At 47.7% G+C, this 115,343-nt stretch carries 90 protein-coding genes, 1 other RNA gene and 1 riboswitch (1 of these 92 running past the window's edge); of the genes, 43 read left to right on the top strand and 48 right to left on the bottom strand.

All coding sequences use genetic code 11. The features are described from left to right. Positions 1–670 carry the 3' portion of a serine O-acetyltransferase gene (locus PV783_RS10420; protein WP_079468803.1) on the top strand. Its footprint begins 143 nt before the window's first position, so the window shows 670 of its 813 coding nt (coding positions 144–813); its start codon lies off the left edge, out of view; it ends in the stop codon at positions 668–670. A gap of 4 nt (positions 671–674) precedes the next feature. After that, positions 675–1,556, top strand: a complete 882-nt coding sequence (gene cysM, locus PV783_RS10415) for a cysteine synthase CysM (RefSeq protein ID WP_079468804.1) — start codon at positions 675–677, stop codon at positions 1,554–1,556. Between the two features lie 77 nt (positions 1,557–1,633). On the opposite strand, the gene PV783_RS10410 is transcribed toward cysM, so the two are convergent. Then, complete coding sequence (locus PV783_RS10410) at positions 1,634–2,659, bottom strand: pyruvate dehydrogenase complex E1 component subunit beta (protein ID WP_262488110.1); 1,026 nt, start codon at positions 2,657–2,659, stop codon at positions 1,634–1,636. A 156-nt stretch (positions 2,660–2,815) separates the two neighbouring features. On the opposite strand from PV783_RS10410, the gene PV783_RS10405 reads away from it, so the two are divergent. Next, positions 2,816–3,424, top strand: a complete 609-nt coding sequence (locus tag PV783_RS10405) for a hypothetical protein (RefSeq protein WP_079468806.1) — start codon at positions 2,816–2,818, stop codon at positions 3,422–3,424. Between the two features lie 256 nt (positions 3,425–3,680). On the opposite strand, the gene PV783_RS10400 is transcribed toward PV783_RS10405, so the two are convergent. Then, the gene (locus PV783_RS10400) at positions 3,681–4,853 is read right to left on the bottom strand and encodes an acetyl-CoA C-acyltransferase (protein ID WP_111579564.1); all 1,173 of its coding nucleotides are present in this window, start codon (positions 4,851–4,853) and stop codon (positions 3,681–3,683) included. 144 nt (positions 4,854–4,997) lie between these two features. Between PV783_RS10400 and dnaG the strand changes: the two genes are divergently transcribed. After that, a complete protein-coding gene (gene dnaG / locus PV783_RS10395; protein WP_079468808.1) occupies positions 4,998–6,974 on the top strand; it encodes a DNA primase in 1,977 nt (658 codons plus the stop codon). 17 nt (positions 6,975–6,991) lie between these two features. Here dnaG and PV783_RS10390 read toward each other — a convergent pair whose 3' ends face one another. Both PV783_RS10390 and PV783_RS10385 read right to left on the bottom strand, forming a co-directional pair. Next, on the bottom strand, positions 6,992–7,483 hold the full coding sequence (locus PV783_RS10390; RefSeq protein ID WP_079468809.1) for a dihydrofolate reductase: 492 nt from the start codon (positions 7,481–7,483) through the stop codon (positions 6,992–6,994). Positions 7,484–7,491: 8 nt separating this feature from the next. After that, positions 7,492–8,313, bottom strand: a complete 822-nt coding sequence (locus PV783_RS10385; protein ID WP_420987925.1) for a thymidylate synthase — start codon at positions 8,311–8,313, stop codon at positions 7,492–7,494. A 326-nt stretch (positions 8,314–8,639) separates the two neighbouring features. On the opposite strand from PV783_RS10385, the gene PV783_RS10380 reads away from it, so the two are divergent. Together PV783_RS10380 and PV783_RS10375 are read left to right on the top strand one after the other, a co-directional pair. Next, positions 8,640–11,636: a SusC/RagA family TonB-linked outer membrane protein gene (locus PV783_RS10380; protein ID WP_420987924.1), complete on the top strand. Its 2,997-nt coding sequence runs from the start codon at positions 8,640–8,642 to the stop codon at positions 11,634–11,636. A 30-nt stretch (positions 11,637–11,666) separates the two neighbouring features. After that, the gene (locus PV783_RS10375; protein ID WP_420987923.1) at positions 11,667–12,983 is read left to right on the top strand and encodes a RagB/SusD family nutrient uptake outer membrane protein; all 1,317 of its coding nucleotides are present in this window, start codon (positions 11,667–11,669) and stop codon (positions 12,981–12,983) included. Between the two features lie 63 nt (positions 12,984–13,046). Here PV783_RS10375 and PV783_RS10370 read toward each other — a convergent pair whose 3' ends face one another. Beyond that, positions 13,047–14,228 (bottom strand): proline dehydrogenase family protein, encoded by a 1,182-nt coding sequence (locus tag PV783_RS10370; RefSeq protein WP_079468813.1) that lies wholly within the window; start codon positions 14,226–14,228, stop codon positions 13,047–13,049. A gap of 182 nt (positions 14,229–14,410) precedes the next feature. Here PV783_RS10370 and PV783_RS10365 point away from each other — a divergent pair, with 182 nt between their 5' ends. Then, positions 14,411–15,208 carry a FecR family protein gene (locus tag PV783_RS10365; protein ID WP_420987922.1) on the top strand — a complete coding sequence of 266 codons (798 nt, stop codon included), beginning with the start codon at positions 14,411–14,413 and terminating at the stop codon, positions 15,206–15,208. Positions 15,209–15,222: 14 nt separating this feature from the next. Here PV783_RS10365 and PV783_RS10360 read toward each other — a convergent pair whose 3' ends face one another. Further along, positions 15,223–16,434 carry an NAD(P)/FAD-dependent oxidoreductase gene (locus tag PV783_RS10360; protein ID WP_420987921.1) on the bottom strand — a complete coding sequence of 404 codons (1,212 nt, stop codon included), beginning with the start codon at positions 16,432–16,434 and terminating at the stop codon, positions 15,223–15,225. 66 nt (positions 16,435–16,500) lie between these two features. Between PV783_RS10360 and PV783_RS10355 the strand changes: the two genes are divergently transcribed. Further along, on the top strand, positions 16,501–17,346 hold the full coding sequence (locus PV783_RS10355; RefSeq protein ID WP_420987920.1) for a dienelactone hydrolase family protein: 846 nt from the start codon (positions 16,501–16,503) through the stop codon (positions 17,344–17,346). A gap of 40 nt (positions 17,347–17,386) precedes the next feature. On the opposite strand, the gene PV783_RS10350 is transcribed toward PV783_RS10355, so the two are convergent. The 7 genes from PV783_RS10350 to PV783_RS10320 form a co-directional block, all read right to left on the bottom strand. Next, positions 17,387–18,409 carry a sugar phosphate isomerase/epimerase family protein gene (locus PV783_RS10350; protein WP_420987919.1) on the bottom strand — a complete coding sequence of 341 codons (1,023 nt, stop codon included), beginning with the start codon at positions 18,407–18,409 and terminating at the stop codon, positions 17,387–17,389. A 96-nt stretch (positions 18,410–18,505) separates the two neighbouring features. Beyond that, entirely contained in the window at positions 18,506–19,396 is an 891-nt protein-coding gene (locus tag PV783_RS10345; RefSeq protein WP_420987918.1) for a radical SAM protein, read from the bottom strand. A 56-nt stretch (positions 19,397–19,452) separates the two neighbouring features. Beyond that, complete coding sequence (locus PV783_RS10340; RefSeq protein ID WP_420987917.1) at positions 19,453–20,331, bottom strand: alpha/beta hydrolase; 879 nt, start codon at positions 20,329–20,331, stop codon at positions 19,453–19,455. A gap of 38 nt (positions 20,332–20,369) precedes the next feature. Continuing rightward, positions 20,370–20,960: a TetR/AcrR family transcriptional regulator gene (locus PV783_RS10335; protein ID WP_079468820.1), complete on the bottom strand. Its 591-nt coding sequence runs from the start codon at positions 20,958–20,960 to the stop codon at positions 20,370–20,372. 324 nt (positions 20,961–21,284) lie between these two features. Further along, the gene (locus PV783_RS10330; RefSeq protein ID WP_079468821.1) at positions 21,285–21,983 is read right to left on the bottom strand and encodes a LytR/AlgR family response regulator transcription factor; all 699 of its coding nucleotides are present in this window, start codon (positions 21,981–21,983) and stop codon (positions 21,285–21,287) included. Between the two features lie 35 nt (positions 21,984–22,018). Continuing rightward, positions 22,019–23,203, bottom strand: coding sequence for a DUF4407 domain-containing protein (locus PV783_RS10325; protein ID WP_079468822.1), 1,185 nt, complete (start codon positions 23,201–23,203; stop codon positions 22,019–22,021). 4 nt (positions 23,204–23,207) lie between these two features. Next, positions 23,208–24,719, bottom strand: coding sequence for a sensor histidine kinase (locus tag PV783_RS10320; protein WP_420987916.1), 1,512 nt, complete (start codon positions 24,717–24,719; stop codon positions 23,208–23,210). 208 nt (positions 24,720–24,927) lie between these two features. On the opposite strand from PV783_RS10320, the gene PV783_RS10315 reads away from it, so the two are divergent. The 3 genes from PV783_RS10315 to PV783_RS10305 all read left to right on the top strand — a co-directional run bounded on the left by PV783_RS10315 (position 24,928) and on the right by PV783_RS10305 (position 27,873). Beyond that, positions 24,928–25,338: a Dabb family protein gene (locus tag PV783_RS10315; protein ID WP_079468824.1), complete on the top strand. Its 411-nt coding sequence runs from the start codon at positions 24,928–24,930 to the stop codon at positions 25,336–25,338. A gap of 9 nt (positions 25,339–25,347) precedes the next feature. After that, the gene (locus PV783_RS10310; protein WP_420987915.1) at positions 25,348–25,851 is read left to right on the top strand and encodes a DinB family protein; all 504 of its coding nucleotides are present in this window, start codon (positions 25,348–25,350) and stop codon (positions 25,849–25,851) included. Between the two features lie 69 nt (positions 25,852–25,920). After that, complete coding sequence (locus tag PV783_RS10305) at positions 25,921–27,873, top strand: gamma-glutamyltransferase family protein (RefSeq protein ID WP_420987914.1); 1,953 nt, start codon at positions 25,921–25,923, stop codon at positions 27,871–27,873. Positions 27,874–27,878: 5 nt separating this feature from the next. On the opposite strand, the gene PV783_RS10300 is transcribed toward PV783_RS10305, so the two are convergent. Together PV783_RS10300 and PV783_RS10295 are read right to left on the bottom strand one after the other, a co-directional pair. Then, positions 27,879–28,577 carry a hypothetical protein gene (locus PV783_RS10300; RefSeq protein ID WP_420987913.1) on the bottom strand — a complete coding sequence of 233 codons (699 nt, stop codon included), beginning with the start codon at positions 28,575–28,577 and terminating at the stop codon, positions 27,879–27,881. 78 nt (positions 28,578–28,655) lie between these two features. Beyond that, the gene (locus tag PV783_RS10295) at positions 28,656–29,021 is read right to left on the bottom strand and encodes a winged helix-turn-helix transcriptional regulator (protein ID WP_420987912.1); all 366 of its coding nucleotides are present in this window, start codon (positions 29,019–29,021) and stop codon (positions 28,656–28,658) included. Positions 29,022–29,058: 37 nt separating this feature from the next. Here PV783_RS10295 and PV783_RS10290 point away from each other — a divergent pair, with 37 nt between their 5' ends. Continuing rightward, positions 29,059–29,193 carry a hypothetical protein gene (locus tag PV783_RS10290; protein WP_420987911.1) on the top strand — a complete coding sequence of 45 codons (135 nt, stop codon included), beginning with the start codon at positions 29,059–29,061 and terminating at the stop codon, positions 29,191–29,193. A gap of 50 nt (positions 29,194–29,243) precedes the next feature. On the opposite strand, the gene PV783_RS10285 is transcribed toward PV783_RS10290, so the two are convergent. Continuing rightward, positions 29,244–29,756, bottom strand: a complete 513-nt coding sequence (locus tag PV783_RS10285) for a hypothetical protein (protein WP_079468829.1) — start codon at positions 29,754–29,756, stop codon at positions 29,244–29,246. An 18-nt stretch (positions 29,757–29,774) separates the two neighbouring features. After that, a complete protein-coding gene (locus PV783_RS10280; protein WP_079468830.1) occupies positions 29,775–30,266 on the bottom strand; it encodes a DUF4240 domain-containing protein in 492 nt (163 codons plus the stop codon). Positions 30,267–30,505: 239 nt separating this feature from the next. Between PV783_RS10280 and PV783_RS10275 the strand changes: the two genes are divergently transcribed. From PV783_RS10275 to PV783_RS10255, 5 genes are all read left to right on the top strand, one after another. Continuing rightward, entirely contained in the window at positions 30,506–31,105 is a 600-nt protein-coding gene (locus PV783_RS10275) for an RNA polymerase sigma factor (RefSeq protein ID WP_159454231.1), read from the top strand. A gap of 93 nt (positions 31,106–31,198) precedes the next feature. Then, the gene (locus PV783_RS10270; RefSeq protein ID WP_420987910.1) at positions 31,199–32,383 is read left to right on the top strand and encodes a FecR family protein; all 1,185 of its coding nucleotides are present in this window, start codon (positions 31,199–31,201) and stop codon (positions 32,381–32,383) included. 249 nt (positions 32,384–32,632) lie between these two features. Beyond that, on the top strand, positions 32,633–35,920 hold the full coding sequence (locus PV783_RS10265) for a SusC/RagA family TonB-linked outer membrane protein (protein ID WP_336386606.1): 3,288 nt from the start codon (positions 32,633–32,635) through the stop codon (positions 35,918–35,920). 24 nt (positions 35,921–35,944) lie between these two features. Then, entirely contained in the window at positions 35,945–37,582 is a 1,638-nt protein-coding gene (locus PV783_RS10260) for a RagB/SusD family nutrient uptake outer membrane protein (protein ID WP_079468834.1), read from the top strand. A 163-nt stretch (positions 37,583–37,745) separates the two neighbouring features. Next, complete coding sequence (locus tag PV783_RS10255; protein ID WP_420987909.1) at positions 37,746–38,699, top strand: endo-beta-N-acetylglucosaminidase H; 954 nt, start codon at positions 37,746–37,748, stop codon at positions 38,697–38,699. 54 nt (positions 38,700–38,753) lie between these two features. Here PV783_RS10255 and zwf read toward each other — a convergent pair whose 3' ends face one another. Both zwf and PV783_RS10245 read right to left on the bottom strand, forming a co-directional pair. Further along, complete coding sequence (gene zwf, locus PV783_RS10250; RefSeq protein WP_420987908.1) at positions 38,754–40,259, bottom strand: glucose-6-phosphate dehydrogenase; 1,506 nt, start codon at positions 40,257–40,259, stop codon at positions 38,754–38,756. Positions 40,260–40,337: 78 nt separating this feature from the next. Beyond that, entirely contained in the window at positions 40,338–40,694 is a 357-nt protein-coding gene (locus PV783_RS10245) for a hypothetical protein (protein WP_420987907.1), read from the bottom strand. 371 nt (positions 40,695–41,065) lie between these two features. Here PV783_RS10245 and PV783_RS10240 point away from each other — a divergent pair, with 371 nt between their 5' ends. Next, positions 41,066–41,551 carry a molybdopterin-dependent oxidoreductase gene (locus PV783_RS10240; RefSeq protein ID WP_420987906.1) on the top strand — a complete coding sequence of 162 codons (486 nt, stop codon included), beginning with the start codon at positions 41,066–41,068 and terminating at the stop codon, positions 41,549–41,551. A 5-nt stretch (positions 41,552–41,556) separates the two neighbouring features. Here the strand turns inward: PV783_RS10240 and PV783_RS10235 are convergent, their stop codons facing one another. Then, a complete protein-coding gene (locus PV783_RS10235; protein ID WP_079468841.1) occupies positions 41,557–41,898 on the bottom strand; it encodes a winged helix-turn-helix domain-containing protein in 342 nt (113 codons plus the stop codon). A 105-nt stretch (positions 41,899–42,003) separates the two neighbouring features. Between PV783_RS10235 and eat the strand changes: the two genes are divergently transcribed. From eat to PV783_RS10205, 6 genes are all read left to right on the top strand, one after another. Continuing rightward, positions 42,004–43,320: an ethanolamine permease gene (eat, locus tag PV783_RS10230; protein WP_363433605.1), complete on the top strand. Its 1,317-nt coding sequence runs from the start codon at positions 42,004–42,006 to the stop codon at positions 43,318–43,320. Beyond that, the gene (locus PV783_RS10225) at positions 43,317–44,675 is read left to right on the top strand and encodes a glutamine synthetase family protein (RefSeq protein ID WP_420987905.1); all 1,359 of its coding nucleotides are present in this window, start codon (positions 43,317–43,319) and stop codon (positions 44,673–44,675) included. Before eat ends, PV783_RS10225 begins: the two co-directional genes overlap by 4 nt. 10 nt (positions 44,676–44,685) lie before the next feature. Further along, on the top strand, positions 44,686–45,822 hold the full coding sequence (locus tag PV783_RS10220) for an iron-containing alcohol dehydrogenase (RefSeq protein ID WP_420987904.1): 1,137 nt from the start codon (positions 44,686–44,688) through the stop codon (positions 45,820–45,822). Positions 45,823–45,825: 3 nt separating this feature from the next. After that, positions 45,826–46,542 (top strand): gamma-glutamyl-gamma-aminobutyrate hydrolase family protein, encoded by a 717-nt coding sequence (locus tag PV783_RS10215; RefSeq protein ID WP_420987903.1) that lies wholly within the window; start codon positions 45,826–45,828, stop codon positions 46,540–46,542. Continuing rightward, a complete protein-coding gene (locus PV783_RS10210; protein ID WP_420987902.1) occupies positions 46,539–47,903 on the top strand; it encodes an aldehyde dehydrogenase family protein in 1,365 nt (454 codons plus the stop codon). Before PV783_RS10215 ends, PV783_RS10210 begins: the two co-directional genes overlap by 4 nt. A 164-nt stretch (positions 47,904–48,067) precedes the next feature. Continuing rightward, positions 48,068–48,280: riboswitch (cobalamin riboswitch) on the top strand. A 172-nt stretch (positions 48,281–48,452) separates the two neighbouring features. Beyond that, positions 48,453–49,583 (top strand): DUF5074 domain-containing protein, encoded by a 1,131-nt coding sequence (locus PV783_RS10205; protein ID WP_420987901.1) that lies wholly within the window; start codon positions 48,453–48,455, stop codon positions 49,581–49,583. A gap of 241 nt (positions 49,584–49,824) precedes the next feature. Here the strand turns inward: PV783_RS10205 and PV783_RS10200 are convergent, their stop codons facing one another. The 8 genes from PV783_RS10200 to PV783_RS10165 form a co-directional block, all read right to left on the bottom strand. Then, positions 49,825–50,907 carry a DUF2652 domain-containing protein gene (locus PV783_RS10200; protein WP_420987900.1) on the bottom strand — a complete coding sequence of 361 codons (1,083 nt, stop codon included), beginning with the start codon at positions 50,905–50,907 and terminating at the stop codon, positions 49,825–49,827. A 48-nt stretch (positions 50,908–50,955) separates the two neighbouring features. Continuing rightward, complete coding sequence (locus tag PV783_RS10195; protein WP_420987899.1) at positions 50,956–52,965, bottom strand: hypothetical protein; 2,010 nt, start codon at positions 52,963–52,965, stop codon at positions 50,956–50,958. Then, on the bottom strand, positions 52,962–54,560 hold the full coding sequence (locus PV783_RS10190) for a solute:sodium symporter family transporter (protein WP_079468855.1): 1,599 nt from the start codon (positions 54,558–54,560) through the stop codon (positions 52,962–52,964). The genes PV783_RS10195 and PV783_RS10190 overlap by 4 nt, the downstream gene beginning before the upstream one ends. Before the next feature lie 12 nt (positions 54,561–54,572). Further along, positions 54,573–55,589, bottom strand: coding sequence for a GntR family transcriptional regulator (locus PV783_RS10185; RefSeq protein ID WP_420987898.1), 1,017 nt, complete (start codon positions 55,587–55,589; stop codon positions 54,573–54,575). A gap of 49 nt (positions 55,590–55,638) precedes the next feature. Continuing rightward, complete coding sequence (locus tag PV783_RS10180) at positions 55,639–56,712, bottom strand: UDP-glucose--hexose-1-phosphate uridylyltransferase (RefSeq protein ID WP_363433589.1); 1,074 nt, start codon at positions 56,710–56,712, stop codon at positions 55,639–55,641. Between the two features lie 6 nt (positions 56,713–56,718). Beyond that, positions 56,719–58,926, bottom strand: coding sequence for an alpha-galactosidase (locus PV783_RS10175; protein WP_420987897.1), 2,208 nt, complete (start codon positions 58,924–58,926; stop codon positions 56,719–56,721). Between the two features lie 91 nt (positions 58,927–59,017). Beyond that, a complete protein-coding gene (locus tag PV783_RS10170) occupies positions 59,018–60,676 on the bottom strand; it encodes a RagB/SusD family nutrient uptake outer membrane protein (protein ID WP_420987896.1) in 1,659 nt (552 codons plus the stop codon). Positions 60,677–60,715: 39 nt separating this feature from the next. Next, on the bottom strand, positions 60,716–63,805 hold the full coding sequence (locus tag PV783_RS10165; RefSeq protein WP_420987895.1) for a SusC/RagA family TonB-linked outer membrane protein: 3,090 nt from the start codon (positions 63,803–63,805) through the stop codon (positions 60,716–60,718). Between the two features lie 245 nt (positions 63,806–64,050). Here PV783_RS10165 and PV783_RS10160 point away from each other — a divergent pair, with 245 nt between their 5' ends. After that, a complete protein-coding gene (locus tag PV783_RS10160) occupies positions 64,051–65,523 on the top strand; it encodes a M28 family peptidase (protein ID WP_420987894.1) in 1,473 nt (490 codons plus the stop codon). A 36-nt stretch (positions 65,524–65,559) separates the two neighbouring features. Here PV783_RS10160 and PV783_RS10155 read toward each other — a convergent pair whose 3' ends face one another. The 3 genes from PV783_RS10155 to PV783_RS10145 form a co-directional block, all read right to left on the bottom strand. Beyond that, entirely contained in the window at positions 65,560–65,904 is a 345-nt protein-coding gene (locus tag PV783_RS10155; protein ID WP_079468860.1) for a winged helix-turn-helix transcriptional regulator, read from the bottom strand. Positions 65,905–66,136: 232 nt separating this feature from the next. After that, positions 66,137–66,763 carry a DUF4142 domain-containing protein gene (locus PV783_RS10150; RefSeq protein WP_336387142.1) on the bottom strand — a complete coding sequence of 209 codons (627 nt, stop codon included), beginning with the start codon at positions 66,761–66,763 and terminating at the stop codon, positions 66,137–66,139. A 117-nt stretch (positions 66,764–66,880) separates the two neighbouring features. Continuing rightward, complete coding sequence (locus tag PV783_RS10145; RefSeq protein WP_079468862.1) at positions 66,881–67,093, bottom strand: dodecin family protein; 213 nt, start codon at positions 67,091–67,093, stop codon at positions 66,881–66,883. Positions 67,094–67,363: 270 nt separating this feature from the next. Here PV783_RS10145 and PV783_RS10140 point away from each other — a divergent pair, with 270 nt between their 5' ends. The 14 genes from PV783_RS10140 to PV783_RS10075 all read left to right on the top strand — a co-directional run bounded on the left by PV783_RS10140 (position 67,364) and on the right by PV783_RS10075 (position 87,589). Continuing rightward, positions 67,364–67,966, top strand: coding sequence for an RNA polymerase sigma factor (locus PV783_RS10140; protein ID WP_079468863.1), 603 nt, complete (start codon positions 67,364–67,366; stop codon positions 67,964–67,966). Between the two features lie 57 nt (positions 67,967–68,023). Next, positions 68,024–69,232: a FecR family protein gene (locus PV783_RS10135; protein WP_420987893.1), complete on the top strand. Its 1,209-nt coding sequence runs from the start codon at positions 68,024–68,026 to the stop codon at positions 69,230–69,232. A 259-nt stretch (positions 69,233–69,491) separates the two neighbouring features. Then, the gene (locus PV783_RS10130; protein ID WP_420987892.1) at positions 69,492–73,076 is read left to right on the top strand and encodes a SusC/RagA family TonB-linked outer membrane protein; all 3,585 of its coding nucleotides are present in this window, start codon (positions 69,492–69,494) and stop codon (positions 73,074–73,076) included. A gap of 11 nt (positions 73,077–73,087) precedes the next feature. Continuing rightward, complete coding sequence (locus tag PV783_RS10125) at positions 73,088–74,515, top strand: RagB/SusD family nutrient uptake outer membrane protein (protein WP_363433569.1); 1,428 nt, start codon at positions 73,088–73,090, stop codon at positions 74,513–74,515. Positions 74,516–74,543: 28 nt separating this feature from the next. Then, positions 74,544–75,470, top strand: a complete 927-nt coding sequence (locus tag PV783_RS10120; RefSeq protein ID WP_420987891.1) for a hypothetical protein — start codon at positions 74,544–74,546, stop codon at positions 75,468–75,470. A 146-nt stretch (positions 75,471–75,616) separates the two neighbouring features. After that, complete coding sequence (locus PV783_RS10115) at positions 75,617–76,546, top strand: ABC transporter ATP-binding protein (RefSeq protein WP_079468867.1); 930 nt, start codon at positions 75,617–75,619, stop codon at positions 76,544–76,546. Positions 76,547–76,567: 21 nt separating this feature from the next. Continuing rightward, the gene (locus PV783_RS10110; protein WP_420987890.1) at positions 76,568–78,868 is read left to right on the top strand and encodes a Gldg family protein; all 2,301 of its coding nucleotides are present in this window, start codon (positions 76,568–76,570) and stop codon (positions 78,866–78,868) included. A 14-nt stretch (positions 78,869–78,882) separates the two neighbouring features. After that, positions 78,883–80,232, top strand: coding sequence for a MutS-related protein (locus tag PV783_RS10105; RefSeq protein WP_420987889.1), 1,350 nt, complete (start codon positions 78,883–78,885; stop codon positions 80,230–80,232). Continuing rightward, on the top strand, positions 80,229–81,539 hold the full coding sequence (locus PV783_RS10100; protein WP_079468870.1) for a MutS-related protein: 1,311 nt from the start codon (positions 80,229–80,231) through the stop codon (positions 81,537–81,539). The genes PV783_RS10105 and PV783_RS10100 overlap by 4 nt, the downstream gene beginning before the upstream one ends. A 54-nt stretch (positions 81,540–81,593) precedes the next feature. Continuing rightward, entirely contained in the window at positions 81,594–84,398 is a 2,805-nt protein-coding gene (locus PV783_RS10095; RefSeq protein ID WP_420987888.1) for a M16 family metallopeptidase, read from the top strand. A gap of 243 nt (positions 84,399–84,641) precedes the next feature. Continuing rightward, entirely contained in the window at positions 84,642–85,562 is a 921-nt protein-coding gene (locus PV783_RS10090; protein WP_420987887.1) for a hypothetical protein, read from the top strand. A gap of 116 nt (positions 85,563–85,678) precedes the next feature. Then, positions 85,679–86,539: an NmrA family NAD(P)-binding protein gene (locus tag PV783_RS10085; RefSeq protein WP_420987886.1), complete on the top strand. Its 861-nt coding sequence runs from the start codon at positions 85,679–85,681 to the stop codon at positions 86,537–86,539. Positions 86,540–86,618: 79 nt separating this feature from the next. After that, positions 86,619–87,140 (top strand): hypothetical protein, encoded by a 522-nt coding sequence (locus PV783_RS10080; protein ID WP_420987885.1) that lies wholly within the window; start codon positions 86,619–86,621, stop codon positions 87,138–87,140. A 107-nt stretch (positions 87,141–87,247) separates the two neighbouring features. Beyond that, entirely contained in the window at positions 87,248–87,589 is a 342-nt protein-coding gene (locus PV783_RS10075) for a HopJ type III effector protein (RefSeq protein ID WP_111579522.1), read from the top strand. A gap of 89 nt (positions 87,590–87,678) precedes the next feature. On the opposite strand, the gene PV783_RS10070 is transcribed toward PV783_RS10075, so the two are convergent. From PV783_RS10070 to PV783_RS10010, 13 genes are all read right to left on the bottom strand, one after another. Then, a complete protein-coding gene (locus PV783_RS10070; RefSeq protein ID WP_420987884.1) occupies positions 87,679–88,458 on the bottom strand; it encodes a phytanoyl-CoA dioxygenase family protein in 780 nt (259 codons plus the stop codon). Between the two features lie 266 nt (positions 88,459–88,724). Continuing rightward, positions 88,725–89,669 carry a DUF4434 domain-containing protein gene (locus PV783_RS10065; protein WP_420987883.1) on the bottom strand — a complete coding sequence of 315 codons (945 nt, stop codon included), beginning with the start codon at positions 89,667–89,669 and terminating at the stop codon, positions 88,725–88,727. Between the two features lie 28 nt (positions 89,670–89,697). Beyond that, positions 89,698–90,567, bottom strand: a complete 870-nt coding sequence (locus PV783_RS10060; protein ID WP_420987882.1) for an alpha/beta hydrolase — start codon at positions 90,565–90,567, stop codon at positions 89,698–89,700. A gap of 17 nt (positions 90,568–90,584) precedes the next feature. Further along, positions 90,585–91,277: a GDSL-type esterase/lipase family protein gene (locus tag PV783_RS10055; protein WP_420987881.1), complete on the bottom strand. Its 693-nt coding sequence runs from the start codon at positions 91,275–91,277 to the stop codon at positions 90,585–90,587. A 1-nt stretch (position 91,278) separates the two neighbouring features. Next, a complete protein-coding gene (locus PV783_RS10050; RefSeq protein ID WP_420987880.1) occupies positions 91,279–91,956 on the bottom strand; it encodes a GDSL-type esterase/lipase family protein in 678 nt (225 codons plus the stop codon). Then, a complete protein-coding gene (locus PV783_RS10045; RefSeq protein WP_420987879.1) occupies positions 91,953–93,815 on the bottom strand; it encodes a sodium:solute symporter family protein in 1,863 nt (620 codons plus the stop codon). Before PV783_RS10045 ends, PV783_RS10050 begins: the two co-directional genes overlap by 4 nt. A 57-nt stretch (positions 93,816–93,872) precedes the next feature. Continuing rightward, the gene (locus PV783_RS10040) at positions 93,873–95,264 is read right to left on the bottom strand and encodes a DUF5009 domain-containing protein (protein WP_420987878.1); all 1,392 of its coding nucleotides are present in this window, start codon (positions 95,262–95,264) and stop codon (positions 93,873–93,875) included. Positions 95,265–95,286: 22 nt separating this feature from the next. Continuing rightward, complete coding sequence (locus PV783_RS10035; RefSeq protein WP_420987877.1) at positions 95,287–96,687, bottom strand: alpha amylase family protein; 1,401 nt, start codon at positions 96,685–96,687, stop codon at positions 95,287–95,289. 74 nt (positions 96,688–96,761) lie between these two features. Then, positions 96,762–98,429, bottom strand: coding sequence for a DUF5018 domain-containing protein (locus PV783_RS10030; protein ID WP_420987876.1), 1,668 nt, complete (start codon positions 98,427–98,429; stop codon positions 96,762–96,764). A 35-nt stretch (positions 98,430–98,464) separates the two neighbouring features. After that, positions 98,465–100,171, bottom strand: a complete 1,707-nt coding sequence (locus PV783_RS10025) for a RagB/SusD family nutrient uptake outer membrane protein (RefSeq protein WP_111579514.1) — start codon at positions 100,169–100,171, stop codon at positions 98,465–98,467. Positions 100,172–100,189: 18 nt separating this feature from the next. Next, on the bottom strand, positions 100,190–103,387 hold the full coding sequence (locus PV783_RS10020; protein WP_420987875.1) for a SusC/RagA family TonB-linked outer membrane protein: 3,198 nt from the start codon (positions 103,385–103,387) through the stop codon (positions 100,190–100,192). Positions 103,388–103,436: 49 nt separating this feature from the next. Next, positions 103,437–105,296: an FAD-dependent oxidoreductase gene (locus PV783_RS10015; RefSeq protein WP_420987874.1), complete on the bottom strand. Its 1,860-nt coding sequence runs from the start codon at positions 105,294–105,296 to the stop codon at positions 103,437–103,439. A 20-nt stretch (positions 105,297–105,316) separates the two neighbouring features. After that, entirely contained in the window at positions 105,317–106,537 is a 1,221-nt protein-coding gene (locus PV783_RS10010; RefSeq protein ID WP_420987873.1) for an AGE family epimerase/isomerase, read from the bottom strand. 166 nt (positions 106,538–106,703) lie between these two features. Here PV783_RS10010 and PV783_RS10005 point away from each other — a divergent pair, with 166 nt between their 5' ends. Both PV783_RS10005 and PV783_RS10000 read left to right on the top strand, forming a co-directional pair. Continuing rightward, positions 106,704–107,942, top strand: coding sequence for an ROK family transcriptional regulator (locus PV783_RS10005; RefSeq protein WP_079470008.1), 1,239 nt, complete (start codon positions 106,704–106,706; stop codon positions 107,940–107,942). Between the two features lie 102 nt (positions 107,943–108,044). Beyond that, entirely contained in the window at positions 108,045–109,241 is a 1,197-nt protein-coding gene (locus PV783_RS10000) for a copper amine oxidase (RefSeq protein ID WP_420987872.1), read from the top strand. Positions 109,242–109,473: 232 nt separating this feature from the next. Here the strand turns inward: PV783_RS10000 and ssrA are convergent. The 4 genes from ssrA to PV783_RS09980 form a co-directional block, all read right to left on the bottom strand. Beyond that, positions 109,474–109,847, bottom strand: a transfer-messenger RNA (tmRNA) gene (ssrA, locus tag PV783_RS09995). Between the two features lie 76 nt (positions 109,848–109,923). Further along, positions 109,924–111,258 carry an RIP metalloprotease RseP gene (rseP, locus tag PV783_RS09990; RefSeq protein WP_420987871.1) on the bottom strand — a complete coding sequence of 445 codons (1,335 nt, stop codon included), beginning with the start codon at positions 111,256–111,258 and terminating at the stop codon, positions 109,924–109,926. Between the two features lie 84 nt (positions 111,259–111,342). Continuing rightward, positions 111,343–112,509, bottom strand: a complete 1,167-nt coding sequence (locus PV783_RS09985; protein WP_079468895.1) for a 1-deoxy-D-xylulose-5-phosphate reductoisomerase — start codon at positions 112,507–112,509, stop codon at positions 111,343–111,345. Positions 112,510–112,599: 90 nt separating this feature from the next. Continuing rightward, positions 112,600–114,099 carry a GH3 auxin-responsive promoter family protein gene (locus PV783_RS09980; protein WP_079468896.1) on the bottom strand — a complete coding sequence of 500 codons (1,500 nt, stop codon included), beginning with the start codon at positions 114,097–114,099 and terminating at the stop codon, positions 112,600–112,602. 438 nt (positions 114,100–114,537) lie between these two features. On the opposite strand from PV783_RS09980, the gene rplU reads away from it, so the two are divergent. Both rplU and rpmA read left to right on the top strand, forming a co-directional pair. Further along, positions 114,538–114,840, top strand: coding sequence for a 50S ribosomal protein L21 (rplU, locus tag PV783_RS09975; protein WP_079470010.1), 303 nt, complete (start codon positions 114,538–114,540; stop codon positions 114,838–114,840). A 49-nt stretch (positions 114,841–114,889) separates the two neighbouring features. Next, positions 114,890–115,168, top strand: coding sequence for a 50S ribosomal protein L27 (gene rpmA, locus PV783_RS09970; protein ID WP_079468897.1), 279 nt, complete (start codon positions 114,890–114,892; stop codon positions 115,166–115,168). Positions 115,169–115,343 lie beyond the last annotated feature (175 nt).

Raw genomic sequence — 115,343 nt, 5'->3', positions numbered from 1 at the left:
TCCGGTGGCGCTGGAGCGTTTTGGCCATGAACTGGAAGCTCAGTTGCAGCAATTGCTGCAATCAATGGAAAATCAGCTGCCCGCAGATGCCGCGGGCCTGAGCCGCGACTTTATGAATAAAGTACCGGTGATATATGATGAACTGACAAAAGATGCCTCGGCCATTTACCAGGGCGATCCGGCGGCATCCTGTTTATACGAGGTAATCCGCGCCTATCCCGGGTTTTATGCCATTGCCTTTTACCGCATTGCGCATGCCCTGTACCAGCTGAAGATCCCGGTATTACCCCGGATGATCACAGAACTGGCGCATTCCCGCACAGGAGTGGATATTCATCCGGGCGCCGTAATTGCACCGTGGTGCTGCATAGATCATGGTACCGGCATTGTGATCGGGGAAACCACCGTGATAGGACCACATGTAAAACTGTACCAGGGCGTAACGCTGGGTGCACTGAGCATTGAGAAGAGTATGGCACGCAGCAAGCGCCATCCGACCATTGAGGAGCATGTGGTGATTTACGCCGGCGCCACCATTCTTGGCGGAGATACAGTGATAGGCCATCATAGCGTAATAGGCGGGAATGTGTGGCTGATTAAAAGTGTGGAACCTTTCTCCCGGATCTATTACAAAGCAGAACATAAATTTTCAGATACAAACCAGGACTAGTACAATGGCTTCCATCATAGATCTGATCGGCAATACGCCGATGGTAGAATTAAAGAAGATATCCGTTAACCCGGCCGTTAAAATTTTCGCCAAGCTGGAGGGAAACAATCCTGCCGGCAGCGTAAAAGACAGGGCCGCCTATGGCATGATCAAAGGCGCACTGGACAGGGGCGATATTAAACCGGGCATGAAACTGATAGAAGCTACCAGTGGTAATACCGGTATTGCGCTGGCCATGATTGCCAGTATTTTCGGGCTTGAAATAGAGCTGGTAATGCCTGCAGACGCCACCCGCGAACGGGTGCTCACTATGGAAGTATATGGCGCAAAAGTTACGCTCACGCCAAAGGAGCTGTCGATGGAAGGCTCTATTGACTACGCCAATGCCCAGATGGAGAAAGGCGGCTATTATATGCTCAACCAGTTTGCCAATCCCGATAACTACGGCATGCACTATAAAACTACCGGACCGGAAATCTGGAAAGATACCAACGGGGAAGTGACTCACTTTGTAAGCGCAATGGGCACTACCGGTACTATTATGGGAGTATCCCGCTATTTAAAAGAGCAGAACCCGGCAGTACAGATTGTGGGATGCCAGCCTACAGAAGGTTCAAAAATCCCGGGCATCCGCAAATGGCCGGAGGCTTATCTTCCCAAAATATTTGAAAAACCGAGGGTAGACCGTATTATGGATATTTCAGAAGAAGAAGCGAGGATCATGACCAAAAGACTGGCAAAAGAAGAAGCGGTATTTTGCGGTATGAGCAGCGGCGGCGCTGTGGCAGCGGCAGTGCGGGTATCGAAGGAGTTAAGTAGTGGCGTGATCGTTAGTATCATCTGTGATCGTGGCGACAGGTACCTTTCCAGCGATCTGTTTTCCTGATAAATATTTAAAGAGATAAAAAGAAACGGAGCGAAGAAAATCTTCGCTCCGTTTCTTTTTTATACTTATAGCGGTTGCTATTTCTTCATGTACATCACTTCTTTCACCAGTTTCACGGTACGTTCCACATCCGGCAGGTATTGTTTAACCAGGTTAGGCGCGTAGTGCATAGGTGCATCCTGTGCGGTGATACGGCGGATAGGCGCATCCAGGTAGTCGAAACCTTCTTTCTGGATACGGTAAGTAATTTCGGAAGAAATACTTGCGAATGGCCATTGTTCTTCCACAATTACCAGGCGGTTTGTTTTCTTCACAGATTCCAGGATGGTGAACCAGTCCAGCGGGCGGATGGTACGGAGATCGATTACTTCTGCCTCGATACCTTCTTTTGCCAACTCTTCCGCTGCACCCAACGCTACTTTCATCATTTTGTTGAAAGATACAATGGTTACATCTTTACCGGCACGTTTGATATCTGCTTTACCAATCGGGATGATATATTCTTCTTCAGGAACTTCACCCATATCGCCATACATCAGTTCACTTTCCATGAAAACAACCGGATCGTCGTCGCGGATAGCCGCTTTGAGCAAACCTTTTGCATCATATGGATTGGAAACGGAGATTACTTTCAGGCCCGGGATGTTGGCGTAGTAACTTTCGAATGCAGTAGAGTGTTGTGCACCTAATTGTCCGGCAGAACCGTTTGGTCCGCGGAAAACGATCGGGCAACCCACCTGGCCGCCACTCATTGCCAGCATTTTTGAAGCAGTATTGAGGATCTGATCCAACGCCAGTACAGCGAAGTTCCAGGTCATGAATTCAACCACCGGACGCAGGCCGTTCTGTGCAGCACCTACTCCGATAGCAGCAAATCCAAGTTCAGCAATCGGCGTGTCAATAACACGTTTTGGACCAAACTCATCCAGCATTCCCTGGCTCACTTTATAAGCACCATTGTATTCGGCTACTTCCTCCCCCATAAGGAATACCCGTTCATCACGGCGAAATTCCTCCTGCAGGGCTTCTCTTAAGGCTTGTCTGAAAGCTATCTGACGCATGCTATTCTTAATTGAAAGTTTAAATGCCTTATTGAAAGGCAGGGCAAAAATATTGTTTGTTAGCGAAAAAGCAAAGCAAACACCCGATTAATAATTATTATACCTCCGACAAGCAGTGTGTATAGTATTAATTAAAATAAATACATATATTTATATTTCAAACTTTATTAAGACCTGCCAACAACTTTACCCGCTGTCATGATTACCATCACTATCCTTACCTTATGCTTTTTAGCCGCCCTTTCCTGTAAAATTAAAAAGGCAAAAGCGCCGGAACTACAGGCACTCCTGTGGTACCTGCACCTGATTTTTGGCTGTTTTGCGCTCTTATGCGTATTATTGATGCTGAATGATTACGGCTTCAAAGGCACCCAAACTGAACGGGTGTTCTTTACCCTCTACGCAGGTACCGGCATGCTTATTTACGGCCTCACCAAGCCGGATAACGACGCCCGGTACGCCTACCTGACCGGTTTCTTCGGGTTTCCGTTTGTGCTGCTGCTTGGCCTGCTCCTGCCACCACTGCGTACCCTTACCCTGGTAGCTGCCATCACCCTGCTGTCCGACAGCGAGTTTCACCGCTACAATATCGACGACGACTACGCCCTGCAAACGAAAAGCACCGGCATATTGTCCACCTACCCGGTTTACAGCCTGGTGGAAGACAAATACCTGTTTTTTGAGAAAATAGTACCGGATGTGGTAAAACCGAAGGCAGCACTGCAATCGCTGAAGATGGCAAAACGGGGAAAAGACAGCGTAAGGATACAGGTAAACAGCATAGATACGGTGATTGCTATTTATTGATAGTGTATGGGGAGTGTATTGGAAGTGTATGGTGAGTGTATGGGAACAGTATAGGGAGTGTATGGGGACTGTATGGGGACTGTATAGGAACTGTATGGGGAATACGACACATAGACGACTCCTAAGTATCTGAGAAGTACCGGAGAAGTATGCGAGAAGTAATACCCGGGTAACCGGGAACCGTATAACTGCCCGGTTCGCTACAGATCAAGATCAGCTGATGGTTTTTCAACAACCATCAGCTGACGACCCTTCATTAAACTCTTTCGATGATAATTGCGCTGGCGCCGCCACCGCCGTTACAGATCCCTGCAACACCGTAACGCGCCTGCTGCTGATGCAGGATAGCATTCAACGTTACCACAATGCGCGCACCGCTGCACCCAATAGGATGCCCCATTGCTACGGCGCCGCCCCATACATTCACCTTATCAAGCGACAGTCCCAGGTCTTTCGCATTGGCAATAGGCACGCACGAAAATGCTTCGTTCACTTCTGCCACGTCCATATCGCTGATTTTCAGCCCGGCTTTGGTAAGCGCGTTGTTGATAGCTTTTACCGGCGTAGTGGTAAACCATTCCGGCGCCTGCGAAGCATCTGCAAAGCTGATGATCTTTGCCAGTGGCTTTAATCCCAGCGCTTTCAGTTTTTCGCCGCTTACCAGCACTACGGCTGCAGCACCATCATTGATGTTGGAGGCATTGGCAGCAGTGATGGTTCCATCTTTCTGAAAACTTGGTTTCAGGGAAGGTACTTTTTCAAAGATGACCTTTTTGTAGTCTTCATCTTCAGATACTGTTACTACCTGTTTTCCGGGTACCTGCACCGGCACTACTTCATCTTTAAAATATCCTTTCTCCCAGGCTGCTGCTGCGCGTTTATAACTTTCAATCGCGTAAGCGTCCTGGTCTTCCCGGGTAATTTTGTATTCGGTGGCGCATAGCTCTGCTGCGTTGCCCATGTGAAAATCCTTGTAGGGGTCCCAGAGGCCATCGCGGATGATACCGTCGGTGATAGCGCCATGCCCCAGTTTATAACCGGTACGGGCTTTATCGAGGTAGTAAGGCGTAGCGCTCATGTTTTCCATGCCGCCGGCTACTACTACGTCGTTGTCGCCCAGCATAATACTTTGGGCGCCCAGCATAATAGCTTTCATGCCGGAAGCGCATACTTTGTTAACAGTGGTACAGGGAACATTATTGGGCACTCCTGCAGCGAGGCTCGCCTGATTGGCAGGCGCCTGGCCGAGGTTGGCGCTGAGCACATTGCCCATATATACTTCATTTACTTCTGCCGGGGCAATACCAGCCCTTTCCAGTGCCGCCTTAATAACGTGAGCGCCAAGCTGGGTGGCCGGAATGCTTGCCAGTGCGCCATTGAACGAACCGATAGGGGTGCGGGCCACAGCTACTATAAATACTTCTTTCATCTGATAAATAAGATTGATTTGGCTAGTTTATAATCTACCAAATATAAGGAAAAGTTGCCGGGAACAGCAACCACGCGGACATACTACCCTCCTTCTCTCCAAATCCTAATTTTCCCGTATGTTTGCAGTTGCATTTACCAAACCGTGATATCTCAGAACTCCATACAACAGATCCTCAGCCGCATTGATATTGTGGAAATTGTGGGTTCCTTCGTTAAACTGAAAAAAAGAGGCGCCAACTACCTGGGCCTGTGTCCGTTTCACAACGAAAAGTCCCCTTCTTTCACCGTATCTCCCGGCAAAGAAATCTACAAATGCTTTGGTTGCGGCGCCAGCGGCAATTCCATCAGCTTTATCATGGAGCATGAAAAGTACTCCTATGTAGAAGCGCTCCGGTGGCTGGCACAACGGTACCAGATAGAACTGGAGGAAACGGAAGTAAGCCCGGAACTGAAGCAGCACCAGCTGATGGCGGATAGTTTGTTTATCATCAACAACTACGCCCGTGAATACTTTACCGATACCCTTTTTAATAAAGAGGAAGGCCAGAATGTGGGCCTGAGTTATTTTGAAGAAAGAGGATTTACGGAAGAAACCATCAAAAAGTTCCAGCTGGGCTACTGTCTGAATACCTTTGACGCTTTTGCCAAATCGGCATTGAACAAAGGATACAACCTGGAATACCTGCAAAAAACAGGACTGGTTACCATCCGCAACGATCAACCTGCCGATAACTACCGCGGCCGGGTGATTTTCCCGATCCATAACCAGTCCGGAAAAATACTGGGCTTCGGCGCACGTATCCTGGTAAAATCAGACCGGGCGCCCAAATACATCAATTCTCCCGAAAACGAAATCTATGTAAAAAGCCGGGTACTGTATGGTACCTACTTTGCACGGCACGCCATCGATAAACTCAATGAGTGCCTGCTCGTGGAAGGATATACCGACGTAATTTCCCTGCACCAGGCAGGTGTGGAAAACGTGGTGGCCTCCAGTGGTACCTCCCTTACACAGGACCAGCTGCGGCTGATTAAGAAATACACCAATAACCTCACCATCCTTTATGATGGCGACAGCGCCGGGGTGAAAGCAGCGCTCCGCGGGCTGGACATGGCCATTGAAGAAGGGCTGAACGTGAAGCTGGTATTGCTGCCGGACAAAGAAGATCCGGATAGCTATGTGCAGAAGATCGGGGCGGAAGCGTTCCGTGAATTCATTAAAGATAACAAGCAGGACTTTGTACTGTTTAAGCTGCAGCTCAGCATGCAGGAAGCCGGCACCGACAGTAATAAAAAGTCGCAGCTGGTAAATGAAATCGCTGAAACCATTTCCAAAATTGATAAGGCGGAAGATTTTACCCGGCAGCAGGATTATATCCGTCAATGCAGCCAGTTACTCCATATCGATGAGCAGGGGCTGATCCAGCTGGTCAACAAATTTATCCGCGACCGCCTCGTTAAACGCGAGCAGGCATACGCGCGTAACAATCCCGCACCCAGTGATGATGACCTGAGTGAAGAAGCGATTGCCGCTATGGAAGCGGCAGAAACAGGCATTTCGGTTGACTCGCTCATCAACGGGCACGAAAAGCAGGAAAAGGCACTGGTAAAAATCCTGTTACGTTTTGGCGACAAGCCTTTTAAAGAAGAAGACAATAGTACTGTAGCAGATTATGTGTTCCATCTCCCCTACGATTTTGAGGCGCTGGCGGAAAGTGAGCTGGTGAAAAGGATTTTAAGGGAATACAAAGCCTTGTATGATGCAGGGAATCTCCAGGATAAACGCTGGTTTCTTTATCATGAAGATCAGCAATTTTCAAAAGAGATTGCCAATATCCTGGAAGATCAGGAAGCCGATCTCAGTATGAAATGGAAAGAACAATTTGAAATAGATACTGTTTATGGCGACGATGCATATTTAAAAGATACGCTCTCCACTACCAACTATCTGATCCTGCGGAAAGTGAAAAAGTTAATCTATGAAAATCAGGCCGAAGTTCAAAAGGCCTTCAAGGAAAACGACTACGAAGCGGCTAAAAGCTGCCTTGAAATGCAGAAACACCTCAACTCCCTGGAGAAAGAACTTACCAACGGTATGGGTACCGTTATTTTCAAGTAAGTGTTCGCGTTAGTAGCTTAAATCCGCTCCCATACCTGGAAGGAGAAAGGATACTGATTTTTTTCATCTGCCTCATGGCGTTCATCACTTACCAGCTCAAATTCTGCCCCATCCAGCTGAGGGAAAAAAGCATCCCCGTGAACCACTGCGTATACGCGGGTAAGATAGATGCGCTCTACTAACGGCCACGCCTGCTCGAAAATCTGGGAGCCACCGGTGATAAACAGTTCATCGCCACCGAAAGACTTTGCCTTTTCAACACCTTCCTCCACAGAACGCACTACATACGCACCTTCCGGTTGAAAATCCGTTTGGCGGGTGATTACTATATTAGGCCGGCCGGGCAGTGGTTTACCGAGGGAGTCAAATGTTTTACGTCCCATTACAATGGGTTTTCCCAATGTGGTGGATTTAAAATATTTAAGATCCAACGGCAAACGCCAGGGTAACATATTATTGATACCGATTACGTTATTTTCCGAAGCGGCTACGATAATGGATATACGCATATGGGAAGTTATATGGCTACCGGTGCTTTAATGGCCGGGTGAAACTGGTAATTTACCAGTTCAAAATCTTCAAACTTAAAGGAGAAAATATCTTTTACCTCCGGGTTGATCTTCATTACCGGAAGCGGGAATGGTTGCCGGCCCAGCTGCAGGTTGGCCTGCTCTATATGGTTGCTGTACAGGTGTACATCACCAAAAGTATGGATAAAGTCGCCGGCATCCAGGTTGCACACCTGCGCCATCATCATGGTTAATAATGCGTAAGACGCGATATTGAAAGGTACGCCCAGGAATACGTCGGCGCTGCGCTGATACAGCTGGCAGCTCAGTTTACCACGGGTTTCCCCTTTAGCAGTATCTGCAGGAGTTACGTAAAACTGGAACAGGCAATGACAGGGGCTGAGCGCCATTTCCGGCAGTTCACCCACATTCCAGGCGTTCACAATAATACGGCGGGAGTCAGGATTATTTTTGATGGTATTTACGGCTTCAGTGATCTGGTCTATTACCTTACCGCTGCGGGTTTCCCAGCTGCGCCATTGCTTTCCGTATACGGGTCCGAGGTCGCCATTTTCATCGGCCCACTCATCCCAGATGCTTACGCCATGTTCTTTCAGCCAGCCGGTATTGGTATCTCCTCTTAAAAACCAGAGCAGTTCATATATAATCGATTTGAGATGCAGCTTTTTGGTGGTCACCACCGGGAAACCGTCCTGCAGGTTGAATCTCATCTGGTAGCCAAAACAGCTGGTAGTGCCGGTGCCGGTGCGGTCTGTTTTTACAGCGCCTTCCCGTATAATATGTTGTAATAAAGATAAATACTGCTCCATAAGGTCGCAATTTACGAAGTTTTCCAGTTGAAAAAATATAACATATTTAAGTCAAAGAAAAAAAGCGGAAGTACCCTTAAATTTTCGTAATCTGCTATAGCATTTTACGTTACAACAAGATCGGCTTAGTGAGAAGTCCTTGCCATCAGCGATGATGATGAAAAACCTATAGTTCCCCTTGCGGCAAGGATCACAACAAAATTAACTTTATTAAACAACCAAAATCGGATCAGGATCTGTGCTATCTGTAAACCAAAAAATAATCAGCAACATGATATTGTAACCTCGTTTTAATCATCATTCATTTATCTAAACCATCACAAGCTATGCTTCTACCAAAATCCAGCTTGCTGGTACTGCTATGCCTATGCAGTACCCTGGCACTATTTGCGCAGCAAAACATCACCGGAAAAATCAGGGACGCCGTCAGCGGCAAACCCATTCCCGGCGTTACCGTACGCATTCCCAACACCAACAAAGGGACCATCACCGATGCTGATGGCAATTATACGCTGGCCATCACGGCCGGCACCACAAGTTTAATGGTGAGCTACACCGGCTATAAAACCAAAACAATCAATCTTACGCCGGGTAATAATGTGATAAACCTGACCCTGGAAGAAGATTTCGCCCGGCTGGATGAAATTGTGGTAACAGGGTTAGCCACCAATGTAAAGCGAAGTAATCTTGCCAATGCAGTAGCTACTATTTCAGGCACGGAATTAAACGGGGTGGCGCCTGCACAAACATTTGACGCAGCCCTCAGCGGTAAAGTGCCCGGCGCCATGATAACGGCCAATTCCGGCGCCCCCGGTGGTGGTATTTCCGTAAAAATGCGCGGTATCACTTCCGTATTTGGTAACTCTCAGCCACTGTATGTAGTAGATGGGATCTTCTTCAATAACAGCAGCATTCCCGCAGGATTAAACGATGTAACCGGCGCTGCTACCTCCGGCAGTCCCAACAACCAGGATAACCCTTCCAGCCGTATTGCGGACCTCAACCCGGAAGACATTGAAAACATTGAAATCCTGAAAGGCGCTTCCGCCGCTGCCATGTATGGCGCTAAAGCCGCTGCCGGCGTAATTATCATCACCACCAAGAAAGGTAAATCCGGCAAAACAAAAATCTCCCTCAACCAGGAAACCGGCTTTACCAAAGTGCGTCACCTGATGGGCGTACGCACCTTTACCCCCGAAACGGCCGCCGATCTTGCAGGTACTGCTGATAACCCCGATCCTGATGTACAGGCCAAACGCGCCGCCTATAAAGCGCAGTTCACCGAAGCAAAAAATGCCGGGAAGATCTTTGACTATGAAAAAGAAATTTTCGGGCAAACAGGACTGGTGCTGAACACCGGTATTTCCCTCAGTGGCGGCGGTGAAAAAACTACTTTCTATCTTTCCGGAAACCGGCGGCAGGAAAACGGTATTGTGAAAGGAACCGGCTATTTCAACAACTCCATCCGGCTAAATGTAGACCACAAAGTGAGTGATCGTGTATCCGTAGGCGTTACTACCAACTATATCAACTCCTCCGCCGACAGGGGGCTGACCAATAATGATAACAACGGCGTTTCCCTCGGTGTGGCGTTGTCGTCCACACCTGATTTTGTGAACCTGTTCCCCAATGCACTGGGTGAGTATCCACGCAATACCTTTGCCAGCTCCAACCCGCTGGAAATGCGCGACAACATGATCAACAACGAACAAACCAACCGTTTTGTGGGTGGCGGTAATATAGAGATACGCCTGCAACAAAGCGACCGTTCCACTACCAGGCTGGTAGGACGCGGTGGTATTGATTACTTCAATTTCAAAACCGCTGCCTTATTTCCACGCAATCTCCAGTTTGAAGAGAACGGCCTGCAGGGACATTCCATCCAGGGCAATACCAATAATACCAACACCAATATCGGCGGATTCATTGTGAATACCTTTACGCCCAACAACAACCTCAGCTTAACCAGTACCGCCGGCGCCACACTGGAAACCGGCTACCTTGATAATATTGTTACGGTAGCTACCAACCTGGTGTCCGGTCAAAGTAACCTGGATGCCAGCGCCAACACCACCACCCGGCAATTCCGCCAGAAATACCGGGATAATGGTATTTTCATACAGGAAGACCTTTCCCTGATAGATGCCATTACTTTCAGTGCAGGTGTGCGTTTCGACCGGTCGACCAACAACGGTGAATACCAGAAATATTACGTTTTCCCCAAAGGGTCCATTTCCTGGAATATTGCGAAAATGGATTTCTGGAAGGTACCCGGTGTGGATAACCTCAAGCTGCGTGCAGCTTATGGCCAATCCGGTAACGTACCTCCATATGGCAGTAAATTTACCCAGATGCTGGGTAGCAACATCGGCGGCTTCCCCGGCGTGCTCGTAGAAAACCTGCAGGGCAACCCCGATATTAAACCGGAACGGCAAACAGAATTTGAAACCGGGCTGGATGTGAGCGTACTGAATGGCCGCATCAGCCTGGAGGCAACCTACTATAACAAAAAGATCTACGATGTACTATTGCGTCATGCGCTTCCCGGCTCCTCCGGTTATGCCACTGAGTGGAAAAACAGCGGTGACCTGAGAAACAAAGGAATAGAGCTGGGCTTAAACCTGATACCTGTGAACAGGCCTAATGTGCGATGGAACAGCAGCATCAACTGGTGGCAAAACCGTTCCAAAGTCACCAAGCTGATCATTCCTCCGTATGCCATTGGCGCCTTTGGTAATTCACTCGGTACTTTTTACCTGGAAGAAGGACAACCTGCCACGCAGATCAAAGGCACCGTGAACGGCGACCTGAAACTGATCGGCAATGCCGAACCGGATTTCCAGATGAGCTTCTTCAATGAATTAACCGTATTCAAAAACCTGTCCCTCCGTTTCCTCATCCACTGGAAAAAAGGCGGCGACAACATTAACCTCACCCAGCTGCTCACCGATCTCGGAGCTACTTCTTTTGATTATGATGATGAGATGAAAGGCACGAAGGCAGGGCTTTACCGTCCTGGCGCCGGCGATGCATCCATCTATGTACAGGACGCTTCGTATGTGCGTATCCGTGAGATAGGTCTTTATTACAATATTCCTATCAAAAATACTGCGATACTGAAAGCGATCCGTGTTGGCGTATCCGCCAATAATTTCTTTACGTGGACAAAGTACGTGGGTTATGATCCGGAAGTATCCAACTTCGGCAGTAACACCATTACTACCGCTCAAACCCGCGGCAGTAACGGTTTATCAACAGGCGTAGATGTTATGCCGTTCCCTGCATCCAAAAGGGCCAGTTTTCATGTTGGCGTCGATTTCTGATCATTATCCATCTGCTTAAAATCATTACATATGAAAAAGTATCTTTCCATTATAACGGTAACTCTTTTCCTGCTGGCCCTCAACGCCTGTCAGAAAGGAGAGATCAACAGTTTGAATACACCCGTGGTAGGCGGTATCATCACCGATCCTTCCAGGAGCGACTTATTTAACCTGGTAACGGGCGCCGAATCCGGTATGCGCAACAGCCTCTCCACTTATCTCGATGGCACCGGTATTATTGGCCGGGAAATTTACCGTTTCTCCGGTGCAGAGCCCCGCTATACCACCGATTTGCTGGGTGGCGGTTCCAAACTGCTGGACAATAACACCTTTTACATTACCAACCCCTGGTCCGCCCGTTACCAGGTAGCAAGACAGTGTTTCATTTTACTCGATGCCATTAACAATACCCGTACAGAAGTAGCATCTGATGTACAAAAGAAGGCATTCACAGGATTTGCCAAAACACTGATCGGCTATCAGCTGTTGCTGAATCTCAACATGACCAATACCAATGGTGTACGCATACCCGTACCCAATGGCGCTACCCTGGGACCTGTTATTACCAATCCTGCTGTAGTGATGGATTCTATATTAAAATTCCTTGATGAAGGGAAAGCTGACCTGACCGGATCGGAAGTTATTTTTCCTTTGTCAGATGGATTCCTGGGATTTAAAGACGCCCCGGGCCTGATTAAATTTAACCGCGCCATTGCCGCCAGGGTGTATATTTACCAACAGAAATGGGATAACGCACTGAGCGCGCTCAATGAATCCTTCTTTGACCTGAACGGCTCTTTAACCAGGGGTGTTTATCATGCCTTTTCCACCAATGGCGGCGATCTTGCCAATACCATGTACCTCCCGCCAAATGGCAATGGAGAAATAAGGGTAGCGCATCCTTCTTTTGCCACCAATATCCTGCCAGGCGACGACCGCATCGCCAAAACATCGCTGCGCACTTCCTCCGCCAGCCAGAGCGGCTTAACCGGCAACCGTGATGTAATAGTTTGGACCTCCCTGAATGCACCCATCAGCATTATCCGGAACGAGGAGCTGATATTGATTTATGCAGAAGCAAAGATGCAGAAAAATGCAATCCCCGATGCCACAGTGGCCATCAACCGTATACGCACAGCGCATAACCTTCCGGTATATAGCGGCCCCCCTACACTGGCAGCACTAATTACGGAACTGTTATACAACAGGCGTTATTCCCTGTTTATGGAGGGCCATCGCTGGATAGATGTAAGGAGATATAACCTGTTGGGAACTTTGCCTAAAGACAGGCCGGATGATGATGTGTGGCCGAGGTATCCGTTGCCGCAGAGTGAAAGTAATATTTAAGTGTAGTATCATAATAAAAAGAGCGAAGCGCATCTCCGGATGCGCTTCGCTCTTTTTATGAATTTATGCCATTGCCCTTCTCTTCATTTCTTTTCTGATCAGTGCCAGTTCGCGGCCCATTTGCCCGGCGATGGAGGTGTTCTCCTGCGCCCTGCGGATCAGGTAAGGCATTACTTCCTTTACAGGGCCATACGGCAGGTATTTGCTGACGTTATAGCCGGCATGCGCCAGGTTAAAAGTGATGTTATCGCTCATGCCCAGCAACTGTGAAAAACTTACATGCGGATGGTTGTGCGGCAGTCCTTTTTCGTGGAGTAACCTCGCGGCAAACATGCAGCTGTTTTCGTTGTGCGTACCTATGAAAACGGCGAGCTTATCGATGTTATCAAGACAGAATTTTACCGCTGCGTCGTAATCCTTATCCGTAGCCTCTTTGCTTGGCTGGATAGGGGTTGGGTAATTATTTTCTGCCGCGCGTTTGTTTTCTTTTTCCATGTAAGCGCCGCGTACCAGTTTGGCGCCCAGCAGGTAGCCATTCTTTACCGCCTTATCGAGGGATACCTTCAGGAAAGGATAACGGTCGTGGCAATACATCTGGAAGGTATTGTACACAATTACCTTTCCTTTGTTGAACAGTGACATCATTTCATCGGTGAGGGCGTCTACCGGGTCCTGGATCCAGGATTCTTCCGCATCCACGAGGATGGCCACATTATGACGGGCGCCTGCTTCAGCGATGGCATGCACGCGGTTGCGCACACGGGTATATTCCTGTTGTTCGGCCGGGGTTAAAGTTTCCTTGCGGTGTACTTTTTCCAGCAGATCGAACCGGGCAAAGCCGGTAATTTTTATAGCGATGAAAGGAATATCGGGTCTGGTGGCAGCGTATTGGATAGCACGGATGAATTCAGGAACAGCGGCGTCGTAGCTTTCTTCCCCTTCCATTGCTTCCACGCCATAATCGAGTGCTACCCCTACATGATAGTTACCCAGTTGCAGCGCAGTGGTAGCCGCTTCTTCCAGGGTTTCACCACCGCAGAACTGTGAGAAAATAGTGCTTTTAATAATACCTTTAATGGGTAACCCCAGTTTAAAGGCGATGGGAGTCATCACGGCGCCCAATTTTACCAGCCAGGGCTTCCCGATATTACTAAAGAGAAAGTTGGCTTTTTTCAGTGCCTTGTCGGTCTTTGCCTCAAATGCGATAGCGGTATTATCAAATGATAAAGGTAGCTGCTTTTCCATGGGCCGCAAAGTTAGGGTGCGTCCGGCTTCTAAACAAAAATCATTATAATATCAGCATATCTTTTTAACAGCGTTAACAGATATTGTCTATTGCTTCTCAGAAATTGTTGAAGCATACTCCTTTACCGGTGTTTATTTTATTACTTTTAGGTCTTTTTGAATACATACAAAATTCCCGGAATATGCTATTTAAACCTGATACTATCTCCCGTTGCTTTTCCAGCCGTAATGCGCTGGCGTTGTTGTTAACGGGTGGAATAGTGATCACCGGCTGCCGGACAAAAGCGCCGGAAAATGCACCTGTGAACCTGAAAACGCCGGGCATCGGATACCAGACCTATAAAGGCACTACCGGCCGTCGCACTTCCGTTACGCTGCCCGACAGCTCCCGCGTAATACTTAACTCTGCTTCTGTACTGGAAGTACCCGCCAATTATTTACAGGGCAACCGTGCGGTGATCCTGGATGGCGATGCATTCTTTGCCGTTGTTCCATCTACCGATACTTTTACTGTTACCAGCGATAAATTAAGGGCTACTGTGTTGGGTACCGAATTCAAAATGCGCTCCTTTGCCAGTCAGCATGGCGCTACCGTATACCTCCTCAACGGGAAGATCCGTGTGGGGAAATCCTATCATTCCGCCACCGATAACCAGCCGGAAATACTGGAACGTGGACAGATGATCCTGGCCAATAATGAAATTGACCTGATGGAAAAAGAAACCTATCACCCGGAGGAACTGGAAACGTGGTTGTCTGATACCTTGCGGATAAATAACACTAATCCTATGGCGCTATCCCGCACGCTGGAAGAATGGTTTGGCGTGGAAGTGGAAATGAAGGGCGATGCATCCAAAGCGCCCGCGATCACAGACGCTGCTTTTTTTCATGCGTCGCTGGAAGATGTGCTGAACAACCTCGGCGAGCAACAGCATTTCAAATATAAGATCCGTGACAATAAGGTAGTGATTACATTTTAGTATATCCATTACCGTTAGTCACCTATTTTCCTGTTGAAAGAAAAGATGGCCGCATCGGGATTTTTCTTTCCCTGCACCAGGTCTGTAATGATATTGGCGGCAATCTGGCTGAAAGTGATGCCGTTGCCGCCAAAGCCCAGTGCAAAAAAGGTATGTGGCATGGGCGCGAATGCGCCGATGAAAGGCAGCCCGTCTTCCGTAGCGCCAAAGGTGCCTGTCCATTTAAACTCCGGATGAAAACGCAGCTCCGGGAATTTCTTCCGCAGGTCTTTTTCCAGGTCTTTTGCCTTACGGTGAATCAGTTTATCCCGGCGGCGGGGGTTATAAAAAGGTTCGTCACGCCCTCCTATCAGCACCCGGTGATCGCTGGTAGTACGCATGTAGAGGTATGGGGATTTTGTTTCCCAGATCAGGCAATCCTGGTACCATTGTTCTTGCGCATGATTGGGTTCACTTGCCACGGCGTAGGTGGAAGTTAATTTCAGCAGCGGGGTTTTGATATATTGCAGCACCTCATACCCGGTGGCGATTACGAGATAGCGCGCCGTAACCTGGTGCCCCTGCGAAGTTTTCAACACCACGCTGCGCGGGCGGAAATCAATATCCACTATGGCGGTACGGTCAAATACGGATGCGCCGTGTTTGATATTATGCTGATGCAGCGCATGGGTGAGCATATACGCATCTGTTTGTGCGGCGGTATGTGAATAGATGGCTGCCGGCGCATCAAAGCCCATCTTTGCTTTTATTGTTGCGGCGTCCCACCAATCCATTTTCAGCCCCAGCTCACGACGGGCTTCCAGTTCTTCCGATAACTTTCTTACATCTTTCCGGTAAGAAGCGAGATACAAACTATGCTTTCTTTCAAAATGCGGGAAGCGCAAGGCTTTGCAAATAGCCTCCAGTTCATCAATAGAAGCGGCGCATAGTTCGTATGCGCGGTTGGCATTGCGAGCACCCACTTTCTCCCTTAGCTCTGATAAGCGCGTATCGATTTCATACTGCAGCAGAGAAGTACTGGCAGCGGTGCTGCCGAGGCCAATGGTCCGGGCGTCGGCTACTACACAGGGGATGCCTGCTTTTGTTAAGGCATAGGCCGTTAACGCGCCGGAAATACCGCCGCCTATAACTGCCACGTGCGTACGAATGTCCTGTTCCAGCCAGGGATAATTATATGGGAGGCCGTTACGGATGAGCGAATAAGGGTAACCTGACTGAAGATCCATACTTACTGATTTTACAAAAGCTGCACCAAAGAAATTCGTATCTTCTGTCAGCAAAATCAAACTGTCATGAAAACACTAACTTTCTTAACCAGCTGCTTACTCATGGCTGTGAGTGCTTTTTCCCAAACGGCTCCCTGCTGTCATACAGATGCCATCACGGAATTTGCCGCACTGGCCAGCCAGGAAGAATTCCGCATGGCGCACAAAGACCCGCTGCCATTCACCTACCAGGGAACTACCGGCGCGGCTGTCACGTTTCCCACTACAGATGGAACACCTGCGCATGGCTTTCTGTTCAAAGCCAAAGAAACCTCCGATAAATACCTGTTGGTATACCAGGAATGGTATGGCCTCAACGACTACATAAAGAAGCAATCGGAGCAACTGTATAACGACCTGGGAGGCAAAGTAAATGTGTTGGCCGTGGATATGTATGATCAGAAGGTGGCCACCAACCGGGAAGATGCCGCTAAATTAATGCAGGGAGCCCCCAGGGAACGATTACAGGCCATTATGCAGGGGGCAATTACCTATGCCGGGAAAACGGCTAAAATAGCGTCCATTGGCTGGTGTTTCGGCGGTGGATTGTCTTTGCAGTCGGGTTTACTGGCAGGGCCTCAAAATGTGGGCGTAGTAATGTATTACGGCATGCCTGAAAAAGATGTGAGTAAGCTGAAAACTTTACACGGGCCGGTACTGGGATTATTCGGCAATAAAGACAAAGGCATTAACCCGCAGGTAGTAGATGAATTTGAGAAAAACATGAAGGAAGCAGGTAAAACGCTTACGGTTAAACGTTATGATGCGGCGCATGGCTTTGCCAATCCGAGCAACCCTATTTTCGACAGCGCCGCTACTGCGGATGCTTACGGGTATGTAATGCCATTTCTGAAAAAAGCATTTTCACTGTAAATGTTCAGCGGAGGGAAATATTCCCTCCGCTGAAATATTTTTACTTACCGCCGAGTCTGAGCAGCAGTTCTTTTGTTTTCCTGATACCTTCTTCTTCAGATAATTTTTCGCCTTCGTACTCAATACCCATGAAGCCATTAAAGCCGGCGTCTTTCACTGTTTTGAGGATACGGGTATAGTCGATGGTTACTTCGTTGCCGTTGGCATCGAAGTCGTATGTTTTTGCGCTCACGCCTTTTGCAAAAGGCATCAGTTCTGCCACACCTTTGTAGCGGTCGTATTCTTCGAGGCAGGTAGTTTTAGCCCATGCCTCCGGCGTGTTGCTTTCCGGTTTGCTCCTTTTTATGCAGAAGTTGCCCAGATCCGGCAGGGTGCCACAGTTGGGCATGTTCACGGTTTTCATTACACCGCTCAGCCATTCGCCGTTGGAAGACATGCCGCCGTGGTTTTCCACAATCACGTTGATACCATGTTCCTTTCCAAAGGTAGCCAGCTTCGTGAGGCCATCTGCAGCCGCTTTGGCTACTTCTTCCGGAGATCCCTCTCCTGCTGCGTTTACACGGATCGCATGACAACCCAGGAACTTAGCTGCTTCCACCCACTTGTAATGATTTTCAACCGCCTTCATTCTTTTCTTCACATCCAGGTCGCCCATTTCTCCTTCCCCATCGCACATAATGAGTACGCTGCGAACACCCAAATCATCGGCGCGTTTCTTCATGTCTGTGAGGTATGCCTGATCCTTTGCTTTGTCTTTGAAGAACTGGTTCACGTATTCGATGTTTTCAATACCGAATTCATTCTTTGCGCGGGAGGCGAAATCCAGGTGGTTCATTTTACCTGCAAACAAAGCTTTATGGAACGACCATTCCGCCAGCGAGATCTTAAAGAAAAGCTCGTGGGCGGTGGCTTCGCCGGGCTTTGCAGCAGCGGCGCTGTCGCCTTCACTCTTTGTGGACTTCCCCTCATTACAGGCGGCCAGTATAGCGGGCAACATCCCCATTCCCATAGTGTACACGCCCATTTGACGCAGGAATTGCCTGCGGTTGTTAACATTACTCATATACGTGGGTTTTAAAATTCATTCTCCTAAAATATTCATTTACACGGGGGAAAGCAAGTTTAAGCGTATAAATTTTCAGGGAGAAATAAAAAAGAACTATTCAAAAGGGATTTTAGGAAGAAGATGATAACGGGCCGCTTCCGCTGCTGCCGCGGTCTGAAGGGCGTTGTTGTAAGTGGCCGGAACCTGGCTGCCGTGGGCAAAAAGAAGACGGTACTGTTCCGCATACTGCGGATAGTATTGTTGCACGGCCTGCATCACCAGCTGTTTGCTATCGGCCGCTTCGTCTCCCCACAAAGTAGTGGAAGCGGGGAATACATACCGCGCGCCATGCTGATGAAAAGCAGCGTATAGCCGTGCTAGTTGCTCCGGCCTGTCGGTGATAAACGGTAAGAGAGGCATTAAACTCACGCCGGTCATAAACCCTGCATCTGCGCAGGATTTCAGGGCCAGTAACCGTTGCACGGGATCAGGCGCACCGGGTTCAAACTGCTTTCCGATAATTGGATCGATGGTACTGAAAGAGAAAGTGATCATGGCCTTGTGCCGGTACAAAGCCATATCAGCGGGCAATAGGGCCTGTTCGTTGATTTGCCGGAGGATGTCGAGATCGCGTAATACCAGCGGCGATTTGGTGATGATATGTACCGGGAAACGGTATTCAAGCAGTAGTTCGAGGATGCTCCGGGTGAGCCGTTCCTTTTCTTCCAGCGGTAGATATGCATCTGTAACAGACGACAGCACCACAAAGCCCTGTTGCTGCTTACGCGCCCTGGCAGCGAGTTGCCGGCGAAGAATGGTTAACGCATTTTCTTTCACGGACAACTTGTCCGCCATGTTGATACCGTATTTACTGCCACGGATATAACAGTACAAACAGTTGAATGCGCAACCGCTATACGGGTTAATGGTATAGTCGTCCAGGAACCAGGGGTCCCTTCTTTTGGTTTTATTCAGTAGTGACGTAACCGTTATATACCTGGGCATATGCGAAGTTATATCACCAAAGGTCCGGATTTTATTTCATGGTCTTGTGTAGCTTTTTATTTTATGTCGGCTGCCAGTACCGTCAGGATACCCTGTAACACGGCTTCATGGCGCATGATGCGGAAATGGCCGTCGCCGGTGATGCGAAGCGATTGTATAGCCGGGTATTGCTGCAGGTAGTCGTCTATTTCCGTGGCTTTTGCGAGGGTGTCAGTAGTATCGTAAGCCATCCATATTTTATCTGCCTTGATGTTATTGATGTAACGGTGCATGTCCATGTCAGAGAGGTCTTCTTTCAGTCTTTGCCGGATCAGTTGATGCAGCACGGGCATTACTACCGGGTGGATACGGAACAGGCGGAGCGCTTCATCAAAGAATACGGGTGCGCTCAATGCGGTGCTGAGCATCAGCAGGCGTGGCACGTGTACATTTTTGCGGGAAAGGGTAAGCGCGGCATTGAGTCCGCCGAACGAATGGCCAACGATAGCATGCAGGGGACCTTCCTGTTGCATCACCTGTTCCAGTACATGCATCCATTGTACCAGGTTGGTGCGTTTGCCGCCGGAAAGGCCGTGTGCCGGCCCATCGTAAGACACTACCTGATAGCCCTGCGCCACCATTGAACTGATGAGTTGTTTAAAATGAAGAGGGCTGCCACCCCAGCCGTGGAGCAATAATACTTTAGGACCGGTGGTTCCCCAGCGGTAGGTAGTTACTTTCAGGGGCGCATTATCGAAAGGATAGCTGGTTACCTGCAAATGCTGCAATACGGCCTGGTCGCGGAACTGCTGATGTACCGGCCGGAGCTTTAATGCGGGCGGTGTGCAGTACAGCCGGTAAAACAGCTTTGCCGTGGTAACCGGAAACGGGCGGCTCATGGCGGATAATATCGCGCCGGTCATCCGCAGTGACAATGGTAAAACCTGGTGTTGCATTTTTAGACCGATTGGTTTATTTTTAGGAATAAAAAAAGTTAAAGAGAATGATGCCTGATTTCTTCTCTTAGCGCTTCCAGTACCACGAGCATCTGTTTGTTATGTCCGAGTACGCTGCTTACGAGTATAGCGCCTTCCAGCATGGTAAACATGCGGATAGCAAATTTCCGTTCGTCCCAGTCTTTTTTAAACTCGCCATGTTCCTTTCCGTACTGCACCATTTTGGCGATGCGCGACTGGTAGTAGAGTACCAGTTCGCTCACTTTTTTCTTCAGCCCCGGGTTAGTATCATCTGCCTCCACACCGAAGTTGAGCATAGGACAGCCGCCGGCTATTTTCTGCTCCGCCGGGAAGCGGGTATAATATTCAAACAACGCTTCAAACTTACCAGCCGAAGTATTGGCGGTAGCGGTTACCTGCCGCAGGTTCAGCTTCTCTTCTTCCGCGATATAATCAAACACTTCCATCACTATTTCCTCCTTGGAGGAAAAGTTGCCGTACACGCCTCCCTTCGCCAGCCTGGTGGCTTTGAGGATGTCGCTGATAGAGGTGCCGGCCACTCCTTTTTTGTTAAAAATAGGAGCGGCTTTTTCTATAATGAACTGGCGTGTTTTTTCTGCTTTACCCATGCTTTTAGCAAATTAGACCAATTGGTCCATTCTGGCAAATATTTTTTCTACGCGGAAGTTGTCTTTCCCTGGATTAGGCTGATTATACTGATTACTTTGATTTTATTCTTTGGATTTTATAAAGGATTTGGGGATACAGAAGCGAGGATCACTTTGTCTTTCCCGGGATTACACTGATTTAACCCGTTATACTGGCTTGATCACTTTTGATTTATTTTATCCGCTTACATCTCCCTAAATCATTTATAAAATCCAAAGAATAAAATCAAAGTAATCAGTATAATCAGTATAATCAGCCTAATCCAGAGAAAGACAAACTCCGCGTTACAAATTAAAGATGCGTTCAATCGCCGGTGCATACGCCGCCCCAATGGGGATTGGTATATTTTTGATGTAAAGGGAGTTGCGGTCGGCGCGTTCAATTTTTTTATTGGCCACAATATAAGAGCGGTGTACACGGGTGAATGAGCCGATGGGCAGCAGGTCTACCGCCTCCTGCATAGACAGGCGCGAAATGAGCTTACGGTCGGTGAGGATGAAGTTCACATAATTGCCGGCGCTTTCGAGGTAGAGGATATCATCCAGCACAATGCGGAATTGTTCATAGCCGCTTTTCACAAAGATGTAGTCTGTTTGTTCCTTATTCACAGGAACGCCATTCTGTTGTTTCAGCTGCAACAGGTTATTGGCTTTATTGCAGGCTTTCATGAAACGTATCAGGGAAAAGGGTTTGAGCAGGTAATCGATGGCGTCCAGCTCAAAACTTTTCACTGCATGTTCAGAATAGGCGGTGGTAAAAACCGTCATGGGCGGATGCGGCAAACTGGATAAAAAATCCAGCCCGGAAATATCCGGCATTTTAATATCCAGGAACAGCAGGTCTACTTTTTCCTTACTGAGAAAGTCGATTGCTTCAAAAGCATTGGTAAAAAACCCCTTCATTTCCAGGAAGGGAACCTTGGCAGCGTGATTTTTGATAACAGCCAGCGCCACCGGTTCATCATCTATCGCAATAGCAGTCATCTTTGGCTATTTTTACGGGTAAGCAATACAGGGATCTAACTAATTTTGCCGAGCAGGAGTCGCCGGGCCTGCTGCCAGAGATTCTGGTACTGGCTGTTTTCCCGGCTTTGCCACTCTTTTACGAGGGCATCGGCCTGTTCGCGGCGCAGGTCGCGGGTAGATTCAAACAGGTGGTCCACCGTTTCCTTATCGGCGGCCAGTGCGGCGGCCTGGTAGTGTTCCATTAATTCTTTGCCGGTATCTGTTTGCAGCCGTGCGGAGGCTACGCCCTGGGCAGTGGCGGCAGCCAGCTTTTCATCGTACTCACCTTTGGGCATCAGTATTTTGCTAAGCAGCGGCATTACTTCAATGAGGGTAATGATAAATACAATGAGGCGGTAGCGTTGTTTTACCGGCGGATGCGTTTCGGTCAGTTCGTTCAGGGCCTCTATCTGCGCCAGGAATCCGTTGGTGAGGGTGCTAACATATACGGCTTCCTTCAGGCTGTCCACGCTGTGCATACGTGCCATTTGTGCCTGCAGCTGTTGCTGCTGCGGCTCCCAGGCTCTTTGCATAGCCTGTAGTTCTTCCTCCGATTTGAGATAAGCCGATTTCTTTACGCGAGCAATGTCCGACTCTCCTATTCTGCCGGAGCCGCCGGTGCCATCGGTTTCTTTGATGTAACCATCTTTATATACTTTCAGCTCCGCGGTTTTCTGCGCCAGCTGTTGCTTGCCCTGGTCAAGGGATTGCTGCAGGGTGGCCATCTGGCCGGCGTTGAGCTTTACCAGTTGCGCCCGGTAAGCATCGAGCTTTGCCTGCTTGCCAAGTTCCAGCTGTGTATCTATATCTTTCTTAAATAACATTAACACCACAGGCTGGGAAATAAACAAACCTATGGTAACGGCAAGGACTAAACGAAATATTACCGGCATCACTTTTATGCTGCCGTTGGTGCGCGACATGGCGGCAATGAGGGTACGGTCGACTGATAAAATGGCAAAGCCAAAAAACAGCGCCAGCCCGGCTACCACCATATCATCGTTTACGATGGTGGAAAAGAAATAGCCCCACGACAGTGTGGCAAACATCCACGTCACCAATACAGATACACCGATGATACGGTACCGCTCTTTCTCGGTTTTACACTCCTGCAAAACATCGGCATCAGCAGCGGCCAGCCACCATAAAAAGCGCGTCATGCCATCAGGGCCCGGTACCACTTCTTCTTCTTTTTTCATTTACTTATTTATTAACATCAATTGTCAGATGGATAAAAAACTCAGTAGCCGTGTGACGGATACTCAGCTCGTGCCGGTGAGGATACAATAAATTTAGTCTTTCTTTTACATTATTCAAACCAATCCCCATACCCTCCCTCTCCGGATCATTTTCCGGGCGGGGGTGCACGCTGTTATACACATCGAAGAAGATCTGATCCGCAGTGCAGCTCAGGGAAATCACGATACGGGAGCGGTGCCGCAGGCTGATCCCGTGTTTAAACGCATTTTCCACGAAAGGGATCAGTAACATCGGCGCAATCTCATGCTGACATTGACTTTCATCTATATTTACTTCTATCAGGATATCGGGAGATGACAATACGCGCAGGCGTTGCAGGGCGATATAATTTTGCAGGTAAGCCACCTCCTTATCCAATGGAATTTTTTCCATATGGTTATCATGTAGCATAAACCGCATCATATCACCCAGTTTCTGGATGCCTTCGCTGGTACGGGCAGCCTCTTCCTGTAAGGCGGTGCCATACAGCGTGTTAAGGGCATTGAATAAAAAATGCGGATTGATCTGGGAACGCAGGAAGTCGAGGTTGGCGGCGGAATGCCCCAGCGCCTTCTTCAGCGTTACCACCGTGTTCACCTGCTTCTGGCGGCTTTTAAACAACAGCCAGCAAACGGGCAGCACAATGCCTGCGGATACTGCTATACCAATAAGTGCAAGCGCCACAAACCAGCCTCCGTCGCGGTGTACCAGTGCGCGGCATATCAGCGCCATCAGCACATTACTTCCCACGATAGTAAAAACAACATCCCGGATCAGTAAGCTCTTATTCCGGTGAGTGTCCTCGAATGCCGGAAATACTTTATAACGGAGAATAAAAAACACAGCAATCTGCGAAGGACCAAAGAAAAAGATCATCAGCGCCATGTCCCTGGAATCGGAAAACGACAGGCAAAACAATACTGTAAATGCGCCGGCAGCCCAGCAAATTTCTGTAAGCATCTGCCGGAAAGCCGGATCTGTTACAATACGCGGATACAGCAGACTTACCAGTGCTTTGCGGAAATAATAATACGCCACATACAGCACGCCGGAAAAAACAGTAGTGATGAAAGCTGTTTTTGCAAAATACATATGCGCCCCCCGCACCGTATCATATACGCCCAGCAGGTAGCCATTGTAATAAGAATTGGCAACCATCATCATGGCAAAATAAAACGCCCCCACCGGGATCAGCAGCAATATGCCTCCCAGCCACTTCCCCTTCTCCAGGAACTCCGGTACAATTACAAAATTCACCAGCAGGAAGGTCACATACACCAGCGTTACCCGTCCCATAGAAGGCAGCAGGTAATGAATGTAATAGTCGAACACCTGGTGATAGGTGGCGAACTTTCTGCCATAGATCTCCTGCAGCTCAAATACGTTATAAATAATGCTGGGGTATAGGATCGAAAACATCAGCAACACAAAAATGGCGGTTACGATGCCGAATTCAATTTTCTTAAATTGATTCATAAGGTTGATGTATTTAAGGCAATAATAGCAATTGTTGCTATGCGGCAGGGGCAAAATGGGATGAAAGTAGTGTAATCCGGTATGAAATCGGTTTTGATGGTAAAATAAGAACTCCCTCAGGAAGCCATCCCTATAAGTGTCGGGCTGACAGGGATAATTATAATAAATCGACAATCTTTATTATTTTCATCGCCTCAACAAGCCCAATATGAGCACATCCAACAGACGTAAATTTTTAGGAACCGCAGCAGCGCTTGCCGCCGGTACTGCCGCTGCCGCAGCAATCCCCTCAACAAATATGGAAAAGAAATACCCGATTGTGCATCACGTATTCTTCTGGCTGAAGAACCCGGATTCCAAAGAAGACCGCGATAAACTGGTGGCCGGCGTAAAAACCCTGTCGAAAATAGAAACTGTTCGTGACCTGCGTGTAGGCGTGGTAGCGAGTACCGAAAAACGCGAGGTGGTGGATAACAGCTGGGGCGTATCAGAACTGATCTTTTTCAGTGACCTCGCCGGACAGGCCACCTATCAAACCCATCCCATTCACCTGGAGTTTATAAAAAACTGCAGTCATTTATGGGAGAAAGTAATTGTTTATGATGCCGTAGAAGTATAAAAAGATATCATGGCAACGGAATACTGGATGAGCGGGCCGGTAGAAAATATACCGGCATTACTGCAACCCGTGGCACATGCTTTACTGCAGGCCAACCAGGAGATCAATAATTTAATGCAGGATTTCCCGGAAGATCTTTTATGGGAGAAGCCAGCCGGACTGGCCTCTCCGGGATATCATCTTCAGCATGTGAGTGGTGTGCTCGACCGGCTGTTTACCTACGCCAGGGCAGAAGCGCTCAGTCAGCAGCAGTTTGCCGCCCTGGCTGATGAAGGTAACCCAGGCGCATCCCTTCATGATCTGCTGGATCATTTCAATGCACAGGTACATCAATCGCTGATGCAATTGTCCACCACCCCGGAAGACACGCTCACTGCTTTCCGGGGCGTAGGCAGAAAACAACTCCCCTCTACCGTGTTGGGGTTACTGTTTCACGCGGCGGAACACACCATGCGGCACACCGGGCAATTGCTTGTTACGGCCAAAGTGCTGCTGGATATGCACACGCGTTAAAAGCGATGTTGCCATTACCCTTCGTGTAAATCCGGATATTTTTTATCCGTAAAACTATAAATTAGCCCTATGAAACGCTTCCTCCTTCTCTCCCTCGTGTTGGGTTATTATACCGGCATGCAGGCACAGCAAACGCAGAAACCACCTTTACACGGCAAAAACTGGATGGCCGTAACCGGTAAGCCACTGGCTGCAACAGCCGGCGCCATGATCTTCCAGCAACACGGCAACGCCGTGGATGCCGCCTGCGCTATGCTGGCCGCCACCTGCACCATGTGGGATGTGCTCAGCTGGGGCGGAGAAACGCAGGCGCTGATCTATAATCCCAAAACCGGGAAAGTAATTGCCATCAATGCCCTCGGCGTGGCTCCTACCGGCGCTACTCCCGCATTTTATAAAGGAAAAGGATACGACTTTCCGCCTGAATACGGTCCGCTTGCAGCAGTAACGCCAGGAACCGCCGGTGGACTATGCTACATGCTGGCAGAATACGGCACCCTCAGTTTAAAACAGGTACTGGCTCCTGCAATGGAAATGGCCGCCGGCTACCCGATAGAAGCACAAACCGCTAACAGTATTGAACGCGGGAAAAAATATATCAACGAATGGCCTTACAGTAAAGCTGTTTTCCTCACACATCCCGGTGAAAAAAGAGAAGCGCCTGAAGCAGGAGAAATTTTTGTGCAGAAGGACCTCTTGTCTACCCTCACCAAAATGGTAGCAGCCGAACAGGAAGCACTGCGCAACCATAAAAGCAGGAAAGAGGCAATCATGGCAGCGTACGACCGTTTTTACAAAGGAGACATTGCCAAAGAATTTGTACGCGGCTGCCAGGAGCAGGGCGGACTCATCACCCTGGAAGACCTCGCCCGCTGGAAGCCGGTGGAAGAAGAACCCCTGCATATTAATTACAAAGGCATAGAAGTGTATAAGCTGCAGGAATGGACACAGGGGCCCATGCTGCTGCAAAGCCTCAACATCCTGGAAAATTTTGACCTGAAATCAATGGGATATAATTCCACTGAATATATTCATACGCTGTATCAAACCATGAACCTCACTTTTGCGGACCGTGACTTTTATTACGGCGATCCTGCGTTCAATACCAATCCTGCTATCAAAGGATTGCTGAGCAAAGAATACGGCAAGGCGAGGGCCAAACAGATCAATCTGGCACAAAATGATGCAAACGCAGGACCGGGCGATCCCTATCCTTTCATCGGGAAAACGAATCCTTACCTGCATTTCCTGGAGGAGCGCAAGCAGCTGACAGATACCAGCAGTGGCCGCCAACCCGGCGGATTTGTTCCTAAACATGACGCCACTACGATGTTGCTGCATGGAGATGCTATGTCGCCGGAAGGGGATCTGAATCAGCTGTATGCCGCCAACACACCCGACAGCGCCTATATGGACCGGCTGTGGCGTGGTACCACCAGCGTGGAAGCAGCAGATAAAGATGGCTGGGTAGTATCTATCACACCCAGTGGCGGCTGGCTGCCCGCCTGTATTGCAGGTAAAACCGGCATTGGTATGAGTCAGCGGGCACAAAGCTTTGTGCTGGATTCTGCGGTATGTCCTTTTAATGTGATTGCTCCCGGTAAACGTCCGCGGGTAACGCTTACGCCTTCGATGGCATTGAAAGACGGCAAGCCTTTCCTGGCCTTTGGCGTACAGGGCGGCGATACACAGGACCAGAACCTGTTGCAGTTTTTCCTGAACGTAGTGGAGTTTGGTATGACGGTACAACAGGCTACAGAAGCGGCGAATATAAATACCAACCAGTTATGGTTGTCGTTAGGCGGTACTACCATCAAAGACAGGGAGCCCCGTCCGGGAAGCATCCTGCTCAATAATAATACATCGGAGAAAACACGCAAGGCCCTGGAGCAAATGGGTTATCACCTCACGTTTGGAGAGCGTACCAGCGGCCCCATAAATGCTATTTACATGGATCGTGTGCATGGCAGTTTATGGGGTGGCAGTAGTAATCATGGAGAAGATTATGGAATAGGTTGGTAAGTAAATTACTCCCTGCTCCACACTTCATGAATAGGATCTCCTTTTGAGCTGTTGCCGCTGTGGTCCCAGTTGTTGCCGTTTACGCTGCCTTTAAAAGACAACTCAGCGCCAACGCGGGAGCTATCGCGGGAGAAGAACTCAATTTTTTCGGTGTAGGTACCGTTTTCAAAAGTATAGGTACCTCCGCCGGAGCCAAAGAACTCGCCTGTTTCCTGGTTGATAGCCACCCATTGAAAGCGGGTGCCTGTGAGTATTTTCATGGTTCGCCTTGCGCTGTTGGGGATGGGTGTCATCTTACCTTCTCTTTCCCGTGAAGTGATCTGCCAGCTGCCTGCCAGCGGGCCGGTTCCATCGTCGATACGGGTCCACTCCTGTTTGCCGCCCCCGGGGCTACTGGTGATCAGCTGCCCATTTTCCATGCCTACCGGCACCGTAGTTTTTTGTCCTACCTGTGAGGCATTGGCAGTATTAAAAAGAATGGCTACATCTACCTGTGTGTCGCCTGCCTGTTTCCAGGTTCCGCCATATGAGGTGATGAAGCGTTGACTATTGTAATCCGTAACGGTAAACCAGGTGGGGGTAATGAGCAGCACGCTGGTTGCGTCTCCCGACACTGACTTCCAGGCGCCTAACGGCGAGTCCTGTGCGCTGAGTATACCCAGGCAGAAACAGCATAACGTAAATAACAGGATTAGTTTTTTCATAACATAGCGTTTGTTTTCTTAAGATAAGCAAACAAACGCAGTAATTAAGCGGTTTCTCCCGGTTGCATGCACGGGACTTTATTTATACAGATGCTGATCCTGTATATAATCGATATCATGTTTTTTGAGATAAGCGATTCCCCATTCGCTGGCAAATTCATACAAAGGGGCGAGTGATTTTCCTTCGGTGGATAAGTAATATTCCACGCGGTATGGTTTTTTGGTGATCACATTCTTCTCAATCAGTTGATCGTGCTCCAGTTCTTTAAGTTGCTGACTGAGCATTTTTTCGGAGATGCCCGGCAGGTTATCCCTGATTTCAGCGTAACTTTTTTTCGTAAAATAATGCAGGTGGAAGAGTATTAACAGTTTCCATTTCCCTCCAATAAATCCTAGTGTTACGTCTACCGGGCAGGTGTATGTTTTATCGTTTAGTGTGATCATAAGCTGCAAGTGTAAGGCCGTTCCAAGTTAAGAACATTTGCTCATCCCGGACCTGCTTCCCGGTAAGGTATTTCCTGTTACAAGAGTGGGCGCTAAGCATAAAAATTTTGAGCAGGCTTATGAAGCGGCGGGCAGGCATTTTGAAGTAACTGCTACCGGCTGGCAGCGATAATGGTTCAGAGAGACAGGCATCCTCGGTGCGCAGCCGGGGATGCCTGTATACTATGCTTCTTCCAGCACGCGTTTCAGGATATTCAGGTACCCGATATGTTGTTCCGCATAGGAACTGCTTTCAGAGAGCTGCGCCCAGGCTATTTGCCGTTCCAGGGCAATATTGATCACCGGTTTGTTGGCTTCTTCAATCACACCTTCATCTGCCAGTTGTCCGAAACCTGCTGCGATCACAGAAACATCCAATGTGAAAATAAACTGCTGATCATCAAATGCAGGATCTTCTTTCATGCGTATGATCAGGTCCCTGTCCAACAGTGTTTCATTATAATCTTCAAAAGCCATTTCCCCTACAGATTCAATGGTCCATTTTAAACATTCAATGGTAGGTGTAAAGGGGTATGCCCGGCGCCATTCCCGGTATGAGGCAAGTCCGGTGTCTCCTTCATCTGATCCAAAAGGCGCCAGTTCATCGGCGGGGTCCCAGAAAAAGTCTTCAGATATCAGGGCAATAGCTCGTGCATGTGCATGATCTTTATCTATGCCATAGATTTCTTCTTTCATAAGATATGTTGTTTTAAACTACGCTTTACCCCATCCATCGGTATTCGAGCAGGTTTCGATGCAATGCCTTGTATACCGCTCAAATTCTTCTCCAAATAATTCCTGGTACACCATATACCCGATAAATCCTACAATCTCAGCTTCTGCATCGCAGGTAGCCTTCGAAGGATTTTCGTCGATCATTTCATAGTACGCTTTCCCCATTCCTACAATAAAACATCTGCAATAGAGGAAACCGTCGTCTGATCCATCCGTATATGCCTGGATATCTTCCCGGTCGATCTGAAATAATTTCTCTTCCATGATATGATTAAATCCTGTCAGCTCCTCCTTATCAAGTTGCAGCAGGATATCCCGGATATTATTGGTGATAGCGCCATACACTTCACCGGTCAGGTCCTCGATCAATATAGCATCATTGGTTTTCAATGCCGTATTGCGCATATCCAGTAATGCCGGGGATGCAGCCCACGCTTCTTCAATAATCTGCCAGAATTTAAATTCATTCATAAGAGTAGAAATTAATGATCATTAAGAATTAACTGTAAGATATACATAGGAAACGCAGTGTAAATGCGTAGTAAAATCAGCGGTCAGTGTATCGGCATGCATTGAAAATACGCAATAATTTCCTTTCTTTTCAACCCGGCTGCGAAAACCTCCCTCTCACATAAATTATTTTATTATTAATTTCATGTCCACTAAATTTACCCCGTTATTGTTTTTGTGAGGGTACAAAACTTCCAGCTTTGCCAGACATTTCCTTGACTGATGAACATGATTTGCTGCAAAAAGTTGCCATGGGTGACGGGGACGCGTATACCATCCTGTTCAGACGCTACAGCGGGCAGGTATATGACGTGGCCATGCTTTACCTGAGAGACAGCAGCCTCGCCAGGGAAATTGTACAGGAAGTTTTTATGAAAGTATGGCTGAAAAAAGCCGATATGTCTCACATCAAACAATTCAAAGATTACCTGTTTATTCTTACCCGCAACCACATTTACGATGGCTTCAAAAAACAGGTAGTACGGCTGAAAGCCTATGATTTCCATCTCAAAAACCAGCCGGAAGCACAAAATGATACCGATCACCTGTTGCTGCAGCGGGAATACGATGCCATCCTGGACAAAGCCGTGTCCGGCCTGCCACCGGAGCGGAAAAAGGTGTACCTGGCCCGCAGACAGGGCTGGAGCAACGAGGAAATTTCCCAGCAGCTGAACATCTCGGTACATACTGTTAAGAAGCAAATGAGCCTCGCCATGCACGCTGTACGGGCGTTTGTAAAGTCCCGGCTGCAAAATGATATCGTCCCCTTCCTCCTGTTCCTGCTCATCTTCCGCAGGTAATATCTTCTCCCGAAAAAAAATTTTCACCCCGGATACTCCTTTTTTGCCGGTTGCTCGTCTTTACCCCATATCACCCTTCCAAAATCGCTGATAATGTCCATAACGGAAGTACAGTTACTGCTTGAAAAATATAAGAATGGCCGGATCAGCCAGGAAGAACTGCTGCGCCTGAAAGCGATGGTAGCCGGAAACGACTATGAGCCGGAAATCAAAGCAGATATCCTGTCGGCCCTGTACAACAGCGAAGCGTCGCAAAGCGGCCTCACTGCGGAAGTTGGTGAAGCCATTTTACAAAACATCCTGCAAACAACACCTCCCCGCGCTACCGGCCATACCCGCAGAATGATCTGGTATGCAGCCGCAGCAACCTTGCTGGGAGCCACTGTGCTAACAAGCGTCTTTTACCTGAACCGTGAACAACAGCCGGTTATAGTGGCCGCACAAAAAGCCAATCCCCTGGCGCCAGGCACCAATACCGCTGTACTGGTGCTGGCGGATGGCAAAACCATTTCGCTCGACAGCACCAACACCGGCGCACTGGCGAAACAAGGCAACAGCAGCATCGTAAATTCAGCGCAGGGCCTTGCCTATAAAGCAGAAGGCGCTGCCACAGAAGTAGTATATAATACCGTGGTAACGCCCCGTGGCGGGCAATACCAGCTTACCCTGGCAGACGGCAGCAAAGTATGGCTGAACGCCGCCAGCAGCATCCGCTTCCCTACTACATTCAGCGGGAAAGAACGACTGGTGGAGATTTCCGGAGAAGGTTATTTCCAGGTGGCTGCCAATGCGCAACAACCATTCCGGGTGAAAGTGAAAGACAATCCTGATATGGAAGTAAACGTGCTGGGCACCAGCTTCAATATTATGGCCTACACCGACGAAAAAACGATTACCACTACCCTGGAAGCCGGCGCTGTTCAACTGGTGCATGGCAACAACCGGAGCCTGCTGCAACCTGGTTACGGCGGCAGCCTGAATGCCGGTGATGCCGCATTCACCATCGAAAAAGCAGACCTGGAACAGGCACTGGCCTGGAAAGAAGGCAAATTCAGGTTCCGCAATACCAGCATACAAACCATCATGCGCCAGATAGCCAGGTGGTATAATATAGAGGTTACCTATGAGGGTGATCTGTCGGACGTGCGCTTAACAGGGATCATTTCCCGGCGGGAAAACGCAGCTTCTTTATTAAAGATCCTGTCAACAACAAAACGAGTTCACTTTGATATTAATGACAACCGGGTCGTGGTAACACCATATGACCCTGAGCAATAGGCGCTATTTGTCCACTTATGAATTGATCATTTTTAAATTTATTTAGGTTATGAAGACGTAAATAATTCCACTGCCGGTTGTAAAAAAACCGGAAGCACTGCAATGCTCCCGGCTATAGAAGGCAACCCAACTCCCTGAATCATTTAGAAAATTGAATTATTAAGCCAACAACACAAAAGTATGGAACTACTTGGTACCTGCAAAGTCCCCGGGAAAGGAGGACGTATGCAAAGAAAATTACTGTTGATTATGCGATTAACTGCAATACTGACACTGGTATTCACCCTTAATCTGAGCGCCAAAACATTCTCTCAGTCTGTTACCATCAAAGGGAAACGTCTTCCTCTCTATGATGTTTTCAACAGCATCAGCCGCCAGACAGGTTATGAATTTATTTATGATGAGAAGTTACTGGAGAAGGCGCCTCCGGTGAATCTCAATATGAACCAGGCATCTCTCACCGAAGTGTTGAATGCCTGTTTGAATAACAAACTGTTTAACTACAACATCGTAGATAAAACAATTGTGATCAGCCCGAAAGCCAAAGCAATGGCGCCTGCCGCCGCTGCCATAGCTGCGATTGACATACAGGGTAAAGTGACCGATACCAAAGGGCTGCCACTCGTAGGCGCATCTATCCAGATAAAAGGCACCACCAAAGGCACCGTAACAAATGCCCAGGGTGGCTTTACCTTAGCGGCCAACCCCGGAGATGTACTGATCATCAGCATCATAGGATATGAAAGCAAACAGGTAACCGTGGGCAATGATCCCAACATCCAGGTAACCCTGGCCGTACAGGACAGCCAGTTAGGCGCCGTAGTAGTAACGGCTCTTGGTATCAAAAGATCAGAGAAATCCATTACCTATTCTGCGCAGCAACTGGATGGACTGGAACTTACCAAAGCAAAAGATGCGAACCTCGTAAATACCCTGAACGGTAAAGTAGCAGGTTTAACTATTTCCTCCAGCGCTTCCGGCGTAGGCGGTTCCGCCAAAGTAATCCTGCGCGGTAGTAAATCAGGATTAGGTAGCAACCAGGCATTGTATGTAATTGACGGGGTACCGATGAACAATACCATCACCAACCAACCAGGTAGTATCTATGGTGGCAGCTCCTCTTATGATGGCGGCGACCCGATCTCCAACCTCAACCCGGAAGACATTGAAAGTATCTCCGTATTGAAAGGGGCATCAGCCGCAGCGCTTTATGGTAGCCAGGGCGCCAACGGTGTGATCATCGTTACTACAAAAAGTGGCAAGGTTGGTCGCGCTGTTATTAACATCTCATCCGGATTCAATATCAGCCAGGCTGCCTATAAGCCTAAGTTCCAGAATAACTATGGTCAGTCTACCGACCCTACTACCAAAAGCTGGGGCAGCAAGATCAGCGGGGCAACCGACAACGTATCCGACTTTCTTCAAACCGGGCAAAACTTCACGAATGCTATCAGCCTGGCCGGTGGTTCTGAAAAGGCACAAACTTATTTCTCTTATGCCAATACCTCCGCAAGAGGTTTAGAGGAAGGCAATAAACTCGGACGTCATAACCTGAGCTTTAAAGAAACCGGTCACTTTCTGAATGATAAGCTCACTGCCTCTGCAGATGTGAATTACATGACCCAGAAAATTGACAACACGCCTTTATCCGGCTTTTATTTCAACCCGCTCACCGGTTTATATCTCTTCCCCCGCGGAGTGGATATCAGCCCTTACAGGGACCACTACGAAATACCTGATCCTTCCCGGAATAATCTCATGGTGCAGAACTGGCCTTTTTCAGAAGATGTACAACAGAACCCGTGGTGGATCCTCAACCGCAATACCAATTCGCTTTCACGCAACAGGATACTTGCCAACGCCAGCCTGAAATATGACATTAACTCCTGGTTGAATGTACAGGGAAGGGGAAGTATTGACCGTATGAATGATGTGTATGAACAGAAGATATACGCCGGTACCCAAACCACGCTGGCATCTAAAAACGGTGGCTATAACTACACCAACAATACCACCACCCAACAATACGGAGACCTGATCGCTAACTTTAATATCCCTGCAAATGACTTTCATTTTACGGGTCTTGTTGGTGGTAGTATCCGTGATGTAAAAACAAACGGTATCTACTTTGCAGCAGGACAGGAAGGTTTATATCTCCCGAATATATTCACCATCCAGAATATGAAAACGATCAACGCTGCAAACTCCGGTAGTACACAGGAGAAACACAGCCAGTGGCAATCTGTTTTTGGTAGTGTGAATATTTCCTACAAAGATTGGGCATACATGGATCTGACAGCAAGAAATGACTGGGCCTCCAACCTGGCATTTACCAACCAGTTGTCCTATTTCTACCCATCAGTGGGATTGAATGTAATCCTGACACAGCTGCTGAAAATGCCAACTGCGATCACCTATGGTAAGATCCGTGGTTCCTATGCTATTGTAGGTAATTCTCCGTTGGCATACCAGAGTAATACACCTGATAACCTGATCAATACAGGCGGTACTGTAAAGGTGAACACGACTGCTCCATTCAGGGACCTGAAACCGGAAAAAACAAAATCGCTTGAATTAGGTACAGAATGGCGCTTTTTCGACAGCCGTTTGAGTGTGGATGTTACCTACTATAAAACCAATACCACTAACCAGACGATGGAAATTGCCGCACCTAATGCAACATTGTATAACACCTACTTCATTAATGCAGGCGATATCCAGAACCAGGGTGTAGAAGCGATGATACGGTACGATGTATTGCGCGACACTAAACTGAAGTGGAATACCGCTTTAAACTATGCAGTAAACGACAACAGGATCGTTTCCCTCTCGCCGTTTGTGGACCGTTTCAGCCTGACCGGCGACGGCACCGGCGCCAACTACGCTTCACAATTTAAAGTAGGCGGTTCATTTGGCGACATTTATGGCACTGTATTAAACCGCGATGCACAAGGACGTGTGATCATTACCAATGGCGCTCCTTCCCTCGCTGGTGGCCAGATGCAATACCTCGGTAACGCCAACACCAAGTGGCAGCTGGGCTGGAACAATAGTTTTGCATACAACAACTTCACCTTATCGTTCCTCATAGATGGTAAATTCGGCGGACAGGTAATGTCTGTAACCCAGGCCATGATGGACGGCTACGGCGTTTCAGCAACTTCCGGCCAGGCAAGGGATGCCGGCGGCGTAAAAGTAAACGGGGTAGATCAGAATGGTAACCCGGTTACTTCTGTGGATGCACAAACCTGGTATAATGTAGTAGGCGGCAGAACCGGTGCTTCCGGGGAATATATGTACAGCGCTACTACCGTAAGATTAAGAGAAGCATCGCTGGGCTACACCATTCCGTTGAAAAGCAACGCAGTGAAGGCGCTGAAGGTATCTGCCAACGGCCGTAACCTGTTCTACTTCTCCAAGAAAGCTCCGTTTGATCCTGAGCAAACCATGTCTACCTCCAACGGACTGAGTGGCGTGGATGTATTTATGTTACCTGCTTCCCGCAGCTATGGCGTTACTGTAAATGCCACTTTCTAATCATTTACCGCAAAACTGAAAACGATGAAACTGTATAATAAAATGAAGCGTTACAGATCTGGCTTACTGGTGGCTACTGCAGCCCTGGTAACCGGGATGAGTGCATGTACCAAAAATTTTGAACGTTATAATACTGATAATACCGGCGTAACAGATGGTCAGCTGGGACCTGATTTTAATTCACTGGGACTGTATCTGAAATCCGCACAGATGTCTATCCTTAACTTTTCCGGCGGTGGAGATCCCAACTCTTACCAGGTGCAACAGAACCTCAACGCGGACTGTTTTTCCGGTTACTTCATGACACCCAACCCCTTCAGCAGCTCCAATAATACCAATTATGGCCTGGTGCCGGGCTGGAATGGGGAAGCTTATAAAGTGGGTTATCTCAATGTAATGTCGCCGGTATTGAAACTAAGGGAAAGTGGCATAGATAAAAACTTTCCCGCCGTATGGGCGGTGGCGCAGATAATACAGGTTACTGCCATGAGCCGTGTAACGGATATTTACGGCCCCATTCCGTATAGCCGTGTAGGTGAGGGCTTGTCGTCTGTTCCCTACGACAGCCAGCAGGATGTATACAAACGATTTTTCGCACAGCTGGACACCGCAACAGGAAGCCTGCGCGCCCAGATTAGCAGCGGCACTCAACTGCCGTTTAATTTTTCCAATTTCGATGTTGTTTACAACGGCAATTTCCCACAGTGGCTGCGCTTTGCTAACTCCCTGCGGTTACGCCTGGCCATGCATATCGTAAAAGCTGATCCTGCCACCGCAAAACTGGAAGCAGAGAAAGCGTTGAACCCGGCTAATGGCGGCGTAATTACAGATAACGCCGATAACATGACCGTAAAAGTAACCGGCGACTTTACCAACCCGCTTGTTTTCATTGCGAAAAACTGGGCAGACATCCGCATCGGCGCTTCTTTGCAGTGCTACCTCACCGGTTATAAAGACCCTCGGGTTTCAAGGTATATGGACAAAGCCACCGATCCCGCCACCGGGCTTAAAGGCGTATACAAAGGCATCCGCATCGGCAGCCTCGTAGATAAACCGAAGTACCAGACCTACTCTTCCCTGAATACAGAAGACGGCGCCTCCCCTGCTTTCACCCTGAAAACACCGATGCAGGTAATGACCGCCGCAGAAGTGTATTTCCTCCGCGCAGAAGCAACTATAAGAGGCTGGAGCAATACAGGCGGCAGTGCACAACAACTGTATGAACAAGGCGTTACTACATCTATGGCGCAGTGGCAGGTAAGCGCTCCCGGTTACCTGGCAAATGATTCAAGCCATGCCGATGCTTACACAGATCCAAAAAATCCGGTTAATAATATAAACAGCCCGTCTACCATTACTATTAAATGGAATGAAGGCGATGTTGAAGCTAAGAAAATGGAACGCATCATGACCCAGAAATGGCTCGCCATGTTCCCCGAAGGACAGGAAGCATGGACGGAATTCCGCCGCACCGGCTATCCTAAATTGTTTCCGGTAGTGAACAACAACAGCGGTAATACTATCTCAACAGATGTACAGATCCGCAGACTACCATTCCCGCAAAATGAATATAATACCAATCCCGCTGCAGTGGCGGCTGCCGTGCAGCTGCTGAGCACACCGGCAGATAACGGGGGCACCCGTCTCTGGTGGGATAAATAAAGTAAAAAACACTTAAAGAGATGGCCGGTGAATGGCCGGTCATCTCTTCTATCAATATTTAAAGTTAACCTGAGCATAGTTTGTTATAAGAGCCACCAGACCGGAAAACCCGTAACCAAAATTTGAACCCAGATTTCCTGATCACTTAAACATTCATTCCAGTATGAAAAAACAGTTCCACCCTTTACGGCTATTGGCCGTAGGAATGGCGTGCGCCGCCCTCTTTTTCACCGCCTGTAAAAGAGAAAACACCGGCAGTATTTCACAAGACACCGGTAAAAGCGCTGCCAGCGCACATGTAGAAACCGTTACCAAAGCCGGAGGAATGTCCGTTTGCTATGTGGAAGTAAACAGCAACAGTTTACTGAATACCGGTAAATACACTTTAACCACCGGCGGGCAACAGCTGTTTGATATTGCCATCATTTTCGCGGCCAATATCAATTACAACACTACTACCCAGAAAGCCGTGCTGTACAACAATCCCAACGTATCCAACGTGTTGACCAACAAGGCCACGCAGATTGTCCCCCTGCAAAATAAAGGGATGAAAGTATTGCTGTCTATTCTCGGTAATCACCAGGGAGCAGGCTTCTGTAACTTCACCAGCAGAACCGCTGCAAAAGCCTTTGCACAGCAACTCAGCGATACCGTTACTTACTACGGTCTGGATGGAATTGATTTTGATGATGAGTATGCCGACTACGGCAACAACGGCACCACGCAGCCAAACGACAGCTCCTTTGTAATGCTGGTAGACGAATTGCGCAAGCTGATGCCCACAAAAATTATTTCATTCTACTACTATGGCCCGGCAGCTTCCAGGTTATCGTGGGGTGGAAAAAAAGTGGGCGACTTTGTTAACTACAGCTGGAATGCTATTTATGGCTCGTACTCCGTACCCAATGTGGCCGGCCTTACAAAGGCCCAGTTAGGCCCGGCGGCCGTAGATATCCAGAGTACCAGCCAGAGCACCGCCAATTCGCTGGCCACACAAACGAAGAACAATGGTTATGGTATTTATCTCTGGTATAACCTCACCAGCACCGATAAACATGTGTACTTCTCCGGTGTATCCAGTATTCTTTACGGCAGTAATGTTACCTATACACCTTAATAAAAGAAGGGAGCGGGTATAAAAACCCGCTCCCTTCTTTTTATGCAATACTATTTATTTTATACTGTCTTCCCTTGCTGATAAACGGAACCAATCCTTCGCGTAAGGCTTTAACAGGGCGGTAGCCGCTGTAGGCCCCCAGGTGCCGGCCTTATACAGATGCAGTTCTTTTGCCGGATATTTTTTCCAGGTATCCAGGATGGGCATCACTACTTTCCAGGCAGCTTCCACCTGGTCCGCACGCATGAACAAGGTAGGGTTACCATCCAGCACATCCAGCAACAAAGCTTCGTATGCTTCCGGAATTGTTTCTGTATAAGATTCCTGGTAAGTGAAATCCATTTCCACCGGTTTCAGTTTCATTTTCAAACCAGGCACTTTACTTTCAAACAATAAACTTATTTCCAGTTCTGGCTGAATACTGATGATCAGCCTGTTTGGCGTGATATCATCTTTAAAAATTTTATGGGGAGAATCTTTAAACTGCACCACAATTACAGACGATTGCACCGGCATCGATTTGCCTGTGCGTAAAAAGAAAGGCACGCCTTTCCACCGGTCGTTGTCAATAAACAACCTGGCGGCTACAAAGGTTTCTGTATTGGAGGCAGACAGCACATGTTCTTCCTTACGATAGGGCAAACGTGGCACGCCGTGTACATTGCCGGCTGTATACTGGCCACGGATCACGTTTTTCAGCACCTGCGCCGGTGTATATGGCCGGATGTCTTTCAGTACTTTTACTTTTGCATCGCGGATCAGTTCCGACTGGTAAAACTCCGGTGAATCCATCGCAACAATACACAACAGCTGCAGCAGGTGATTCTGCACCATATCGCGCAGGGCGCCGCTACCTTCGTAGTAGCCGCCACGTTTCCCTACGCCTACTTCTTCCGCCACGCTGATCTGAATGTGATCGATATATTTTTTATTCCACAGTGGTTCAAACACATAGTTGGCAAAGCGGAAGGCCATGATGTTCTGCACCGCTTCCTTACCCAGGTAGTGATCGATGCGATAGATCTGTTTTTCCGCAAAACGTTTTGTGAGGAACCTGTTGAGTTTTTTGGCGGTATCGAGGTCGGTGCCGAAAGGCTTTTCCACAACGATGCGGTCCAGGCCATCACGGTTACAAATGGTGTGTTTGTATAAGCCTTCGGCAATGATTTCGATAAAGCGCGGCGCTACTGCAAAGTAAAAGATGCGGGAACCGTTCTGTTTCTGCTTTTTGCCGAATGCATCCAGTTTCTCTTTCAGGCCGGTATAAGTTTCCGTTTTCAGGAAATCACCCTGGAGATAGAAGATATTCTTAGCAAATCCTTCCCATTCTTTTTCATCTGCTTTCCCGTTGCGGCTAAACTCATTAATCCCTGCCAGCAGGTCGAGTTTAAAGGCAGTTTCGTCTTCCGGCAGGAAATCCACGCAGTAGATGACGAATACGGGCGGAAGATGTTTATCGGTGTACAGATTATAAAGCGCAGGTATCAGTTTTCTTTTAGTCAGATCCCCTTTGGCGCCGAAGATGGTGATGGCGGCGGGGAGTGTTTTTCCAGTTTTCATCTAAGCATCGGTTTATTCCCCTGTAATTTAAGCATCATTCCTGTAATCTTCTCATCCATTTTTGCATCCTCATGGATACTATCGCGTGCGGGCCAGTACGGCGGAGCAAACAGCCAGGATACACGTCATCGGCGTAAAGATCAGCTGCTCCCATTTATTGGTGGAGATGAGATTGCCGAGGGTGTTTACAAAAAATAAAAGACACATCAGCCACAGCGCCAGGCTCAACACCTTACTATTGGCCGGTAGCTTCAAGATCTTCCTTTTCCCCAGCACCACCAGCAGGAAAAATACATTCACCAGTACCGAGATGGCTTCTAACCGGTACATTTCCATGGGCGATTTCAACCGGCCCCCCCATACAATGGAATAAGGTAAAACTTTTGCAATGATCAGCAGGTGAAAAAGGATCAGCAGGGAGAAAATAGTGATCATACTTATCCCCGCTATTTTTGGCATACGGATACTCATAAAGCGATTAACTTGTAGTTAAAGGTAATAATAGCAGCGCTAAATGGGTGGGAAAGAATTTACGTTGATTTTCTATGGTTTTAATATTAATATTGTACCTTATTCAACCATACACCCAAACAACCACATTATTTTCCGCTTTCCTTTCCGGCTCCGTGTCATCGCCTTTTGCAGCATCCGGGTAAGCATTTATCACCGTTATTCAAAAAAATGAACAACGCATTGTCTATGCCAAAAAAGTTACTCGCCGCCCTGCTGATGGGTATTACCACACCACTCGCTGCACAGATAAAATCACCAATCCTGCATTCTCCAATCCTTTTAATTAAATAATCATGCTATACAAACTCACAGCCTGTTTACTCATTACCATTTTCGCAGCCACGGCTGCCTTTGCGCAAACTATTTCCGTAGAAGGTGAAGTAACCCACCCGTTAAAGCTGGGTGCTGCCGATATCAGCAAAATGAAAAGAACTGAAGTCACCGCGGCTGACCGCGATGGGAAACCGCATCGTTACTCCGGCGTACCGGTAACAACTATTTTGCAACAAGCAGGCGTTACGCTGGGCGCTCAACTGAAGGGGGAAAATATGTCGAAATACCTGCTCGTGAAATCGGGCGATGGATATGAGGTGTTGTTTTCCCTCGCGGAGCTGGATAGTGCTTTCACGGATCGTGTAATCATCTTGGCCGACCAGGTAGACGGGCAGCCGCTGCCCGATGGCAAAGGGCCTTTCAGGATAGTGGTTCCGGGCGAAAAGAAACCGGCACGTTGGATCTGGGAGGTAACGACCATGACCGTACGATTTGCCAAAGACTAAACATCTTACTTACGCTTCTGTAAACCGGCAGTTCTGGTAGCGAGGAATTGCCGGAAGGCGGTATTTAATTCATGAAATAACTTTATGGCCTGTTCTCCTTCCGGTGTAAGCAAGGCGCCACCGCCATTTTTCCCGCCTCTTTCAAATATCACCAAGGGCTTGCCGGTCCGCTTATTCATCTGGTCCACAAAATCCCATGCCTGCCGGTAGGAAATCTTCATTTCCGTAGCCGCCTTTCTCAAAGACCCAAGCTCACTGATCTTCTGCAACAGCTCAATTCTCCCGTAACCGAGAAAAGGGCCTTCCTCGGTTTCAATCCATATACGTCCGTTTGCCATCAGTTTCATGTGGTAAAGATATCCGGCCCGTTTTAATTTTTTACGTGGGGCCTGTAGTAAAATAATATTTTAATTTATATTATATTACACATACACGCAATAGAGATCTTTCAAATGACACAAAACAAGGGCTTAAAGAAAACACTGACTCCCTTTATGTTGTGGGGACTTGGAGTAGGGTACGTTATTTCAGGTATGTATTTTGGTTGGAATCTTGGCCTTGAAAAGGGCGGTACAGGAGGTATGGCTATTGCCACACTTGTGATCATGGTGATGTATGTAACGTTTACTTTCAGCTATGCTGAACTGGCCTGCGCCATCCCCAAAGCAGGAGGAGTTTTTGACTATGCAAACAGGGCAATGGGAAAGAACATCGGCTTTATTGCCGGGATAGCCCAGGTCATTGAATTTATTCTGGCGCCGCCTGCCATTGCATTCGCCATCGGCGCTTATTTCAACGCTTTTTTCCCGCAGGTACCGATCCTCACCAGCGCCATTGCCATCTATTTCGTCTTTACCGGGCTGAATGTATATGGTGTAAAGGCGGCTGCTTCCTTCGAGGTGATTGTTACCATTTTTGCCGTGGGAGAATTATTGCTTTTCGCCGGTTTGTCGTTTCCGAAATTCCAGGCGGTTCACCTTACCAACAACGCATTGCCCAACGGGTGGGGCGGCGCTTTTGCCGCGATCCCCTTTGCCATCTGGTTTTTCCTGGGTATTGAAGGCATTGCCAACGTAGCCGAAGAAACCAAAAATCCCCAGCGCGATATCAGCAAAGGTTTCGGATGGGCCATCCTCACGCTGGCCATTCTTTGCATCCTGATATTTATTTCCGCCACCGGCATCGCCGGATGGGAAGCGATTGTATATAAAAACGGGATAAGCGGGGAAACCTCCGATTCGCCTCTTCCGCTGGCGCTGGCGAAAATCACCGGGAGCAATCACCCGATGTATCACCTGCTCATCACGGTAGGATTATTCGGGCTGGTGGCGTCCTTTCACGGATTAATCCTCGCCGCCGGGCGCTCCACCTACGAGATGGGCAGGGTGCACAATCTCCCCGCTGCTCTCGGCAAAATTTCACCCCGGTTTCATACGCCCGCCAACGCACTGCTTGGCAACATGGTGATCGGGATACTGGCGCTGCTTTCGGGGAAAACTTCCGAAATCATCATCGTATCCGTTTTCGGCGCACTCACCTTGTATATCATTTCAATGGTGTCTATTATTATTTTGAGAAGACAGGAGCCTGATCTGCCGCGGCCTTTCCGGGTGGCCTTCTACCCTGCCTTCCCGGTGATTGCACTGGTGATTGCCACCATATCCATTGTTGCGATGTTTATCTTCAACCTCGCACTGGGACTGATCTATTTTTCCCTGCTGGCCGTTTCTTTCTTGTTGTACAAAATTTTCAAACCTGCACACACATGACAACTTCCGAAATATTAACGTACGTAAAAAACCATCCGTCGGGTAAGGTAAAAGTAGCGGTAGCGGACATCGACGGCGTATTGAGAGGGAAATACATTGCAGCAGAAAAATTTGCGTCTGTAACCGAAAGCAGGCTGGGCTTCTGCGATGTTACCTTTGGCTGGGACATGAGCGATGTTGTGTACGACAATGTAAAATATACCGGCTGGCATACCGGTTATCCTGATGCGCAGGTAAAAATTGACCTGGGTACCTTCCGCAAAATTCCCTGGGAAAACGACGTGCCTTTTTTCCTGGGAGATTTTGTACAGGCAGACAATGCACCGGTATACACCTGTCCGCGGCAACTCCTGAAGAAAGTACTTGTGGATGCAGAAAACAGTGGCTTCCTGCCGTATTTCTCACAGGAATTTGAATGGTTTAACTTCACAGAAACACCTGATACGGTCCACCAGAAACAGTTCCGCGACCTTACGCCTTTATCGCCCGGCATGTTTGGCTATTCCATCCTGCGCAGCGCGTTAAAGAATGAGTATATGAGCAGCCTGTTTGAGCAACTGGTAAAATTTGATATACCGGTAGAAGGATTACATACGGAAACCGGTCCCGGTGTATATGAAGCAGCCATTAAGTATGGTACGGTTTTACAGGCGGCGGACCAGGCCATACTCTTTAAAACCGCGGTAAAAGAGATTGCATACAAACATGGCGTAATGGCTACCTTCATGGCTAAGATCCATGAAAGTTTGCCAGGCTGCAGCGGGCATGTACACCAGAGCCTCTGGGATGCCGGCAGTAAACAGAATTTATTTTACGACGAACACGACGAACATAAAATGAGTGCCGTCATGAAAAATTACATTGCCGGTCAGCTGCATTGTTTACCTTTTATATTACCTATGATAGCGCCCACTATCAACAGCTATAAACGGCTGGTAGAAGGCGCCTGGGCCCCTACTACGCTCACCTGGGGCATAGATAACAGAACGGTGGCATTACGGGCTTTACCGGGCGATAAAAAGGCCACCCGCCTGGAAACAAGGGTGGTGGGTTCGGATACCAATCCCTACCTCGCACTGGCCGCCTGTTTGGCTGCCGGGTTGTACGGCGTGAAAAATAAAATGGTCCTGGAGAAAAAATTAACCACCGGTAATGGGTACAAAGACACCTCGAATGGTGTATTACCACAGAACCTTCATGTAGCCACCCAACAAATGAAGGAATCGGCCCTCGCAAAAGAACTCTTTGGCGAATCTTTTGTGGAACACTTTACGTTAACCAGGGAATGGGAGTGGCGGCAATATGCCAAAGCAGTGACCGATTGGGAACTTAAAAGATATTTTGAAATCATCTAAGCATCAGCATATGGCATTTCAGTATAATTTTCCTACCACCATCCGTTTTGGCGCAGGCGTAATCGGCGAGCTGCCGGCCTATTTACAGAAAAACGGATTATCACGGCCTATGATCGTTACCGATCCAACGATAGCAGGATTATCATTTTTTAAATCGATCGTGAATGACCTGCAGGCGCATCATATTTCCGTGGAAGTATTCAGCGATATCCACAAGAACCCGGTGAAGAGCGATGTGTATAAAGGCACTGATCTCTGGGATCATACGCAACGCGACAGTATCATCGGTATTGGCGGGGGCGCCGCACTGGATGTGGCACGCGCCATTGTGCTGCGGGTAAATCACCGCGAAGATCTTTTTAAATACGACGACCTCATAGGCGGCGATATTTATGTGACCAATGAAGTACCTCATTTTATTACCGTACCTACTACCGCCGGCACCGGCAGCGAAGTAGGCAGAAGCGCCATCATTGCCGACGATGAAACCCATCAGAAGAAAATACTGTTCTCGCCCAAACTGATGGCGAAGATTGTATTTGCGGACCCGGCCCTCACAATGGACCTGCCTCCGTTTATCACCGCCGCCACCGGCATGGACGCTTTAACCCACAACATGGAAGCATTCCTGGCAAAGAATCCGCATCCCTTATGCGATGGCATTGCCCTGGAAGGTATCTATCTCATTAAAAACTCACTGGAAAAAGCCACCAACAAACCGGACATTGAAAGCAGGAGCAATATGCTCATGGCTTCTATGATGGGCGCCATCGCTTTTCAGAAAGGACTGGGTGTAGTGCATTCCCTTGCGCATCCCCTCTCCTCCCTGCTGGATACGCATCACGGCCTCGCCAATGCGGTAAATATTCCTTACGGCATGCAATTCAATATTGCGGGCTTTGAAGAAAAGTTCCGCCGCATCGCCAGAACCCTGGAGTTAAAAGAAGAAACCGGCGAGGCAGTGGTACAATATCTTTTTGATCTTAATTCAAAAATAAACATCCCGCATCATCTCCGCGATATCGGCGTTACGGATGCACACGTGGAAACACTGGCAGACCTGGCCCTTGCCGATTTTGCCCATCCCAACAACCCGAAACCGGTTACCCGGGAAGATTTCAAACAGTTGTACCTAAACGCGCTATAGACCATGAAGAAAAAGATAGGGATCAGCTACACAGAAGCCAGCTTTACCAATTATGAAAACTGGTTTACACCCGAAGATCTCGGTGATGACCTCGAAGTGGTGATCCTTTCCTTTCTGCGTAATAACGTGGAAGATATTTATACCTGCGATGGCCTGGTGCTTACCGGTGGCGTGGATGTAATTCCTTCCCTGTACGGCGGCGCTGAAAACTATCCGCATCAGCCGCATGAATTTTTGCCTGAAAGGGATGCCTTTGAAAAACGCATCTATGAGTATTCCCAACAGCAACAGCTGCCTGTATTGGGCATCTGCCGCGGGTTACAATACATCAATATTCTCGAAGGCGGAAAAGTATATGAAGACATCGGCGAAGCCGCCAACAAAATTCATAAAAAAGATACCAGCGATAAAATACATGGAGTAAACATCCGGAAAGATTCATTGCTGTACGCCGTTACCGGCCAGGAAAAAGGACAGGTGAACAGTGCGCATCACCAGGGCATCCATCCGGCTAAGCTGGGGAATAATATTATGGTGAGCGCCACTTCCGATACCAGCGATGAAATGATTGAGGGTATTGAATTCAAAGATAAAACCGGTAAAGGATTTATGCTTTGCGTGCAATGGCATCCGGAAAGAATGCCGGAGAAAGAAAGCAACCCGCTCTCCCAACAAATCAAAACACAATTTCTTCAAGCAGTTAGAAACCATACGAAATGAGAATCTTTAATCCTGCCACCGCACAAACCCTCGCCGTTCTCAGAGAAGATTCACTGGCAAGAGTAGTTGAGAAAACCGCACTACTCCGGCTGGCATTCGCCCACTGGTCGGCCAAACCACTGGCAGAGCGTATCAAAGTGATTGCCCGGTTCAACCAGCAGCTGGAAAAGAGAGTAGAGAAACTGGCGGGCATACTTACTTCCGAATCAGGAAAACCATTGCAGCAATCACGCAATGAAATCAACGGCGCCGTAGCCCGGATCAACTGGATGCTGGAAAATGCAGAGAAGTACTTGTCGGACGAATGGGTAACCAATACGGATACACTAAAAGAAAAAATCTCTTACGAACCACTGGGGGTTATCTGCAATATCTCTGCCTGGAACTATCCCTACCTGGTAGGTGTAAACGTTTTTATTCCTGCGCTGCTGGCCGGTAACACCGTATTGTATAAACCCTCGGAATACGCTACCCTCACGGGTATGGAAATAGAGAAACTTTTCTATTACGCCGGTCTTGAACAAAATGCTTTCAAAATAGCCATTGGTGGAAAAGCCACCGGCGAAAACCTGATGGACCTGCGCGTGGATGGTTATTTCTTTACCGGCTCCTATAAAACCGGTAAATACATCTATGAAAAAGTAGCGTCCCGGATGTTGCCCTGTCAACTTGAACTTGGCGGAAAAGATCCGCTTTATGTAACAGACGATATCGAAGATATTGCAGCAGTAGCCGCAGCTACCGCCGATGGCGCCTTTTATAACAACGGCCAGAGCTGCTGTGCCGTAGAACGCATCTACGTACACGAAAAAGTATACGACGAATATGTAGCCGAATTTGTAAAGGCAGTTAAATCCTGGAAACTGGGATTACCCACAGATGACGGCGTATACTTTGGCGCCATCACCAGGAAAGAACAACTAAAAGTACTCGAAAACCAGGTGCTGGAAGCGCGTGCAAAAGGCGCCACCCTGAAACTTGGCGGCCATATCATTGTACATGAAGGCAACTTCTTTGAGCCCACCATCCTCACAGATGTGGATCACAACATGAAAATTATGCAGGAAGAAAGCTTTGGTCCGGTGATAGGCATCATGAAAGTAAGCAGTGATAAAGAAGCCATCGAACTGATGAACGATACGGAGTACGGGCTCACTGCTTCGGTATACTCTTCCAACGGGGAACGTGCGCAGGAAATTCTTTCACAGGTAAATGCAGGCACCGGCTACTGGAATTGCTGCGACCGGGTTACAGCAGGACTACCGTGGGCAGGCAGAAAGCATTCAGGTTTTGGCGCAACGTTATCGCACCAGGGATTGAGGGCGTTTACGAAAACAAAGGCGTGGCAGATGAAAGGATAAGTTTTATATACGTGCTTTTTACGAAAGCGTGATGCAATGTTGAATTGTATCACGCTTTTTTTATTGGGGCCACAAAGGGGCCAACATACGGGCCACAAAGGAGCCATCCATCCATTGCCCACACCCTCCTCCACTTCATTTTGGCATTTATACCTAATTACCGTAGGTTTGCCTCCGCATTTGGTTCCGCCCCGCGGCGGATTAAAAGGGAATCCGGTGTAAAACCGGAGCTATCCCCGTAGCTGTAATCCTGCATTTATCGTCAGATAAATTGTTTTTCCGGATGAACTCCATACCACTGTCTGCCTGTCCGGCAGATGGGAAGGTCCCGGAAAAGCAGGTAAGCCAGAAGACCTGCCTTTTGTAATTGATCATTCAACGCTTTCGGGTGAAATGCCATGAATGTAGGCCTGCCAGCCATTTATGCGCTGTTATTTTTTTCGTTTAGCCTTAGGCGTGATGCCGGAGGATAACCGGTATTATGATCATTTTTCCGGGGTTTTTACCCCGGAGAAAAGTGCGTTGTATTTTCTTAACAAAACAATAAATATGAAAAAACAGTTATTATCCTTTCTGTCTGCAGCATTAGTGCTGTTTGTTGCTTCCTGTCAAAAAGATGATGCCTTACAACCCCTCGAACGCCAACGCACCAACGAAGCGGGTACCGGCGGCGTTACGGCATCATTAATCGCCGGTAAATACGGCAATGGATTCTTTATCGCTAACGAAGGATGGTTTGGTCATGGTACCGGCGATCTGCATTTCTATTCCTACAGCGGCGACAGTCTTGTCCCCAACATTTACCATGCAGAAAACCCCACAGGCGCATTGGGCGGCCCTTCCAATACCCTGCAGTATGCCACTGTATTCAACGGCAAAATGTATATCGTTGTAAAAGCCGGCGGACCACTGGTAGTAACAGATGCAGGCAGCCTGGCTGAAACCGGCCGTATCACTACCCTGCCAGGTAATGATGGTCATGCCTTTATTGGTGTGGATGCCACCCGTGGACTGCTGAGTGCAAGCGATGGCGTATATCCCATTACGTTACCTTCCCTTGCAGTAGGCGCTAAAGTAACTGGTGTAGCCGGTTACACCGGTGATATGTTAAAAGCCGGCAGCTATATTTTTGTGTTGTCCCAAACAGATGGTATCGTTGCTCTAAACAGCACCACGTACGCTGTAGTAAAAAAATTCGGCGCAGCCAACCTGGCCTTTGCTGCCGGTAAAGATGGCGGCGTATATGCCACCAACTCCGATTCCCTGATCCGCATAGACCCCGCTACACTGGTGCGCACTGCCGTGAAACTGCCTTTCACAGTACCATCTCCGTGGGGAGCATGGCGCCACGCGGCGATCACTGCCTCTACAACAGAGAATGCTGTTTACATTGTGCGTAACAACGGTTTTGCCGGTGGTACCCAATTGTACCGCTATATCATTGGCAACACCGCATCGCTTGCATCTCCTTTTATCACACTGCCTTCAGGCCAATATTTCTATGGCGCCGGTGCTGCGTATAACAAGGATAAAAATGAACTGGTAATGACTACATTGAATGGCTCTTTCACCGGAGATGTGAACAGGGTCCTGATGTATGACGCTACTACCGCTACACTGAAAAAAACACTCACTTACAACGGATGGTATTTCCCGGCCATGCCTGTGTTTCATGAGTAGAGGATGAAATAAAGAGAGGGTGCCTCAAATTTACTTTTAAGACACCCTCTCTTTTATTTTTGAAATCAGGAGTCGTTGATAAGACCAGGGTAATTGTGCCACAGGTTGTGGCACAAATTCAAATTCTTGAAGTAGAAATGAACGAGGTAAGTGAATAAAAAAGTATTAACTACCTGATAACATTTCGGTATATAAGAATGATAAACACTATGTTGGATTAAGAATATACCTTACCCTCTTTCTAAAAATCCAGCGGCAATACCATATTCATTACAATAGGTTCCAGCTTCTCAAGCGATTTCCGCAAATCGGCTTCCATCTTTTCTTTCTCCGTGAGCCGGAACAAAGATTGCCGTATAAAATTTTTAGGAAGATAATAATCTATCGTCAACCGGCTTCTCTGGTCTGTTATCTTTTCAACCGTATAGTAGAAAGCGTTATGCCGCTTCTCATCTGTTTCACTGAACAACGCCTTTTGTTCGGGATCGTACGAGAAGCTGCTGGTGTACATGATCACCTCTTTACCGTTATCCATCACATGGCGGTGACGACTACCTATACCAGGCAGAAAATGTTCTACCTCATCTATTGCGCTCACACCTGTTTGCCACAGGTGCCTGAACTCAAAATGCACCACAGTATAAATAAGCGTTTTGATATCCGTGTCAAACTCCTTCGACACTGAAATCATTTTTGTTTTGTCCTTAAGCTCTATCTGTGGATCAGGATCAGGCGGCAACCCATTGCGCAGTTCACTTAAATGAGTATAATGGAAAGGAATAGCGCCTGTTTCTGTTTGTTTGGTGCTGGCATCCCATGTCATCCATTGCGCCAGTCCTTCCGGTGGTTCATCACGCAACAGGTTGTCTGTTACCAGCCAGTATTCATGTTGTTCAATATCATTTTTCAGCAGCTGGTGCGCTACAATCACATCTTTCCCTATCAGCTTACTGAAATTTTTCACCTGGTAGGTGGTGAACTCGCCATAGTGGGTAATTACCTTCAGGGTGAGGTCAATAGCGGATACACATGCTTTGCACTGGCAAATTTTACGGTGGTTGTAGTTGACCAGGTACCGGTGAAATTCGCAGAACATTTTTTCCACCTGCTTATACAGTACTTCCAGTTCCGGCGGGGATCCAAACTTATAGAACAGGATGGCGTCACCTTCAACTTCAGACACTTCCAGGCCCGACTGATTAGCGTTTATCAGCAGTTCCAATAATTGCTGGATAATATGGCGGCTGTGCTCAATCTCTATTTCATTCACAAAACGGGTAAAGCCACTTATATCCGGAATAAAAAGCAGCCCTTTGTTTTCCATTTTTTTTATTAAAGTTAATAATAAAAATGGCACATGACCGCTCTTCCTTTATTTCTTTTCCAACCGGAAGATCATGGCGTCTGCCGCATCTGCAGTTATATGGATCTTCCCTTTCTCCGTAGATGTTTTACCGGAGAATAATTCTTTGCAGAGATATTCCCCGCTGCCGAGTCCAAGCTTCCTAAAATCAGCTTCAAAGGTAGTGGGGCGCTTGTTATAGTTCACCACGGCCAGGTAGGTAAACCGGCCGCTGTTGTGAACAAACAGGCTGGACGGCGTATCACCGGTATGATGATCCACCGGAACAAAACCATTTGGCAACTGTGCCGCTTCCAGCACATCGTGGTTTTGCAGCAGTTGCTGCGCTACGCCGGAAGCGCTGCTGTACGCGGAGTAGTCGTCGCCGGTAATAACGGTGCCGGTAACGATGGCAGAGGCAAGACGGGCCCTGTTTTCACCGGGAGCGGCGCCTGCAAACACTACGTGATCTGCATCGGTAAAACCGTACACTTTATTTTGCCACCATCCCAAACTGGTGGCGTTGAGGGTATAGGCTGTTTCGTCAATATTTTTGAAAGCATCGCAGGCAATACGGCGCATATGCACATACCTGCCGGTGGCCATACCGGGCGAAATGGCGGCGTATACCAGCATCTTGCCATCCAGCTGATCTACGAGGAATTCCATGCCCTTCCTGAATGCCTGCATGCCTGTATGCACGGACGGATCATAATACGCATCTGCTTCTATGGCTGCATGCCCGATAAAGTCAATCTTAATCATTTCAAAGCCGGTTTCCTTGAACCTTTTAATGAGATAGGCGATGCGCTCGCGGGTAGCAGGATGGGTGGGGTCCATCGCGCGGGCGCCGTCAAAATCGTGGTATTGCCCGTTTACTTTTGTCCAGGTTTCTTCATAATTGTAGTGGCTTCCTTCTACCACGCGGGAGGATTTGGACCAGTCTACAAACGGCGCCCAGTAAATGCCGGGCTTACATCCCCGTTGTTTGCAATACACCACAAATTCTTTCAGCTGGCTGAAATCGCCTGTCATGCCGCCTTTGGTCATGTTATCCCAATAGGAGTCGAGGTCAATGTAAATGCTGCCGTCTTTACCACGGAATGTTTTACAGGAGTCTGCAAAAAAATCGACAACCTGTTTGGCTTTAGCCAGGTTCAATTTCGTTTGCATGCTTCCCCAGCTGTTCCAGCCCAGCGGCTTTGCCCCGGTCCATTCAAAAATATACCGGGGTTCGGCGAGGCTGTTAGCGCTGCCATATTGCTCCATGCCTTTGCGCCAGTTGACGGCGGGCAGCACCAGGATCTTCGGGGAGCTGCACAGGGTATCGCCCTGCGTAACGATGCCGTGGGGTATTTTATCGCGGGTAACAAGACTGTCAGTCCACCCGGCCACCACAGAAATGCGTGAATTTTCCACCTTTACCCCTGTTTTCCAGTTGCTGTGTTCTACTGAGCCGAGTATGAGCCCGGCGTTGGTGATACTGTCGTACAACGCGGTTACTTCTGAACTGGTGAATGCCGGGCCTTGCTGGTCCGCTACGCGGTACCTGATCCAGGCATCATTGTCAAAGGGCACCACTACCCCGCTGGTATACATCGCGGCTTCTCCTGTTAAAGGGCTCATCGCCCTGGAGCGCGCGCCTTTTCCCTGCAGGGTTACAGCCGTATAAAAACCATCTTTCCCTTTATACACATAAAATACCTGCTGTTTTTTCATGCCGTTACCGGCAGAAGTAATCACATACCGGGTACCTTCTCCCATCCGGTCTTTTATACGTGCACTGGCAAAAGTACGGGTAGCAGTGAGGGTATCAGGCCGGTGGGCATCTTCATAAAAAGCAAATGCATTCCGGATCACTTCTTCCTTTCCGCTCCAAACAGAGTAAGTGCCTTTGCGTAAATCGTAGGCGATATAATTGTTTTTCCCGAAAGGAATATGTTTCACATGAGTGGCCTGTTGTGCGTGTAACGGCGTTAACAGGCAAAGCATTCCCGTAACAGATAAAAAGTATCTGCACCAGATCAGAGCGTTATTCATTTTGCAAGTCCTAGTGGTGAAAAGATCATAAATAGCAACACCATTAATATCAATAAGGCAGCGCTGTACCAGTGCCGGTTTTTCCAGGGCTCCACGGATACTACCGGGATTACTGCCGGCTGATAAGGTACTGCCATTGGTTTTATTTTGCCGATGATCAGCATCAGCACCGCCGTTACCACAAAGGTGATCGCCAGCAGATGCAGGTAATGGATACCGGTATCAAATACCCATTGCAGTAATACGTTTACGGCCAGGAAAAATACCAGTCCCGCTTTGGCCGCCACCGGCGGAACGTGCCGGGTGGCCATGCCCACCACCATGATGGTAAAAATGGGAAGACTGAAAAACCCCGCCAGCATCTGGATATAATTATAAAAGCCGCCTTTGAACAACATGATAAACGGCGCAATGATAATACCCGACAACAATACCAACACCTGGAAAATACGGGTTCTGCTGATCAGTTCTTTATCCGTTACGCTGCCTTTGCGGGCTATCATGAAAGGCTTATATAAATTCATGGTGAACAACGTACCTACACTGTTCAGCCCCGCATTAAAAGTGCTGAGCGCCGCACCAAAAACAATGGCCGCAATTAAACCGGTGTATACCGGCGGCAACACATCTGCCGCCATCCTGGGAAATACTTCCGCCGTTGCCTGCGGATGAATATACAGGTGTACGGCAATGAGGCCGGGGATATTGAGCATGAGCGGCGACAATAACTTACACAAACACGCCAGTGCAATCCCTTTCTGGCTTTGCTCCAGGTTCACGGAGCCCAGCGCCTGCTGCACAATAAACTGCTCCATACCCCAGTAGTAAATATTCACCAGCAACATACCGGTAAAAATAGTGCTGAAAGGAACCGCATCGTGTGCCGAGCCGATGGCATTTAAGTGATCGGTATGGCTTCCGAGCACAGTCAGCAAACCGGTTTCCGCATCGCCATGCCCCAGGTATTTAAACCCGAAATAAGGCAGCAACAATCCACCGATGATCATACCACCGCCCAGCAATGTGTCGGAGATACTGATCACTTTTAAGCCGCCCAATACATTATAGAAAAAGCCCGTGATACCTATCAGGCAGGCCAGCATCCAGATGGTGGACCAATAGCTGATATGCAGCAGCTCATTCAGGTGAAAGATACCGTTAAAGGCCACTGCGCCGCCATACAATACGGCTGGGATCAGGTTTACAAGATAGCTGAGCAGGAAAATAACGGATACTATTTTCTTGGTGCCGCTATCATACCGTACTTCCAGGAAATCGGGCGTGGTAACGGCCCCGATCCGCAAATAGATGGGCATCAGGAATTCGCCTACCAGCAACATCGCAAATACAGAGGTAACACCCCACGACATAATAGACATGTTATTGATGAAAACAGATTCGTTTTCACCAATAAACTGGTTGGCGCTGATGTTGGTCATGATGAGCGCACCGCCTATTACCAGCCAGTTTAAACTACGGCTGCCAAGAAATACGTCGGCGGCGGTTTTCAACTGGTGCCTTCTTGTAATGTACCACGACAATACCGTCATGAGTACCACGAAAAAAGCAAAGCTTATAATAGTAGAAAGTGGCATTAATAATTACAGTTACAAAGATTTTCTTCTTATCAGCACGGTAGGCAGTACTTCCTGGATCTTCTCCCGGTTCAGTACAAAAACTGCTGCCTTCTCCGCCATCAGTTTAAAGTCCGTGGAATAAGTGGTGATACCATTACAGATAATTTCCTTTACCACATCATCATTGTGAGATAAGATGCCCACATCTTTTCCAAGCGTCATTTTCTTTCCCACACAATCTTTCAGGATGGCCCACAACTCCGTATTATTGATGGTGTAATATACTTTTCCTTTGGCCACCGTGCCGGGTACATATTCCGTTTTAATAACACCGTTGATCTGATGGTCTTTTATAAAACGTTTGAATGCCTTCAGTATTTCTATCGGCGTATCGGTAGACGGCCGGTAATAAAAAATCATTTCATCAAACTGCCTGATGGTATCCGTTAACGCGGTGAATGCCCGGTAGGATGATTCCCCGAACTCCTGCACAATGTAAGAACAATCTGCCTGTAACGGCTCGTACCGGTCAATCATCAGGAACTTATCCATCGGCAGCTCCCGCAGGATCTCCGCCGTTTTGGGATGAGGGATAGGCGCTACCACATACATCCCGTAGCGGCCCTTTACGGAAGCCACAATGCTTTCAAATACCTCGATATTGTTATGATGAAAGAAAACATCCAGCTGGATGTTTTCACCAAGATTTGCCCGGAAGGTTTTATAAAATGTTTCCTGGAAAGTATCAAACGCAAATAACAGCAACGCCACTTTCAGCTGCTGCCCGGTATCGTCGCTGCTCACAAAAAATCCTTTCCTGTTTTGCGATGCCACAATCCCTCTTTCCACCAGCTCCTTATAACCTTTGGCAATCGTTTCCCGCGCAAATCCGAGCTCCCCGATCAGGTTATTCACAGAAGGCAATGAGTCGCCTCTCGATAACAACTTTGAGTTGATGGCATTGATGATGCCCTGAACAAATTGTTCATGTTTAGAAAGACCCGGAATGCCGTCCAGTTCATGTATCTGTTCGTATACGTCCTGCATGTAAGGAAAAATTGATCTGGAATTAACTGTACTACACTATCCTACTAAGCTATTGCGTTTTTTCTACACTTACAACTTTTTGCAGTGAATAATGCGTTTCAGGCAGCGATTGTAACTTCCTGGCAGCCCATTCTGGCGTAATGTCCCGCTGCGGACTGGCCAGCAACTCATACCCTACCATAAACTTTTTCACGGATGCAGAACGCAACAGCGGCGGATAGAAATGCATATGCCAGTGCCATTCCGGATGATCGCCCGAATTCACGGGCGCCTGGTGCATACCGGCAGAGTAAGGGAATGATGTTTCAAAAAGATTATCATATTTTATGGTCAGTCTTTTTAAAATATCCGCCAATGCGTGCTGCTCTGCCTCATTAAAATGCAGCAGATCCGGTACATGCCGCTTGCTGATGATCATGGTTTCAAATGGCCAAACCGCCCAAAAGGGCACCAATGCCACAAAGTGATCATTCTCACAAACAATCCTTTCCTGCTTTTCCAGCTCCAAAGCTACATAGCTTTGCAGCAGGCTTTTGCCGGTAGCTTCATAATATTTTTTCTGGTGAGATGTTTCCTTGATCAACTCCGCCGGTAAATCGCTGGTTGCCCAGATCTGCCCATGTGGATGAGGATTGCTGCACCCCATGATGTCGCCTTTGTTTTCAAAGATCTGGATATACTTTATATCCGTATCGGCAGCAAGCTGGCGGAATTCTTCCTGCCACAACGTAATCACTTTCCGGATGTCTGCTACTTCCAGCAGCGGCAGCGTAAGATCATGCCGCGGTGAAAAACAGATCACACGGCAGGTGCCTTTCACCCCCCGCGCATGTAATAAGCTGTCGGTCACTTCAACGCCTGCAGGTGTATCTGCCATCAGGGCACCGAAATCATTGGTAAATGCAAAAGGCTCTGTATAAGCAGGGTTCTGATCCCCGCCCATCCTGCTGTTGCCCGGGCATAAATAACAGGAGGCATCGTACTCCGGCAGCGGATCTTTATTTACTTTCTCTACTTTGCCCTGCCACGGCCTTTTGGTACGGTGCGGCGATACTAATACCCACTCGCCCGTTAAGATATTTAACCGTTGGTGGGGGTGCTCTTCTAACTGGAATTTGTTCATAGATAATCAGGATACTTCGTTAATCCGGATAACCACGCTGGTTCTTTTAACATGCAGCTGTGGATTAAATCCGATGTTCATTAAAAATTCGCCGGTAAATATAGTGTTATCCGGGATAACTGTATCTTCTCCGGGATAAAGATTAATTTCTTTCAGGCGGTATTTCTTTGCAGGGTCCAGGCCCTTTAACCGGATGGGAAATTTGCTGCCTTCGCCATAACGGTAATTTACCAGGTAGTTAAACAATACGCCGGTGGCTTTCTTTTCATCGAGATACATTACGGCGGCTACGCTGCCCTCGTGCGGATCTGCCAGCCGGTATTGGTCGCCGTGCCAGATCACATCTTTCAAAGCATTATAATTATTAATCGCCTCCTTACAGAAAGCGAGATCTTTCTCTTTTAAATCCTTTACTACAATATCAAAACCCAGTTTGCCCATCATGGCTACATCCACCCTGAATTTGATGGGTTGCTTACCCCAGTCGGTTACGTGGTTGGCGCTGGCAATGGCCGGGTAGAAGTAAGAGTTTTCCCACTGGATATAAATGCGCTCCAAAGGATCGGTGTTATCGCTGGGCCAGTACTCCGTAAAATATTGTAACGCGGCATAGTCCACACGGCCACCACCACCGGAACAAAGCATCATGGGCACATTGGGATATTTGGCGCGCACCCTGGCCAGTACTTTATACAAGCTCCGCACATATTCCACATAGAACTGCGACTGCTGCTGCTTTTGGTAAGCGGACCATGCGTTGTAAATAACAGCATTGCAATCCCATTTGATATAAGATAATTTGGGCGCTTTTATAAACAGCGAATCCACCACTTGGAATACAAAATCCTGTACCTGCGGATTACTCAAATCCAGCACCAGTTGGTTACGGAAATAATGTTCTTCGCGGCCGGGTTGTCTTAACACCCAATCCGGATGTTTCGTGTTCAGCTCACTCTTTGGATTCACCATTTCGGGTTCTATCCAGATCCCAAATTTCACCCCGTTGAGTTGCGCCATGCTATCCAGTGCAGCAATACCGTTAGGCAGTTTTTTGCGGTTCTCCTGCCAGTCGCCCAACCCTGCGTGATCGCTGTTGCGCGGAAATTTATTACCAAACCAGCCGTCGTCCAGCAGGAAGAGATCCACGCCAAGGTCTTTGGTATCTTTTAATAAACTTTTCAGTGCGGATTCATCGAAGTTGAAATTAGTGGCTTCCCAGTTATTTAATAGTGTGAGCCGCTCTCCTTTTCCGTCCAGTAATTTATAGTTTCTCGCCCAGCTTTGCAGTTTACGGCTGGCATCTCCTTTTCCTTTTGTGGAGAAGGTATACAGGAAAGGCGGTGTTTCAAAAGCGGTATTTGTTTTTAATACATAGGGAGATGCATAGTTATTGATTCCAGCTATGATACGTAAGTTATCCAGGTTGTCGAGTTCAAGATCGATCCTGAAATTTCCGCTCCACTCCAGGGATCCGTATAACACACTGCCCTCGTCTTCTGTAGCCGGTTTATCCAGCGACACCATGAAAACTGGTGGCTGGAATAAATTGGCGCGGGTACCCAGTTTGGAATCCAGTGTTTTAATGCCGTGTGTAATCGGTGTTTCTTCCGGCTGCATTTCCTTTGCCCAGTCGCCATGATACTGCCGGAGCCAGTAACGCGGCGCTTTGAGATAAAGATTGGCGGAAGCAAATTTCTGCAGGGTTACATTTCCTTTTTCCTGGTGCCTGATTACGGACCATTGCTCTATTACATCTTCAGCTTTATACACTTTGTAATACAGCGTTACTTCAAATGGATACACGGGGTCTTTCAGCAGGATACTGATCTCCTCTACATCTGCTCCGCGGGGAGTTACTTTATGACTTACATAACGCAGGTCCAGTGCATTATTGCCATCGGCATGCGTTACCGCGATGGCGGGTTCCATCAGGTTCTTTGTACCGGCAGCGGTATAGGCGGCATTGGATACGGTTGAATAATCTTCGGTTTGTTTGTAGGCCATTGGTACCTGTTGGTACTCTGCGGCATTGGATAGTTTGGTACCAAAGTAGATGGTGGACAATTGTCCCTTTGCATCTACCTGTAATACCACGGCATTATTTTTTGATTCCACAGGTATTGTAAATGGCCTGGCATCCTGTGCGAAGGCATGTCCGCAGCAGCACATCGCCAATAACCAGATGCCCTGTTTCAAATGGATGAATCGTATCATGAAAAAAATCTTTTTAAACTTATAGCTACAGGTATTTATGAGCAATACGGATAACGGTATGCCCGTTATCCGTATCATTTTAAGGAGTATATCAGTACCCCGCATTCTGACGGAGTTTTCTTCCGGATGAATTAATTTCCGACTGCGGAATGGGCACCCAGTAATTTTTTGCTTTATCAAATTTGCGGTTGTCCAGTGCAATAATTCTTGTGTATACGATGGCGCCATTTGGTTGTTTGGATGGCAATATGCCATAACCGGGAACGTTTTCTGTTACCTCTGCAATCTTCCACCGGCGTACATCAAAGTAGCGGTGTTCTTCAAAGGCCAGTTCAATGCGGCGTTCGTTGCGGATGCGGCTCCGCATACTGTCGGCCGACAATCCTTTGGGTAGTTCAGGCATGCCTGCTCTTGCGCGGATATCATTCACGGCTTTATACACCGTGTTATCCGGGCCTACAGCTTCATTCTGCGCTTCCGCGTAGTTCAGCAGCACTTCTGCATACCTTAAATATTTCCAGGGCTGGTAAGCTGTCTGGTTCGGGTTTTCAACCGGGTTGGCTTCGTTGATATATTTTCTTACGTAGTAGCCGGTAGGACTGGTATTCCAGTTACCATTGCCATCTTTACTGTCTTTACCGCCGGGACGGAATGTTTCCACGTTGCGGGTTCTGTAAGGAGCGCCGTTATAGAGAATGCTCGCATAAAAACGTGGGTCCCTGTTCTGGTAAGGATTTGCTTTTTCTGCAGGATTGTTCCAGTCGAAACGGGAGCCATCGGCCATTTCATAATCGTCTACCAGATTCTGCATCGGCGTATTTCCGCCCCATCCGCCATAACCATTGGGACCGTTTACCAGTTCCAGGTTGGTGTGTTCGTTGGTAGGAGAATATACCCGTTCAAAAATATCTTCACTGGTACCACTGATGGTGAATAAAGTTTTGTAGTTATTATACAGCGTAAATTTATTCAGCGCTATTACATCGGAAGCTGCAGCAGCAGCGGCGGCCCATTTTGTTTTATCATTGGAGCCATTGGTATACAAAGGGCTGGCAGCGTATAACAACAGGCGCGCTTTCAATGCCAGTGCGGCAGCGTAGGAGCCGCGGCCAGTGGGATAACTTTTATCCTTCATCATAGTAGCGGCAGTATTCAGTTCATTCACTGCATACTGAATACATTCCTGCACCGGTTTACGGATAAAAAGCGAATCGAAGTTGGTATCATCCAGGTTGTATACGCGGTCGCCGGCCAAAGGCACATCACCGAAGTTGCGGATCAGGTCCTGGTAGCGGTAAGCGCGGATAAAGTGGAGTTCTCCTTTCAGCCGTTCTTTTCCATAATCGCTCATTGGAACTTTGTCGATGTTGGCTAACGCGTAATTCACTTCCCGGATGCTGCGATAGCTCCTGATCCAGGTATCGCTCATCCAGCCGGTTCTGTCCGGCGTGAGGGCGCCCTGTTGCACAAACCAGGTATTGTTGTCCCATACTACCACGGATTCATCTGTTACAGAACTCATCCAGGCATCTTCAAAAGCGCGGCCAAATCCGGGTTTTCCACCATCGTTACTACCGCCCACACCGATATATCTTCCTGTAACATAGGCTTCCGCCAGCGAGGAATCGCCCCACACGGCAGCATCGGTGATGATGCTGGTTGGTGCGGTGTCAAGAAAATCTTTCTTACATGCTCCCAGTGCGGCCAGGCCGGCTGCTACCAGGATCAGTGATATATTTTTAGTCTTCATTTCTTTGCAATTGAAATAGTAAATGATTTGTTTCCCCTCTTAAAAATTCACATTCACGCCTACGTTAAACACTTTCTGTTGCGGGTAAAAATATCCGCTGCCATCGGTGCCTTCCGGATCTATTTGTTTCACTCTTGTAAAGGTGAGCAGGTTAAATCCATTCACATAAAAGCGGGCAGATTTAATAGATGCTTTCGACAATAAAGCAGTGGGGAGGTTATAGCCAATCTCTACGTTTTTAAGGCGGAGGAAAGAAGTATTCCAGTTCCAGAAAGTACTTGGGTATGCGCCGAGGTTGCTGGAATTCGGTCTGGATACGGGGCGTGGCCAGGAAGCATTGGTATTTTCCGGTGTCCAGCGGTTATCTGCCCATTCCTTGAGGAAGGAGCCAAATTCACCGGATTCCCAGAGGAGGTATTGTGCAGATTCTCCCTGTCCCTGTAATAAAATATTTACATCAAAACTTTTCCAGGAGGCGCCTAACGTGATGCCATATACGATTTGCGGAATATTGTTCTGGTCTACTCTTACGCGGTCGGCTGCGGTAATTGCCTTATCACCGTCGTAGTCTTCCAGGATCAGGTCACCGGGCCTGGTGCCGGGAGCATGTGGTGTAGCATCGATCTGTGCCTGGTCTTTGAAGATGCCGATGCTGCGGTAGTACAGGCCGGCATTGATCGGGTGTCCTTCCACTTTCTGGTAAGAAAGGGTGCCGGGCGCTTCATCCAGGAAGATGACTTTATTTTTGATAAAGCTGAAGTTACCGCCGATATTGAATTTTACGTCGTTGAAGCGGGTTTCATACATCACAGAGGCTTCAATGCCTTTGTTGGTAACCTTACCGATATTTTCGTCGGGGATCTGGCTGCTGCTGATACCGCTTACGCCGGGGATACTTAAATTTCTCGGCGCCAGGATATTGTCTCTCGTTTCACTGAACACATCCAGGGTAACGTTAAAGTGGTTGAATAAAGAAGCGTCTATACCGATGTTGGCCTTCTTTGCTGTTTCCCAGGTGATATTTGGATTCGCCAGTTTGGCATATACAATGGTGGGAATATTGGCGCCATAAGGTTGTCCGGCGTTTGTTAATGTGCTCAGCGCATTGGTTTGCAGGTTCAGGTTTTGAAGATATTGATAGCCGGGCGCATCGTCCGGTTTAATATTTTCATTTCCCAGCAGTCCGTAGGAAGCGCGGAGCTTTAAGCTGTTGATCGTATTTTTATTAAACCAAGATTCTTCTGAAATACGCCATGCTGCCATTGCGCTGGGGAAAAATCCGTATTGCCTTCCCGGTGCAAAAATGGAGGATCCATCTTCACGGAGCTGTACATCCAACAGGTATTTTTCTGAATAGTTATAACTGATACGGCCGAAGTAACTTCTGCGGGTAATGATGTAACTGCTGCCGTAGTTACTCGCATCTGTTGGCAAAGCACCGCCCTGGCTCAGTTCCGGCAACAAGGTAGTGATATAGTTCTGACGGCCGGCGCCAAAAGTTTCATACGTTGTTTTCGATTGCTGTACTGCTGCAAACGCGCTGAGCTGGTGTTTACCAAAATGTTTATCATAGCTCAAACGGAGAAAAGAGTTCAGGAGTGTATAGTTGATCTGGCTTTCCGACATGGAAGGGTTATTGGGACCGCCTTTCACCGCGTCATAGGTTTGTGTGCCTTTATCGTACTGGTACACGATCCAGTTTTTAGCCAGCTGTTTATCAAATTCAAAACGCTTGTCGATAGATACCATTCCATCTACTGATAATCCTTTAGCTAATTCGTAACTCGCTTTACCGATGATACTACCGGTGGTGATGGGTCTTTTATCCGCACCGGATAACTGTGCCATTGCCAGCGGGTTTTTCCCCATTTCCACACCGGCCCCCATCATACCATTCGGATAATAAGCCGGGAGTGTTGGGTAGGTACGGTAAAGAAACTCAAATACGTTGGAGGCGCCAAAGCCGGCCAGTGCGGTCTTTTCTTCCTGCCGGCCAGACATCTGTACCGTTGCTTTAAACCGGGAAGAGAAGTTAATATCGAAGTTTGCGCGGATGTTATATTGTTTATAATTGAGTGGACTGTTGCGATACAATCCATCCTGGTTCAGATAGCCGCCGGAGATATAATACGACAGTTTATTGCTGCCGCCGGAGAAGGAAAGATTGGCGGAAGTTTGAGGCGCCAGTGGTTTCATCACTTCCTTTTCCCAATCTGTGTTCGGGTAAGACACGGGGTCTTTCCCGTTTCTGAACAATTCTATTTCCGCATCGGAATAGCGCTGGCGCTGGCCTTGTGAAGGATTGTTATAATAGCCTATTTCATTTACGATAGTGGCGTAGGTAGCGGCATCTACAAATTCCGGCAACCGGGTAGGTTTTATAAAACCCTGGTTCAGGCTGAAGCTGAAATTTGTTTTGCCGGCTTCTCCTTTTTTGGTGGTGACCAATATAACGCCGTTCGCCGCCTGCGAGCCATAAATGGCGGCAGAAGCATCTTTCAGGATACTGATGCTTTCAATATCGCTGGCGTTTAAGCGGGAAAATCCACCGAGTGCATTGGGTACGCCATCAATTACAATTAACGGGGCAGAGTTACCGGTGGTAGCTACCCCGCGGATCAGCAGGCGGGCATCGTCGTAACCTGGTTCCCCGCTGGTGTTGGGCGCAATGAGGCCCGGCATACGGCCAACGAGTGAGTTGGAGATATTGGGCTGCGGGCTTCTTACTATTTCCGCGCTTTTCACCGCCGCAACGGAACCTGTTAACGTGGCTTTTTTTGTGGTGCCATATCCTACTACCACTACGTCGTTCAGGTTTTCCACAGAGGGTTCCAGGGCAATAGTGGTGAAATCCTGCGTGAGCGTTAACTCCTGTTGCCGGAAACCAATTCCCGAAACAACCACTGTGTTGCTGCCCGCGGGCATGGTGAGCACAAACCGGCCTTCCTCATCTGTTTTTGCACCGGCGGTGGTGCCTTTTACAACTATGGAGATAAATGGTAGTGGTGATTTGTCGGTGGAACTGATGACTTTACCTTTGAATGGTTTTTGCTGGGCATACGCTGGTATGCACAAACAAAACGCAGCAAAAAATGCGAGGACGCATTTCAGCAAGTGTTTGGCAATCATTTTTTTTCAATTTAAAACGTAAATGGAATACGAATGGTGGAAACATCAATCGTGGAACGGCGCTGTGATCCAATCATTCATAACGTGCTTTTTTAGTTGACCTGTACTATTTGCATCTGTACTATACTATACTATTCTACAAATATAATTTCCGGTATTGAAACTTCCAAAAAAAATTCCCGTGCACCAACGGGATGAATATATTAGCCCTCATTACCTTATTTTTATTGCAGAAAGATATGCTTATGACAAACCGTTTCTCCGCCGCACTGGCTGCCTTGTTGTTAACCGGCAGCGCATTAATGGCACAAAGCAAAAAACCTATAGACGCCATAAAAGCGGACGATATTAAAAAGGACCTGTACTACCTGGCCGACGATCATTTCAGGGGAAGGGAAGCCGGCACACTGGACGAATTAAAGGCATCCGTATGGCTGGCAGAACAGGCGCGTAAAGCCGGTCTTGAGCCCGCCGGTGATGATGGCACCTACTTCCAGTTCTTTTCCCTGATACGGGAACGGGTAAGTAACAACAGCACCATCAGTATAGGCAACCGGTCGTTTCATTTATGGCAGGACGCCATTGTATATGAACCCAGCTTTGCAGCGGTGGATGCGCCTATCGTATTTATAAATGACGCCGACACCGTATCTGCCGCCACCATAAAAGGAAAAGTAGTGGCATTGCAGTTTTCCGCCAAAGGCATCAATGATCCGCGTGTGCAGGTACCTACGCGATACGCAGGCATAGTGGTGAACTACTGGGCAAAGTACCTTGCTTCCAAAGGCGCAGTGGCCATTATTTTTGTTGGGGATGAACTGGCACAGAAAGGATGGGGTAAAGCCACACAATATAACAACCGCGGTTCCTACCAGATAGAAGGCAGTCTTTTTCACCGGCAGCTGTTAACCGGCGTTCCCATCATCTGGCTGCAGCAGGATGCACTGCCGCTGGTACAGCAGCCAGGGCAACAACTGAAAGCGCACATCTTCTCTGAATCTTTTACCTACCCTTCGGTAAATGTGGTAGCGAAAGTAAAAGGCAGCGATCCTAAGCTGGCAGGAGAATATGTGGTATTCAGCGGCCACCAGGATCATGACGGGGTAAGGAATGTACCGGGAGTAGCCGATTCTATTTACAACGGCGCCGATGATAATGCCAGCGTAAGCGTTGCCCTGCTGGCCATTGGCCGGGCCTTCCGCCAGCAACCGGGCAAGCGCTCCGCCCTGTTCATCTGGCATGGTTCGGAAGAAAGAGGACTGTTTGGCTCCACCTGGTTTGCGGATCATCCAACGGTGCCCCGGGAATCACTGGTAGCTGTATTAAATGCGGATATGATCGGCAATAATGCGCCCGACAGTGCCGCCCTGCTTGGCCTCATCCCGCCACACCTCAGCTCTTCCGCGCTGGCAAAAATAGGACTGGAAGAAAACCGTAAAGGACCGGGATTCAAACTGGATACAGCATGGGATAAAGCCACCCATCCGGAAGTATGGTATTTCCGCAGCGATCACTATCCCTATGCGAAAAAGAATATCCCGGTACTCTACTTCAGCTCATTGCCTCATGCACTTTATCACACCCCGGGCGATGAAGCGGCTACCATCAATATAGAAAAGCTGACAAAAATAGCCCGGTGGATGTATGCCACCGGTTTTACTGTATCCAACCTGGCAGAACGGCCGGCAATGGAACCCGGCTTCCAGCTGGAAAGGTAAGTATATAAGGAAGCAGCGACTGCAGCCGCTGCTTCCTTATAGTGTAATCTCTTCTTCCTTCATCAGGAATGCGCCATAGGCATGCAGTGCATCGATAACAGACAATGCCTGCTTTGCCCTTTCGGTGAGCGCGTAATCCACACGCGGGGGCTTTTCAGCATATGCCTTCCGGGTCACCATGTTTTTCTCTTCCAGGTCGCGCAGTTGCGTAATCAGCATTTTATCGGTGATATGCGATATGGACTTTTTCAGATCGCCATACCGGACCGGTCCTTCACGAAGCGCCACCAGGATAGGCATTTTCCAGGTCCCCCCGATATAATTCATTGCAAATTCAACAGGACTATAATACAGCCTGTTCTGATGCCGGAAATCTTTCATACCGGAAATTTACTTCCGTATTCCCGTTTTTTTGCCTTTATATACTAAAAAGTAGGTATCCCTGTTGCCTCACGGATGCGTGTCCGGTACTTCGGACATGGGTACCTGATGGACTATCCATGCACTATCCATACTGTTCCCATGCACTCCTCATGCACTCCTCATGCACTATTGATGCACTCCTCATGCACTATTAATGCACTATCCATGCACTCAGGTTGCCTGAGCCTGCTTACTGGTAAGGCAATGGCCCAACCGGTATACCCATCTTTCTTTGCAGGTTCAGCGCAGAGTCAAGGTGCGCTGATAAAATAGGCAAATTGTCCAGGGCGAAAGCCTTTATTTCCACATCTGCCGCATTCTTAGCCGCACTTTTAAATGCGCGGATATCTCTCTTATGATCATCTATCATCATGCTGATATAGGCCCTGTCAAATGCTTCTCCCTTCTTTTTTTCCAGTCTTTCCTTCATTTTTTGCTGATGATTGGACACCGAATCAGGGAGTATTATATTTTTGGATGCAGCCAATGCTTTCAGTTTTTCGTTACCTGCTCCGTGATCTTTTATCATTAAGGCCCCAAAAGCCTTTACCTGTTTGTTCATAGAATTTGTTTGGGCCAGCTGTCCCAGCTGTACCTCTGTCATTCCTCCACTGGCGGCTTCTACCAGGAAATCAGCATCTGCTTTGGAAGGAATAACGGCTAATGACTCTGCAGACGGGCTGCCCATCATCTGGCTGTCGATTTTTGCGCGGTTGGCTTCTTTGGCTTTCTTTTCGCTGTCGGAAGACCTGTTGTTACAACCCCATAAGAGGAACAATGACGACAGCGTATAACAGAAGAAAAGTGAGTTTTTCATAATCCCTCCTTTTAGGGAAATGGCCCCAAAACATATGCCATGAGTATCCCTTTACATAAGATATCCGGGGGTCTTATGATATAAACTCAGCCTGGGTTTAATGGCTATTTTCCCCTTTTATTTCCGTTCTTCATCTATACGGAAAGACACTTTACAAATGATGCCATAGGTAGATACCTTGCCGTCTTTTACATGTGCCTTGATGTCTTTTACATAAACAGAATCTATGTTATGTATGGTTTTTGAAACCTCGCTTACAGCATTATTGATAGCGTCTTCAATGCTTTTTTCTGATGAAGAGATGACTTCAATTACTTTTACGATAGACATAAGATGATCTTTTTAAATGATTAGAAAAGAACCTTGTAAGAGGTGATAACAATAACATTGTCAATAAGGTTCCACCGGCAGCCGGTAACTTCCGAAGAAACAGGCACCTTCCGGAACCGGCCATCCAAAACATTTTCCCGGTACCAGGAAGAACTTCCGGCCTTATTCCTAATTCATAATCAATTAATTTTCAATTATTTAAAGACACCGCTTTTTCCTTGAGAATTTTTGCTCTAGTTTGTGCTTCCAAACATGAACATAAAATAAGCATTGTCAAGTAAGCAAGCATACGGGGAAATTGAGCTGATATCTTCTTTTCAGCAGGGCGAACACAAAGCACTGCATCAAATTTATGCGCTATACCAGCGGCCACTCTGTTTTTTTACGGAACAGCTGACTTCCGATACAATGGCCGCAGAAGATATTGTTTCGGAATGCTTCATCCAGGCATTTCAAAAAAAAGAAAACTTCCCCACACTGGGCCAACTGAAAGCTTTCCTGTTCACTGCCGCAAGAAACGCCGCCCTTAATTATCTGAAGGCACAAAAACGACATGGTGATATTCACCAGTCGATAGAAAGGGTAGCCGACCGCTTTTCCATAGATGTTGAAAAAGCCTATATAAAAACGGAGGTAATACAGGCTATTTTCCTCGAAATTGAAAAGCTGCCACCACAATGCCGGCAGGTAGTGCGCCTCTCCGTTATCGACGGGAAACGGCCGCAGGAAATAGCCGACGAACTCAATATGGCCTACCAGACCGTTCTGAACCAAAAAGCAAAAGGTGTAGGATTATTACGCACCGCTCTTTTAAAAAATGAGCTGATATCCCTGCCAGTCCTTGTTTCCGCACTATTATTGCTGCAACGCTGATTTTTTTTTGAGAAGGGCGGTATAAAAGGAGGAGTTAGTTGTTTTAGTAGTATCGACATGAGGGAGAACAATCATTACATAGCCGGCCTGATTGGCAAATACCTGGACAATAGTCTGAATGCTGACGAGCAAATTGCATTAACGGAGTGGATCAACACCTCCGATGATAACCGCCGTCTTTTTGCAGAACTAACCGATCAGCAACAGCTGGTGGCGAATCTTCAGCGGTTTTATGCCTATGATACAGACAGGATTTCCAGGAAGATCAGTGAACAGATTCCCGGATTTGACCAACCTGTTGCGACCCCGGTTCACCGGGTTCATTTCATCCGCAGATGGGGCTGGGCAGCTGCTGCAGCACTGCTGCTTGCAGGAAGCACCTACCTGCTGGTAATGAATAAAAAAGATCAGTCGCCGGTCATCTCATCAAAGGTAGCGGATATCACTCCCGGCAGCCAGGGCGCTATACTCACCCTGGCCGACGGACGACAGGTTGTACTGGATAGCATGACCAGCGGAATTGTTGCGCACCAAAGCGGTACCTCCGTAGTATTATCTAACGGAAAACTGATGTATGATCCTTCCGGGGAAGCCGTTTCCGATATCCAGTATAACAAAATGACCACGCCCAAAGGACGGCAATTCCAGATGACCTTACCTGACGGAACCAAAGTGTGGTTAAATGCAGCCAGCTCCATCCGCTACCCTACTGTATTTGCGGGCAAGGAACGAAAAGTGGAAGTATACGGGGAAGCCTGTTTTGAAGTAGCAAAAGATGTCAATAAACCTTTCCTGGTAAATGTAAATAATAAAGCTTCCATAGAAGTACTGGGCACGTTGTTCAACGTAAACGCCTACGAAAATGAAAAAACGATCAATACAACATTGCTCGATGGAAGCGTAAGAGTAGTCAGTGAACCTGCCAGCATAATCCTCAAACCTGGTCAGCAGGCACAGATCAACAATATTTCCGGCATCAATAAACCGGGAGCAAAAATAGCTATAGTAAGCAATCCGGACATTGAAAAAATAATGGCCTGGAAAAACGGCCTGTTCAACTTTGAAGGCGCCAATCTCGAAGAAGTAATGCGACAGCTGGAACGCTGGTACAATATAGATGTAGTTTATGAAAATGGTATACCGGATATACAATTCATGGGAGAAATGAGCAGGCAGATATCATTAACAGACCTGCTGGAAATATTAAGGAGAACAGAAGTAGACTTTAGAGTAGAAGGACGCAGATTGATTGTGCTGAATAAATAAGTATCAGATACACTTCACCGGAGAATCACAGAAGGGGCCTGTATGGCCCGGCCTGACTATTTTATTAAACGAACCAACCATTAAAAAACCGTCACGGATTGCGGCCGTGACGGTGTATTTGACTTAGTTGGTTTCTAAACGGTTTATTGCAATTCACATTTATTAACAACCAAATCTCATGCAATTTATGCAAAAAAAATGCTATTGGCCGCCCGATCGCCGGGGAAAAAACATGGGCCTAACCAAAATCTTTCTGGTAATGAGACTTACTGTCATTTTATTAGCCGCCGCCATCTTTCAGGCAAATGCCTCGGGTCACGCACAAACCGTTACCCTTTCGGGTAAAGCCATCCCTATCAAACAAGTATTTAGTGCCATCAAACAACAAACAGGGTACGTAGTTTTCAGTAATAATAACACGATCAATGATACACGGAACGTATCGCTTTCCGTACGTGATATGCCGTTGAAAGATCTGCTGAATGAAGTATTGAAAGATTTTCCGGTTACCTATGTGATCAAGGACAAAACAATTGTATTGTCCCGCAAAACAGCGCCCGCCGGCAATATCCTGGCTCCTCCCAACACCATCACCGGTACCATCCGCTCTGCAACCGGTGAACCACTGCCGGGCGTTTCTGTGCGGATAAAAAATACGGTCAGCGGCACCATCACCGGGTCTGACGGCTCTTTCTTCTTTAACCGTCCTCCCGAAAACGCGGTATTCGTGATCAGCATGCTGGGATATGAAACCCTGGAAATCGCTGTACTGAAAGGAAATAATGGTTTCACCGCCAACACGCTTGATAAAGCACAATCGAAGTCGCTGCTGGTAACCGATGGCGCCAACCTGTTACTGAACATCACGCTGAACAGGAAAGACTTTGAAATGAACGACGTAGTAATCACCGGGTATATGAACGTGAATAAAAAGAACTACGTAGGTTCCGTTTACTCCGTGAAAGCCGATGATATCAAGATAGCCGGCGAAACCAGCATCGACCAGATGTTGCAGGGCGTTGTACCCGGCATGTCAGTAATAACGCAATCGGGGCAGGTGGGTTCCACCCCAAAGATCCGTATCCGTGGTACTTCTACCATCCTGGGCAACCAGGAACCGGTTTGGGTAGTGGATGGCGTGATCCAGCGCGATCCCTTGCCAATGCCCAATGGCAGCGGATCACTGGCAGGAGATATGAGTGAACTGCGCCTGATTGCCTCCAACGCAATTTCCTGGCTCAACCCAAACGATATTGAAACCATCACCGTTTTAAAAGATGCTTCGGCCACCGCCATTTATGGTTCACAGGCAGCCAACGGCGTAATTGTACTCACCACGAAAAAAGCCCGGCCCGGCCAGTTATCAGTGTCTTACAACTCCACGCTCACCGTTGGTCAGAAACCTACCTACGGCGACTTCGACCTGATGAACTCCCAGGAACTGATGCAGTTTTCGAAAGAAGTATACGAAGCGCGCGACAGCTATACTGCTGAAGTATTGCCTATCGGCTACGCTGCACTGATCCAGCAACTACAAAGAAAAGAGATTGATTACGCCACTTACGTGGAACGGTACCGGAAGCTGGAAAATCAGAATACCGATTGGTTCTCTCTCCTGTTCCGCAACCCGTTCAGTCAGAATCACAGCCTGAGCATCTCCGGCGGAACCGAGAAAATCTCAAACAGAACCTCCCTGAGCCTGCAACAGCAAAACGGCGAAGCCAAAGGAAATGACCTTACTTCTTTCGCCGCCTCTTCCAACACCACGCTCCGGTTTGGAAAACGGCTAACCGTAAACTTTATGCTGAATGGAAGCCGCCGGGAAACAAATGGTTTTGCATATGGCGTAGATCCATTCACCTATGCTTACAATACTGCCAGAACCATTCCCATGTATAACGACGACGGCTCCCTTTTCTATCATGAGAAAAGAGGAGAACCCAGCACCGTTTTCCCCGGCAACAACAGCTACCAGTATAACATTCAGAATGAAATTAATAATACCGGGAATAAAAATGTGACCACTAACCTGTCGTCTACTGCAGATGTAAACCTGCAGTTAACAAAGGACCTGCAATACCAGGGACTGTTATCTTACACCCTTACCAATTCCAACGTAAAATCTTACGCTACGGAATTATCCTACTATATCACTCAAACAAGAGGGTATGAGTTTGGCAGCGTACTGTCCAACTCCCCGCAGGAACTGGCCAGCCGCCTGCCTTTCGGAGGACTCGTACAAATGCAGAATGCCAACAACAGTGGATATACCTGGAGAAACAGCCTGGTGTATAACCACCTGTTTGGCACTAAACATGCCGTTACCCTCCAGGGGGGAATGGAGGCAAGATCCGCACTCACGCAGGGTAACACCGATACCCGTTATGGCTATCTCCGTTACCGCGGAGAAAGTTATGCGCCTGTTCCGGCACTGCCTGCGATGATCTCCGGCAACGGCGACAATCTCCTTGACCTCATGCGCGTAAATTCAGGCATCGTTAACCAGAAGAGTAATTTCCTGAGTGAATATTTTTCTGCGGTGTATGGTTTTGATCAGCGCTTTATCTTCAACTTCAACGCAAGACTGGATGCTTCCAACCGTTTCGGGCAGGATAAAAACAAGCGGTTCCAGCCAACCTGGTCGGTGGGTGGAAAATGGCGCGTTGCCAATGAAAAATTCTTCAGCTCCCAGAAATGGCTGAACGCGTTCGACGTATCTGCCACTTACGGCTACCAGGGAAATGCAGTGGAAGCGGTATCTCCTTACCTGATTGCCACCGACGGAGGACTCAGCAACGTATTCAAACAATATATCCTCAACATCAAATCGCTGCCTTATCCTGAACTGGGTTGGGAGAAAACAAAAACATGGAACTTCGGACTGGATGTTGCCATGTTTAACGGCCGCCTCAGCGCCACCGCCAACTGGTACAAAAAAAGCAGTAACATCCTCGCTTCACGGGACGTGCCCGTTGAAAACGGGATGAATTCCGCAACCGTATTTGGTTCCCTCATGGAAAACACCGGCTATGATCTGATCATCAGTGTAGTGCCGGTGCGTACCAAAGACTTCATGTGGCAGTTTTCTGTGAATACAGGTCTTGCCCGGAACGTGCTGAAACAAAACGAAAGGGTTAATACGAGAGAGGATTATCTGAACGGAACAGCTATTGTGAACGGAGAAGCTTACTCCACTTTTTATTCCTATGCTTATGCAGGTTTAAGTCCGGCCAATGGAGTGCCGCTCTTCAAAAACATGGATATTAAACCTACTGCCAATGACCTGGAATACCTGGTAAAATCAGGTAAGCTGGATCCCGACTTTTCCGGTGGATTCAATACAATGGTCAGGTATAAGAACCTCTCCTTAAGCGCACAATTCGCCATGGCATTCGGAAATCAAAAAAGACTGCCCGTGTTCTACAACGCTTCCGGTGCGCCCACTCCTGAACAGAATGCTCCCAGGATCCTGAAGGAGCGCTGGAAACAACCAGGCGATGAGAAATATACCAACATTCCTGCTGTTCCACCCGGCAATCCCCGCAGGATAGAATTCTACCTGCCAACAACAGTGCCATTCAGGGTAACGCCATATGACCTGTATAACCAATCCGATTACATGGTGGCAGATGCTGATTTTGTCCGCTGCCGGCAAATTTCGTTTAACTACGAGTTTACACAGGAACTGCTGAAAAAGATACACATTAAACGACTGAGTACATCCCTCAGCATGACCAACCCGTTCCTGGTAACTTTTGACGATGCATGGAGAGGCTATGATCCCGAAACAAACGGATGGCCTGCCCGCAGAACAACGTCATTATCTTTTAATATGACTTTCTAATATTGAAGCGCATGAAATATAAGTTATTCTCTGTTTTCTTTGTCTTCACGCTGCTGGCATCCAGCTGCACTAAATTCCTGGAAGAACAATCCCAGAGTGAGATCATTCCCAAAACTGCTACCGACTTCCGGGAGCTGTTGATGGGATCAGGTTATATGGGAAATGACGAGCCAACTGATTTTCTTTCCCGCATGGACGACGACGTGGATCTTAACATTGAATGGGGCGCCGGTACCGGCTACTCCATTGTAGGAACGGCTACTGTGAAAACGGATTACCTCTACTATACGTGGCAGCCCCAGTTAGCCGACAGAAATGGTTTGGGCGATCTTATCAGTGAAGATCCTGCATCTACCGCCTACTTCTATTTTTATGAACGGATCATGGGATGCAACGCCGTGCTGGATAATATCAACACCGCCATCGGCAGCCAGCAGGAAAAAGACAGGGTGAAGGGAGAAGCCCTGGCGATGCGGTCGTTCTATTATTTCCGGCTGGTAAATCTCTATGGAGAACCTTACAACAGCAATCCACAGGCGCTTGCCGTACCCTTAAAGCTAAACTCCAGTGTAACTGCAGAATATATGGAGCAGGCGACCGTTGCAAAAGTATATGAGCAAATCGTCAACGACCTGAAAGAAGCTGCCACGCTGATGGACCCGCTGCCCATTGCGCGCAGGGACTATCACATCAACCAGCCTGCCATTCATATTCTTTTATCAAGGGTATATCTCTATATGGAGAAATGGGAAGATTGCGTAGCAGAAGCTAATAAAGTGTTTGAACAGGGAAGTGTGCTGATGGATATGACCGGCATCACCACCGGGTACTACCTCACCTATACCAACCCTGAAGTGGAATGGATGTTTGGCGGAAAATCACAGGGGGGCGACCAAACCGCCTATACATTTTCACCGGAACTTATGTCCATTTATGATGCAGAGAAAGATGTACGCCGCAAATATGGCATCTCTGATTCAAACGGCGACGCGCCGCTCATATCGAAGTATACAAACATAGCCGGGGAACTTGTTCAATGCCTTCGTACCGGGGAAGCCGTGTTAAACAGGGCAGAGGCAAATGTGCAACTCGGAAAACTGAGCGCCGCCATGAAAGATCTGAATGACCTGCGCCGTACGCGTATCATCGGTTATACAGATGAAAACATCGGCGATAAAGCAGTGCTGCTAAAGGCGGTACGGGACGAGCGCCGGAAAGAATTTTTCCTGGAAGGATTCCGCTGGTTTGATCTTCGCCGTTACGGCATGCCGGCCATTACACACCGGTATCAGCATGAACTGGGAGAAGCGATTCTGCATTACACGCTGAAAGAAAAAGACCCGATGTACACGCTGCCTTTTCCTAACAGTTTGCTGCAAAGAAATCCGGCACTGAAACAAAATCCTTCCGGCACCATGAGCGACAGGATCGGACAATAACTATTAAACACGCAATACCATCTTTAACATGAAACATATATTTCTCATCGGCTGCATCTCCAGCATATTATTATTCTCCTGTTCGAAGGATAATGAAATTGGCGCACCGGCGCCGATCGGACCTGATTATGTGTTGCCGCAGGGGAACGCCCCCAAAGAGGCAAATGATAAAATCCAGCAGCTGTACGACAACTACGGATCTTACTTCCTGTATGTGTTTACACAAAAAGATTTTGAGTGGACACAGGCAGCCGGCGGCAGCGCATCAAAAATCGATACAGCGGTATTGGGCAATCCCGCCTATGCCGGGGATATGCTGAACTTTCTCAATGATGTGTGGTTGAAATTTCTCCCGGAAGATTTCAGGAAAAGCCAGGGGATTCCTTACCGGGTACTGATGGCCGATACCATCAAACAATACCGGCCAGGCATGCCACCGGGCAGGGAATATCTTTATTTCGATTACAAAGTAGTGGGTAAGTCCATCACTTTCGCAGGCATGAACGCATCCCTGCGAACCATGACCCCGGCAGAGAAAGTGGCGAAAAAGAATATTCTCACAAGCGCTATCTGGAGTTATTACATCAGTAATAATATCCTCGATATTCCTGCAGCATTTTATACCGTCAGCAATTACGCTACAGCGGCGGCGCCTACTGCGCCATTGTCGATGCCGGACAACCTGGAAGCATTCCGGAACAGGGGCTTTTTACCCACCAGCTATGATCCCATCAGCGGCAGAATAGGCGAATGGTATTATGGCACCTATTCCTGGGGAACGGCCAAGTCAAATGATATTACTTCATTTATCATGCATATTACAACCCGGACGGATGCACAAATGCAACCGTACCTCCAGTATCCGCTCATCAAACAGAAGTTTGATATCCTGGTGGATTATTACAAAACAAAATATCATATAGATGTACGCGCTATTGCAAACGCCGCCTACTGATTCCTGACCTTTCCTTTCGCCCGGGGCTTGTCCCCGGCGAAAGGTATTTTTCAGTAACCCATCTTTATAAAAAAATATTCAAACGCAATAACCGTGTAAGCAAAAGCTTACGCCTGCTATTTTATTCAATAAACAATCCGTAATGAATGGAAAACGCCATCGTAAAAGTTGAGAATCTGTCTCACCGTTACGCGTCCCAGTGGGCGGTAAGAGACATAAATTTTGAGATCCATAGCCAGGGAGTTGTGGGCCTGCTGGGTTCCAATGGAGCCGGCAAATCCACTACCATGAATATCATTTGTGGGGTGTTAAAACAATCAAAGGGAGAAGTATTTATCAACGGCATCAACCTGAAAGAAGATCCGGTAACGGCCAAACGAAATATCGGGTTTATGCCGCAAAAGCTGCCGCTGTACCTCGATTTCACCGTGGAAGAATACCTCACCTACTGCGCCGATTTGCGGATGGTGGAAAAAGACCAGGTAAAAAAGGCAGTACAGCAGGCATTGGAAAGATGCGGCGTGGCGCATTTCAGGGAACGCTTGCTCCGCAACCTCTCCGGCGGATACCAGCAACGTGTGGGCATTGCCCAGGCCATTGTGCACAACCCTAAGTTTGTAGTACTCGATGAACCCACCAACGGCCTCGATCCAAACCAGATCGTGGAAGTAAGGAACCTGATCAAGGAAATTGCAACAGACCGCTCCGTGTTATTGTCTACCCACATCCTCACAGAAGTACAGGCTACCTGCAAGGAAATCAAAATGATTGAAGAAGGGCAGATGGTGTTTTCCGGAACCCTGGAAATGTTCGACAACTACATCGAACCCAATTCACTGGTAGTAATGCTGGAAACACCTCCCGCACAGGAGGAACTGCTGAAGCTGGAAGGTATCAGGTCTATTGAACAACTGGCTCCCTCCCGTTTCAGACTCGGATACGACGGGGAAAAGAAAACAGCGCAACGGATCGCGGAAATAAGCGTGGGCAGAGGCTGGGGACTTATGGAACTGATTATTGAAAAGAGTTCACTGGATGCTGTATTTGCCAGGTTGTCTAAAAAAAATACCAAATAAAAAATCAATAAAAGATATTCAATGAGACAAATTTTTAAGATCGCCAAAGCAGAGTTATTCACTTTGTTTTATTCACCGATCGCCTGGATGATCCTCGTGGTATTTACTTTTCAGACAGGGATGGGTTTTGCAGACACCATGCAGGAGATGCTGCGGGGCCAGAGCAGCGGCCTTGGCTTGTCCTTTATCTCCGCCAATATTTTTTCCGGACAACGGGGATTGCTTGCCTCGGTGCAAAGTTATCTCTATCTCTATATGCCCTTACTCACAATGGGATTGATGAGCCGGGAGCTGAGCAGCGGTTCTATCAAATTATTATATTCATCTCCCATCACTTCCTCACAAATCATCCGCGGTAAATTCCTGGCGATGATGGCCTATAGCCTCCTGCTGATAGCCGTGCTGCTTGTGTATGTGACTGTGTGTATGTTTATAGTAGACAAGTTTGAACTGGCGCCGGTATTATCGGGACTTCTTGCCATTTACCTCCTGATGTGCGCCTATGCTGCCATTGGATTGTTTATGTCGTCCCTCACCTCCTACCAGGTAGTGGCCGCCCTCGGAACACTGGTACTGCTGGGCACCCTCAGCTATATGAACAAAGTATGGCAGAGCATTGATTTTGTACGTGATATCACTTATTGGCTGTCTATTTCCGGCCGGTGCAACGAAATGATCGCCGGGCTGATTTGTACAGAAGATGTACTTTATTTCATTATTGTAGTAGCCATGTTCCTGGGACTGAGCATCCTGAAATTGCAGGCCAACCGCACACATGCATCTTTTTCTTCCGTGTGGAGCAAGTATGCACTGGTGGTGATAACCGCTATGGCGCTGGGTTACACCACCTCCCGGCCAATATTCATGGCGTATTATGATGCTACCGAAACAAAGCGGAATACCCTCACGCCCAACAGCCAGGCGATCATGGCTAAACTCGATGGCGGCCTCACCATCACCACCTATGTAAACCTCCTCGACCGGGAAGGCTACAATGGGATGCCCGAAATGGTAAATGAAGATAAACAGCAGCTGAAACAATATATCCGTTTCAAACCGGAAACAAAGCTGAAGTACGTTTATTATTATGATACCGCCAGTAATAACCCCCGCCTGAACTTTGTTTATAAAAACAAATCCCTCGCGGAAATGGCCCAGAAGGAAGCAGAGATCAAAGACCTGGATATTGATATGTTCCTGAAACCGGAAGAAATAAGAAAGCAAATCAACCTCAGAGATGAAGGCAATGTTTTTGTTCGCCTGGTAGAGAGAGAAAACGGACAAAAGGCTTTTCTGCGGATTTATGAAGATATGATGAAATTCCCCGATGAAGCAGAAATATCTGCCGTGTTCAAACGCATGGTGATGAAGCTGCCAAAAATCGCCTTCCTGCAAGGCCAGGGAGAACGTAAAATTGAAGGCGACCGCATAAAGGACTATACCCTGTTTTCTTCTGTTAAAACATTCCGTTATGCCCTCACCAACCAGGGCTGCGATGTGGAAACACTGGACCTCTCCGGCAATAACCAGATCCCCAAAGGCGTAGACATCATCGTGGTTTCCGACATGCTGCAGGACATGGATTCCGTTTCAAAACGTAAACTGGATGCCTACATTGCCAATGGCGGAAACCTGGTGGTAACCATCAAACCCGGATCAGCGGTGATGGAATCTTTCATCTCACAGTTCGGCGTAAAAACCATTCCTGGTCAGCTGGTACAACCTAAAACGGATGTAGCGGCCAATGCCGTGATATGCAGACCTACAAATGCGGCTATCAGCATCGCACCTATGTTTGAGCTGATGATCAAACAACATGCGTATGTGGGTATGGTAAAAGCAGCTGGTTTGGTGATGGCGGAAGATAAAGGCTTTAAAGCTACTCCTGTTCTTCAAACCGATACCATGAAAACATGGAACGAAACACAGACCATCGATTTTGTCAATGATTCTGCTTCCGTAGATATTATGGCCGGAGAAAAAGCAGATAGCTTCGTTACAGCAATGGCCTTATCGAGAAAAGTAGGTAATAAAGAGCAACGCATCATGATTATAGGAGATGCCGACTGTATCAGTAACGGTGGTATGAAACCGCCTATCAGATATTACGGCGCTTCCAACTTTTCTTTGATTCCAGGTATGTTCCATTGGCTATCTTACGGCACCGTACCGGTAGATGTAAGTCGCCCGCATTCAAAAGACAACACGCTCTTCCTCACCAAAGGAAGTTTGAAAGTGGTGAAATACGGGTTAATGGGTGTAATCCCCGGATTATTGCTGATAGGCAGCAGCATTTTACTTATCAGGAGAAGAAGAAAATAAAACAAACAGCTGGTATGAGCCTAATGACCGACAAACAAACGCTGAATGACCTGAACATTTTCGGGAAAGGTGGAGGCGATTCAGTGTATACAATATATAACCGCACCTTTACCCGCGGAGGATCGGAACTGATGGAAGAAATGTTCCGCAGCCCGCTCTCAGACGCAGCTGCCATTAATGCGCGCAGCACTATCATCCGCGCGTTTTCCCAACAGGAGATCCGCTTCCCGTATGAAGGCGATTGGTTTGATGCCGCAGAACAACACCTGCAGAATACCGATGAACGCACCAAACTGAATGACCAGGAACATACGCTGGGCAGGAAGTTTAATCACCTGATTGCCGCCGATACAGAGTACAAAGCCATTGAAAAAGGCGTAGTGAGCCTGATCGGTATCTTACAGGCAACCCGTATGTTTGCAGACAGCATCCGGCAACAGGTAGCGGATCTTCCTTACAACAAGGAACTGGCGGCCATCGACCGGTTATTACAAACAGCGGAATTGCAGCCCCTGCTGCAGGAACATACCAAACAGAAATTTTCCTTTGCCACGGTAGCGGAGTATGATAAAATACTCCGCTTCCGGCAACGGAGTATCGTATTGCAATTGCTGGGACATATTTACCTGGCCGACGTGTACCTGTCTGTTGCCCGCACCGCCCGGGAGCGTAAATTCTGTTTCCCCGTTGCCCTGGATGCGGAAAAGCAAACAGTAGTGCTGGAAGATTTCTACCATCCGTCTTTAACCAAACCGGTGGTCAATACACTCAACATCACTCCTTCAAGCAATATTATTTTCCTGACAGGCGCCAACATGGCCGGGAAATCCACCTTCATGAAAGCACTGGGCATTGCTATGTTCCTGGGCCAGATGGGGTTCCCGGTGCCTGCTGCAAAAATGGAGTTTTCCGTAAGAGATGGCATTTTCACCACCATCAACCTGCCGGATAACCTGAGCCAGGGCGCCAGTCACTTTTATGCAGAAGTGCTGCGTGTTAAAACCATTGCGCAGGAACTAAGCCGCGATAAATACCTGTTTGTCATCTTTGATGAACTGTTCCGCGGCACCAATGTAAAAGACGCATACGAAGCCACCATCGCCATTACATCGGCCATTGCACGGAGGAAGAACTGTATGTTCGTGGTATCTACACATATCATTGAAGCCGGCGACGTGCTCAAAGAGAAATGTGACAATATCAATTTCGTATATCTGCCAACGTTAATGGAAGGCAGCAAGCCCGTTTATACCCATAAACTGGCCACAGGCATTACTTCCGACAGGCATGGTATGGTAATTATAAAAAATGAAGGTATCCTGGACATATTGGCCAGGAAAAAATCAATAAAGAAGACCACATGAGCTTTATTGCAGATAAACAAACACTGGACGATCTGTCGTTGCTTGGAAAGTATAATGCCAATTCCATCTTCAGTCTTTTCAACCAGGTAAAAACCCGGGGTGCGGAGAAACTGCTGGATACCATGTTCCTCCACCCGTTAACCGATGCAGACCAGATCAATGCCAGGAGCGCCGCATTCCGCTACTTCGGCGATCAGCCCATTCCCTTCCCTTTTGAGGAACAACTGCTGGGCAGCACAGAAGCCTTCCTGGATGAAGGAAGCAACAGCAACTTTCCCCTGGCCCTCTGGCAAATAAGCCGGAAAAAGTTAGCCGCCCTGTTGGTAAAGGATGATGCATACGAACTGCAACTGCAGGGCATAGCTAACTGCGTACAGCTGTTGAAAGGCTTCACTACGCTACTTGGTCAGCTGGAAAAAGAAGGCCGTGATAAAAACACCCCCTGGGAAAAATGGGTGGCAGGCGCCCGGAGCATTGTCCGGGATAAGCGGCTGCAAAATATAAACGACGAAAGATCCCTGCTGCAAACCGCCAGGCTACACTACCTGCTGGCACACGTATTCCAGGATAAGTTAAAAGCCTTGCTGGCGCTCACCTACGAAATAGAAGTATATATCACCGTTTCCGGTATTGCCAAAGCAAAAGGATTTTCCTACGCAAAGGCGTTACCGAAAGAAAAAAATGTGCTGGCAGCCAAAGGAGTTAAACATCCCGGCCTGGATAAAGCAGTGCCCAACACGCTTTCGTTTAACGGCAACAGCAACGTACTGTTTCTCACCGGCGCCAACATGGCGGGAAAATCTACCCTCATGAAAGCAACAGGGATCATGGTGTACCTGGCGCATATGGGCTTCCCGGTAGCTGCGCAGGAACTGGAGTTTTCTGTACTGGATGGCATCTATTCTTCTGTAAATGTACCTGATGACCTGAACCGCGGATACAGCCATTTTTATGCAGAAGTACTCCGTGTAAAAAAGGTAGCGGAAGAAGTAGACGCAGACAAACATCTCTTTGTTATTTTCGACGAGCTGTTTAAAGGCACCAACGTGAAAGACGCTTATGACGCCACACTGGCGGTAACAGCAGCCTTCACCGCTTTCAGGGATTGCTTCTTTATTATTTCCACTCATATCTTTGAAGTGGGAGACGCACTAAAAACCGAAGGCGATCATATACAGTTTGAATTCCTGCCAACCATCATGGAAGGTACCGTACCTAAATACACCTATACCCTGCAAAAAGGTATTACAACAGACAGACAGGGAATGATTATTATTGAGAATGAAGGTATCTTAGACATGCTGTAATGTTCTTATAACGGAACCATGTTACACACAAAAACCAACAAAAGATAAATAGCTATGCATTATCGTTATCTGGCCATAGCAGGGCTGCTGTGTTTTTCAACAGCAGACAGCTTTGCGCAGGGCTCCGGTCAGAGCCAGGTCATTCCGCTGGACGCTGCAGTCCGTACCGGGCAATTATCAAATGGATTTACCTACTACATCCGTAAAAACAATGAACCTGCCAAACGCGCAATATTCTACCTGGCCAACAAAGTAGGTTCTATCCTGGAAGATGAGGACCAACGTGGTCTGGCCCATTTCCTGGAACATATGAATTTTAACGGTACCACCCATTTCCCCAAAAATGAACTGATCGATTACCTGCAAAAAGCAGGTGTACGTTTTGGCGCTGACCTGAACGCCTTTACATCGTTCGATGAAACCGTTTACCAGTTGCCTATTCCTACCACTGATCCAAAAATGGTAAGCCGTGGCCTGGATATTATGCGCGACTGGGCACAGGAAGCCCTGCTGGAAACAGACGATATTGACAAAGAAAGAGGCGTGATCATTGAAGAGAAACGCCTGCGCGAAGGCGTAGCAGCCCGCATACAGGACAAAACACTCCCCGTGGTGTTGAACAATGCCCGGTATGCCGACCGTTCGCCCATTGGTACAGACAGCATACTGCTGCATTTCCCGGCGGCTACACTTCGTCGCTTTTACCACGACTGGTACCGTCCCAACCTGCAGGCACTCATTGTAGTAGGCGATGTGGATGTTGACCAGGTAGAACAACAGATCCGCAAACAATTTGCTGACCTGAAAAACCCTGCTAACGAAAAACCCCGGCCCGATTATAAAATTGCCCTCACCGGCAAAAATCAGTTCCTCACCATTACCGACCCCGAAGTATCTGCTACCAACCTGGAAATGGCTATAAAGCATACAGCCGGTAAAATGATTACTACTACCGACTATCTCAACACGGTAAAACGGTCGTTGTTTAACCAGGTACTCGGCGCCCGGATCGGGGAATTATCTCAAAAACCAAATCCTCCATTCCTGGGTGTAAACGCAGGCATCGGTAACTTAATGGGCGGACTGGATCAGTTCTCCTTTTCCGTGACCGCTAAACCCGGTAAACTGGCGGAAGCCTTTGCCGCCGGCTGGTCGGAAGTAGAACAGGTAAAACGTTTCGGCTTTACACAATCAGAGCTGGACCGCGCCAAAGTGGCCTACCTCAACAATCTCGAAAAAGCAGCAAAGGAAAAAGATAAAACAGTTTCCGAAAGCTATGTGAAAGAATACCAGGCGTTGTTCCTCGAAGGAGCGGCTTCACCAGGGTTCGATTGGGAATACAACTTCCTGAAAAAGGAATTGCCGGGCATCAGTCTTGACGATATGAAAGCAGTAGCCAACGAATACATCAGAGATACCAACCGCGATATCTTCATCGTTGCTCCTGACAAAGAGAAAAACAATCTTCCTGATTCCACTACCGTTAACGGGTGGTTTAAAACAATAGCCGCGGCTTCGCTGGCGGAATATAAAGATAACGTTACCGATCAACCGCTGTTAAAAAAATTACCTGCACCCGGAAAAGTAGTAGCACAAAAAAGCTATGCTGCACTGGGCGTACAACAATTAACTTTGAGCAATGGCGTGAAAGTATGGCTCAAACCCACCACTTACAAAAATGATGTGATCCAGTTCATGTCATTTGCCCCCGGTGGTATCAATAAATATTCAAATGAAGAGTTCCCCAGCGCTTCCAGTGCAAACGGGATTATAAGCGGGTCCGGTCTTGCTGACCTTTCGCCGGTTCAGTTATCGAAGATATTAAACGGCAAATCCGCCTCCGTGGGCGCGTTCATCAGCGGACGTAGCCAGGGTGTGGGCGGCGCCAGCACCGTGAAAGATTTTGAGACCGCGCTGCAACTGGTATACCTGCGGTTTACCGCACCCCGGAAAGACACCGTGCTGTTTGAAAATGCACTGGCCCAATCCAGGGAGCAAATCCAAACCCGTTACAATGATCCGGGCAATGTATTTAAAGATACCGTGACCACGGTATTGAGCGGCTACAATTACCGTACAAGCCCATCTACCTTAGCCAGGCTCGATAGTATCAGTCTCGAAAAAGCGTATGAAGTGTACCGCGACCGCTTTGCGGATGCCTCACAGGCTAACTTCGTATTTGTAGGAAACTTCAATACCGACAGCATCAAACCTTTGCTGGAACAATACCTCGGCGCATTGCCTTCCCTGAACAGAAAGGAGAAAGCCGTGAAACTGCCGCTGCGTGTGCCTAAAGGTCAGCTGGTAAAAACGGTGACCAAAGGAACTGATAATAAGGCCACTGTATTACTGGTTTACAATGGCGACTGCGTGTACAGTACTGAAAATAAAGTACAGCTGCAGGCACTGTCTGAAATACTGCAATACCGCCTGTTAACAAGCCTGCGGGAAAACGCCGGCGAAGTATACACTCCTTCTGTAAATGCAAATATGTCGAAAGAACCCGAGCAGCGCTTCGCTGTAAATGTATCATTCGGCTGTGCACCTGAACACGTAGAACACCTCGTAGGGCTGGTACAGCAGGATATCGCCAACTTACAGCAACAGGGCGCTACTTCCGATGAAGTGCAGAAATTCAAAGCAGGCTTCCAGAAGCAATATGAATTACAGGTAGAAAGCAATGAATTCTGGTTACAATACATCTCCGGAAAAATAGAAAGTAATGAAGCGCTGAAAGAGTTGCCCAATATAGAAAAACAATTGGGCCGCGTTAACGGCGCATCCATTAAGGCCGCTTCAAAAAATTACCTGAGCGGAGAAAATGTGATCCGCTTTGTTGCCTTGCCGGAAAAGAAATAAAGATTGTTTTTGAGTGATGATGTAAAAGCCGTTTCCCTTTACCGGGGGCGGCTTTTTTTGGCGTTATATCAAGGCTGTACCAGCCACTCCAGAACCGGGACAATTTCTCTTTGCTAACCGTGATCGTTTCAGTATGCCTGGTTTATCACAGCCTGTCACCAAATACCCCTTCAAACTCTACTACTACAAGTAGCAAAAAAGGCACAGAATAAAGTTAACTTAATCAACCTAAATTCTTCAACCATGTCTAAAACCACACCCCTGGTATGGCTCGCCGGCGCCATACTATTTGTTTCCTGTAACAAAAACCTCTCACAACCTGCCAACACCGAACCTGAAGCCAGCACCGGACCTGTCTTCCCCGTTACTTTTAATGTCGATGATTTTTCGCAGGAGCTGGACAGCTTTGCCCGCATCACCGGCGATGCCACAACTGCAAAAGATTCGCTGGATGGTCATGTAAAATACCTTTACTACAAAGTGTATGGTACAGGTGCACAGGCTGCCATCAAACATGAAATTGTGCAGGAAGTAGGTAGTCCTTCTTTTGGTGTAATCCGGGATACATTGCCACCCGGTAATTACAGGTTTACCTTGCTGGCTACCGGCGACAAGTATCGTCCAAACATCACCAATGCCGGTTTCAAGTATCCCGGCAGCGATGCTTTCAGCAAGCACTTTGAAATGGTGGTAAATGGACCGGCTAATGCCAAAGTTTCACTGGACCGTATTGTGGCGCGACTGCAATTTATTATCCAGGACCCGCTGCCGGCTGATGCCGCCTGGATGGACATTCAGTTCAGCGGCATCCCGCGGGTATTTAATTTTCCTACCGGGGAGGTAAGCAACCCTGCTAACGGTACTGCTTATTCGAACTACCTGGGCTATACGTTCCAGATACCCGCTTACAACCAGGGAAAGCCAGGTTTTAAAACACAGGCTTACTTCCCGTTGCAGGGCAGTTACACGGTGCCGTCGATAACAGTTGTTTGCAGGAGTACCCTGGGTAATTTGCTGGCCAACAAAGTCATTAACAATGTTAAGTTTGAAACCAACAAACGCACCGTTTTAAAAGGCAATCTCTTTGCGCCCACCAGCAGCGGCATAGAGGTGGATCTCAACGACACCAACTGGAAACCAGACAGCATAGCTGTATTCTACTGACAATAACTTTATTGCTATCATTCCACTCAACAGCTTCCCCTGAGGGAAGCTGTTGTTATTTACAACATCATGGTATGATTTGTGGAATTCCATTCTAACATTAAATTACTGGTGACATGCATATTATTTTAGGAGGTACAGGACATATAGGATCTGCACTGGCAGAGGCCCTGATAAAAAAGGGAGAGCTGGTAACCATTATTTCCCGCGATCCAAAAAAGAAGCAGGAATGGGAACAAAAGGGAGCGGACGTAGCCATCGCAGATGTGTTGGATGTAAAGCGTTTGCAGAAGATTTTCAATACCGGTGAACGGTTGTTTTTACTTAATCCCCCGGCAGCCCCATCAACAGATACGGCGGCACAAGAAAAAGAAACACTGAATGCTATTCTTACTGCGCTTGAGGGATCCCGGATAAAAAAAGTAGTGGCGGAGTCTACTTACGGTGCGCAGCCGGGTAACGGTCTCGGCGATCTTGGTGTGCTGTATGAAATGGAACAGGCATTGGCTAATATGAATATACCAACCACTATTATCCGCGGCGCCTATTACATGAGCAACTGGGCCGCTTCGTTGGAAACAGCACGTGAAGCAGGCACTGTTTATACCTTTTATCCTGTTGACTTCAAACTCCCCATGGTATCACCCGGTGATATTGGTGGCGTGGCTGCCAGGCTGATGCTGGAACCGGTTACCCAAACCGGCCTGCATAATGTGGAAGGTCCGCAACAATACTCCGCAAAGGATGTTGCAGACGCATTCTCTGCTGCGCTGGGAAAAGATGTGAAAGCGGTGGAAATTCCTGAAAGCCATTGGATACAGGCACTTGAAGACGCAGGCTTTTCAGCGCCGGCAGCGAAATCAATGGCAGCAATGACCCACGCTACACTGAAGGGAAAATATACACCACCCGGCCCGGTCAGAGGTACCACAACATTAACAGCTTATATCGGGGAATTAGTGGCCTCGGCAAAGTAACCTCTTATGCTCATCTACATCTGTAAAGACAGTTTTTTGTATATTTATTTGTTGTTCGCTTTTAAATATCATTTAACAGATGTCGATACACGTAGCCATTACAAGAAAGGTACTTCCGGGAAAAGAAGAGGAATTTAAAGAAGCCCTCAGGCAGTTTCTCGGCGAATCATTTATACATGGAGGCGTTCATGGCGCGGCCATGATCACATCGCTGCCGGGTTCAGATTCGAATGAGATTGGCATTTTAAGAACTTTTGCGGATGAAGCTGAAAGAGACGCATTTTATAATTCAAAACTTTTTAGAGACTGGGAGGCTTACGCCTCAAAACTGACCGAAGAACCGGTTTACAGGCCGCTAACAGGACTGGAAGCCTGGTTTCGTTATCCGCTGCCACCACCAAGATGGAAAATGGCTGTTGCCACCTTATGCGGCGTTTTCCCCACCAGCCTGTTGTTGTCATTCACATTAGGCCCCTATCTTCAAAACCTGCCCATGCCGCTGCGGGTACTTATTATTGCCGTTTGCATGGTAGCCTTGTTAACATGGGTGGTAATGCCTGTGATTACCCGGTTGCTGAAAAAATGGCTGCGGCCATCCTGAAAATATTCAGCAACACGACATCATCTTAAATTTCTATTTTTGCTCCGTTAAATGAGGTGTACTGGCCTTGCATAAACTCACATGATTCTAAATACATAATACGCCGGATGAAAGAGCAATTAATTACTTTGATTAAAAACTTAAAAGACAATTCACTTAGTTTCAAAGAGGTGATTGAATTTATAGAAACTTACTATCAACATCAGCCAACCGCTTTTAAAAACGGAGAGGCACATAATGAGGCCACTCAAAATCAGGGGAGCGCGAAGGTTTTTGCTTTCGCCCGGCTAAATAACCTGGACAAAGAAGATACCCTGTACCTGTTTGCAGAACACTATCAATCGGTATTAAATAATCCCAATGGAACAGATCACCAGAATATCAGGCAATTTATGATTCATGGCTGGCCGGGAGTGGTTTTTGAAGGACAGGCCCTGCTTGTGAAGTAGTTCACAATACTTCTTTGGAGGAAAATGAGCAAAAAAAGGACGTCCGGATATCCCGCAGGTATATCCAGACGCCCACTTTATTAAACGTGCTAAATACCTAACGCCGTTTTTATTGCTTCCTCTACCGGACTGCACGGGCCTGTACCCCAGATATCAAACCCGCTCCTGAGTAACAGCGGTGGCTGTGCCATAAACTTAGGTACCAGACCACGATGCCGCTGCGCAGCATGCACCAGGAATGGGTGACAGAGATATACCGTGCCGGCCTTTCCTGTTGCCTGTACTTCCTCTCTCTCAGACAATTCCGGCAATTTTGCTGCCAGTTCCATGAAAGAAAGTCCTTCTTCACCTTCCGGCTCCAGTAATCGGGCAACATCCAGATGTGAGCCCTTTAGAATCCTGGTTGGCGCATCCCGCTCGCCGGTATCCGAAAATAAAAACAGCATCAGCAAGGCACGGCCTTTAGAGTTTATATTAATTCTGGCCGCGAAAAAGTCATTCGGATCCGCACCGGCAAAACCCGCATCTACATGCCAGCCGGTGTCACCAGAATCAACTTCTGCCGGGAAACGAATGGGAAAGGCACCCATGCTCCTACAGGGAACCCATTTTTCTTTACCGACCAACTGATCAAATGCGTTATGAAGAACCGCGGTATTGGCAGCCTTGATGAATGGTTCTTGTGTATACATACCCAGCCAAACGACCGGTTTTGTCCAGGTGTTGCTGTCGTTGGGATCCGCTGGAATATCTTTCCATAGAATATTTCTTGCTTCACCCGCAAGATCAGCAGAAAAAGCATTATCAATACGGACAAAGCCGTCAGTAATAAATGACTGTATTTGTTGTGGATTCAGGGTGTTATGCATAATGTTATACTATAAAAGTTCAGACAATAAAATTGATGCCCCCCAGGGGGTATTGGTTTTACCAGACTTGAAAATTTATATTATAACATTACCGTCATTCTCATGTGGCAAATTTATTCATTTATTTTAAAATTACTATTTCAGATAAAGTAGAAGAAGGTGGATTGAAGTGGAATAAAATTTATTCATCAGTAAAAAGAATCTTTTCCTATTGCCGGGAAAAGATTCTTATGTTTTTCTTAAGAAGAAGAAATAACCGAATGACATTACTCCGCGCCCTTTATTTCTTCCAGGTATTCCTTATAGCGGTTATACAAATGTCCTGCCTGCAGGTAAGCCGACTGCGGGCTCATAAAATGAGAGAACTCAAAAGTAATGGCCTTATCATAACCTGCTCTCCTGGCAGCTTCCAGCTTTAAACGCAGCTTTTCAAACTTGATAGGCAAAAACTTAATCGGCATGTCCCTGTCAAAACTTTCTGCATTAGTCCAGCATTGCAGCCCAAAGTGGTCCGCCATTTTTTTATTGACTGCAAAAAAATCATCCAGTTCGTGGTAGTCGATATGCCCATCCTGGAACGCAACGGCATCCACCGCGCCTTGTATACCGGCAAATATTTCGCTCCATTCCTGCTCATGCGCTTTGAGAGAAACGGCATCTTCTTTTGTAATCACAGCCGATGCCGCCATCACTGCTTTCTTCCCATCGATCCACGGGGAAATCAATGTTGGCAGGCCATTGCTCACGGCTTTGCATTGCAGTCCCAATGTACGGAAAGCCGTGGTAGCGCCCCTGGTTTTACGGCTGATCTCCATGCTCAGGTACCATCCTCTGAAACTTTTATGATGACCGTAATTTTTCCATACCTCATCTATTACAAAACGGTTGCTGTCGATTTCATGCTGCATATCCCCGGAATCCCAGTATCTGCCACTGTCGTACAACCCAAAATAAAATTGCATATCCAGCTCATCTGCCAGTTGCAGGAACAGCTCTACGAGGTCTACCGGCGGATGGTAACACTGCTGTTCTTTTATGAGATAGGCCGACGGATAAGTAATAAAACGCCTGTACCCACTGCGGATGAGGATCACGGTATCTATCCCGATTGCTTTCATGTGCTCAAAATCCCTGCGCCATTCTTTGGCTCCCCAGTTCTGATGGGGGATGTCGTGGCTGATCTCATCCAGGAATGTTCCGGTTATCTTCATATCTCCCTATAAATTTATAATCCGTTATTTATTTTTCAACAAAATGCACCGGCGCCTGCTTTTTTCCCTGCACAGCATTCTGCATAAAATTATCCATCTCCTTAAACTTTCTGAACATAAAGCTGGCTACCTCGTGTCCTTTACCTTCATACGTGTAAAGGGTTACCGGCCATCGCTTCTTCTGCATTTCTGTAAAAAGTGTATAGCCGCCCGACATCATGATCCATCCGGCATCGGTAGCGTTGCAAAAATGATGCGCTGCGGTGGCATAGGGCACCAGCTGGTCATTGGTGCCGTGCATTAGCAATACAGGAAACGGCCGCTGCACATATACCGGGTTCATATCCAGCACAGCGCCGGAAAAGGCCATCAGGCCGGCGTAACGGAATGGTTTAAGGCTACTGTCTTTCCGGCTTACAAAAGGATTGAACACCAGGTTCAACACGGCTTCTGCACCGGCGCTGCTACCAGCCAGGAATAACTTCAACGTATCTACGTTTAATGCAGCGGCGTGTCCGCGTAAATAGTTGGTAGCATCACGGGTATCTTCTACAGCCAGCCTGATGGCTTTCAGTTTTTCCGGCACCACGGTTTCACAACCAAAGCTTTTACCTTTCAGGTATAAACGGTATTTGATTACAAACACATTATATCCCATGCGGGCAAGGCCTTCGGCAAACGGCGCCTGGTTTACCGGATCTCCGCCGGTAAAACCGCCACCGTGTACAAACAGCACAGAAATGCCATTGGCGGCTGTTTGCGGACGGTAATGATCAAACCATAAGGTATCCGCGCCTTTCACCGCATAAATTTCCCTGGATGGCGCACTGCCATACAAAAATGCCGGGATACATAACAATAGCCATAATGCCGGCACGTATAGTTTTTTATTATTCATAACGATATTTTTCCTTGCTACAGGTACTTCCGTTTTTTGAGGAAGTCCACCCATATTACATAAGCAGCGGGCTTCAGGTGGATGCCATCAGCCGTCAGCTCTTTTACCAGGTCCCCATTGGCGTCGGCAAATATTTCATGCAGGTTGATGTAAGGCAGGCCATACTTCTCTGCAATTTTCCGGATACCCACGTTCAACTGCAGGATGCTGTCTTTTTTATTTTTAAGATATGCAGCTGTTGTAAATGGTTCGTATAAAGGTAATACGCTTTGAATATAAATTTTTGTTTTGGGAGAATGGGTACGGATATAAGCCACGATATGATCGTAATTTTCCAGGATCACTTCCCGCGGTAGTCCCCTGCTCAGATCGTTGATGCCGATCAGCAGGAACAGCTTGTGCGGCGCGGCTTTCACAATACCATCCAGCCGGGCAAGTACGCCAAAAGTATTATCGCCGCCAATGCCGCGGTTCATTACTTTTACGCCGGGCAGCAGCTCGCCCCAGGCGCCCCGCTCCGTGATGCTGTTACCCAGGAAAACGATGGCTTTCTTTTGCAGCGGCAACGTGTTAAACAGCTCCATTCTTCCCTGGTAATAGGTGTTGTTGTAGCTGCTGTCGATTTTCTGCGCAACCGCTGCAGAAACGAAGCCCACGCATAGTAAAGCTGCACAGCCAATACGTTTGAAAAAATACGCTACTGCTTTCATGCTATAAATATTTTTTACGTTTCAGGTATTCCACCCATAAAATATAGGCCTGTGGCTGGAGATGCAGACCGTCTGTTGTCAGCTCCCGTTTCAGTTGTCCATCTTCACCTGCAAAAACATCGTTATGAAGGTCAATATAAGTACAGTGGTATTTAGCGGCGATCTGTTGTAACCCTTCGTTCAGCAATTTTATTTTCTCGTTGCGGATCTTCACGTAAATATCCGCCAACACCGGTTCCGTTACCGGCAATACGCTTTGCAGGTACAAGGTAGTATGCGGCGCCATGGCCTTTACCTTAGCTGCTATCCGCTCATAATTGGCCACTATATAATTCAGCGGCGTTCCTCTTTTTATATCATTAACGCCTATGAGCAGGAATATTTTTCGCGGATGCAAAGCCAGCACCTGATCCAGACGGGCATAAACTCCAAAGGAATTATCGCCGCTGATACCGCGGTTACTGACGGTCATACCCGGCAGCACTTCGCTCCAGGGCCCCACTTCCGTTATACTGTTGCCCAGGAACACCACGCCCCTGGCGGGTACAGGCAGCTGATTAAAAAATTTTACACGTTCTTTGTAATAGTTGTTGGCATAGCTGCTATCCAGCGACTCCTGGGCCATTGCCGCACTCGCGGATGTTAACAGGCACGTTAAAAAATACATCATCTTTTTCATGCGGCAGTAATTTTAAGACGGTCGTACCAGGTGAATTTTAAAACAATCATGCAAAGTATCCATACAGTTGCAGCCAGGAAGCCATTTCTGAAATAGCCGAATACAAAAAATACCGGCATAATCACCATGCTCATCTGCCAGCAAATGCCTACCAGCACATTCAACATATCCCATTTAAACTGGCGGTTAGGCTCAAACGCAGGATCATCCTGCTTTACCCATTGCAATACAGTGTTCCAGTATCCCCACGGACGGGTGTTGGCGTAAAATATTTTCAGAACGTCCTTTTCCGTTGGCGGCGTAAGCAGGCATCCGATTACGCTGGCCGACATCGACAACACCAGGATGATAAAGAAAGAGATCAGTGTACCGATGCCACTACCAAACACTTCATTGTAGCCGCTGAAATAATGATTGCTCAGCCACTCCATCAGTTTAGGTACAAATGTGGCCGATAACAGTCCGGCCAGCATACCGGCAAAATAACCGTAACCATTGAAGCGCCACCAGATCCATTTTAATACGTTGGCAGCAGCATACCCGCCGTATAAAGCAGAGGAAAGCCAGATGGTAAGGGAACTAAGGGAATCTGCAAAGAGGCCGAAAAAACAACCCGTAGCAATAATGCCGATAGAAACGAGATAACTACATTTAACGTAATGCCTGGGCGGCGCGTCGGGTCTGAAATATTTCTTATAGAAATCGTTCACCAGGTAGGCAGGCGCCGCGTTCACAAAAGCGGAGAATGCGCTCATAAACGAGGCCAGTAAACCGGCCAGCACAATGCCCCGGATGCCCGCGGGCAGGTAATTGCTTACCACCTGGCTCAGGATCGTTTCAAAATCAGGCTTCGCCTGCGATTGTAAAGAAGGCATAAATACGTTGAAGGCAATCAGCGTTAAAGCGCTCACCATCATAAACAGCGGGATGTACAATACCAGGTTAGTGAACCCCGACAGCTTCGCCGCTTCCCAGGGCCGGCGGGCGCTGAGGATGCGCTGCATGTCGAAACCCGGTACCGGTCCGGCCAGGCTGGCAAAAATACCTTTACCGATCATCATCAGCATCAATGCGCCAAACCAGGTAAAACCATCTTCCGCTATTTTACGGTTGGCCTGCGGAAAGGTATGATCCCAGCTGAGGTTCAGTTTCCATTCCGGCCAGAAAGAGGCCCAGCCCTGCGGCAGCTGCTGATGCAGCTGATCATAGTTCACACCTTTCACGGCAAATATTACCACCAGTATACAACTCACCACCAGGATGCCATATTGCAATACTTCAGTAGCCACCACGCTGTACATACCGCCTTTCACGGTGTAGAGGGTAGTCAGCGCCACAATGATCAGCGCATAGGTTTGCTGATTGGTAAACATCCCATTGGAAAGATCCCAGGGCAGCATGTTGGCAGCAAATTTCCCGATGCCCACAAATACATACCCGATAAAACCGATCACACTTACCACTGCAAATATCACTACGATCATATGCGCCAACCGTCCTCCCCTGTCATCGCCAAATCGTTTGATGATCCAGTCGGCCCCGGTCATGGCATTACTCCGCCTGATCCAGATAGCGAGGAATACCATCACAAATATCTGGTTCCAGATGGGCCACAGCCACGGCAGCCAGGCAGCCTTAAACCCGTAGATAAATAACAGCGCTACATAAAAAGCGGTACCGCTTACATCAAACATACCACTGCTGTTGCTGAAGCCCAGCCAGTACCATTTGATATTGTTATTCCCCAGGAAGTAGGACTGTATGTTACCGGAGGCTTTTTTGGAGATCCAGAACCCCAGGCCGATGATAATGACCAGGTATAATAAGATAATTAAAACGTCGATGGTCGCAAGATTCATAATATTGTGATGTCGGTATGATTGATAAAATAGTTTACATGTTAACAGCAGTTATGACTATGTTTTCCATAGCCATCCGCGTTTTGTAAAAAACACGGTAATCAGGGACACTATTCCCGTAAACAATACGCCGCTTAAAAAACCGCCTGCTATATTTTGCTGCATAGCGGTATAGAGGCTCATCCCCCCGCTTAACCGCAACAACGGCAGCAGCAACAGGTTGCCCGCTACATAAGCCACCATAGGGTTCCGGCCGTTCATGCTTAAATAGCGCAAGATACCGGCGCCGGCGCCGCTTAACTGCCAGTAATAAAAAGTCATTAACATAAAAAAGGCAAGTCCCCCGGTTACAAGATAATAACTGAAAGTGGAAGGATCTTTTTTTATACCGCCTTCATACGCCTCAAAAAAGAGACCCAGTAGCAAAAGATATACGCCCGCCTTGAAGAACCTTAGCAGCAGCGGTTTTGCAGCATGTAAAAATCTCCCGGAAAAATAATATAATAGCAAACAAAGTATGGTAGTAATAACAAGATTAACCAGCAGATGCCGGCCAAACAAACATACCACGTTGGTAACAATCACCGCAAACGATAAAACAGCCAACATACCTGTACGGGAAGCCGCTGCATTCTCCGCAGGCGGGCGGACAGCATTGTCCTGCAATAACCACTCGCCCGCCAATGTACCGGGAATAATGATGAACAGGTATTTTAAATAATAGAATTTATACATCCAGGGGAAAGGCGACCATTGAAAAACAGCTTCATTAATAGAACCCGGTACACCCGCGCCCAGCAGCACCGCCATCACAAAAGGGAGTAACCCTATCCGCAGCCAGGGATTATTCCTGGTGCACCACCAGGCCAGCGTACCCGCAAAAGCCATATTAGCCAGCACCATCATGATAATATCGAAGCGGTATAAAGAAAAACCTTTGCCATCTTTAAAAGGCAGCAGGTACAACAGAACACCTGCCAGCGCAAACGATAACAGCTTTACGGCGGTCCATAATTTCGTTTGCCGGGCCGGTTTATACAATTGAAAACACAACAGGATAAACGCAGCCGGTTGTAACAGGTACATAAAAGGCGAAGGATTACCGGCCGGCACAATGCTCCGGGCATGCATGGTAAACAGTGCAAAGAAAACCAGTAAGAGATATCTCCGGCAGGCAACGGACAACACGTCACCGAAGTTCGCGCCTTCTTTTACCTTCCGGCTCAAAGCCAGTGGTATAGCGGCTCCCATCGTGAACAGAAAAAATGGAAATACCAGGTCCACCCAGGTAATACCCGGCAAGTCCGGCATAAAAATATGTGCAGGCGGCGGCTCCTGGGCATGGTACATCCACGCCGGCAGTATGCCAAAAGCAATACTGCTGCTGAGTACCATAGCCAGTATGGCCAGCCCTCTCAATGCGTCGAGGCTATTATCACGATGCTGCATGTGTTTCCGTTGTTTAATACTTTTATTTTTGCAGGCCCGCTTTCACGGCGTCCCACAAAGGCTGTTTCAGGCGGTTGTATTGCGGTGCATAAATATGTACCAGGTCAAACAACATGATGCCGCCGGTAGTATTGGCTGTGATGTATTTAATACTCCTGGTGATCTCTGCTTTGCTGGCCCAGTCTACATTCCCCATATCAATACCGCCGTACAAAGGCACCTTGTTTTTAGTAACGTAGCGGGTACCGCGGATAGAGCCTTCCACGCTCCACCAGTGATAAGTAAGATTGGCGGTAGCAGCGTTTTCAGATAACAGGATCTGCGTAAAATAATTTCCCGTCATCATGATATCCAGCTGCTCTGCGTATCCCGTTTTATAGTATTCCGGGTAGGCCCAGTCGAACCGGATGGCCTGATCGTTGAAAGGATCATACTCTTCGCTGGCCCAGTTCACGCCCACCTGGTAATAGGTAACATACCACGCGCCTACATACACGCCGAAATTCACGGACGATTTTACGCTCTTCACTGCTGCCCTGGCCTGTTTAAAAAAATCGTGGATCACGGTGGCCCGGTACAGCAGCCATTTCTTGTAGTATTTACCGGTGGTAGCAGGCAACACCTGGCCACTTGTGTTTTTCCATGAAGTAACAATATCGCCGGGAAAGTTCATCTTCGCGGCATCGTTATCGTTGTATTTTTCTTTCAGGAAAGCAATAAACTGTTCTTTGCTGAAGTCGGAGAAATCAGCGTCAATATCTGTATAACGGGCATAATCGAGAATCAGCCCATCGATATCATATTTCTGTACAATCTCTTTGATGATATTCAGGGCCCTGGTCTGCACCTCCGGCCGGGCCGGGTTTACAAAGGCATTGCGACCGGTAGATGTAACCGGCACGCGGTTGCCGTTCACATCGCATACAATGGATTCGTTCCGGCTTTTAAACGCAGGATCATCGAACACAGTGCCAATGCTTCTGCCCCCATCTCCTTCTACAAAAGTGATGATGGAAGCATATACCTTGAATGATCTTTTCCTCGCTTCGCTGATCATGAATCCTACATAGTCCACATTGGCCGGCAGCGATTTACCATCCATCGATGTTACCTGTTTGGCGTATGCGCTGGGATACATGGTGTAGCCGGTGCTTCCTTTTACATCAATCACCAGGCCGGTGACGCCTGTTTGTTTCAGTGTGTCCAGCACTGTTTTTATCTGCGCAGTATCGTTTAATCTTCCGTAGGTTCCGAAAACGTTGGAACGGGCGTCTACCCACACAATCACATTCCTGCCGGGCACAAATGTTCCGCTGGTGTCCACCGGCGAAACCGGCGTTGGATCAGCTTTACCCGACTTCTTACATGCCACTGCCAGCAGGAGGCAAACGGATAACCCGATAAAATATACGCGGTGCTTCATGGTAAATTGATTAATGGTTACAGGTATTCAGCAGGCATACTGCCGGTGTTGCAACCGGCAGTATGCTGTGTTTCTTAAGGTGCATAAGTAGTGAATTCGTGCGCCATGATACCGCCGTTGGTCAGCATCATATATACCTGCATCCGCTGTTTGTGATCGCTGTAACCGATACAGATATCAGCGGTACCGTTGCCATTGGCAGTACCGGTAAACAGGTCTGAGTTAAATATGTTGAACTGCGGGTAAGCAGCATCCGTAGGCGGCAGGCTTATTTTCGAAGGACTGGTAACATCATAAAGCGACATCTGTACCTGGTTCAGATCATAAGAATTCAGGTATTTCACAATGGCCAGGTAATTGGCATTGTTAAACGTGCCGTAAGCGGTAGGCATCGTAAACACCACCGGATCACCCAGGGTAAGCGCTGCGGATCTCTCATTGGTAGCGCCGTTTACCAGTGCCACTTCAAATTGGTAGTTCAGGAAATAATCGCTGTTGGCCGCTGCAGAAACAGGTTGCGCTTCGGCGTAATATCCCCATAAGCTGGAGGCGCCGCCGGCGATGGATTTATAATTGATGATTTCAGGATCATTGCTCTGCAAAACGCCACCCGCAATACGCCATTTGTAGATGATGGTAGATTGCCCACCGGTAGCCATGATCACTGCATCTTTGTTGAGATCGCCGAAAATATTCACCCTCCTGCCTACGCCACCGTCGCCGGTGATGCCGGTAGGATTGTTGTTGGTCCAGTCTACCAGTTTTACAGGAGCGGCATCCGCTACGCTGCTGTATTTGTACAATATGAATTTGCTGTTTTTCGGCGCCCAGGAAGCAGCGAGCAAATTACCCGTGGTATCACTGGCGATCTGGAACGACAGCCCCGTAAAAGGATAATACATCTCTTTTACATAAGCGCCCGTAAACCGGTTGTACACACTGTATTTGGAAGGATTGGTTCTGCGTACCACTACGAGGTAATCGCCGCTCACGGTAATAGAAGTTTCCATATTGGCCGTGAAAGATAATTCCGCGCCGGTTTTTGTCCACAGCTTCCGGTTGATCCCTGCGCCGTAAGCCAGTTTCTGTGGCTCGCGGGCGCGCAGCGTATAGGTTTTGGATACACCGTCAACACCGGTTACCGTAAAAGGCTGTTCCTGCGCAAGACTGATAGTGGCGCCTTCTGCCACCGATGCCGTAGAATGTTTGTTGATCTCATAATTGAAAACTGCTCCGGATATATCTACACCAGGCAGCACATAAAAGATCACTTCTTTCTCCTGTATCACTCCTTCAATCTCCTGCACCGCACCTTCTGCTGTAACGCTGATTTTTGCGCTGGTGATAGAATAATCCCCTACTTTTTTTGCTACTATTACATAGGAAGATTTAGCGCCATTACCGGCTGTTACTGTGATGTTTAAGGGTTTGCTCAGGTCCGTTACAGCCCCTATCGCCGGCGTTACTGTAGCATCTGTAGGAATGGTAGCCCGCACAATCAGCTTTTTAAGGTCCACCTCATTATCGGATGTTGCCGGGTAATACCAGGGAACATCAAAATAAATGGTGTCATTATTGGCGCTGTAACGCGCGTCAAATAAGCGCTCGCTTCCCTTTCCATCTGTAGTGAGATAAATATCGCTCAATGCACTCTGTTGCTTGCGGACTACCGCATCGGGCTTGCGACAGGAAAACAGGGCGGCGGCAGCTGCGATGACAATAAAAAATATGTTTGGTTTCATGTGATTCATTTTGGTTGTTGTCAGGGAATCTTGATCTACCATCCTTTTATCTGGGTAAGCGCTGCATTGTTCTGCAGTTCCGACACCGGGATAGGGATATAATACAAGGCCGGCGTGAACTGCCTGTTCATGTTATCACAGTTCACCACTTCATATTTGAAGCCGTCGTCGGTAGGCGTTATCCGGTGACCGGTAAAGCGTACATTGTTCAGCACAATATGCGCTTTACGCCAGCGGCGGAGGTCCCAGTAACGGTGTCCTTCAAAAGACAGTTCTACCTTGCGTTCGTGTTCTATGGCTGTCATCAGCGCAGCAGCAGTAGAAGCGGGCGTATTGGGCAGTCCGCGTTTGTTCCGCAGCGTATTCAGCGCCAGCTGCGCGCCTGCAATATCATTTAGTTTAGCCCTGGCTTCCGCAGCAATGAGCAGTATTTCTGCATAGCGCATTTCTATCCAGCTCTGTGTGCTTTTGTTCGCCACAAAATCGTTCACAGCGGGATTCAGCATTTTACGGATATAATAGCCCGTTACCGTTTTGCGGGGCTCGCCGGTTACTGCATATTCTGCAAAGCCTTCGGAAACATTGCCAGGCGTGGTGTTAAGCGTACGCCCTTTCCAGGAAGCGCCGTTATAAAGTATGGACGCATAAAACCTGGACTCCCTGTTGCTGTAAGGATTAGCAGCCATAGCAGCATTGCTCCAGGAAAATTTTGTGCCGTCGTTCATTTCATATTCATTCACCAGTTCAGCGGTGGGCACACCGTACACCAGGCACTGACCGGGCGCATCACCGGGAGGCGCAAATCCCAGATCCAAACTGTGGGTTACCTGTGGCGATACATAGTCCAGTTTGAAGATGGCTTCCTTTGTATTTTTATTGGTGAAGATGGAAGCATAATCAGACTCCAGGTCGTAGTACCCTTTTGCCGCGAGATCTATCACCGCTTTGGCGGCATCTGCAGCATTCCTGTAATACGCGGGTGCATTGGCGGCATTCACGCCGGTGAGTGCATCCTGGTTAAATTGTTTCTTATCATATTCCGCAATGGAAGCGGCATATAACCAGGTGCGCGCCAGCATGCCATAGGCCGCGCCTTTGGTGGCCCTGCCGGTGCGATTGGCATCTTGTTGCTCTGGGAGATTTTCAGCGGCATATGCAAAATCTGCTGCAATAAATTTCCAGCAGTCTTCTTCCGAAGCACGCTGATGTTCTTTGGTCAGATACTGCCCGATGTTGTCCATCAGGATCACGCTGCCATGCAGTTTTACCAGCCAGAAATATACATAGCCCCTGATAAAACGCGCTTCTGCTTCATACTGTTTTTTAGTAGCCTCATCTACTTTGGCATATTTCGCAAGACCGTCCAGGAACTCGTTCAGGCGGCGGATACGCGAGTAACCCGTTTGCCAGTAGTTCAGTTGCGGGCCTGCCGAATTTACCCTGGACGCATCAGTTGCCAATATGTTCACTGTTCCATTACCGGCAACGGTAGAAGTATATTTTTCTATATCGCTTAACGCATCGGTAGCGTTATCATAACCAATAGGGAAAACACCGAACTGGAATGTTTTAAACTCGCTGTACATGCCGTTGATATAAAGCTCCATGTTAGCGGAATTGCTCCATATCGCTGTTTCCGTGTAGCGGTCCGTCGGGTCTATATCCACTTTACAGCCATGCGCAGCTATGATGATACCCATTGCCAGTAAAGCCTGTTGTATGGTGGTAGTTACCTTGTTCATAATGATCTGTGTTGTGGTTTAGAAAGTAATAGATGCACCGCCTGAATACATGCGCTGTTGCGGATAAAAACCATTGTTCACGTTTGGCATCTCAGGATCCAGGTATTTCAGTTTATCCCAGGTGATCAGGTTAAAGCCGGAGATATACAACCGTACCTGCTGCACTTTAGCCCTGGTCAGCCATCTCTTTGGAAGATTATATCCCAGCTGTGCGGATTTCAAACGCAGGTAAGATGCATCCCTTACCCAACCGGAATTGGCATGGGCGTTATGCGATGATAAAGAAGCTTTGTAAGCGCTTAAACGGGGATACTTTGCATCCGGGTTGTCCGGTGTCCATGAATCTTCTACCAGGTAATAAGGCGCGTTACCGTAGTTGTAAAAAGTTTTGGTAAAGGGCGTGTTATCATCTACGCCACTGGTTCCGCTGGAACCTTCATAAGTACCGGCCAGGCTGATGCTGGTCAGTGCAGCGCCCTGGAACAGCGCAGAGAAATCGAAGGCGCCGTATTTCAGATCTATGTTCAAACCATAGGTAAGCTGCGGCATATTGCTGCGGCCTACAAAAGTCATATCGTCGGCGCGGGTAATACGGCCATCGCCGTTCAGATCACGATATTTGAAAAAGCCCGGTGCAATAACGCCGCCGCTTGGTGAAGATCCATTCGCTGCTTCTTCCCAGGTTTGGTACATACCATCCACCACAAAACCCATTTTATCTCCGATGCTGCGGCCCACGCGGCTTTGCCATGCAGGCAAACCGGTGCTTTCATTCAAACGCAGGATCCTGTTTTTAGCCCAGTTCATATTACCGGTAACACCGTACTGCAATTTACCGATGGTGTTGCGGTGTCTTATCTGCAAATCAAAACCCTTGTTATCCACAATACCATAGTTCAGCACAGCAGGCGCGTAACCGCCCAGAGATAAAGGATACAGGCTGCCAGGACTATCGAGGATATCGTTGGTGATTTTATAGAACCATTCAAAATCAAAGCCCAGCAAGCCATTCAGGAAAACGGACTCAAACCCTATGTTGGTTTGTGTGGAGGTTTCCCAGCGGAGGTTCACATTAGGCGGTGCGCTGGTATATAAGGCAGCCGTAGGCTTGCCGCCAATCACCACCACCGGGTTTGTGGTCAGCGCGAATGTTTGCAGGTACGCAAAACGCTGCGCCACATCATTACCCACGCGGCCTACAGATCCTTTCAGCTTCAGGTAGCTGATCGTTTTGCTCAGGTTATCAAAGAAAGATTCCTTGCTGATCACCCAGCCTGCGCCCACAGCAGGAAATATTTCCCAGCGGTTGTTGCGCATAAAATTCACGGAAGCATCGTAACGACTGGCCAATTCCAGCAGGTATTTGTCTTTGTAGCTGTAATTGATACGCGCTACGGCGCCTGCCCTGGAATCGTCGATATCACTGGAGCCTGTGGGAGAAATAAAATCTTCGGTAGCCTTGCTGCCATAATCGATCTCCTTCAGGTCACTTAACGCAAAATTGCTGGCTCCTGTGGAAAACAGGCTGGACTTTTGCTGCGACCATTCGTACAACAATAATGCGCTGATGGCATGATCGCCAAACTGGTTGGTATAAGAGGCGCTTGGCTGGAATGTTTTACGGTTATATTGGATGTATGACTGTCGTAACGATGTTTTGGTGATGCCCGGCAAAGAACTGATGGTCGTGTAATCACCGCTCACCTGATCGCGATAGCGGCCCATCACGGTATACGGCGTTAACCATCCTTTATTTTCCGTGCTGCTTTTATCATAGGCTGTCAGCAATTTCAGCTCCAGTCCTTTTATGCCCGGCACTTTCACCTTAAAGGTCAGGTTGCCCTGGAACACATTGGTTTGCCCGTTCTGGTAACCGGAGTTCTGCACGGCAGCTAAGGGATTTACCCAGCCGGCGCCGCTGTTGTAAGCAGTAGGCAACCCGTTGGGTGCATACATAGGCAGGTTAGGCAACATGCGCACCGCCTGGTAAAACGGGTTCATGTAAGCCTCGTTATCCGGCGAAATACCAGGTGTGGCAGTGAGTTGCTGCCGCATGCCCAGGTCCACGCCTACGGATATATAATCGTTCAATGCTGCATCCAGGTTGGAACGCACGTTATAGCGTTTGAAATTGGTATTCTCTACAATGCCTTCCTGGTCGAGCATCCCACCGGATACAAAATATTTTATCTTTTCAGTACCACCGCGCACGCTGATGTTGTGGTGCTGCGACATACTCGTTTTTCCCATCAGTTCACCCATCCAGTCGGTATTACCAAACAGCGGGTTGGTGTTGGTGCCGTTCTTCAGCGCCTCAATCTGTTCCTTCGTATATACGTAAGGCACAGGATCGCCGCCGGTATGCGCGAGGTAGTCGTTGTCCATATCGGTTCCTTTATTATACCACGACATATAATCCGGGCCGTTCAGGAATTTTGGAACGCGGGTATTGGAGTTGAAGGTAACGGAGCCATCATAGGTAACGGTTGGCTTCTGGTTTTTACCATGCTTGGTAGTAATGAGGATGATACCGTTGGCGGCCTGTAAACCATATACGGCAGTAGAAACGGCGTCTTTCAATACAGTGATGCTTTCAATTTCATCCGGGTCGAGATTGGAGAATGAAGGACGCTGTACGTTATCAATAATGATCAGCGGTCCCTGGTTGGCGCCATACGTGCTTACGCCGCGGATACGCAGCGCAGCATCATCTGCTCCGGGGCGGCCCGATTGCTGCAGCGCTGAAATGCCCGGCAGCCGGCCTGCCAGCATATTAGTGATATTCATGGCCGGCGCTTTCTTCAGTTCTTCACCGCTGATCTGCGCTACCGAACCAATCACGCTTCCTTTTTTCTGCGTGCCATAGGCCACTACCATTACTTCATCAAGATCTTTTAAACTCCGCTCCAGCGTTGCCTTTACCTGGTCGCCCGGCTTTACGCTGAGCGTAAGCGGCGTGTATCCCATCATGGAAATTACCAGTGTGGCCTTGTCTGATGTAAGCGGCAGCGTAAACTTTCCATCCGTATCAGTAGAAGCGCCCTGGCTGGTTCCTTTAACAAGAACCGTGGCTCCCGGTACAGGAAGCCCGTCGGCAGAAGTGATGATCCCCGAAACCGTTCTGGTTTGGCCAAACGACGACAGCTGGCACGCGAGGAAGCATAGGAGCAGCCATACATAACGGCTGGATAATAAATAATGCCTGAATTGTTTCATAAACAATTACTTTGGTTAATAAAATGTGGTTACTGATACGAACTACAGGCTATTCCAGGTTTCCTGAAATAGTGACAGGCTTTTCAAAAGGATGAAGGTATTTGTCCAGCAAGACAGCTGCCGCCAACCTGCTGAGGTGTAGAGGCTCGCTGCCGGAAAGCCTGATGCCGGCGCTTTCCAGATCATTTTTTACTTGTGGTATAGTTACAGGTGTTCCTGTTGCTGCAATAATCTTTACAAAATCTGCTATCGTTAGCATATCACCCGAAGCAGCCCAATAGGTGTTCAGTACAGGATAATAAGCGCGTAAGCCCTGCACCAGTTCATAACCGCTAACAGGTTGCTGCGGGTAAAACCAGGTTTGGTTGGCCCACATATAAGGCACACCGGTTCCTTTAAGAATGCCGGTGGCGCCTATTTTCTGGACGGCGGCAAAATTAGGATCAGCAGGCGTTATATCAATAAATGGCATCAGGTAGCCGTTGGCATTCAGCAATGCCTGTTGCACCTGACGTACGGAAAGCGCCGCGGGTTGCAGATGCAGTTGTATGCACAGCGCGGCTATCACGCCGGCGGCCTGCCCCAGCTGCAACACTACCGGTTGCAGGCGTGTAGCGCCATTCACGATATTACTTACACTGATGCTTTTTTCGGCCACTATCAAACCCTCTACTCCCTGCGGAATCAGGCTGCCCATAGGCACATTATAAGAAGGCACTTTTATCTTGACGAAATCTATCGCCGGCGCAGCCGGATTTTTCAGATGATGATGATCGATGGTATAGTCTCCTACGGCAACGCCTGTACGAAATAATGGTTGCGTGCTTTCATAGGGATGCGCTACTTCATTAACCGTTAAGGTCACCAGCCCTTTCACTCTTCTCGATTCCCGGTGATAAGGTATCATGGGCAGTTTATCAGCAGTCGGAAATTCATCATCTGCCAGTCCCAGGTTTTTATATCCTAATGCTGTTTGCAGATAGTAAACAAAACGAAGCGTATGCAGCTTCGCTTGTTTCCACGCAGCTTCCCTTTCTGCACGGGTGCTTTCAATCGCGTTGAGATATATGTCGTTACCACATTTGGGCCAGTTGATCATGTATTTATTATGTGGCAATCGTCCGTATTGCATCATGCGGTAGCAGTTGTTCTGCGGGCTGTCGGATGTAGCCGGATCGCTTACATCGCAGCTGCATTGGAACACAGAGGCATCGTAGCCTTCCGGCCGGGGAATTATTTTGTTGCCGTTTTTGCCATAATCTTTCAGTACTGCAACATAGGTCAGATCCTGTATGATGTTGTTGGCCTGTACAGGTGCCTGCTCTTCACGCGTATCCAGGCGGCTGTCCATCCCGATGCGGTAATGTGCGCCGGCGGCAGCCATCACATCTCCCAATTCGGTGGCATCGATGAGGATGGTGGCAGTGAGCACACGCAGGCGCTTCCCTTGTGTTACGGTAATCGTCCATTTACCGTTTTCTCTTTTTACAGATTGCCAGTGGGTGTTATACCATACCTGCAATTTTTTTTCTGCAGATGCCAGCTGCTGCAATACCTGGTTGCCAACATGCGGCTCAAATAAAGTATTGCTTACCCAGCCGGTGGCAACCGAATCCGGGCCACCATAATATTTGTATAACTGTTGCCTGAACTCGCCCCACAATCCGGCGGGCAAACGGTGATTACCATCAATAGCCGACACCCCAGCTGCAGTAAGCATCCCGCCCAGCCAGGTAGTTTCCTCTATAATAATCACTTCCGCTCCCATTCGTGCCGCCTGGATACCGGCGGTTGTGCCACTGGCGCCACCGCCGATAATCAGCACATCCGTATTGGCAGATTGCGCCCGGAGCTGCATACAGCCCGTCAACAATAAAACGAATATTATATACCTGATACTGGTGGTCATCTGGTTGATATTTTATAGTATTAAGACTGGATACGTTCCCATGTTTTCCATACCTGGTACAGCGCACGTGGTACATGAAAGCATCCCTTCCATTTACCGCCTTTCAGCGTGAGCAAAGGCGTGCCCTGTCTGTTCAGGTAGCCGTACCATTCGCCGAATGCTTCGTCTCTGAAATGCTCCCACACATAGGCGTGTACTTTTTCAAACCATAGCAAACAGCGCTCATCACCCGTTAATTCATACCCTTTGGACAAGGCCACCAGCACTTCCGCATGTACCCACCATAATTTCTGATCCCATTCCAGTTGCTGTGGCGGATTGCCGAGGATATCCATAAAATAAAAAATACCGCCAAACTCCTGGTCCCACCCGTATTCCAGGGTACGCAGCATAATGTCGCACGCGTTGCGTATCAATGCAGTATCGTTTAGCCGCACACCCAGGTCCATGATAAACCACATGGCTTCAATAGCATGACCGGGATTTACAAGACGCCCTTCGAAGCTGTCGGAGAAACGGCCATCGGCATATACATTTTCCAGGATCAGCCCACGGGCAGGTTGGTAAAACACATTCATCACTTCATGGATCACCGGCGGGATCAGCTCATTCACCTGCTGCGCACCCAGCAAGTGCTCCAGTTCGAGCGACAGGTTGCACAAAATCATAGGCAAACTAAACCCTTTCAGCGCACGGGTGCCCGGATATGCTTTATTGTATTGGCCTTTCCAGTTATCTTTTCTTTCCAGGATGTTTTTAAAAGTGGATATGGCTATTTCCTTGTAGCGGTCGTTCGGCACTGCTTTATCCAATGATGCAAACGCCATGGCAGCAAAACAATCACTGAAAATATTGTACGGTTGCGTTAATGGTTTTCCATCGGCTGTCAGGGAAAAAAACCAGTTGCCGGAAGCGTCCCGTCCATATTTTTCCATAAAGCTGGCACCATGCAATGCCATCTGCAGCCATTCTTCTTTTGGCGACACGTGATTATACATGTAACTGAAACACCACACTTCCCGGCCTTGCAGCCACATAAATTTATCGGTATCGAATATCCGGCCATCCCTTTGCAAACAGGTAAAGTAGCCACCGTTCTTTTCATCTTTGCTATGCTTCATCCAGAAAGGCAGCACATTGTCCAGCAGTTCCTGGCGGTATTGCCCTGCATAAGAGCTATGCAGGGATGCCGCCGCTAATATTTCCGGTGCCTGGCTTTTATTCTGTAGATCACTCCTCATAAATAACGCTATCTTTGTAATTTATTTTACTTTCGTTCGTAAATTTATAAATTAAATTATTAATTAAGCAAAACTTTGTAAAAATATTTTTTTAAAACAAAATAACACGGTTACTTTTCACTAAAATCAATTCATTTATCTTAGAACAATGAAAAAAACTGATCCAATGCAATCCCAGGTAAATCAAAATATCTTTGATCTTTTTTCTGAAGAAACTATTTCGGGGGTAGCTTATAAGAATAAATCGCTGAAACGGGCCATCATTAACCATCTCGATAAAACCGGCAACGCTACCATAACAGATTTGACACTTGCGCTGAACATCAGCGTACCCAAAACCACCAGTCTAATTAATGAACTGATAGGCGACGGCCTGGTAAAAGATGAAGGCAAAGTAGATTCAAAAGGCGGCCGCCGCGCCAATATATACGGACTGGTGGCCGAATCGGCCTTTTTTATAGGAGTAGATGTAAAACATTATCATGTGAATATAGGACTGCTGGATTTCAAAAAAAACCTGGTGTCCGATGAAATGCAGGTGCCTTACCTGCTGGCCAATACGCAGGAATCCTTTGATCATCTTATCCGGATCATCCAGGGATTTATCGGCAACCTGTCCGCTGCACACCGGAATATCCTGGCGCTCTGTGTAAACCTCTCCGGCCGTGTGAACAGTGAAAACGGCTACAGTTACAGCTTCTTCCATTTCCATGAAGAACCGCTCAGCACCATCATTGAAAAGATCACCGGCATACGCACCTACCTGGAAAACGACTCCAGGGCAATGGCATACGGGGAATTCCACAACGGGATTGTACGCGATGAAAAAAATGTACTGTTCGTAAACCTTGACTATGGCATTGGTCTTGGAATCATGATCGACGGCAAAATATACCGTGGTAAATCAGGTTTCGCAGGTGAAATGGGCCACATTCCACTGTTTACCAATGAACTGATCTGCCACTGCGGCAAAAAGGGATGCCTGGAAACAGAGGCCTCCGGACAAGCGCTGATAAGGATGTTCAAGGAAAAAATTGCACAGGGCTCCGGCTCATCGCTGCAGCACGACAATAAACTGCCCGAGCCACTCCACCTGGCAGATATTATACAATCCACCCGTAATGAAGATGTGCTCTGCATAGAGCTGGTAGCCGGTATCGGAGAAAAGATAGGCCGCGGCCTCTCCGTACTCATTAATATATTTAACCCCGAGCTGGTGGTACTGGGCGGCATCCTTTCCCAAACCGACGAGTATATCCGTCTCCCTATACGCAGCGCACTGAATAAGTATTCCCTCAGCCTGGTGAATAACGATACACAGCTGCTGATGTCCAAACTAAAAGAAAAAGCCGGTATCATAGGCGGCTGCCTGATTGCGAGAGACAAACTACTCTCCGTTCAATGATGTTTTTGCAGATAATATTCTTTTACCTATTTGTTTCTTAATTTTTTTATTAAGTTTGTCTTAATTGATAAAAAATATTATCTATCTCTATTAAGTAACATCATGAAAAAATTATTCACACGTTCAGGGCTCACCATGCTCTTTATCAGCAGTCATCTTGTACTTACTTTGCCTGCCGCAGCACAAACGGTGCCGGCAGAAATCCGGCAAAAGCTGCTGACCACCAAACAAGGCAGCATTGTAGAACTGCCTGGTATCCTCAATGAACAACTGCCAAAGATTAACTATGAGAAGATAGTTTTATCAGGCCCGCAATATATTATTTCAGATGATCCGGAATATATCCGCGTGCCGGAAGCCATTGCACTGAAAGAAAAAGTAGCACCAGGCACAGTACGGCTTTATGTATATAATGTAAACGGTGTAAAAGAACCAACTAAGATCACCACCAAAATTGTAGCGGTGATAAAAAATACCAGCGCCGCACCCATGCATATCCGCATGCTGAAATATTCTTCCCAAAAGCCCAGCACCAGCTATTTCCAGATAGGTAAACAGGGACTGGCAGATTATTTTGCTGCTACACCGCAAACCGAAGTCCGCACCATAGCACCCGGAAAAATCCTGGCCATTGATCCTGCACAGGAAAAATACCAGGTAAAATATGATGAACTGGTGCATGGTCTGTATGATTTTGTGATTGACCAGCCGGGCGAGATCAGTGTTGTGCAAACAGCCCCCGGAACACCTGTCGCCACTGCCCTTGCACGCGCCAGCATACTACCCTCCAAAAGCCAGAGCGGCGCAGGTCGCGGCCTTTTTGGCGTAAGCAATTATGAAGTGGTTTCCAACGATACCATCGACACACAGAAAGGCATCGTGCAAATGGTGATGGCCGATGGTGAGCAAGACCCCTGGGTACTTGGCCGGGAAGGCACCACGGGAAAAAGAGCTACCCTGGCCGGCAACTACGGCGTGATGTACAACGTGGAACTGAAATGGAAAAGCAACAACGGACAAGGTCTCGCGCTGGTAACCTGGAACGCCCGCAGCGATAATAACCAATGGTGCGGTGGCATGGCCAATACGATGATAGTAAGCAAAGGAAAATTCAAAGAAGGCATCATTCAATTGCCATCAGACCGCCTTATCACCAAAAAATCACCGGAAGCTATTTTAGTGCAGGTATTCCCACCTGCCGCAAACGGAGAAGTGCAAACCATTCATTTCACCTATTCGCCTCCGGGCGCCTCCTGTTTACCAACACCTTTAATTTTTATCCCTGTAGATATGAAGTAGCCTATTTGAGGTGCTCCCAAAAGTGTCTGACTTTTTGGGGGCACTTCAGCTATTATTTTAACATAGCCCCGAAGGTTTTTCGTACTAATTCAGATAGTTACAGTTACGGCAGATAAAAGCTAACCGAATTGCCAACTAAAATACGCTTCCCAAACCAGTGCAAATAAAAAAAGTCACTGAAAATCAGTGACTTCTAAAATCTTGAAAAGCGGTAAAGTGAACCCGCGTCCAAAAGTGGAGATGGCGGGAATCGAACCCGCGTCCAAACATATTCGCCGAAAGCTTTCTACATGCTTATTTACGCATTGTTTTGTCGGGATCTGGCAGGGGCGTAACGAACCAACCATCTCCTTATCCGTTGTAGCTTCAGTATTCACTCACAGAAACCATGAATACCTATCCCTATGGGTTTATGATTCGGCGGCGGAAGTCGCATAAGGCAACAACTTCAAGCGGCTATAATGGGTGTCTAATTTATAATTAGGCAGCCATGGCGTAGTTAGATTCGCCAATTAGAGTTTGAATATTCAGATTATCGTGCTAATTATCCAACGCACGGCATGCTTACACTCTCAAAGATCTATGCTGTCAAAACCAGGCATCCCCCTGTAAAACAGTTTACAAAGATAGCATAAAAAACTGGCATTTGATCATTCATCCCGATCAAATGCCAGTAATATTTTTAAAATAATCCGCTCAGCAGGTTTCTCCATACATCCAGTCCGTTTGCAAACAACAGCAAACTAAACAGGATCAGCATACCCACAATCTGCGCGTACTCCAGGAACTTCTCACTCGGCTTGCGCCCTGTAACGATCTCGTATAGCAGGAAAAGCACGTGGCCACCATCCAGCGCCGGAATGGGCAGGATATTCATGAAAGCAAGTATAATAGACAGGAATGCCGTCATCTCCCAGAACATCTGCCAGTCCCACGCATCGGGGAACAATTTGGCGATAGACATAAATCCACCCAGCGACTCACTCACCTTTACTTCTTTGGAAACAAAGATCAGGCGAAGCTGCTGCACATATTTTACGAGTTTGTCGACGCTCTTGTGAAAACCGGCCGGGAAGGATTCCAGGAAGGTATACTTCTTTACTTTATACTCAAAAGGATCTTTTGGATATACGCCAAATGTGCCTTTATCACTCAGCTTTGCGGCCAGGTTCAGTGTATCGTTGCCACGAACCAGGGTCACTATTACATTTTCATTCTTGTGCTTTCTGATCTCGGTTGCAAACTCATGATAGTACAGATACGGCGCGCCATTGATGGCGATAAGCCGGTCGCCGCTCTTCACACCTACTCTCGCGGCAGCAGATCCCGGAAGAGTGCTGTCGGCAATATAAGGGAGTCGCGGCATGGCAAAAGGCGCTTTCTGCTTCAGCAGCTGCCTGGTAAAGCCAGCCGGGATAGGAAGATCAAGGGTTTGGCCATCACGTTCTACCTGGATGCTTTTGGCCTCCGACAGGATTACATCTCCGGGGATCGCCTCAAAGGCTTCCACGTGATGGTGATCAATGGTAACGATCTTATCACCGTCTTTCATACCAATGCTGCGGGCCAGGGAATCTGTTACCACACCATATTTTGCGGCAGAAGTAGGCAGGTAGGTTTCACCCCAGTGCCATAAGATCATCGCATAAATAAAGAACGCAAGGACAATATTCACGGTTACGCCGCCGATCATAATGATCAAACGCTGCCACGCCGGTTTGGCACGGAACTCCCACGGCTGCGGGGGCTTTGCCAACTGTTCTTTATCCATACTTTCATCTATCATTCCGGATATCTTTACATATCCTCCCAACGGCAGCCAGCCGATTCCATACTCTGTTTCACCCTTCTTTATTTTGAAGAGAGAGAACCACGGATCAAAGAACAAATAGAATTTTTCCACCCTGGTTTTGAACAACTTGGCCGGGATAAAATGGCCTAACTCATGCAACACTACCAAAATAGAAAGTGACAGTAACAACTGTCCGGCTTTCACCAATATTACCTCTGTAGTCATTTAATTGTTTCTGCTTTAATCTGCCTAATATATCAGTTTTAATACATATTCCGGCAAAACTCTTTGTTAATTTTTACTGGCAATTTATATAACGATAGAATTGATAAGGGATGCAGCGTGTTCACGTGCGGCATTATCGCATTCATAATAATCGTGCAGGGTGGGGGTTTCAATAAACGGTATTTTACCCAGCGTTTCTTCAATTACTTCCGTCATCTGCAGGAAGCCTATCCTGTTTTTCAGGAAGGCATTCACCACTTCTTCATTGGCGGCATTCATTACGCACGCAGCGTTTCCGCCTCTGTGCATCGCTTCAATGGCAATGGCCAGGTTACGGAAAGTTTTGGTATCCGGCTGTTCAAATGTAAGCGTAGGATAATTCCGGAAAGAGAAACGGGGAAAGTCATTGGCCAGCCTGTCGGGGTAACCCAACGCATACTGGATAGGCAGTTTCATATCCGGCAATCCCATCTGTGCTTTCAGGGAACCATCCACAAACTGCACCATCGAGTGAATGATAGATTGTGCATGTATCACCACTTCAATATTTTCCGGCGCCAGGCCAAACAGCCAGCGCGCTTCAATCATCTCCAGCCCTTTATTCATGAGGGTGGCGGAATCGATGGTTATTTTAGCGCCCATGCTCCAGTTGGGATGTTGCAGCGCATGGTCTTTCTTTACATTGATGAGGAAGTTCGGCTTTTTACCGAGGAATGGTCCGCCGGAGGCAGTCAGGATTACTTTTTCCACCTTGCTGAAAGGCTCTCCCAGCAAGCACTGGAAGATGGCAGAATGTTCAGAATCCACCGGTATAATGGGTACATTCTTCCTGCGGGCGGTAGCCATTACAATGTCACCGGCTACTACCAGGGTTTCCTTGTTGGCCAATGCCACCGGGGTGCCCTGTTCAATAGCAGATAAGGTAGGCGCCAGGCCGGCAAAACCCATAATGGCCGCCAGTACCATGTCGATCGAACTCCAGGCGGCTACTTCCACCATCGCTTTCGGACCGGCAAATACTTTGATGCCTTTATCAAATAATACGTCTTTTACCTGTTTGTATTTTGCTTCGCTGCCTATCACTACCGCATTGGGCTTGAATTTCAGCGCCTGTTCAATCAGCAGGTCAGCATTTTGCTGTGCGGTCAATACTTCTACACTAAATCTGTCGGGATGCGCAGCGATCACCTCCAGTGCCTGTATGCCAATAGATCCGGTTGATCCGAAAATGGCAATCTTTCGTTTATTCATTACGGTGATTTACTTTTTTACAGTTAACAAAAAATGAAGAATCAGCTGCCGGTAAAATAGCCTGACAGCCGTTCCGCCCTGAATCGCCGGTTATTTTTGTAAATACGCTGCCAGTTCATCTGCCAGCTTCCTGTCGTTACTCAAACGAGGCACTTTGTTCTGACCTCCCAGTTTTCCAATAGCTTTCATATAATCGATAAAGCCCTGCTTACGTACAGTCCTTATCTTCAGGGGTTGCAAAATATTTCCGGTCAGCAGATCATCGTAATAAATATTCTTCTGACGCATGTTTTCATCTACCTTCCTGGAAAATGCCTCCATGTTGGCGGGCATATTCTCAAACTCTACAAACCACTCGTGGTAAGGCAGTTCACCGTTGGTTTGTACCATCGGGGCTACTGTAAATTCTGTAATCTGCACATTTTCCTCTGCTGCCGCCTTCATCAGGCTGTGTTCCACTTCTTCACCGATCACATGCTCTCCGAACGCAGAAATAAAATGTTTGATACGGCCGGTTACCAGCAAACGGTACGGATTAGTGGAAACAAACTTCACCGTGTCACCGAGGTTATACCCCCATAATCCGGCGTTGTTGTTGATCACCATCGCGTAATTTACACCGGTTTGCACATCTTTGAGCGACAGCCGCGTAGGGTTCTCATTAAAAATTTCCTGCGCCGGTATAAACTCATAAAAGATCCCTGAATTGGTGTTCAGCAGCAACCCTTCGCGCTCCTGCGAATCCTGGAAGGCAAAAAAGCCTTCAGAGGCAGGAAACGTTTCCACCGTATGGATCGGCGAACCTATAGAGGCCATCAGCTTGGAACGGTAAGGCTCAAAATTCACCCCGCCGTATACCATCACATCAAAATTCTTAAATATTTCTTTGATCTTTTTACCATTGCTGCGCTCCATCAGGCGGTCGAAATACATTTGTACCCAGGGTGGTATGCCACTGATCAGCGTCATGTCCTGGTTAATGGTTTCTTCCACAATCTTGTCCAGCTTCGTTTCCCAGTCGTCAATACAATTGGTTTCGTACGATGGCAGCTGGTTGGTACGCAGGTACCGGGGAATATGGTGATTCACGATACCACTCAGCCGACCGGTAGGAATGCCTCCTACCCTTTCCAGCTCCGGCGATCCGGATAAAAAGATCATTTTGCCATCCGCAAAGGCCGTATTGCCCGTTTCTCCCATATAATTCAACAACGCATTACGCGCTGTATCTATATGATTATTAACAGATTCTTTGGAGATGGGGATATATTTAACGCCACTGGTCGTTCCGGAGGTCTTAGCCAGGTAAATCGGCTGCCCTTTCCACAGTACATTTTGTTTGCCTTCCTTGATTTTTTCAATATAAGGCTTAAACTGCTCATAATCCCGCAAAGGCACAGCCTGTTTAAATTCTTCGTGGGTCTGTACCCCGCTAAACTTGTGATCTGTTCCGAATTCCGTCTTTCTGCCTGTCTTCAAGAGCTCCTGCAGGATAGTATCCTGATCTTCTACCGCCCTTAACATTTCCTTCTTTATCTTATTATGTACGATAGAAGCAAATGGTTTGGCCAGCAGTGATTTAAACTTCATGCCTGTTGTTTTATAATTGAGAGACTAAAGCTGAGCATATTTATTTATCCGGAGATTTAATTGCACTGATTTTTAGGGATTTCCGGAAGAAATATCCCTCTCTGGTAATTAAATAAGCAGGTAAATAAATGTCCTCATCCTATCTGTTTTTATTCGTGTAAACGACAAAAGTATACAAATTTGCGTTGGTTTGTACAGCAAGATAGCTGTTTTTAAATGATCCGGAAATAGCATAAAAATGTGCATATGGCGACCCGGCGCCGGAAATCATTATTTGTTAAAATAATTTAAAATTCAAGAAAGTATGTATCTTTGAAAAGATTAAGCTTTAGGCGGTCCTTCATATGTGTTTATACATGGTGATTTAAAAAAGACCGAAAAACTTTGTCTATTAGAAAACAAAAGGTTACTTTTGCGGAAATTATATTTTGGATAATTATGTTTGCAGTTGTAAAAATCGCAGGTCAGCAATTTAAAGTACAAAAAGACCAGGAAATTTTTGTACAGCAGTTACAAGGAAATATTGGAGACAAGGTGGAGTTTTCCGATGTACTGTTAACAGATAATGCTGGTGCGCTGTCCGTAGGCACTGATGTAAAATCAGTAGTAAAAGCAGAGATTCTGGCTCATGTTCAGGGTGACAAGGTCATCGCTTTCAAGATGAAGAGAAGAAAAGGCTTCAGAAAGAAAGTTGGACACCGTACCCACTTTACAAGAATCAAAATCAATGAAATAGCTTAATCCTGTTAAGCTAAATTTATTTATTAGACAAGTTTAAAGTAATCATACAATGGCACATAAAAAAGGTGAAGGTAGTGTAAAAAACGGCCGTGACTCCCACAGCAAAAGGCTGGGAGTAAAAATCTTCGGTGGTCAGCCAGCTATCTCCGGCAACATTATTGTTCGTCAGAGAGGTACGGTTTATCATCCCGGTCAAAACGTAGGCGTTGGTAAAGATTTTACCATTTTCGCAGTAGCAGACGGTGTAGTGGAATTCAGAAAAGGTCGCGAAAACAAGACTTACGTTTCTGTTAAAGCATTTGATACCACTGCTCAGGCGGAAGCCTAATCAGTGTTAGCCATAAAGTTTTTTTTAATACCCAATTTTTTTACTAACCCAAATTCAAAAAACAATGGCAACAATTAAAAAAGCGGCTGCTAAGAAAGCTGCACCTAAAAAGAAAGCTGCTGCTCCTAAGAAAGCCGCTGCTAAAAAAGCTGCTCCTAAAAAAGCCGCCGCTAAG

It is taken from the genome of Chitinophaga sp. CC14 (assembly GCF_048957795.1).
GTDB lineage: Bacteria > Bacteroidota > Bacteroidia > Chitinophagales > Chitinophagaceae > Chitinophaga > Chitinophaga ginsengisegetis.
This window is presented reverse-complemented; position numbering and strand designations above follow the sequence as displayed.

Coding starts and splice junctions, on each gene's coding strand:
- PV783_RS10400 (WP_111579564.1), bottom strand. CDS start 4,853: ATGAAAGAAGTATTTATAGTAGCTGTGGCCCGCACCCCTATCGGTTCG.
- PV783_RS09985 (WP_079468895.1), bottom strand. CDS start 112,509: ATGAATAAACGAAAGATTGCCATTTTCGGATCAACCGGATCTATTGGC.
- PV783_RS10295 (WP_420987912.1), bottom strand. CDS start 29,021: ATGATCACACTAAACGATAAAACATACACCTGCCCGGTAGACGTAACA.
- PV783_RS10335 (WP_079468820.1), bottom strand. CDS start 20,960: ATGGGTAAAGCAGAAAAAACACGCCAGTTCATTATAGAAAAAGCCGCT.
- PV783_RS10025 (WP_111579514.1), bottom strand. CDS start 100,171: ATGAACAAGGTAACTACCACCATACAACAGGCTTTACTGGCAATGGGT.
- PV783_RS10220 (WP_420987904.1), top strand. CDS start 44,686: ATGGCATTTCAGTATAATTTTCCTACCACCATCCGTTTTGGCGCAGGC.
- PV783_RS10260 (WP_079468834.1), top strand. CDS start 35,945: ATGAAACTGTATAATAAAATGAAGCGTTACAGATCTGGCTTACTGGTG.
- PV783_RS10405 (WP_079468806.1), top strand. CDS start 2,816: ATGATTACCATCACTATCCTTACCTTATGCTTTTTAGCCGCCCTTTCC.
- PV783_RS10240 (WP_420987906.1), top strand. CDS start 41,066: ATGCTATACAAACTCACAGCCTGTTTACTCATTACCATTTTCGCAGCC.
- PV783_RS10100 (WP_079468870.1), top strand. CDS start 80,229: ATGAGCTTTATTGCAGATAAACAAACACTGGACGATCTGTCGTTGCTT.
- PV783_RS09980 (WP_079468896.1), bottom strand. CDS start 114,099: ATGAAGTTTAAATCACTGCTGGCCAAACCATTTGCTTCTATCGTACAT.
- PV783_RS10340 (WP_420987917.1), bottom strand. CDS start 20,331: ATGCAACACCAGGTTTTACCATTGTCACTGCGGATGACCGGCGCGATA.
- PV783_RS10065 (WP_420987883.1), bottom strand. CDS start 89,669: ATGAAGATAACCGGAACATTCCTGGATGAGATCAGCCACGACATCCCC.
- PV783_RS10030 (WP_420987876.1), bottom strand. CDS start 98,429: ATGAAACCAAACATATTTTTTATTGTCATCGCAGCTGCCGCCGCCCTG.
- PV783_RS10200 (WP_420987900.1), bottom strand. CDS start 50,907: ATGGAAAACAAAGGGCTGCTTTTTATTCCGGATATAAGTGGCTTTACC.
- zwf (WP_420987908.1), bottom strand. CDS start 40,259: ATGAAAACTGGAAAAACACTCCCCGCCGCCATCACCATCTTCGGCGCC.
- PV783_RS10235 (WP_079468841.1), bottom strand. CDS start 41,898: ATGAAACTGATGGCAAACGGACGTATATGGATTGAAACCGAGGAAGGC.
- PV783_RS10040 (WP_420987878.1), bottom strand. CDS start 95,264: ATGCAGCATCGTGATAATAGCCTCGACGCATTGAGAGGGCTGGCCATA.
- PV783_RS10005 (WP_079470008.1), top strand. CDS start 106,704: ATGCAATCCCAGGTAAATCAAAATATCTTTGATCTTTTTTCTGAAGAA.
- PV783_RS10215 (WP_420987903.1), top strand. CDS start 45,826: ATGAAGAAAAAGATAGGGATCAGCTACACAGAAGCCAGCTTTACCAAT.
- PV783_RS10120 (WP_420987891.1), top strand. CDS start 74,544: ATGAAACATATATTTCTCATCGGCTGCATCTCCAGCATATTATTATTC.
- eat (WP_363433605.1), top strand. CDS start 42,004: ATGACACAAAACAAGGGCTTAAAGAAAACACTGACTCCCTTTATGTTG.
- PV783_RS10380 (WP_420987924.1), top strand. CDS start 8,640: ATGCTTCTACCAAAATCCAGCTTGCTGGTACTGCTATGCCTATGCAGT.
- PV783_RS10210 (WP_420987902.1), top strand. CDS start 46,539: ATGAGAATCTTTAATCCTGCCACCGCACAAACCCTCGCCGTTCTCAGA.
- PV783_RS10070 (WP_420987884.1), bottom strand. CDS start 88,458: ATGCATAACACCCTGAATCCACAACAAATACAGTCATTTATTACTGAC.
- PV783_RS10055 (WP_420987881.1), bottom strand. CDS start 91,277: ATGAAAGCAGTAGCGTATTTTTTCAAACGTATTGGCTGTGCAGCTTTA.
- PV783_RS10325 (WP_079468822.1), bottom strand. CDS start 23,203: ATGAAAAAAGAAGAAGAAGTGGTACCGGGCCCTGATGGCATGACGCGC.
- PV783_RS10075 (WP_111579522.1), top strand. CDS start 87,248: ATGAAAGAGCAATTAATTACTTTGATTAAAAACTTAAAAGACAATTCA.
- PV783_RS10370 (WP_079468813.1), bottom strand. CDS start 14,228: ATGGAAAAGCAGCTACCTTTATCATTTGATAATACCGCTATCGCATTT.
- PV783_RS10050 (WP_420987880.1), bottom strand. CDS start 91,956: ATGAAAAAGATGATGTATTTTTTAACGTGCCTGTTAACATCCGCGAGT.
- PV783_RS10180 (WP_363433589.1), bottom strand. CDS start 56,712: ATGAACAAATTCCAGTTAGAAGAGCACCCCCACCAACGGTTAAATATC.
- PV783_RS10355 (WP_420987920.1), top strand. CDS start 16,501: ATGAAAACACTAACTTTCTTAACCAGCTGCTTACTCATGGCTGTGAGT.
- PV783_RS10080 (WP_420987885.1), top strand. CDS start 86,619: ATGTCGATACACGTAGCCATTACAAGAAAGGTACTTCCGGGAAAAGAA.
- PV783_RS10315 (WP_079468824.1), top strand. CDS start 24,928: ATGAGCACATCCAACAGACGTAAATTTTTAGGAACCGCAGCAGCGCTT.
- PV783_RS10105 (WP_420987889.1), top strand. CDS start 78,883: ATGAGCCTAATGACCGACAAACAAACGCTGAATGACCTGAACATTTTC.
- PV783_RS10385 (WP_420987925.1), bottom strand. CDS start 8,313: ATGGAGCAGTATTTATCTTTATTACAACATATTATACGGGAAGGCGCT.
- PV783_RS10155 (WP_079468860.1), bottom strand. CDS start 65,904: ATGAAAGATTTCCGGCATCAGAACAGGCTGTATTATAGTCCTGTTGAA.
- PV783_RS10015 (WP_420987874.1), bottom strand. CDS start 105,296: ATGACCACCAGTATCAGGTATATAATATTCGTTTTATTGTTGACGGGC.
- PV783_RS10010 (WP_420987873.1), bottom strand. CDS start 106,537: ATGAGGAGTGATCTACAGAATAAAAGCCAGGCACCGGAAATATTAGCG.
- PV783_RS10330 (WP_079468821.1), bottom strand. CDS start 21,983: ATGACTGCTATTGCGATAGATGATGAACCGGTGGCGCTGGCTGTTATC.
- PV783_RS10350 (WP_420987919.1), bottom strand. CDS start 18,409: ATGAGTAATGTTAACAACCGCAGGCAATTCCTGCGTCAAATGGGCGTG.
- PV783_RS10185 (WP_420987898.1), bottom strand. CDS start 55,589: ATGCAGGACGTATACGAACAGATACATGAACTGGACGGCATTCCGGGT.
- PV783_RS10125 (WP_363433569.1), top strand. CDS start 73,088: ATGAAATATAAGTTATTCTCTGTTTTCTTTGTCTTCACGCTGCTGGCA.
- PV783_RS10130 (WP_420987892.1), top strand. CDS start 69,492: ATGAGACTTACTGTCATTTTATTAGCCGCCGCCATCTTTCAGGCAAAT.
- PV783_RS10115 (WP_079468867.1), top strand. CDS start 75,617: ATGGAAAACGCCATCGTAAAAGTTGAGAATCTGTCTCACCGTTACGCG.
- PV783_RS10205 (WP_420987901.1), top strand. CDS start 48,453: ATGAAAAAACAGTTATTATCCTTTCTGTCTGCAGCATTAGTGCTGTTT.
- PV783_RS10320 (WP_420987916.1), bottom strand. CDS start 24,719: ATGAATCAATTTAAGAAAATTGAATTCGGCATCGTAACCGCCATTTTT.
- PV783_RS10195 (WP_420987899.1), bottom strand. CDS start 52,965: ATGAATAACGCTCTGATCTGGTGCAGATACTTTTTATCTGTTACGGGA.
- PV783_RS10085 (WP_420987886.1), top strand. CDS start 85,679: ATGCATATTATTTTAGGAGGTACAGGACATATAGGATCTGCACTGGCA.
- PV783_RS10150 (WP_336387142.1), bottom strand. CDS start 66,763: ATGAAAAACTCACTTTTCTTCTGTTATACGCTGTCGTCATTGTTCCTC.
- PV783_RS10095 (WP_420987888.1), top strand. CDS start 81,594: ATGCATTATCGTTATCTGGCCATAGCAGGGCTGCTGTGTTTTTCAACA.
- PV783_RS10225 (WP_420987905.1), top strand. CDS start 43,317: ATGACAACTTCCGAAATATTAACGTACGTAAAAAACCATCCGTCGGGT.
- PV783_RS10285 (WP_079468829.1), bottom strand. CDS start 29,756: ATGAAAGAAGAAATCTATGGCATAGATAAAGATCATGCACATGCACGA.
- PV783_RS10265 (WP_336386606.1), top strand. CDS start 32,633: ATGCGATTAACTGCAATACTGACACTGGTATTCACCCTTAATCTGAGC.
- PV783_RS10135 (WP_420987893.1), top strand. CDS start 68,024: ATGAGGGAGAACAATCATTACATAGCCGGCCTGATTGGCAAATACCTG.
- PV783_RS10365 (WP_420987922.1), top strand. CDS start 14,411: ATGCTATTTAAACCTGATACTATCTCCCGTTGCTTTTCCAGCCGTAAT.
- PV783_RS10310 (WP_420987915.1), top strand. CDS start 25,348: ATGGCAACGGAATACTGGATGAGCGGGCCGGTAGAAAATATACCGGCA.
- PV783_RS10000 (WP_420987872.1), top strand. CDS start 108,045: ATGAAAAAATTATTCACACGTTCAGGGCTCACCATGCTCTTTATCAGC.
- rplU (WP_079470010.1), top strand. CDS start 114,538: ATGTTTGCAGTTGTAAAAATCGCAGGTCAGCAATTTAAAGTACAAAAA.
- PV783_RS10060 (WP_420987882.1), bottom strand. CDS start 90,567: ATGAATAATAAAAAACTATACGTGCCGGCATTATGGCTATTGTTATGT.
- PV783_RS10280 (WP_079468830.1), bottom strand. CDS start 30,266: ATGAATGAATTTAAATTCTGGCAGATTATTGAAGAAGCGTGGGCTGCA.
- PV783_RS10255 (WP_420987909.1), top strand. CDS start 37,746: ATGAAAAAACAGTTCCACCCTTTACGGCTATTGGCCGTAGGAATGGCG.
- PV783_RS10345 (WP_420987918.1), bottom strand. CDS start 19,396: ATGCCCAGGTATATAACGGTTACGTCACTACTGAATAAAACCAAAAGA.
- PV783_RS10160 (WP_420987894.1), top strand. CDS start 64,051: ATGACAAACCGTTTCTCCGCCGCACTGGCTGCCTTGTTGTTAACCGGC.
- PV783_RS10045 (WP_420987879.1), bottom strand. CDS start 93,815: ATGAATCTTGCGACCATCGACGTTTTAATTATCTTATTATACCTGGTC.
- rseP (WP_420987871.1), bottom strand. CDS start 111,258: ATGACTACAGAGGTAATATTGGTGAAAGCCGGACAGTTGTTACTGTCA.
- PV783_RS10245 (WP_420987907.1), bottom strand. CDS start 40,694: ATGATCACTATTTTCTCCCTGCTGATCCTTTTTCACCTGCTGATCATT.
- PV783_RS10190 (WP_079468855.1), bottom strand. CDS start 54,560: ATGCCACTTTCTACTATTATAAGCTTTGCTTTTTTCGTGGTACTCATG.
- PV783_RS10110 (WP_420987890.1), top strand. CDS start 76,568: ATGAGACAAATTTTTAAGATCGCCAAAGCAGAGTTATTCACTTTGTTT.
- PV783_RS10300 (WP_420987913.1), bottom strand. CDS start 28,577: ATGAAAAAACTAATCCTGTTATTTACGTTATGCTGTTTCTGCCTGGGT.
- PV783_RS10035 (WP_420987877.1), bottom strand. CDS start 96,687: ATGAAGCACCGCGTATATTTTATCGGGTTATCCGTTTGCCTCCTGCTG.
- PV783_RS10390 (WP_079468809.1), bottom strand. CDS start 7,483: ATGCGTATATCCATTATCGTAGCCGCTTCGGAAAATAACGTAATCGGT.
- rpmA (WP_079468897.1), top strand. CDS start 114,890: ATGGCACATAAAAAAGGTGAAGGTAGTGTAAAAAACGGCCGTGACTCC.
- PV783_RS10090 (WP_420987887.1), top strand. CDS start 84,642: ATGTCTAAAACCACACCCCTGGTATGGCTCGCCGGCGCCATACTATTT.
- PV783_RS10165 (WP_420987895.1), bottom strand. CDS start 63,805: ATGATTGCCAAACACTTGCTGAAATGCGTCCTCGCATTTTTTGCTGCG.
- PV783_RS10145 (WP_079468862.1), bottom strand. CDS start 67,093: ATGTCTATCGTAAAAGTAATTGAAGTCATCTCTTCATCAGAAAAAAGC.
- PV783_RS10375 (WP_420987923.1), top strand. CDS start 11,667: ATGAAAAAGTATCTTTCCATTATAACGGTAACTCTTTTCCTGCTGGCC.
- PV783_RS10360 (WP_420987921.1), bottom strand. CDS start 16,434: ATGGATCTTCAGTCAGGTTACCCTTATTCGCTCATCCGTAACGGCCTC.
- cysM (WP_079468804.1), top strand. CDS start 675: ATGGCTTCCATCATAGATCTGATCGGCAATACGCCGATGGTAGAATTA.
- PV783_RS10270 (WP_420987910.1), top strand. CDS start 31,199: ATGTCCATAACGGAAGTACAGTTACTGCTTGAAAAATATAAGAATGGC.
- PV783_RS10170 (WP_420987896.1), bottom strand. CDS start 60,676: ATGAAGACTAAAAATATATCACTGATCCTGGTAGCAGCCGGCCTGGCC.
- PV783_RS10305 (WP_420987914.1), top strand. CDS start 25,921: ATGAAACGCTTCCTCCTTCTCTCCCTCGTGTTGGGTTATTATACCGGC.
- PV783_RS10175 (WP_420987897.1), bottom strand. CDS start 58,926: ATGATACGATTCATCCATTTGAAACAGGGCATCTGGTTATTGGCGATG.
- PV783_RS10020 (WP_420987875.1), bottom strand. CDS start 103,387: ATGAAACAATTCAGGCATTATTTATTATCCAGCCGTTATGTATGGCTG.